This window comes from Micromonospora sp. CPCC 205558, assembly GCF_036902955.1.
Lineage (GTDB): Bacteria > Actinomycetota > Actinomycetes > Mycobacteriales > Micromonosporaceae > Micromonospora.
In genome coordinates this window covers 1-115343 of sequence record NZ_JBAKHR010000001.1, presented here as the reverse complement: position 1 = coordinate 115343, position 115343 = coordinate 1, and the positions used below count along the sequence as shown (strand labels likewise).

At 69.0% G+C, this 115343-nt stretch carries 98 protein-coding genes and 1 pseudogene (1 of these 99 running past the window's edge); 55 read left to right on the top strand and 44 right to left on the bottom strand.

Going from position 1 to position 115343, the window contains the following annotated elements; genetic code table 11:
• The 3 genes in view from V6U86_RS00490 to V6U86_RS00480 are tightly spaced (each overlapping or abutting the next) and all read right to left on the bottom strand, a layout consistent with a single transcriptional unit that may run on beyond the window.
• Positions 1-1853, bottom strand: partial view of a condensation domain-containing protein gene (locus V6U86_RS00490; RefSeq protein WP_334497124.1) — the 5' end (the start) only. 2689 nt of this gene lie to the left of the window's left edge; the window shows 1853 of its 4542 coding nt (coding positions 1-1853); its start codon is at positions 1851-1853; the stop codon falls past the left edge of the window.
• Complete coding sequence (locus tag V6U86_RS00485) at positions 1850-6313, bottom strand: amino acid adenylation domain-containing protein (RefSeq protein ID WP_334497122.1); 4464 nt, start codon at positions 6311-6313, stop codon at positions 1850-1852. Before V6U86_RS00485 ends, V6U86_RS00490 begins: the two co-directional genes overlap by 4 nt.
• Complete coding sequence (locus V6U86_RS00480) at positions 6313-7119, bottom strand: hypothetical protein (protein ID WP_334497120.1); 807 nt, start codon at positions 7117-7119, stop codon at positions 6313-6315. The genes V6U86_RS00485 and V6U86_RS00480 overlap by 1 nt, the downstream gene beginning before the upstream one ends.
• A 537-nt stretch (positions 7120-7656) precedes the next feature.
• Between V6U86_RS00480 and V6U86_RS00475 the strand changes: the two genes are divergently transcribed.
• From V6U86_RS00475 to V6U86_RS00460, 4 genes are read left to right on the top strand one after another with little or no spacing between them, the layout of a single operon-like run.
• Entirely contained in the window at positions 7657-7923 is a 267-nt protein-coding gene (locus V6U86_RS00475) for a hypothetical protein (RefSeq protein WP_334497118.1), read from the top strand.
• A complete protein-coding gene (locus V6U86_RS00470) occupies positions 7920-8651 on the top strand; it encodes a hypothetical protein (RefSeq protein WP_334497116.1) in 732 nt (243 codons plus the stop codon). Before V6U86_RS00475 ends, V6U86_RS00470 begins: the two co-directional genes overlap by 4 nt.
• A 34-nt stretch (positions 8652-8685) precedes the next feature.
• Positions 8686-9573, top strand: coding sequence for a diiron oxygenase (locus V6U86_RS00465; protein WP_334497114.1), 888 nt, complete (start codon positions 8686-8688; stop codon positions 9571-9573).
• On the top strand, positions 9570-10781 hold the full coding sequence (locus V6U86_RS00460; RefSeq protein WP_334497112.1) for a cytochrome P450: 1212 nt from the start codon (positions 9570-9572) through the stop codon (positions 10779-10781). The genes V6U86_RS00465 and V6U86_RS00460 overlap by 4 nt, the downstream gene beginning before the upstream one ends.
• A gap of 104 nt (positions 10782-10885) precedes the next feature.
• Here V6U86_RS00460 and rsgA read toward each other — a convergent pair whose 3' ends face one another.
• Together rsgA and pdxR are read right to left on the bottom strand one after the other, a co-directional pair.
• Positions 10886-11989, bottom strand: a complete 1104-nt coding sequence (gene rsgA / locus V6U86_RS00455) for a ribosome small subunit-dependent GTPase A (RefSeq protein WP_334497111.1) — start codon at positions 11987-11989, stop codon at positions 10886-10888.
• Between the two features lie 109 nt (positions 11990-12098).
• Positions 12099-13541, bottom strand: a complete 1443-nt coding sequence (pdxR, locus tag V6U86_RS00450) for a MocR-like pyridoxine biosynthesis transcription factor PdxR (protein WP_334497109.1) — start codon at positions 13539-13541, stop codon at positions 12099-12101.
• 47 nt (positions 13542-13588) lie between these two features.
• Between pdxR and V6U86_RS00445 the strand changes: the two genes are divergently transcribed.
• Both V6U86_RS00445 and V6U86_RS00440 read left to right on the top strand, forming a co-directional pair.
• Positions 13589-14956, top strand: coding sequence for an FAD-binding oxidoreductase (locus V6U86_RS00445; RefSeq protein ID WP_334497107.1), 1368 nt, complete (start codon positions 13589-13591; stop codon positions 14954-14956).
• 77 nt (positions 14957-15033) lie between these two features.
• A complete protein-coding gene (locus V6U86_RS00440) occupies positions 15034-18003 on the top strand; it encodes an immunoglobulin-like domain-containing protein (RefSeq protein ID WP_334497106.1) in 2970 nt (989 codons plus the stop codon).
• A gap of 86 nt (positions 18004-18089) precedes the next feature.
• On the opposite strand, the gene V6U86_RS00435 is transcribed toward V6U86_RS00440, so the two are convergent.
• From V6U86_RS00435 to V6U86_RS00420, 4 genes are all read right to left on the bottom strand, one after another.
• Positions 18090-19652: a family 43 glycosylhydrolase gene (locus tag V6U86_RS00435; RefSeq protein WP_334497104.1), complete on the bottom strand. Its 1563-nt coding sequence runs from the start codon at positions 19650-19652 to the stop codon at positions 18090-18092.
• Positions 19653-20227: 575 nt separating this feature from the next.
• Positions 20228-20623: a VOC family protein gene (locus V6U86_RS00430; protein WP_334497102.1), complete on the bottom strand. Its 396-nt coding sequence runs from the start codon at positions 20621-20623 to the stop codon at positions 20228-20230.
• On the bottom strand, positions 20620-21408 hold the full coding sequence (locus V6U86_RS00425; RefSeq protein WP_334497843.1) for an arsenate reductase/protein-tyrosine-phosphatase family protein: 789 nt from the start codon (positions 21406-21408) through the stop codon (positions 20620-20622). Before V6U86_RS00425 ends, V6U86_RS00430 begins: the two co-directional genes overlap by 4 nt.
• Before the next feature lie 81 nt (positions 21409-21489).
• A complete protein-coding gene (locus V6U86_RS00420; protein ID WP_334497100.1) occupies positions 21490-21864 on the bottom strand; it encodes a carboxymuconolactone decarboxylase family protein in 375 nt (124 codons plus the stop codon).
• Between the two features lie 237 nt (positions 21865-22101).
• On the opposite strand from V6U86_RS00420, the gene V6U86_RS00415 reads away from it, so the two are divergent.
• A complete protein-coding gene (locus V6U86_RS00415; protein ID WP_334497098.1) occupies positions 22102-24372 on the top strand; it encodes a glycoside hydrolase family 44 protein in 2271 nt (756 codons plus the stop codon).
• A 209-nt stretch (positions 24373-24581) separates the two neighbouring features.
• On the opposite strand, the gene V6U86_RS00410 is transcribed toward V6U86_RS00415, so the two are convergent.
• Entirely contained in the window at positions 24582-26012 is a 1431-nt protein-coding gene (locus V6U86_RS00410; protein ID WP_334497096.1) for a sugar porter family MFS transporter, read from the bottom strand.
• A gap of 261 nt (positions 26013-26273) precedes the next feature.
• Positions 26274-26933, bottom strand: a complete 660-nt coding sequence (locus V6U86_RS00405; protein ID WP_334497094.1) for a DUF1345 domain-containing protein — start codon at positions 26931-26933, stop codon at positions 26274-26276.
• 334 nt (positions 26934-27267) lie between these two features.
• Here V6U86_RS00405 and V6U86_RS00400 point away from each other — a divergent pair, with 334 nt between their 5' ends.
• The 4 genes from V6U86_RS00400 (at position 27268) to V6U86_RS00385 (ending at position 32021) form a co-directional block, all read left to right on the top strand.
• The gene (locus V6U86_RS00400; RefSeq protein WP_334497092.1) at positions 27268-28059 is read left to right on the top strand and encodes an SCO2525 family SAM-dependent methyltransferase; all 792 of its coding nucleotides are present in this window, start codon (positions 27268-27270) and stop codon (positions 28057-28059) included.
• Positions 28060-28287: 228 nt separating this feature from the next.
• Positions 28288-30129 (top strand): SCO2524 family protein, encoded by a 1842-nt coding sequence (locus V6U86_RS00395; RefSeq protein WP_334497090.1) that lies wholly within the window; start codon positions 28288-28290, stop codon positions 30127-30129.
• Positions 30130-31059, top strand: coding sequence for an SCO2523 family variant P-loop protein (locus tag V6U86_RS00390; RefSeq protein WP_203120842.1), 930 nt, complete (start codon positions 30130-30132; stop codon positions 31057-31059).
• Positions 31044-32021 (top strand): SCO2522 family protein, encoded by a 978-nt coding sequence (locus V6U86_RS00385; RefSeq protein WP_334497087.1) that lies wholly within the window; start codon positions 31044-31046, stop codon positions 32019-32021. Before V6U86_RS00390 ends, V6U86_RS00385 begins: the two co-directional genes overlap by 16 nt.
• Positions 32022-32027: 6 nt before the next feature.
• On the opposite strand, the gene V6U86_RS00380 is transcribed toward V6U86_RS00385, so the two are convergent.
• Entirely contained in the window at positions 32028-32984 is a 957-nt protein-coding gene (locus tag V6U86_RS00380) for an SCO2521 family protein (protein ID WP_334497085.1), read from the bottom strand.
• A gap of 297 nt (positions 32985-33281) precedes the next feature.
• Here V6U86_RS00380 and V6U86_RS00375 point away from each other — a divergent pair, with 297 nt between their 5' ends.
• The 4 genes from V6U86_RS00375 to V6U86_RS00360 all read left to right on the top strand — a co-directional run bounded on the left by V6U86_RS00375 (position 33282) and on the right by V6U86_RS00360 (position 41235).
• Positions 33282-37496 (top strand): HEAT repeat domain-containing protein, encoded by a 4215-nt coding sequence (locus V6U86_RS00375; protein ID WP_334497083.1) that lies wholly within the window; start codon positions 33282-33284, stop codon positions 37494-37496.
• A 76-nt stretch (positions 37497-37572) separates the two neighbouring features.
• Positions 37573-39372, top strand: coding sequence for a RyR domain-containing protein (locus V6U86_RS00370; RefSeq protein ID WP_334497081.1), 1800 nt, complete (start codon positions 37573-37575; stop codon positions 39370-39372).
• On the top strand, positions 39362-39874 hold the full coding sequence (locus V6U86_RS00365; protein WP_334497079.1) for a hypothetical protein: 513 nt from the start codon (positions 39362-39364) through the stop codon (positions 39872-39874). The genes V6U86_RS00370 and V6U86_RS00365 overlap by 11 nt, the downstream gene beginning before the upstream one ends.
• A gap of 152 nt (positions 39875-40026) precedes the next feature.
• The gene (locus V6U86_RS00360; RefSeq protein ID WP_334497077.1) at positions 40027-41235 is read left to right on the top strand and encodes a PucR family transcriptional regulator; all 1209 of its coding nucleotides are present in this window, start codon (positions 40027-40029) and stop codon (positions 41233-41235) included.
• Between the two features lie 82 nt (positions 41236-41317).
• Here V6U86_RS00360 and V6U86_RS00355 read toward each other — a convergent pair whose 3' ends face one another.
• The gene (locus V6U86_RS00355) at positions 41318-41890 is read right to left on the bottom strand and encodes a CGNR zinc finger domain-containing protein (protein WP_334497075.1); all 573 of its coding nucleotides are present in this window, start codon (positions 41888-41890) and stop codon (positions 41318-41320) included.
• Between the two features lie 129 nt (positions 41891-42019).
• On the opposite strand from V6U86_RS00355, the gene V6U86_RS00350 reads away from it, so the two are divergent.
• The 5 genes from V6U86_RS00350 to V6U86_RS00330 all read left to right on the top strand — a co-directional run bounded on the left by V6U86_RS00350 (position 42020) and on the right by V6U86_RS00330 (position 46343).
• Positions 42020-42259 carry a hypothetical protein gene (locus V6U86_RS00350; protein WP_334497073.1) on the top strand — a complete coding sequence of 80 codons (240 nt, stop codon included), beginning with the start codon at positions 42020-42022 and terminating at the stop codon, positions 42257-42259.
• 58 nt (positions 42260-42317) lie between these two features.
• Entirely contained in the window at positions 42318-43142 is an 825-nt protein-coding gene (locus V6U86_RS00345; protein WP_334497071.1) for an alpha/beta fold hydrolase, read from the top strand.
• A gap of 118 nt (positions 43143-43260) precedes the next feature.
• Positions 43261-44673: an FAD-binding oxidoreductase gene (locus V6U86_RS00340; RefSeq protein WP_334497069.1), complete on the top strand. Its 1413-nt coding sequence runs from the start codon at positions 43261-43263 to the stop codon at positions 44671-44673.
• Between the two features lie 99 nt (positions 44674-44772).
• The gene (locus V6U86_RS00335; protein WP_334497067.1) at positions 44773-45573 is read left to right on the top strand and encodes an MBL fold metallo-hydrolase; all 801 of its coding nucleotides are present in this window, start codon (positions 44773-44775) and stop codon (positions 45571-45573) included.
• Positions 45574-45749: 176 nt separating this feature from the next.
• Positions 45750-46343 (top strand): DUF4240 domain-containing protein, encoded by a 594-nt coding sequence (locus V6U86_RS00330; protein WP_334497065.1) that lies wholly within the window; start codon positions 45750-45752, stop codon positions 46341-46343.
• Between the two features lie 93 nt (positions 46344-46436).
• Here the strand turns inward: V6U86_RS00330 and V6U86_RS00325 are convergent, their stop codons facing one another.
• Positions 46437-46841, bottom strand: coding sequence for a DUF1062 domain-containing protein (locus tag V6U86_RS00325; RefSeq protein WP_334497063.1), 405 nt, complete (start codon positions 46839-46841; stop codon positions 46437-46439).
• A gap of 395 nt (positions 46842-47236) precedes the next feature.
• On the opposite strand from V6U86_RS00325, the gene V6U86_RS00320 reads away from it, so the two are divergent.
• Both V6U86_RS00320 and V6U86_RS00315 read left to right on the top strand, forming a co-directional pair.
• Positions 47237-47956: a VOC family protein gene (locus V6U86_RS00320; protein WP_334497061.1), complete on the top strand. Its 720-nt coding sequence runs from the start codon at positions 47237-47239 to the stop codon at positions 47954-47956.
• A 63-nt stretch (positions 47957-48019) separates the two neighbouring features.
• Positions 48020-48454: a hypothetical protein gene (locus V6U86_RS00315; RefSeq protein ID WP_334497059.1), complete on the top strand. Its 435-nt coding sequence runs from the start codon at positions 48020-48022 to the stop codon at positions 48452-48454.
• Positions 48455-48492: 38 nt separating this feature from the next.
• Here the strand turns inward: V6U86_RS00315 and V6U86_RS00310 are convergent, their stop codons facing one another.
• Positions 48493-48975 carry a hypothetical protein gene (locus V6U86_RS00310; protein ID WP_334497057.1) on the bottom strand — a complete coding sequence of 161 codons (483 nt, stop codon included), beginning with the start codon at positions 48973-48975 and terminating at the stop codon, positions 48493-48495.
• 211 nt (positions 48976-49186) lie between these two features.
• Here V6U86_RS00310 and V6U86_RS00305 point away from each other — a divergent pair, with 211 nt between their 5' ends.
• Genes V6U86_RS00305 through V6U86_RS00295 form a run of 3 tightly spaced genes read left to right on the top strand, consistent with a single transcriptional unit; the run spans position 49187 to position 50961 of the window.
• Positions 49187-49843, top strand: coding sequence for a hypothetical protein (locus tag V6U86_RS00305; protein ID WP_334497055.1), 657 nt, complete (start codon positions 49187-49189; stop codon positions 49841-49843).
• A 9-nt stretch (positions 49844-49852) separates the two neighbouring features.
• On the top strand, positions 49853-50170 hold the full coding sequence (locus tag V6U86_RS00300; protein ID WP_334497051.1) for a hypothetical protein: 318 nt from the start codon (positions 49853-49855) through the stop codon (positions 50168-50170).
• 41 nt (positions 50171-50211) lie between these two features.
• Positions 50212-50961, top strand: coding sequence for a hypothetical protein (locus V6U86_RS00295; protein WP_334497049.1), 750 nt, complete (start codon positions 50212-50214; stop codon positions 50959-50961).
• Positions 50962-50973: 12 nt separating this feature from the next.
• Here V6U86_RS00295 and V6U86_RS00290 read toward each other — a convergent pair whose 3' ends face one another.
• A complete protein-coding gene (locus V6U86_RS00290) occupies positions 50974-51393 on the bottom strand; it encodes a hypothetical protein (RefSeq protein WP_334497047.1) in 420 nt (139 codons plus the stop codon).
• 275 nt (positions 51394-51668) lie between these two features.
• On the opposite strand from V6U86_RS00290, the gene V6U86_RS00285 reads away from it, so the two are divergent.
• A complete protein-coding gene (locus V6U86_RS00285) occupies positions 51669-51926 on the top strand; it encodes a transcriptional regulator (protein ID WP_334497045.1) in 258 nt (85 codons plus the stop codon).
• Positions 51927-52120: 194 nt separating this feature from the next.
• Here V6U86_RS00285 and V6U86_RS00280 read toward each other — a convergent pair whose 3' ends face one another.
• On the bottom strand, positions 52121-52960 hold the full coding sequence (locus V6U86_RS00280) for an NAD(P)H-binding protein (RefSeq protein ID WP_334497043.1): 840 nt from the start codon (positions 52958-52960) through the stop codon (positions 52121-52123).
• A 72-nt stretch (positions 52961-53032) separates the two neighbouring features.
• Here V6U86_RS00280 and V6U86_RS00275 point away from each other — a divergent pair, with 72 nt between their 5' ends.
• On the top strand, positions 53033-53971 hold the full coding sequence (locus tag V6U86_RS00275; RefSeq protein WP_334497041.1) for an AraC family transcriptional regulator: 939 nt from the start codon (positions 53033-53035) through the stop codon (positions 53969-53971).
• 345 nt (positions 53972-54316) lie between these two features.
• Here V6U86_RS00275 and V6U86_RS00270 read toward each other — a convergent pair whose 3' ends face one another.
• A complete protein-coding gene (locus tag V6U86_RS00270; RefSeq protein WP_334497039.1) occupies positions 54317-57052 on the bottom strand; it encodes a sugar-binding protein in 2736 nt (911 codons plus the stop codon).
• Positions 57053-57574: 522 nt separating this feature from the next.
• Here V6U86_RS00270 and V6U86_RS00265 point away from each other — a divergent pair.
• The 8 genes from V6U86_RS00265 (at position 57575) to zwf (ending at position 68936) form a co-directional block, all read left to right on the top strand.
• Positions 57575-58723: an ROK family transcriptional regulator gene (locus V6U86_RS00265; protein ID WP_334497037.1), complete on the top strand. Its 1149-nt coding sequence runs from the start codon at positions 57575-57577 to the stop codon at positions 58721-58723.
• 262 nt (positions 58724-58985) lie between these two features.
• Positions 58986-60032, top strand: a complete 1047-nt coding sequence (locus tag V6U86_RS00260) for an extracellular solute-binding protein (protein WP_334497035.1) — start codon at positions 58986-58988, stop codon at positions 60030-60032.
• A gap of 62 nt (positions 60033-60094) precedes the next feature.
• On the top strand, positions 60095-61168 hold the full coding sequence (locus V6U86_RS00255; RefSeq protein ID WP_334497033.1) for an ABC transporter ATP-binding protein: 1074 nt from the start codon (positions 60095-60097) through the stop codon (positions 61166-61168).
• Positions 61165-62913: an ABC transporter permease gene (locus tag V6U86_RS00250; protein WP_334497031.1), complete on the top strand. Its 1749-nt coding sequence runs from the start codon at positions 61165-61167 to the stop codon at positions 62911-62913. The genes V6U86_RS00255 and V6U86_RS00250 overlap by 4 nt, the downstream gene beginning before the upstream one ends.
• Positions 62901-63731 (top strand): creatininase family protein, encoded by an 831-nt coding sequence (locus V6U86_RS00245; RefSeq protein ID WP_334497029.1) that lies wholly within the window; start codon positions 62901-62903, stop codon positions 63729-63731. The genes V6U86_RS00250 and V6U86_RS00245 overlap by 13 nt, the downstream gene beginning before the upstream one ends.
• A gap of 46 nt (positions 63732-63777) precedes the next feature.
• On the top strand, positions 63778-65238 hold the full coding sequence (locus V6U86_RS00240) for an argininosuccinate lyase (protein ID WP_334497027.1): 1461 nt from the start codon (positions 63778-63780) through the stop codon (positions 65236-65238).
• Positions 65239-65336: 98 nt separating this feature from the next.
• A complete protein-coding gene (locus tag V6U86_RS00235; protein WP_334497025.1) occupies positions 65337-66236 on the top strand; it encodes an ROK family protein in 900 nt (299 codons plus the stop codon).
• A gap of 1206 nt (positions 66237-67442) precedes the next feature.
• On the top strand, positions 67443-68936 hold the full coding sequence (gene zwf, locus V6U86_RS00230; protein WP_334497023.1) for a glucose-6-phosphate dehydrogenase: 1494 nt from the start codon (positions 67443-67445) through the stop codon (positions 68934-68936).
• Positions 68937-69014: 78 nt separating this feature from the next.
• On the opposite strand, the gene V6U86_RS00225 is transcribed toward zwf, so the two are convergent.
• Entirely contained in the window at positions 69015-69692 is a 678-nt protein-coding gene (locus V6U86_RS00225) for a response regulator transcription factor (RefSeq protein ID WP_334497021.1), read from the bottom strand.
• The gene (locus tag V6U86_RS00220) at positions 69689-70969 is read right to left on the bottom strand and encodes a sensor histidine kinase (RefSeq protein ID WP_334497019.1); all 1281 of its coding nucleotides are present in this window, start codon (positions 70967-70969) and stop codon (positions 69689-69691) included. Before V6U86_RS00220 ends, V6U86_RS00225 begins: the two co-directional genes overlap by 4 nt.
• A 156-nt stretch (positions 70970-71125) precedes the next feature.
• Here V6U86_RS00220 and V6U86_RS00215 point away from each other — a divergent pair, with 156 nt between their 5' ends.
• From V6U86_RS00215 to V6U86_RS00205, 3 genes are read left to right on the top strand one after another with little or no spacing between them, the layout of a single operon-like run.
• A complete protein-coding gene (locus V6U86_RS00215; protein WP_334497017.1) occupies positions 71126-72085 on the top strand; it encodes an ABC transporter ATP-binding protein in 960 nt (319 codons plus the stop codon).
• On the top strand, positions 72082-73698 hold the full coding sequence (locus V6U86_RS00210) for an ABC transporter permease subunit (RefSeq protein WP_334497015.1): 1617 nt from the start codon (positions 72082-72084) through the stop codon (positions 73696-73698). Before V6U86_RS00215 ends, V6U86_RS00210 begins: the two co-directional genes overlap by 4 nt.
• Positions 73695-74489: an ABC transporter permease gene (locus V6U86_RS00205; protein ID WP_334497013.1), complete on the top strand. Its 795-nt coding sequence runs from the start codon at positions 73695-73697 to the stop codon at positions 74487-74489. Before V6U86_RS00210 ends, V6U86_RS00205 begins: the two co-directional genes overlap by 4 nt.
• Before the next feature lie 72 nt (positions 74490-74561).
• Here V6U86_RS00205 and V6U86_RS00200 read toward each other — a convergent pair whose 3' ends face one another.
• From V6U86_RS00200 to V6U86_RS00185, 4 genes are all read right to left on the bottom strand, one after another.
• Positions 74562-75146, bottom strand: a complete 585-nt coding sequence (locus tag V6U86_RS00200; protein ID WP_334497011.1) for a transglutaminase-like domain-containing protein — start codon at positions 75144-75146, stop codon at positions 74562-74564.
• Between the two features lie 206 nt (positions 75147-75352).
• Positions 75353-75880, bottom strand: a complete 528-nt coding sequence (locus V6U86_RS00195) for a hypothetical protein (RefSeq protein ID WP_334497009.1) — start codon at positions 75878-75880, stop codon at positions 75353-75355.
• 263 nt (positions 75881-76143) lie between these two features.
• Positions 76144-76572: a peptidase inhibitor family I36 protein gene (locus V6U86_RS00190; RefSeq protein ID WP_334497007.1), complete on the bottom strand. Its 429-nt coding sequence runs from the start codon at positions 76570-76572 to the stop codon at positions 76144-76146.
• Between the two features lie 178 nt (positions 76573-76750).
• Positions 76751-77041, bottom strand: a complete 291-nt coding sequence (locus tag V6U86_RS00185) for a hypothetical protein (protein WP_334497005.1) — start codon at positions 77039-77041, stop codon at positions 76751-76753.
• Positions 77042-77104: 63 nt separating this feature from the next.
• Here V6U86_RS00185 and V6U86_RS00180 point away from each other — a divergent pair, with 63 nt between their 5' ends.
• Entirely contained in the window at positions 77105-79954 is a 2850-nt protein-coding gene (locus tag V6U86_RS00180; protein WP_334497003.1) for an AfsR/SARP family transcriptional regulator, read from the top strand.
• Between the two features lie 124 nt (positions 79955-80078).
• On the opposite strand, the gene V6U86_RS00175 is transcribed toward V6U86_RS00180, so the two are convergent.
• The 5 genes from V6U86_RS00175 to V6U86_RS00155 are packed head-to-tail and all read right to left on the bottom strand — an operon-like array spanning position 80079 to position 82747.
• Entirely contained in the window at positions 80079-80528 is a 450-nt protein-coding gene (locus V6U86_RS00175; RefSeq protein ID WP_334497001.1) for an Imm1 family immunity protein, read from the bottom strand.
• Complete coding sequence (locus V6U86_RS00170) at positions 80525-81265, bottom strand: DddA-like double-stranded DNA deaminase toxin (RefSeq protein WP_334496999.1); 741 nt, start codon at positions 81263-81265, stop codon at positions 80525-80527. Before V6U86_RS00170 ends, V6U86_RS00175 begins: the two co-directional genes overlap by 4 nt.
• A gap of 4 nt (positions 81266-81269) precedes the next feature.
• A complete protein-coding gene (locus V6U86_RS00165) occupies positions 81270-81971 on the bottom strand; it encodes a WXG100 family type VII secretion target (RefSeq protein ID WP_334496997.1) in 702 nt (233 codons plus the stop codon).
• A complete protein-coding gene (locus V6U86_RS00160) occupies positions 81968-82288 on the bottom strand; it encodes a type VII secretion target (protein WP_334496994.1) in 321 nt (106 codons plus the stop codon). The genes V6U86_RS00165 and V6U86_RS00160 overlap by 4 nt, the downstream gene beginning before the upstream one ends.
• A gap of 3 nt (positions 82289-82291) precedes the next feature.
• Complete coding sequence (locus tag V6U86_RS00155; RefSeq protein ID WP_334496992.1) at positions 82292-82747, bottom strand: YbaB/EbfC family nucleoid-associated protein; 456 nt, start codon at positions 82745-82747, stop codon at positions 82292-82294.
• 91 nt (positions 82748-82838) lie between these two features.
• Here V6U86_RS00155 and V6U86_RS00150 point away from each other — a divergent pair.
• A pseudogene (locus V6U86_RS00150) lies at positions 82839-83014 on the top strand (IS5/IS1182 family transposase); the annotation flags it as partial.
• A gap of 108 nt (positions 83015-83122) precedes the next feature.
• Here the strand turns inward: V6U86_RS00150 and V6U86_RS00145 are convergent.
• Positions 83123-84187: an aldo/keto reductase gene (locus tag V6U86_RS00145; protein WP_334496990.1), complete on the bottom strand. Its 1065-nt coding sequence runs from the start codon at positions 84185-84187 to the stop codon at positions 83123-83125.
• A gap of 76 nt (positions 84188-84263) precedes the next feature.
• On the bottom strand, positions 84264-84989 hold the full coding sequence (locus V6U86_RS00140) for an SDR family oxidoreductase (protein ID WP_334496988.1): 726 nt from the start codon (positions 84987-84989) through the stop codon (positions 84264-84266).
• 114 nt (positions 84990-85103) lie between these two features.
• On the opposite strand from V6U86_RS00140, the gene V6U86_RS00135 reads away from it, so the two are divergent.
• Positions 85104-85676, top strand: a complete 573-nt coding sequence (locus V6U86_RS00135) for a TetR/AcrR family transcriptional regulator (RefSeq protein WP_334497841.1) — start codon at positions 85104-85106, stop codon at positions 85674-85676.
• A 158-nt stretch (positions 85677-85834) separates the two neighbouring features.
• On the top strand, positions 85835-86338 hold the full coding sequence (locus tag V6U86_RS00130; RefSeq protein WP_334496986.1) for a hypothetical protein: 504 nt from the start codon (positions 85835-85837) through the stop codon (positions 86336-86338).
• 278 nt (positions 86339-86616) lie between these two features.
• On the opposite strand, the gene V6U86_RS00125 is transcribed toward V6U86_RS00130, so the two are convergent.
• The 5 genes from V6U86_RS00125 to V6U86_RS00105 all read right to left on the bottom strand — a co-directional run bounded on the left by V6U86_RS00125 (position 86617) and on the right by V6U86_RS00105 (position 91942).
• Complete coding sequence (locus V6U86_RS00125) at positions 86617-87108, bottom strand: GNAT family N-acetyltransferase (RefSeq protein ID WP_334496984.1); 492 nt, start codon at positions 87106-87108, stop codon at positions 86617-86619.
• A gap of 205 nt (positions 87109-87313) precedes the next feature.
• Positions 87314-87451, bottom strand: a complete 138-nt coding sequence (locus V6U86_RS00120; protein ID WP_334496982.1) for a hypothetical protein — start codon at positions 87449-87451, stop codon at positions 87314-87316.
• Positions 87452-87464: 13 nt separating this feature from the next.
• Entirely contained in the window at positions 87465-88484 is a 1020-nt protein-coding gene (gene glnII / locus V6U86_RS00115; RefSeq protein ID WP_334496980.1) for a glutamine synthetase, read from the bottom strand.
• A gap of 65 nt (positions 88485-88549) precedes the next feature.
• Complete coding sequence (gene glsA, locus V6U86_RS00110; protein ID WP_334496978.1) at positions 88550-90235, bottom strand: glutaminase A; 1686 nt, start codon at positions 90233-90235, stop codon at positions 88550-88552.
• Positions 90236-90718: 483 nt separating this feature from the next.
• Positions 90719-91942: a hypothetical protein gene (locus V6U86_RS00105; RefSeq protein ID WP_334496976.1), complete on the bottom strand. Its 1224-nt coding sequence runs from the start codon at positions 91940-91942 to the stop codon at positions 90719-90721.
• Between the two features lie 342 nt (positions 91943-92284).
• Here V6U86_RS00105 and V6U86_RS00100 point away from each other — a divergent pair, with 342 nt between their 5' ends.
• Positions 92285-93586 carry a helix-turn-helix domain-containing protein gene (locus tag V6U86_RS00100; RefSeq protein ID WP_334496974.1) on the top strand — a complete coding sequence of 434 codons (1302 nt, stop codon included), beginning with the start codon at positions 92285-92287 and terminating at the stop codon, positions 93584-93586.
• A 79-nt stretch (positions 93587-93665) separates the two neighbouring features.
• Here the strand turns inward: V6U86_RS00100 and V6U86_RS00095 are convergent, their stop codons facing one another.
• A complete protein-coding gene (locus tag V6U86_RS00095) occupies positions 93666-94115 on the bottom strand; it encodes a hypothetical protein (RefSeq protein ID WP_334496972.1) in 450 nt (149 codons plus the stop codon).
• An 82-nt stretch (positions 94116-94197) separates the two neighbouring features.
• Between V6U86_RS00095 and V6U86_RS33325 the strand changes: the two genes are divergently transcribed.
• Positions 94198-94539: a response regulator transcription factor gene (locus tag V6U86_RS33325; RefSeq protein ID WP_442934860.1), complete on the top strand. Its 342-nt coding sequence runs from the start codon at positions 94198-94200 to the stop codon at positions 94537-94539.
• On the opposite strand, the gene V6U86_RS00085 is transcribed toward V6U86_RS33325, so the two are convergent.
• Complete coding sequence (locus V6U86_RS00085; RefSeq protein WP_334496970.1) at positions 94524-95261, bottom strand: GntR family transcriptional regulator; 738 nt, start codon at positions 95259-95261, stop codon at positions 94524-94526. The two genes, V6U86_RS33325 and V6U86_RS00085, sit on opposite strands and share 16 nt — an antisense overlap.
• Positions 95262-95417: 156 nt before the next feature.
• Between V6U86_RS00085 and V6U86_RS00080 the strand changes: the two genes are divergently transcribed.
• The 9 genes from V6U86_RS00080 to V6U86_RS33320 all read left to right on the top strand — a co-directional run bounded on the left by V6U86_RS00080 (position 95418) and on the right by V6U86_RS33320 (position 107766).
• On the top strand, positions 95418-96617 hold the full coding sequence (locus tag V6U86_RS00080; protein ID WP_334496968.1) for a CaiB/BaiF CoA transferase family protein: 1200 nt from the start codon (positions 95418-95420) through the stop codon (positions 96615-96617).
• 9 nt (positions 96618-96626) lie between these two features.
• The gene (locus tag V6U86_RS00075; RefSeq protein WP_334496966.1) at positions 96627-98702 is read left to right on the top strand and encodes a hydantoinase/oxoprolinase family protein; all 2076 of its coding nucleotides are present in this window, start codon (positions 96627-96629) and stop codon (positions 98700-98702) included.
• Positions 98703-98704: 2 nt separating this feature from the next.
• Positions 98705-100576 carry a hydantoinase B/oxoprolinase family protein gene (locus V6U86_RS00070; RefSeq protein ID WP_334496964.1) on the top strand — a complete coding sequence of 624 codons (1872 nt, stop codon included), beginning with the start codon at positions 98705-98707 and terminating at the stop codon, positions 100574-100576.
• On the top strand, positions 100573-101199 hold the full coding sequence (locus V6U86_RS00065) for an isochorismatase family protein (RefSeq protein WP_334496962.1): 627 nt from the start codon (positions 100573-100575) through the stop codon (positions 101197-101199). Before V6U86_RS00070 ends, V6U86_RS00065 begins: the two co-directional genes overlap by 4 nt.
• Positions 101196-102116, top strand: a complete 921-nt coding sequence (locus V6U86_RS00060; protein WP_334496960.1) for a hydroxymethylglutaryl-CoA lyase — start codon at positions 101196-101198, stop codon at positions 102114-102116. Before V6U86_RS00065 ends, V6U86_RS00060 begins: the two co-directional genes overlap by 4 nt.
• 697 nt (positions 102117-102813) lie before the next feature.
• The gene (locus tag V6U86_RS00055) at positions 102814-103368 is read left to right on the top strand and encodes a hypothetical protein (RefSeq protein ID WP_334496958.1); all 555 of its coding nucleotides are present in this window, start codon (positions 102814-102816) and stop codon (positions 103366-103368) included.
• Between the two features lie 503 nt (positions 103369-103871).
• The gene (locus V6U86_RS00050; protein WP_334496956.1) at positions 103872-105296 is read left to right on the top strand and encodes a hypothetical protein; all 1425 of its coding nucleotides are present in this window, start codon (positions 103872-103874) and stop codon (positions 105294-105296) included.
• A 409-nt stretch (positions 105297-105705) separates the two neighbouring features.
• Positions 105706-107370, top strand: a complete 1665-nt coding sequence (locus tag V6U86_RS00045; protein WP_334496954.1) for a hypothetical protein — start codon at positions 105706-105708, stop codon at positions 107368-107370.
• 318 nt (positions 107371-107688) lie between these two features.
• Complete coding sequence (locus V6U86_RS33320) at positions 107689-107766, top strand: hypothetical protein (RefSeq protein WP_442934863.1); 78 nt, start codon at positions 107689-107691, stop codon at positions 107764-107766.
• A gap of 224 nt (positions 107767-107990) precedes the next feature.
• Here the strand turns inward: V6U86_RS33320 and V6U86_RS00040 are convergent, their stop codons facing one another.
• From V6U86_RS00040 to V6U86_RS00025, 4 genes are all read right to left on the bottom strand, one after another.
• Entirely contained in the window at positions 107991-108887 is an 897-nt protein-coding gene (locus tag V6U86_RS00040) for a hypothetical protein (protein WP_334496952.1), read from the bottom strand.
• Between the two features lie 395 nt (positions 108888-109282).
• Positions 109283-109471 (bottom strand): hypothetical protein, encoded by a 189-nt coding sequence (locus V6U86_RS00035; protein WP_334496950.1) that lies wholly within the window; start codon positions 109469-109471, stop codon positions 109283-109285.
• A gap of 346 nt (positions 109472-109817) precedes the next feature.
• A complete protein-coding gene (locus V6U86_RS00030) occupies positions 109818-110900 on the bottom strand; it encodes a hypothetical protein (RefSeq protein WP_334496948.1) in 1083 nt (360 codons plus the stop codon).
• A complete protein-coding gene (locus tag V6U86_RS00025) occupies positions 110897-111463 on the bottom strand; it encodes an RNA polymerase sigma factor (protein WP_334496946.1) in 567 nt (188 codons plus the stop codon). Before V6U86_RS00025 ends, V6U86_RS00030 begins: the two co-directional genes overlap by 4 nt.
• A 626-nt stretch (positions 111464-112089) precedes the next feature.
• Between V6U86_RS00025 and V6U86_RS00020 the strand changes: the two genes are divergently transcribed.
• A complete protein-coding gene (locus V6U86_RS00020) occupies positions 112090-112728 on the top strand; it encodes a class I SAM-dependent DNA methyltransferase (protein ID WP_334496944.1) in 639 nt (212 codons plus the stop codon).
• 121 nt (positions 112729-112849) lie between these two features.
• On the opposite strand, the gene V6U86_RS00015 is transcribed toward V6U86_RS00020, so the two are convergent.
• Positions 112850-113770, bottom strand: coding sequence for a LysR family transcriptional regulator (locus V6U86_RS00015; protein ID WP_334496942.1), 921 nt, complete (start codon positions 113768-113770; stop codon positions 112850-112852).
• A gap of 70 nt (positions 113771-113840) precedes the next feature.
• Here V6U86_RS00015 and V6U86_RS00010 point away from each other — a divergent pair, with 70 nt between their 5' ends.
• Positions 113841-114719, top strand: coding sequence for a dihydrodipicolinate synthase family protein (locus V6U86_RS00010; protein ID WP_334496940.1), 879 nt, complete (start codon positions 113841-113843; stop codon positions 114717-114719).
• Between the two features lie 224 nt (positions 114720-114943).
• Here the strand turns inward: V6U86_RS00010 and V6U86_RS00005 are convergent.
• Positions 114944-115343, bottom strand: a 400-nt coding sequence (locus V6U86_RS00005; RefSeq protein WP_334496938.1) for a tyrosine-type recombinase/integrase, incomplete at its 5' end; no start/stop codon positions are given.

Genomic DNA, 115343 nt, shown 5'->3' with positions numbered 1-115343 from the left:
CGGACCTGGGCGTCGCGGAAGGCGGCAGCCATGGCCACCTCGTCCACCCGTCCCGAGATCTCGATCGCCACGGTGACGTTGTGCTGGTTCGAGTCAGGCTGCATCAGGTCGATCATTAGCATGCCCTGTTGGACGGCCGAGACCCGATACGTGGCCACCGGGTCGGCCGGCAGCGCGACCGCGCCGGCCGCAGCGGCGGGCACGGTGGCCTCGGCCGGCAGGAGCCTCGCCATCGCCTCGAACGTGCCCGCGTCGAGCAGGTCCGCCAGGCTGGGCGCCGTGCCGAGCACGGCCTGCATCCGCTGTTGGAAACGCAGCAGGATCAGCGAGTCGCCGCCACTCTGCAGGAACGAGGTCTGCGGCTCGGGCGCGGCGCCCAACAGGTCCGTCCAGAGTTCGGCCAGCACCTCGCGCGGCGGCCGAGCCGGCACGGCCGGGTCGAGTGCGGCGGCGGCATTCGTGGCGGCCGCGGCGGCGAGCGCGGCGGGTTCGGGCCGCGTCGAGTGCGTACGCCGGTTGAAGCCGTACCCCGGTAGGTGCCGGCGACGTCCCGGCAGGCTTCCGGTCAGGTCGGCGGGGACCCCGTTGCACCATGCCTCGGCGGCGGCGCCGGCCACGGCGATGGCGGCGTCCTGATCGCGGCTGAGCGTGGGGACGAGCGCCGGCGGCGTCGGCAACTGGCTGGCCAGGGGCAGCAGCACCGGGTGCGGCCCGACCTCGATGAGCACGGTGGGCCGGTCGTCGGCGCAGGCGAGGGTGAGCGCGTCGGAGAAGCGGACCGGCTCAAGCAGGTGGTCACGCCAGTAGCCGGCGTCGGGCGCCTCGGTCAGCACACCGTGCGAACAACTGATCCACTGTGGCCCGGTGGGCGTCGACCACGCGACACGCTGCGCCGCCGCGGCGAAGTCGTCGGCCATCGGGGCGAGCAGCTCGCTGTGAAAGGCATGGGAGGTACGCAACCGCCGGCAGGTCAGGCCGGCGGCCTCCAGCCGGGCGCCGACGCCGGCCACGGCATCGGCCTCGCCGCTGAGCACCAGGTCACGGGGGCTGTTGTGGACCGCGACGCACATCCCCCGGGTCTGGTCGGCCAGGGCGGCGACGGCCGCGGCGTCCCAGCCGTCCTGCGCGGTGCCGGAGCACCGGACCGCGAGCATGGCCCCGGGCCGGGTCCGTTGCACCATGAGCACGCCTCGGCGGGCGACCAGCCGCAACGCGTCCTCGTCGGAGACCACACCGGCGGCGGCAGCGGCGCAGAACTCACCCACGCTGTGGCCGAGCACGGCGTCGGGCGTGATGGCGTACCGGCGGAGCACCCGCAGCAGGCCGAGTTGCACGGCGACGATGGCCGTCGCCGCGACGTCGGTGCGGGCCAGCGTGTCGGCCAGTTCCGGCTTGAACAGGCAGTTGAGCAGACCGGCCGGCACCTCGTCGCTCAGCAGGGCGTCGGCCCGGTCGAGCCAGTCGCGGAACTCCGGGTACGCCTGGTAGGCGCCGGCCGCCATGCCGGTGTACTGGCTGCCCTGGCCGCTGAACACCAGGACGGTACGCACCGGCGCCGAGGGCGCGCTGCCGCGGCGGTTCGTCGGGCTGGCCACCTGCTCGCGCAGGGCGTGAGCCGCGGCGGCCGGGTCGCCGGACACGACGGCGAGGCGCCGCTCGAACCGTTCGCGGCCATGCGTCAACGTGGTCGCGACGTCGTCGAGCGACAGGTCCGGGTGGTCGTCCAGGAACACGGCGAGGGTGTCAGCGGTACGCCCCAGAGCCGTCCCGCTGCGCGCCGACAGCGGCAGGATCCTGGGCAGCGGCACCGCGTCTTTCCGGGTGCCGTTGCCCGTCATGTCGTTGCCCGTCACCGCCCGACCTCCACCCGCTGCGTGAGTTCGTCCTGCTCGGTGAATTCCCGGAGCACGACGTGGGCGTTGGTGCCCCCGACGCCGAAGGAACTCACCCCGGCCACCCGGGCACGGCCGGTGTCGGTCCACGGCTCGGTCTCGGTGAGCAGGCGCAACCGGCCGTCCGAGGCGATCTCCTCGATCGGCTTGGCCGAGTTGGCCGTGCCGGGCAGGACGTGGTCGCGGACCGCGTACACCGCTTTGAGGAGCCCGGCGATGCCGGCCGCCGTGTTGCAGTGCCCGATCGAGGCCTTGACCGAGCTGATCGGCAACAGTCCGTCGCGTTCGCCGACGGCCTCGGCCAGCGCGGTGGCTTCGATCGCGTCGCCGAGCCGGGTGCCGGTCCCGTGGGTCTCGACGAAACCGATGTCGCGGCCCTCGACCCGCGCCGACGCCAGCGCGCGCCGGATGACGGAGACCTGGCCGTCGAAGCCCGGAGCGGCGTAGCCGGCTCGGGCGCGGCCGTCGTTGTTCACCGCCGAGCCGAGGATGACGGCGTGCACCGGGTCGCCGTCGCGCAGTGCGTCCGAGAGTCGGCGCAGCAGGACGACGCCCGCGCCGTCGCCGCCGACGGTGCCGGTGGCCCGTTCGTCGAAGGGCCGGCACACGCCGTCGTCGGCGTAGATCATGCCAGGTTCGTAGACGTAACCGCCGTCTGCGGGATCGAACACCGAGACGCCGCCGGCGAAGGCGTAGTCGCTCTCGCCCGACCGCAGGCTCGCGCACGCCAGGTGGACGGCGACCAGCGACGTCGAGCAGGCGGTGTCGATCATGACGCTTTCGCCGCGCAGGTCGTGCCGGTAGGCGAAGCGCGAGGCGGCGAACGACGGTTGCGAGGTGAACGCCGCGGTCAGGTCCTCGACCACGCCCGCCGCGGTGGCGGGTACGACCGGGTTCGCGCAGCCGGCGTAGATGCTGGTGCGATCGCGCAGTCGCTCCAGGGTCACCGCCGCGTCCTCCATGGCCGCCCAGAGGCATTCGTGGAGCATCCCGTGCTGCGGATCGGTGGCCCGCGCCTCGTCCGGGGTCAGGCCGAACAGCTCGGCGTCGAACGACCTCGGATCGTCCAGCCGGCCCCACCTGGCGATGCGGCGGCGCCCACCGTCGACCTCCACGATCTGCGCGTCGGCGCCGGCCACGCAGTCGCCGGACAGGTTGCGCCAGAACGCACGCACGTCGGCGGCTCCGGCGAATCGGCCGGCCGTACCGATGATGGCGATGGGCTCGCCGGGCGCCACGGCCGCCGCGCCCGCACCGGTCTGCGAGCCCGCGCCGGACGCCACGGCCAGGAACTGCGCCTGCGCCCGGATGGACGGGAAGCGGAAGAGGTCCGCGACGCGGAATTCGGCGTCCGCGTGCCGCTTCAGCGCGGATTGCAGCCGTGCCAGCAGCAGTGAGTGCCCGCCGGCGTCGAAGAAGTTGACGTCGTCGTCGGTCACGGCGGCGCCGAGCACCTCGCGCCAGGCCGCCCGCACCGCGTTCACCGCGCCGGGCGCGTCGACCGCCGCCGAGCGGGCCGTTGCCACCGTGTCGGCGCTGTCCACGCCCAGCGGTGCGGGAGTCGGCAACCGCTTCGGGTCCACCTTGCCGTTGGCGTTGAGCGGAAGCGCGTCCACCCGCGTCCACCGGCTCGGAATCGCGGCGACGGGAAGAACGTCGGCCAGGCGGTCACGTACCTGCGCCAACGTGGCGCCCGGCGCGAGGACGAGATAGGCAGCGATCTCCTTCTCGTCCCGCGCGTTGCGCCAGCCGGCGACGTGGACCTCGCGGACGGCCTCGTCGGCGAGCAGCGCCGCACGGACCTCGCCGAGCTCGATCCGCTGGCTGCGGATCTTCACCTGGTCGTCCGTGCGCCCGATGAACTCCAACTCGCCGTTCGGAAGCCGACGTACGCGGTCGCCGGTGCGGTAGAGCACGGCTCCCGGCCGGCCGCTGAACGGGTCCGGCACGAAGCTCCCGGCCGTCTGACGTGGGTCGCCCAGGTACCCGGCGGCCAGGCCCGCGCCGCCGAGCAGCAGTTCGCCGGGGGCCCCGACCGGGGCGAGATCGTAGGTGCCCGCCCGCACCACGTACGCCTCGGTGCCGGGTACGCAGCGCCCGAGCGGGAGCGCCCGGCTGCCTTCGTCGACCTGGTCGATCGGGGCGAGCACCGAGGTGAACGAGTTCTCGGTCGGCCCGTAGGTGTGCACCAGCACACCCGGCCCACACCAGGTGAGTGCCCGTGCCACGTGCGGGACCGAGGCGACGTCACCGCCCAGCGACAGCAGGGTGAGGGACTGCAGAAGCTCGGGCGCCTCGGTGACGATGGAGTGGAAGACCGGCGTGGTGATGATCAGCGCCGTCACGCCGAACCGGTGCACGGCGTCACGGAGCTCGGTCGGCGCGAGCACCAGCGCCCCGTCGAGGACGACGAGCCGCGCCCCGTGCGTCAGGGCGCCCCAGATCTCGAAGGTGGCGCCGTCGAAGTTCAGCGGGCACAGCTGCGCCACCCGGTCGTTCTCGTCGATCCGCAGACGACCGCCGTTGCGCATCAGCCGGGCGACGCCCCGGTGCGGGAGCAGGACGCCCTTCGGACGCCCGGTCGAGCCGGACGTGTAGAGCACGTTCAACAAGGTGTCGGAGGTCAGCGGCACGGCCGGCGGCTCGTCGGCGTCGCCCTCGGCGCGAACCTCCTCCAGCGTGTGCGCGGTGCCGCCGAGGCGCGCGGCCCCGCCGGCCAACGCCGCCGTGGTGAGGATCCGGCCGATGCCGGCGTCCTGGACGATGCCGGCGAGCCGGGAGGCGGGATGGTCCGGGTTCATCGGCACGTACGCCTTGCCGGCCAGGGCGATACCGAGAAAGGCGATGACGACGTCGATGCCGCCGGGCATCAGTACGCCGACCGTCGGGGCTGGTTCGTCGCCGTCCGCCGCGAGCAGCCAGTTCGCGACGCGAGAGGCGGACGCGACCAGCTCGCCGTAGGTCAGTTTCTGCTCGCCGTGAACGACAGCGACCCGGTCGGGGCGGGATCGGGCCACCTCGACGACCAGGTGCGGCGGCGGCACCGAGACGTCGGCGGGCGTGTCGTCCCAGGTGCCGGTGGCGGCCGCGTCCCGGTCGGCTTCGCGCAGCAGGTCGCCCAGCGCGGCGCTGGGCTGTGTGGCCGCGGCCAGCAGCAGCCCGCGCAACTGCGCCAGCATGGCCCGCACGGTCGTCGGACGGTAGAGGGCGGCGTCGTACTCCAGCTCCAGGGTCAGGCTGGCGGGCCTTTCCACGATCGCCGCGCAGAGGTCGTACTTGACGGCTCCGAGGTCGATGCCGATGCGGGACACTTCGGTGTCCGGCAGTACGCGCGTCGGCCGAGGCTCGCTGAGGTGCGTGTAGACGCTGCGGTAGGCCGGGTAGCGGCGACCCCGTGCGGCGACTGCGGCGCGCAGGACGGCGGTGTCGACCGCCGACAGCTCGAACGACTCCAGCACCTGAAGGTGGAGCGCATCCAGATGGTCGCTCCACAAGGTCGCCGGGTCGAAGGCCGAGCGGATCGGCAGCAGCCGGCTCAGCATGCCGACGGTGCGATGCGTGTCGGGGTCGACACGGGCGCTGAACGGTGTGGCCATCAGGCCCTCGTCCAGGCCGCTCCACTGGTGCAGCACCACCGACCAGCCGGCGAGGCCGGCCGTGGACATCGACACCCGCGCTCGCTCGACCATAGCCCGGACAGCGGCGAGGTCCGCGCCCTCGACGGTCATCTCCTCGCGTGCCGCGCGCGACGGCCGCGTACCCCGGACAAGGTCGGGGATCGGCTCCAACACCTCGGGGTCGGGCCCGAGCAGGTCCACCCAGTAGTCGACGGCGTCCGCGTCCGGTGGTTCGGCTGGCTGCACCTCCTCGGTGTCGGCCGGTGCCGGGCTGGAGCCGTCGATCGCCGCGTCGTAGAGCGCCAGGAAATCGTCGACCGCCACCTCGACGGACCAACCGTCCATGACGATGTGGTGCACGGTGAGCACCAGCACCGCGCCACCGGGGTGCAACAGCAGGTCGGCCCGCGCCACACCGGCGGACCCGAGGGCGATCGGCCGCAAGCCGACCCGGGCAGCCCACGCCGCACGTGCCTCGTGATCCCACTCCTCGGCGACGCGGACGACCCGGAGCGGGGGTTCCACGGCGTCGGAGGTCGTCTTGCGCAGCTGCCCGGCCGCATCGAGCGCGAACGACGATCGCAGGTCGGGATGGCGCTCGAACAGCCCGCGCAGCGCCACGCGGATCGCGGCCTCGTCCGGCCGAGCGTGGAATTCGAGGGCGGTCGGGACGTTGTAGCGCGGGGACTCCGGGTCCTGAGTGGCGGCCAGCCACAGGTCGAGCTGTTCGGACGTGGCGATGGCGCTGCCGTCGGTCAGGTCCGGGAGGCCGGATCGACGCGGTCCGGTTGCGTGGTGTCGCATCAGTCGTCGCCCTCCGCGGCCGAGCGGGAGGCCCGCTGATAGGTCTCATCGACGCTGCGCCAGAGGCCGGGGAAGAGCGAGTGTTCGGCGAGGCGCTCCAGGGCGTTGATCGGTGCACCACGCATGCTGAGCGGTTCGGCGGGTTTCTCGGACGCGTCGCCGCGGCGGGCCGCCGGGTGGCCGCCGAGGTGGCTGCGGACCAGGCGCAGATGAAGCTGGTTCCACTCCATGCTCTTGCAGTCGAGCAGGTGGATGCCGTTGCGGGCCTGCGCGAGGGCGGCCAGCCGATCGCTGGGCGTCGGCCCCTCCAGCCGGCCGGACTCCTCGATCAGGTCACGGTGGCTGATGCCGTGCCGCTCCAGCGCCGCCTCGAAGGCGCGCCACACGGCGGTGCAGACCCGGCGGAGGTTCCGCCGTCCCGGCGAGTCGAGGCCGGTGGAGTTGGTCATGAGCAGGTCGCGCATGCTCAGGAAGCTGGCCTGCGAGAAGGACTCCTGGAGCAACCGCACGGCGTGCACGGGAAATTCGCCGAGCTCGACGGTTCGGTCGAGCAACCGGCTGGCCAGGGCGAAGTCGTCCTGGTCCAGGGCAGCACAGACCCGGCACAGCTCGTGATGCATGGAACACCACGCGTACTCACTGATCAGGTGGACCACCTGGAACATCCGATGGTCGGCGTTCAGGAGCTTCGACTGTGGAACGAGCGCCTGCAGAGCGAGCGTGACGCCGATCTCGGCTTCGTAGTGGCTGTTCCGGTCGTACTCGAATCGAAGGAGTCGGTCCGGTTCGTCCGGGTTGAGGATCACCCGTGCTTCGCCGGGTCTCCCGGTTTCACTGCGCGCAGCAGCCACCAGCCATCGTCCCCCCGTTTGGAACAAACATGCGGCAACGAGCGTATGTCAATGTCTGTCAGATGTGAAGGCGGTTCATCGGGGGAGACTCCCGCCGATACCTCGGACCCCACCGATGACCTGGCCGCGCCAGACGTTAATAGACGCAGGTCAGCGCAGCTTGATCACACTGCGCTATGACCATTTGGCTCAGGATTGCGCCCATATTGGACCCGACGACGTCGGCCCGTCATCGTCGGGACGTAGGTCTTCATTTTTGACAGACATTGACATACGCTCCTTGCCGCAAGTTTGTTCTTCAAACGGGGGAGGACGATCGCTGGTGGCTGCTGCGTGCAGCGGGACCATGAGGCCCGGCGACGCCGATGGGAAGCCGCTCTTATCGCCACGAAGCCCGCGGCAGTATCCGGGGCATGTCGTGTATCAACCGGCTTGAGCACGTTGACATATTTCCGCGCCCACAAGGCAATCCAGGCAGGGACCCATTTGTCGATGAGTAATGGCAACGGGGAAGCGCAAGTACGACAAGCGCTGTCCACATTCCACGAGGATCTTCTGACACTTCCGGCCGACGTTGATCTGATTGATTCCCGACTGATCAATTCGCTGGCGTTCATCACGCTCATGCAGAACCTGATCGACGCATCGGGCTGCGAGCCCGATCTCGACGCGGTCCCGATCGCCAAACTCCGGACCATCGACGGTCTCGTGGAGATCTTCTTCGGCTCGGACGCGCCCGCCCCGCAGGTGACACAGTGACGTCCGGGCAGACGGTCGCCGGACGGGGACTGACCTCGTTGTCGGCCGAGCAGTTCCGGATCGTCGAGTCGGTGGACGCGCAGGTCCTGGAGTGGGCCAACCGGATCGGCGCACCCGCCGAACGCCATGCCGAACTGCTGACCGTCGAGGACCTGTCCCGCATCGACTACTTCGACAGCTTTCCGCAGCTCGCGCACCGGGTCACGCCGTGGCTCGACGAGCCCGACGACGACCTCGTGCTCACCTCCGCGGCGTGCTACGGCGCCTACTTCTCCCGCGTCGGCTCCACCGTCGACAACCGCACACTGCTCACCGTGCGGCAGACGTGCCGGCGACGGGAGGTCGCGTACACGCCGCTGCGTCGGCAGCGGGAGTTCCAGATGCGGGAGGTGGTGATGATCGGCGGCCGGGTCGAGGTCCAGGAATTCCTGGACGAGGGTCGGGAGGCGATCCGCGCCATCGCCGCGTCGCTCGGCGCCTCGGGAGAATTCCTCGTCGCGGCCGATCCGTTCTTCAAAAAAGACGATCAACGGCTGCTGCACCAGAAGCTTTTCCCCACGAAGCAGGAGTTCACCGACTCCAGCGGCCTGGCCATCGCTTCGGTGAACTCGCACCGCAACTTCTTTGGTGAACGCTGCGAGATCACGCTCGCAGACGGCACGCACGCCTTCACCGGCTGCGTCGCATTCGGTTTGGAACGCTGGGTCGACACGCTGACCCGCAGCTGACACGAGTCGGTGTAGGCAAGGAGACAGACGCCAGATGACCACCACGACCGAGTCGCCGGACCGCTTCACCGCAGTGCTCCGGCGGCTGACCGAGAAGTCCGTCACCGACCACTACAACCCGTACACCCACTTCGACTGGCCGGACTCCCTGCCCCAGGAGGCCTACTGGATGTCGCCGTCGCTGCTGAGCATCCACGGCACCGAGCTCGAGTCCGAGCTCACCGAGGCCCAGAAGATGGCGCTCAGCAAGTGGGAGAGCATCAACTTCTACAGCATGAACGTGCACGGCATCCGCGAGCTGCTCACCGAGGTCGTCGACCGGATCCACACCCGCGGGTTCGAAGACGCGTCGGAGTTCTTCCACCACTTCATCGGCGAAGAGAACGAGCACATGTGGTTCTTCGCCGAGTTCTGCCTGCGTTACGGCGGGAAGCTGTACTCGACGCTCCGGCTCAAGGGCGAGTCCGAGCAGGCCACGGACCTCGCCAACTTCCTGGTGTTCAGCCGGATCCTGCTCTTCGAGGAGCTGGTGGACCACTACAACGTCACCATGGCGAACGACGCGCTGCTGCACGACACCATCCGCGAGATCAACCGGGTCCACCACCGCGACGAGTCCCGGCACATCGCGTTCGGCCGCGAGCTGGTGGGCATGCTCTACGAGCGGGTCCGTCCGGCGATGACCGAGCAGCAGCGGGGCGAGGTCGAGTCCTACCTCAAGGACTACATCGCCGTGATCCTGAACTCCTTCTGCAGCTCGGTGGTCTACCGGGATGCCGGGCTGGGCCACATCGCGGGGCTGCGCAGCCGAGTACTCGCCCACCCCGGACGCAAGGCCGCGGTGCGGCTCGCGGTACGCAAGCCGATGGGCTTCTTCGTCAAGCAGGGGATCTTCACCGATAACACGATTCCCGGCCTGTGACCGCGTCCCAGGAGAGGACGGCGGCGCCCTTCGCCGAAATCCGGGACCGGCTGGGCGAACGGTACGCGCTGGCGCAGGTCACCCTCGCCGACCTCGAGACCGACACGAACGCGGTGCTGCGGCGCCTGCGGGACGAGAGCCCGGTGGCGGTGTGCGCCGAGCTCGAAGCGCTGCTCGTGCTGCGCTGGGCCGACGTGCAGACCGTGATCTCAAGGTCGGAGCTGTTCCGGTCGGACCAGCCGGACAGCTTCCTGACCCGGTTCGTCGGGCCGAACATGCTCCACAGCGAGGGGCAGGAGCACCACGCGGCACGGTCGGTGGTCCTGCCCGCGTTCCGGGCCGCCGACCCCCGACTGCCGGCCGAGGTCGACAGGCGCTACGCGGAGCTGCGCGGATCGCCGAGGAACGGCACGCCGTGCGATCTGGCGAGGGAGTTCTGCATTCCGCTGGTCGCCCAGGCCACCATCAACCTGCTCGGCTGCGAGGAGTCCGTGACGCCGGCGCAGATGGACCGCTGGGGCCCGCTGGTGAGCAAGGGCGCCTTCGACTTCCACGAGTTCGGCGCAGCCCGTGACGACGTCGACGGCGTCCGGGCCGAGATCGCGGCGATGGTCGCGGAGTACGTCACCGGCAAGCGGCGCGCGCGTCCGGACACGGTGCTGGGTTGCCTGGCGAAGGCGTCGAGCTCGCTGGACGAGACACGCCGGATGATCGAATTCATGATCATTGGAGCGGACGCCGGACCGCGGGAGGGCCTGAGCACGGTCCTGGCGTGTGTCCTCGCGGCCGACAGTGAGCTACGCGGCCGTCTGGTCGACTCGGCGGCCCTGCGGCAGAGCTTCGTGGACGAGGCGTTGCGCTGGGAGTCGCCGATCGGCGGCATCACCCGCGAGGCGCGCGTCGACACCGAGCTCTCCGGCGTCGCGATCCCGCGCGGCACCCGGGTCATCGGGGTGTTGTCCAGCGCCAACCGGGATCCGCAGCGCTGGCCGGACGGTGACACGTTCGTGGCGGACCGGGGCGACCGGGCCCACCTGTCGTTCGGGGCCGGCATGCACGGCTGCATCGGCGCGGCGCTCAGCCGCCGCCTCGCGGACGCGATGGTCCTGGCCGTGGCGTCGGATCCGGCCGTGCGGCCGCACGCCGTCCCCACGTATCGCGGATGGTGGTACCGCGGGCCGGCGGCGGTGCTCGCGTCCTGGAACTGATCCCCGCTCAGGTGGTGAAGCGCCGCCGGCATCGTCCGGCGGCGCTGCACGCGTCGTCGGTCGTGGTTCCCGCCGGCCGGCGACAGTTCCTCGAACATGCGGTATCAGGGCCGCGGTTTGTTCGACTCCGCCATCATGAGCTTCCACTGGTGCTTCCCCTGACGTACCCGCTCGGCGGCGAGCCGGGCGTCAGTGCGGGCCGCTATCCGCTCGTTCTCGCGCAGCAGTTTGTTGTAGCTCACCAGCCGCCGTGCGGGGAGCACGCCTTCCTCGATGGCGTCCTTCACCGCGCAGCCCGGCTCGGCGTCGTGCGCGCAGTCGTGGAACCGGCAGTCGGCGGCGAGTTCTTCGATGTCCGAGAACGCCCGCTCCACGCCGTCGCCGCCGTACAGGCCGACGCCCCGCAGACCTGGTGTGTCGATGAGAACGCCGCCGCCCGGAAGGGGGATCAGCTCGCGGGTCGTGGTGGTGTGCCGGCCCTTTTCGTCCCGGTCCCGGGTCTCCCCCACGGCCATCACCTCGGCACCGGCCAAGGCGTTGGTCAGGGTCGACTTCCCCGCGCCGGACGGGCCGATCAGCGCGGTGGTCGCGGGCAGGCACGCCCGGAGGACGTCCATGCCTTCCCCGCTGACCGCGCTGACCACGAGGACCGCCGCACCCGGCGCGACGGCCTCCACGTCGTCGATGTGCCCCTGAGCGTGGGTGACGTCCGCCTTGGTCAGCACGACGATCGGCTGCGCCCCGCTCTCCCAGGCCAGGGCCAGGAAGCGCTCGATGCGGCCGAGATCCGGTTTCGCGGCGAGCGAGGCAACGATCAGTACGGCGTCGACGTTGACGGCGAGCACCTGCCCGTCCGAGCCCGCCCCGGCGCTGTTCCGGACGACGGCGGTGCTGCGCGGCAGCAGCGCGGCGAGCGAGGCCATGCCCGACGCGCCGAGGTCGACCGCAGCCCAGTCGCCGGTGCAGGGGCAGTTGACCGGGTCCGGGTCCAGGACCGGCGCGGTCTCGGCCCGGATGGTCCGGAGGCCGACGCCCGAGGCGTCTGCGATGACGACGTCGCAGCGGCCCAGGTCGACCCGCGCCACGCGGCCCGGAACGAGCCCGGCCTCGGCGAGCGACGCGAATTCCGCCTCCAGCTCCGCGGTCCAGCCGAGGACGGTGAGCGGGTGGTCGATCCGCTGGGCGGTGAGATCTTCGTACGATGACACGCGTCGGCCTTTCACGGCGGATGGCGATGGCCGGCGCTCCGAAACGGACGCCTTACGCCGGTCTCGCGTCGGCCAGCGTAGCGCAGGCCCCCTGCGGGCGGCAGACCGATCAGCGCGAATGGTTCAGCACGCCGAGCCCCGGGCCACGGACCTCTGCTATCGAGTCGGCAAGGGTTTCCACTCCGTCGGTGATGGAGCGTTCGGTGAGGGTGGCGTAGCCGAAGATCAGGCCGCCGAGCCCGGCAGGGTTCAGGCGGTACCGGGAGACGCCCTGCACGACCAGTCCGCGCCGGGCGGCGGCGGCCACGACCGGGGCCTCGTCGAGGTCGTGCGGGAGCCAGGTGACGACGTGTTGGCCCGCCGCGACACCGACCGGTTCCAGTTCGGGCAGCCGTGCGTGCAGCGCGGCCAGAAGTGCGTCGCGGCGGCGGCGGTAGACCGGGCGCATGCGCCGTACGTGCCTGTCGAACTCGCCACGGCTGAGGAAGTCGGCGAAGGTCAGTTGGTCGATGACGGGAGAGCCGCGGTCGGCCCGTACCTTGGCCGCCGTGATCTCGTCGACCAGGTGTGACGGCGCGAGCAGCCATCCCAGGCGCAGCCCCGGCGCCAGGGTCTTGCTCGCTGTGCCGCAGTAGACGACGGTGTCGGGTGCCAGCCCCTGCATGGCGCCGACAGGCGAGCGGTCGTAGCGGTACTCCGCGTCGTAGTCGTCCTCGATCACCACGGCGCCGCGACGCTGCGCCCAGGCGATGACCCGGGCCCGCGCGGTGGCCGACAGGACGCCGCCGGTGGGCCACTGGTGTGAGGGCGTGAGCACGACGGCGTCCGCGTCGGTCTGTTCCAGTTCATCGACGGAAATACCGTCTGGCCCGACCGGGACGCCGATCACGTCCAGGCCGACGCCGGCCGCGACGAGGCGGGCGTCGTCGTCTGCGGACGGGTCCTCGACGGCCAAACTGCGGGCGCCGCGCGCCGCGAGCACCTGGAGTATCAGCGCGACGCCCTGGCCGTAGCCACTGCAGATCACGACGTTCTCCGGATGGGCCGATGTGCCGCGGACCCGGCTGAGATAGTCGGTCAGGGCGGCGTGCAGTTCGGGTACGCCACGCCCGTCGAGGTAGGCGAAGCGTTCGTTTGGCGTGGTGGTGAGGACCGTTCGCACCGAACGCAGCCAGGCGGCCCGTGGGAATGACGACACGTCGGTGCGGCCGTACCCGAAGTCGATCCGGGCCGTCGGCCGACCCTCGCCGCTCCGAGCCGCCGACGGTGCGACCGGCTCGACTGCGACCTGGGTGTACCCGCCCGCCCGACTGGTGAGGTAACCCTCGGCGACGAGTTGCTGGTAGGCCTCGACGACGACGCCGCGTGAGACTCCCAGATCGGCTGCGATGGTGCGGGTGGGCGGCAGGGACGTCCCGAGACGCAACCGGCCGGCCCGGATGCTGCCCCGGATCGAGGCGGCGATCTGCCGGTGCAGCGGTTCGGCAACAGATCGGTCGACATGGATGAGCAGATCCTCCGCCGTGCTCGAATTGGTCCTGCTTCGCACCATGGAATCGGACCTTATCCGGTATACCGATTTCCGTCAGGCTCGGACGTATGACGACAACGACCAGTCCCCGCTTCGACGGCCGCGTCCTCACCCCGGGTGATCCGGGTTACCACGCGGCCCGCACCGTCTGGAACGCCATGATTGACCGGCACCCCCGGATGATCGTGCAGGCCGCGAGCGTCACCGACGTGGTGGCCGCGGTGCGCCTGGCCCGCGAGCGAGACCTGGAGATCGGCGTACGCTGCGGCGGGCACAACGTGGCCGGCCTCGCCGTCCCCGCGAACGGCCTCATGATCGACCTGACCCGGTTGAACGACGTTCGGGTCGACCCGATCCGGCGACGCGCCCGGGTCCAGGGTGGCGCGCTGCTCGGCGTACTCGACCGGGCGTCGCAGCCATACGGCCTCGCCACGACTGCCGGCAACGTCTCGCACACCGGGGTCGCCGGCCTGACCCTCGGCGGTGGCATGGGCTGGCTCGCCCGCCAACACGGTTTGGCCTGTGACAACGTCGTTTCCTACACGATGGTCACCGCGGACGGCGAGGTCGTTACCGCGAGCCGAGCCGCAAACCCCGACCTCTACTGGGGCCTGCGCGGCGGGGGCGGCAACTTCGGCATCGTCACCGACTTCGACTTTCAGCTGCACCACACCGGAACGCAGACCCTGGTGGCCGAGTTCGACTTCCGCGCCGAGGACGCCGTGCCGGTGCTCGAAGGCTGGCGGGACCTCAACACCGTCGCGCCACGGCATGCGACCTTCACCGCTGATGTCCACAGCACGGCCAGCGGCCCAATCGCCACCGTCGGCTTCGTATGGGTCGGCGACCCGGTACAGGGTCGCCGGTTGCTGCCGGCGATGCGCGCGCTCGGGCGGCCGCTCGCTGAGCGGGTCACCACCCCGTCCTACCTGGAACTGCAGGAACGCGACGACACGGTCGGCGGGCACGCCTACCGCCGGTACTCCAGTGCGCACTACCTGCGGCAGTTTCCCACCGCCGCGATCGAGGCGTTCCTGTTGCGCGGCGCGGCAGACCTGCACGCCGACGCCTACCTGCCCGGCGCAGGCCTGCAGGCGCACGGTGGCGCGATCGCTGACGTCGCGGATGCCGATGCCGCGTTCAGTCACCGCGGTACCGCGTTCGAGTTCGGCGCCGGCTCCCGCTGGACCGAGCCATCCGAAGACGACAGCTGGATGGCAGCGGCTCGCAGTGCAGGAGCGGCACTCGACCCGTACGCCGACGGCGTCTACGTCAACTCCCTCGCCGCCGACGAGGGGCAATGCGGGGTACGCCGCGCATACCCGGCGGCCAAGCTCGCCAGGCTCACCGCCCTCAAGACGATCTGGGACCCGGACAACGTGTTCCACCTCAACCACAACATCCGGCCGACCTCGGGCCACGACGTACTGCGTTGACCCGGCAGCACAGCGTAGTTAGCGTTAACAACCCTCGTCCACTCCAGAGGGAGCCCGTCCCGCTCAAGGAGGATCAATTGAGACTGCGACAGCGAAGGCCACGTCTCGGGTTGAGTCGGAAGGGTAGAGGTGTCGCGGTCCTGGCACTGGGTGCGCTGCTCTCGGCCTCGTTCGCGGGGGTGCCCGCGAACGCTGCCGAGGAGCAGCTCGACGAGAGTCTGGTGCACCACTTCGCCCTCGACGAGACCAGCGGGACGACGTTGGTCAACTCAGGTAGCGCGGGCTCGGCGGCGAACGCCACACTTGTGCATCCCGAGAAGGCGACCCTGACCGGCGACGGACTCAGGTTCAACCCCGACTCCTACGAGAGTGCCCTCGACGGCGCATACGTGGCGCTGCCGAACGACATCACCGCCGGCATGTCGAACCTCACCGTCGACTATGACGTGTGGATCGACCCGGCGAACGTCGGCGAGCACCAGATGTGGAGTTTTGGCCGCAAGTCCGGCTCGTGCGACGTCGACTCCGGCGCCGAGGGCTCCCTCTTCGCGTCGAACACCCAGCGGTTCCGCGTCGCGGTGGGCACGGCGAACCTCCAACAGAACCGGGTCCGCCTGCTGGAGGGGGCGTGGACGCATGTCACCTACACCCAGGCACTGAACTCGAACGGTACGAGCTGGACCGGCACGCTCTACCTCGACGGCGTGCTGCACGCGACGTCGACGAACCTGACCACGCCACCGTCGGTGAACGCTGCGGGGACCAACTGCAACTTCCTCGGTCGCTCGCAGACGTCGGGCCACTACTCGTTCCGCGGCACGCTGCGAGACTTCCGCGTGTACGACCGGGCAGTGAGTCTCGACGAGACACTCGCCCTGGCGGAGAAGACCGTCGCCAGTGGCGTCCGCGCCGACGCCGCCGCCATCGACCTCGGTCTGACCAGTGCGGTCGTCAGTGACATCACCCTGCCCAAGGCGGGCTCCGTAGCGGGCTCGGCCATCACCTGGACGAGCTCCGACCCGTCGGTCGTCGCGGTCTACACCCCGCCCGCCGTCGCCAGCGCACGCAAGGTCGCGATGACCGGCAGGATCACCCGGCCCGCGCAGGGGCAGCCCGACGCGACAGCCACGCTCACCGCGACTGTCCGCAAGGGCGCCCAGGAGGTCAGCACGCGGGAGATTCCCGTCGTGGTGAAGGCCGAGTTCGACGATGCGCAGGCGGTCGACCGTGACACCTTCGACCTGACCCTGAACACCACCAACGACGTACGCGGAAACCTCGACCTCGCTGCCAAGGGCGCGTTCGGGTCCACGATCACCTGGAGGTCGACAACCGACCTCGTCACCCCGACGGGTGAGGTCACCCGCCCGGCCTTCGGCCATGAGAATGTTGCCGCCACCCTGACGGCGACCGTCACCAAGGGCACGGCCTCGCAGACGAAGTCGTTCCCGGTGAAGATCATCGCCATGCCGCGAACCGAAGAGTACGAGCGGTACTTCATGGGGTACTTCAAGGGCGAGGGGATCGCCGACGGCGAGCAGATCATGTTCGCGACGTCCAACGGAAACACCGCTCTGGACTGGACCGGTCTGACCGGGGGCCGGCCGTCACTCATCTCCCAGCTGGGCGACCAGGGGCTTCGTGACCCGCACATCGTCCGCTCACCCGACGGCGACACGTTCTACATGATCGCCACCGACCTGAACTGGTACGACCAGGGTGGCTACGCCATCAACGACACCCAGTACATCGAGGTGTTCGAGTCACACGACCTTGTGCACTGGACCCCTCAGCGGCACGTGAAGGTCGCGCCCGACAACGCCGGCAACGCCTTCGCCCCTGAGTCGCTGTGGGTCGAGGAGATCGGCGCCTACGTCGTGTTCTGGGCCCAGTCGCTGTGGAGCAACCCCGTGAACCGCACAGGTCAGGGGAACGCGCAGATGTGGTACGCCACGACCCGGGACTTCCAGACGTTCTCCGCTCCCCAGGTCTGGCAGAATCCAGCCCCGCTGTCGCGGATCGACACGACCGCGATCCGGGTCGGGGACCACTACTACCGGGTGACCAAGAACGAGGCCGGCAACCAGGGCTCGGACATCTTCTCGGAGAAGCACACCGACTTCCTGGACAGCGACATCGACAACTGGACGTTGGTCGCGCCGGCTCTGGGGCGCACGACGTGGGTCGCCAACCAGGGGTACGAGGGACCGGTCATCTTCAAGGCCAACCCCGGTGACACCTCCTGCCCCGGCCAGCTCTACCTCTGGGGTGACCGGTACACCAACGGTGGTGGTTACCAGGCCGCGTGCCACGAGAACATCGAGGCGCCGACCTGGAACGCCAAGGCCATCACGATGACCAACGCGGGTGTCGTCCGTCCGCGTCACGGCACCGTGATCCCGCTGACCGTGCGCGAGTGGAACGACATCCGCGAGATCCCGAACAGCGACGTCGCGACCACCACCGAGGTGGCTGTCGAGCCGTACGCGAGCGGGGCCCAGACGACCACGGCCACCGTGACAGTCAGGGCGGCCGACGGGTTCGAAACCGGCGGTCAGGTGCGGGTCAGCATCGGCTCATGGTCGAAGCTCGCCCAAGTGAGCGACGGCGCGGCCACGGTCACGTTGCCGACGGGTCTGCCCGCGGGTGCCCGAACGGTCAAGGCCGAGTACCTCGGCTTCGACTACCTGACGGCGTCGGAGGGTACGGCGTCGTTCGAGGTGCCCTCCGGCCCGCTCGCCGTCAAGGTCCACGCCAAGGCCGCGCCGGCGTCGGTCGTCCGCGGGGACACGTTCAGACTGAACGTGACTGTTGGGCCGGCTGGCGGGCCGAAGCACCACTCTCCGACCCCGACCGGCGAGGTCACCGTCACCTTCGGTGGCGCGGTGCAGGTGGTGGCACTAGCCGACGGTAAGGCCGTCGTCGACCTGCCGACCGCCGACCTGCAGCCCGGGAACTACCGGGTACACGTCGCCTACTCTGGCAACCCGACCTACCAGCCCCACGCCGCCAACTACCAGACGTTGACGGTACGCAAGCAGAGATAGGCACCCGGAGTCGCTTGACCGCAAGCAAGAGCGGGCGAGATCCGGTGATCTCGCCCGCTCTTGACGGTACGGCCCCGCAACCGGCACTACTGAGTGATCATGCCCTTCTCGACGGCCAGGTTGTAGTTCTCCCCGAACACGTTGAGCTCGTGGACGCCGACCTTGACGGTCTCGGTCGTCCCCAGGACCTTCAGCCGCACGGCGTTCGTCAGCACCCGGTCGAAGGTGACGTAGTCAGCCGTGTACGCGGTGGTGTTCGTGCTCCTGTCGACCAGGGGCCGCCACGTGTTGGTGGGGATGTCCTTGTACTCCAGCGTGTACTGCACGGCGTTGTCCTTGGTGAACGTGCGCCCGAGCTCCTTCCACTGGATCTGAGCGGCGGAGATGTGGAAGACGGTCCCGAAGCCCCTGATGTACGTGGGCGCGGTATCGCTGTCGGCCGGCTCCCACCACGTGGATAGGGACCGGTCCCCTCCGTAGTACGGGTTGCGCCCGGGCGCATAGCTGCTTGCCCAGTACGCCTGGCTGTTGGTGGCCACATTGTAGAGTCCGACATCGTCCCGGCCCGAGATCTTCTTTCCGGGGGCCAGTTGCGGGGTGTTGGACAACTCGCAGTCGATTGTTCCCCGTTTCGGACCGGCGGGCGTCACGTTGCAGATGTCCATGCCCAGTCGCCGCTCGAAGAACTCCTCGTACGCGATGACATAGGTGTAGAAGAACACCAGGTTGCCGGACTTGTCGAGCACGAAACTGCCGTGCCCGGCGTTCGGATATACCGCACTCGGGTGGTTGTTTCCGTACCCGATCGGGTTCTGCTGCGTGACCTTGAACCCGGAGAGCGGCTTGTCCGAGGTCATCACGCCGGTCGCGTACGTGGTGAACTCCGTGCCGCCGGACGCGACCGAGAGGTAGTACGTGTTTCCCACCTTGAACAGCTGCGAACCCTCCACGTACCCGTGCGTGTAGGTCGCCTTGTTGTCCCCGATGTGCTGCCACTCCTGACGCGGGTCAAAAGTCCAGAGCACGACCGGGTCGCTGATGAGCTGCCGGGGATTGTTCGGGTCGAGTTCGGCGCCCATGATCGGCGAGCCGATGTTGTACGTCAAATACAGTCGACCATCGGTGTCCGGGAAGAACTGCACGTCGCCAACGCTCAGGGTCTGGCCGTTCGGGCGCAGGAAATTCCCCATGCTGGTCCACGGGCCGGTGGGCGAGTCCGCTTGATAGACCGGCGTGTTGTTGCCAGCCATGTAGAACTTGTCGCCGAGCTGTACGGCGGTTGGCGCGACCAGACCCAGGTTCATCTGGTGGGGCGTCCACGTGAGGTAGTCGGTGGTGGACCAGACGGTGCGATTGTTGTTCGGTGCGTTCTGCATGGCGCCTGACGCGTAGAGATAGATGGTCCCGTCGACGTTCAGCGCGGACCAGTCCGCCCCGGTCCGGGCGGAGTTCTCCGAGATCCTGGTAAAACCGACTGTGGATCGGCTCGCCAGAGTCCGCCCGGACGCTGCCGTCCACGTCTCCAGGTTCAGGCTGGCCGGGATCTGCGAAGTGTTTGCGACATTCGCATCCGTGGGCGGCATCGTCCCCACGATGTTGCGCACGGCCATCCCCGGCAGGTTGATCGGGTTCACATAGGTCTGGGCCATGTCGACACCGGCCAGTGGCACCTTGGCGGACGGGGTTTGAGCTCCGGGGCCCGGCGGCGCGGGCGGCGCGGGCTTCTCCGCCGAGGCCGGCACGATAGGTGTCAGTTGACCCAGCCCCATTCCTATCAGCAGGGCGAGGCCAATAGCCGCTAAACCTCGACGTCGGCTGCCGGCAGTCCTCTCGATAACCATCAGGTCCCACCTTCCGTCTGGTCGTGATAGCGCTAACAATGGGCGCCAGTGCCCGACTTCCGGATAACCGGCCTAGCGTCGTCGATTGCTGGTGTGAGGCACCCTTCGAAGGGGGACGAAGAGTGGGGGAAAGCTTGTCCGCTCGACCAGCTGGGCTTCCAGCGCACACGTCTATCGGTTCCGTCCCGTCCGGCGGGACCAGCGATCGACGGCTGTTAACGCTAACAATGTTGCGACGATGTTAACGGTGCAATCTGGAGCGTGTCAAGAGCGTCAATGCCCACGGGACCTGTGCTGATCATGGTGTTGGGCTGTTGTGATGCGCCAACGGAAGCGCGAGGGTAAGCCAACGAGCGCGAGCATCACCGCCGATTCCGATGAGGTCAGGGTGCGTCCGGACGATGGGCGGGTTGGAACAGTTCGATGAGGTTTGCGGCGGGGTCGGCGAGCAGGATCTGGCGTCCGCCGGGGCCAGCGATCACATCACTGCGGAACGACACCCCGGCGCGGCGTAGCCGGTCGACTTCAGCATCCAGATCGTCGACGGTGAGGTGGATGCGGTTGCGTCCGGCGTCCGTGGCGTCGTCGGGGGTGGCACGGGCGCCCGAGCTGGCCGGCCCCGACAGCAACAGCCGCAGTGGGCCGCGCACGACGTCGGCGAAGGCGGGCACGGCGTTGGTGTTCAGAGTGAAGCCGAGGTGGGTGGTGTAGAAGTCGATGGCTGCTTGGACGTCATCGACGAGGTAGCGGACGCTGGCCTGCTCATCAGGCACTGTCATGGCGGTATCTCCCCTTGGGTTCGGGTGGCGTCGAGGGCGGACAGCAGGTGTCTGACGCGACTGTCGATGTCGGCCGCGGTGCGCTGAAAGGCGGGATAGCTGGCCTGGTCGGTGTCGCCGCCGGCAGCGGGGTCGGGGATGCTCCAGTGCACTCTGCGGGGGTGTTCCGGGAAGTCGGGGCATGCCTCGCGGGCCTTGTCGCACAGACTGACGACGTAGTCGAACCGGCGACCGGTCAGCGTGTCCCAGTGCCGGGGGCGCTGGTCAGTGATGTCGAGGCTGAATTCCTCGCTCACCACCCGTACGGCGTTGGGGTGCAGGTGGGGTTTGGGCCGGCCGCCGGCACTGGCCACCCTGACGTGACCATTGGTGTGATGCCGGAGCAGGGCCTCGGCGATCGGTGAACGGGCGCTGTTGCCGGTGCAGACGAACAGCACGCCGAGGCGGGGTGCGCGCCGCAGGTCCACGTGTGGGGCGCGCGGCACGAGGGGTTCCCGGCGCAGCGCCGGGTGCAGCGCGGCGCCGGTTTCGGTCAGCGCCCCGGCGCAGCGGTCCAGGTCCAGGTGGTAGTAGCTGTCGCGGCCGTCGAAGCTGCTGCGTGTGGTGGTGACCAGTCCGCCGTCGCGCAGGAGCCGCAGGTGGTAGGAGACCAGGTTCTGTGGCTCGTCCACGAGCGTCACCAGCTCCCGGACCCGGTAGTCGCTGGCGGCGAGCTCGGTCAGCAGCCTCCACCGCAGCGGATGGGCGGCGAGACGTACGAACGCCGGGGCGGCTTGACTCGACATCACCACGACCGGAAGGTACATCAAGCAGGGCCGATGCATCAAGTGGGTTTGATGGAATTGGCGCCCCCGACGAATAGCAGGTCACACGGGCGGCGCCGTCGTGGGCATGGCGCCCTCGGCGAGCTTGAGTCGTGTCCAGATGTTCATGTTGATCACAACGCCCACGATCTCCAGGATCTCGCCCTCCGTGAAGTGCGTGGCCATCCTGTCGTGTGCCTCCTGGACCCGGCTGTTGACAGTGGCGTCGGCGGCACGGGTCAACGCCTCGGTGTAGGCGAGCGCGGCTCGCTCCCTCTCGGTGAACAGGTGGGTCTCCCACCACGCGGTGAGGGTCTCGACCTTGGACGGCGGGATGTCGGCGGTGCGGGCAGCGGCGTGGTGCACCAGAAGGCAGTAGCTGCAATTGTTGATCTGTGCGACGCGCAACCGCAGGAGCTGGGCCAGGGCCTGTTCCACCTGGAGAGTGGCGGTATGGCCGAAAGCTGCGGCCCCTGCGTTTGCCAGAGCCATCAGTTGCTCGTTTGACCTGGCGTTCAGCCGGACGTTCTGGATCCTGGTATCCAAGCGATGACCTCCCGTAGGTCACAACGACAACACCGGTGGTGGGGACGTCCGGGCGTTGACTCGGAGTCAGGAAAGCGCAATCCTGTGGAAGCGCTCCCATCGTCGAGCTTCTATTCGAAAGGAAAGCTCGTGCGACCCATCACAGCTCTACTCCCGGTCGTGCTCGCCACGGCCCTCGGTGGCATGGCCCTACCGGAACCCGCCCTTGCCGCAGACGGCCCGGCGCTGGCCGTCAACACCACCGCCGCCCGACACCAGATCAGCCCGTACGTCTACGGCATGAACTTCGCTGACGAGGCCCTCGCCCGCGACCTGCGGCTGCCGGTGCACCGTTACGGCGGCAACGCCACCACCCGCTACAACTTCCGCGCCGACACCACCAACCGCGCGTCGGACTGGTACTTCGAGAACATCCCCAATGACAACCCGAGTCCGGGCGACCTCCCCGAGGGCTCTGAGAGCGACCGGTTCGTGCAGCAGAACAAGGCCACCGGCGCCGCCACGGTCATGACGATGCCGATGCTCGGCTGGATCGCCAAGGACCGGTCGCGGGCGTGTGGCTTCAGCGTCGCCAAGTACGGCCCGCAGCAGTCGACCGACACCTGGGCACCGGACTGTGGCAACGGCATGAAGCCGGACGGGTCCCCGGTCACCGGCAACGATCCGAAGGACACCAGCGTCGCCGTCGGTCCGCAGTACGCCACCGATTTCGTCAACCACCTCAAGGGGCAGTTCGGCGCTGCTGCCGACGGCGGAGTCCAGTTCTACAACCTGGACAACGAGCCGGACCTGTGGCACGCCACCCACCGCGACGTCCGCCCGACCGGGCTGGGCTACGACGAGCTACGCGACCGCACCTACGAGTACGCCGCCGCGATCAAGGCCGCCGACCCCGGGGCGAAGACGCTCGGTCCCGTCGGCTGGGGCCTGAACTCGATCTTCTATTCGGGCCTCGACCAGGACACCTGCTCGCGCACCGGCTGCTGGTCGAATCCACCGGACAAGGCCGCGCACGGCGGCCAGGACCTCGGCCCGTGGTATCTCGACCGGATGCGCGAGTACGAGCAGCAGCACGGCACCCGCATCCTCGACTACTTCGACGTCCACCTCTACCCGCAGCAGTCCGGCGTGCTCGGCGACGCGGCCGGCGATGCCAACACCCAGGCGCTGCGGCTGCGCTCGACCCGCCAGCTGTGGGACCCGACCTACGTGGACGAGAGCTGGATCAACAGTCCGGTCCGGTTCATCCCGCGGCTGCGGGAGCTGGTCGACCAGCACTACCCGGGCACCAAGGTCGCAATGACCGAATACAACTGGGGCGGCTTCGGTTCGCTCAACGGCGCGCTCGCCCAGGCTGACGTACTCGGCATCTTCGGCCGCGAAGGGCTCGACCTGGCCACCCTCTGGACCGCACCCAAGGCCGACCAGCCGGTGGCCAACGCCTTCCGCATCTACCGCAACTACGACGGCAAGGGCGGCGCGTTCGGTGAGACCTCCGTCCAGGCGACAAGCACCGACCAGGGAAAACTGGCCGTGTACGCCGCCGAGCGCAGCGCCGACAAGGCGCTCACCCTGGTCGTCGTCAACAAGACCGGCGACGACCTGACCAGCCCGGTCACCCTCACCGGCGCCTCCGCCAGCACCGCCGAGGTCTACCGTTACAGCGGGGCGGACCTCGCCGGCGTGGTCCGGGAGGCAGACCTTCCGGTGACCGCCGGCGGCCTCACGGCCACCTTCCCGGCCAATTCGATCACCCACCTGGTGCTGCCGCGCGGCACCACGCCCGGCGACACCCAGGCGCCGACCGCTCCGGGCAAGCCGACCGCCGGCACGATCACCGGCGACAGCGTCGCGCTGGCCTGGACGCCGTCCACCGACGACACCGCCGTCACCGGCTACGACGTGCACCGGGTCGACACCACCGGCACCGTGAAGGTGGGCAGCGCCACCGGCACCACGTACACCGTGACCGGGCTGACGCCGGACACCCCGTACACCTTCGTGGTGACCGCCCGCGACGCGGCGGGCAACGTCTCGGCGGCCTCGTCCGGTCTGACCGTGCGGACCGCGCCCGCCGCCCCGACCGGCGGCTGCACGGTCGGCTACACGGCGAACAGTTGGCCGGGCGGCTTCACCGCGACCGTGACGATCAAGAACACCGGCACCACCGCGATCGACGGCTGGAAACTCGGCTTCGACTTCCCCACCGCCGGCCAGAAGGTCGACCAGGGCTGGTCGGCCACCTGGAAACAGAACGGTACGAGCGTCACGGCGGACAGCATGAGTTGGAACGGCAAACTCGCCCCCGGGGCGTCCACCAGCATTGGCTTCAACGGTACGTGGAGCGGCACCAATCCGGCACCAACCGCCTTCACCCTCAACGGTCAACGCTGCGGGTGACCTGAGAGACCCCCGCTCCGTCGCACACCGGCGGAGCAGGCCGCAGGGTCCGGGGTGCGCGGCACCCCGGACCCCTGGCTCTCGAGCAGCGGTCCGGGCCAATCCCGCCACAGGACGGCTCAGAAACCGAGCATGGACCGCAGCGACTACCACTGGCTCGCCCCGGGGCATGTAGTTCCTCTCCCCCCAGAGCAACGACCAGGGATGAACTACATCGCTTCCAGTTCTCGTCCCTTCGTTTCGGGGAGAAAGCGCTGGACGAAGACGAAGGCGAGGACCGCGAATCCGGTGAATATGCCGTACGTGAGGGGCAGGCTGACGTCAGCGAGGCTCGGGAAGGAGATAGTGACCAGCCAGTTGGCGATCCACTGTGCTGCCCCGGCGACCGCAACGGCGGTGACGCGGATCTGGTTGTTGAACATCTCGCCGAGCAGCACCCAGAGCGTCGGCCCCCAGCTCGCCGCGAACGACAGGACGTAGAGGTTGGCCGCGATGAGCGCGACGACATTCACGCCGGACGGAAGGCTGAGGTTCTCCCCCGTCCCGGTGGCGCGGCTGAAGCACCAGACGAGGACAGCCAGAGTCAGCGCCATGCCCGCAGCGCCGGTCCTCAGCAACGGCTTGCGGCCGACCCGGTCGATGAGGGCGATCGCCACAAAGGTGCCGGCGAGATTGACCAGGCTGGTGATGACGCTCGTCAGGAGGGCATCGTTCTCGGCAAAGCCGACGGCCCGCCAGAGTGTGGTGGAGTAGTAGAAGATCACGTTGATGCCGACCAACTGCTGCAGGGCCGCGAGAATGATGCCGATCCAGACGATCGGCAGCAGCCCGAAGCGTCGGTCCACAGCAGAACGGCCACGGAGGTCAGCGAGATCGATGTTCTGCTTGGTGCCGGCGAGCGAACGTCTGATCTCCTCGAGGCGCTCGCCGTCGCCGACGTACCGCTGCAGCACCTCACGTGCTTGCTCGTCGCGGTGGCGTCGGACCAGGTAACGCGGCGACTCGGGGATCCGCAGCGCCAGTAGGCAGTAGAGCGCCGCGGGAACCACGGCGGAGGCCAACATCCACCGCCACGCTGCCCCGCCCCACGGCACGTCGCTGCTGGCACCACCCGCCAAGGCGGCCAAGGCGTAGTCCATCAGCAGAGCGGCACAGATTCCAATCACAATGGCCAGTTGTTGCAGGGAGCCCAATCGTCCTCTCTTGCCGGCAGGAGAGATCTCGGCGATGTAGGCGGGGACGACGACGCTGGCAGCGCCGACGGCCATTCCGGCGACGGCCCGCCAGGCGGTCAAGCTGATGGGGCCTATGGCGAGCGCCGAGCCCACGGCGCTGACCGCGAACATGATCGCCGTAATCAGCATGACCCGGACCCGACCGATCCGATCAGCCAGCAGACCGCCGAACCACGCGCCGACCGCACCGCCGAGCAGCGCTGCCGATACCGCGGTGCCCAGCACCAATGCCGAGAGGTGAAACTCGGCCTTGATCGCGTCAACCGCACCATTCACCACGGCGGTGTCGTAGCCGAAGAGGAAGCCGCCGACGGCTGCGGCCGCGGCGATCAGAACAGCCCCACCTGGGCTTCTGGCTAACGGGTGGGAGGCGTTGTCGTCGGGGGTGACACGGGGCGGATCCATGCGGTTCATCGTGCCGCAGCGGTGCGGCGTTTGTCCTAATTTCCGGAGCTGTCCGTGACAGGGGCCGCTAGCGCGGACGCTCGACCACGTCGGGCAGACGGCGCAGGACGCGCTGGGACCCAACGGTCCGCTGTCGCAGACGCTGCAGCAGGCCACCCAGCAGGTCGGTCAACAGCCCGGACAGACCACTCACCAACTGGCTCAGAACCGCCCGGCGGGGGCTGGCAGGTCACGGCACGGCTGGTAGGACCGCAGGGGCAATTACTGACCAAGGTTGGTGACCAGGTTGACGGCGACGGCCAGGATGCCGGTTCCGAAGGCGTACGAGAGCAGCGCGTGCCCGAGCGCGACCCGGCGCATGTGGTTACTCGTCGGTTCGTTCTCGCCTGGGCCGAAAGACATGCCAACCGTAAACGCGATGTACGCGAAGTCGGCGTACGCCGGCCGGTCCTCCCGCTTGAAGTCGATGCCGCTGCCGTCGTCGTCGCGGTAGTACAGCCGGGCGTACTTCAACGCGAAGACAGTGTTCACCAGCGCCCATGCCAGGACCACCGCGACGACGCTGAGAATCACGAGCGTGACAGCCACTGCGTCGTGTTGGCTTGAGGCGCGGACGAGCGCCTCGGCCACGGCGGCGAGGCTGATCACGGACGCGATCAGGATCGCCCAGTCGGTGGAACGAGAGTCCTGCTCCGCCTCGGCAAGCTGCTCCGTACGCTCGGGACTCGCCGGCCAGCAGGCCCGCCACGTCCAGACGAGGATCATGCCTGCCGCGATCGTCCAGATCACGAGCGGCGTCAACTCCGGCGCCCCGGCCAGCGCGATGGCCGCCCCGGCTACGACACCGACGGCCAGCGACCACAGGGCACGCCCGACGGACAGCAGCCGTCCCAGCCCCGGTCGTCCAGATCGCTTTTCCACCCTTTCAGCGTTCCGACTCGACCGCGTCTCGCAGTGCAAACCCCGAGCGATCACCGGATCGGGCTGCGTCGAGGGTGGCGGGTCGCCGGCGATCCACGCACGAGCCCTGGGCGACAACTTCATCCACTGGACGTTTCGCCGTCTCACGCCAGGTGCCTGCGCCGTGCGGCAAGCCGTATCTCGATGCGGCTGACTCAGCCCATCACAGGGAATGCCGGCGGATGGTGAAGTTTCTACACTTGTGAGCCAACACCGCCGCCGATACATAATGGGCAGTGCACTGAGCGCCGCTTCAGCGACCAATGTGATCCGCCGACCGGATGGAGGCCTGTCCATGGCGTTGACCCCGGCGACTGGGGGCGGTTGCGGAGAGTCGACGCCACGCTCGCCGATTCAGTCGCCGAGGCCGGTCAATTCCGACGTCGAGTGGGACAGCTTCGACCCGCAGGCATATGTCCGGCACAACTACGCGGATCTGCGGTCCGACGATCGGGAGATCCTCTGCCGTATCCGGGATTTCTTCGCCGCGGCGAAGCTCTCCGACGCGCGGTGCGTCGACGTGGGGTCGGGAGCGAATCTGTACCCGACGCTGTCGCTTCTGCCGTTCGCGAAGGCCGTCGACCTGTGTGAATGGTCGACGGCGAACGTGAACTGGCTGCGCACGCAGGTCGACAGCTACGACGAGCTCTGGGACCCGTACTGGCAGGTGTGCGCGGAGCACCCGGCGTACGCGGCACTGGCGGACCCGCGCCGGCGCCTGGCGCAGGTGGGCCGGGTGGTGCGGGCCAGCGTTTTCACCCTGCCGAGGCACGCCTGGAGCGCCGGCACGATGTTCTTCGTGGCCTGCTCCATCTCGGCCGACCGGGCCGAGGCCGAGGACGCGATCGGTCGGTTTCTGGACGCGCTGCGGCCCGGGTCGCCCTTCGCCGTGACGGTCATGCTCGGGTCCGTCGGCTACAGCGTCGGCCGGCGGATGTTCCCGGCGGTGGCACTACAGCGCGCCGACGTGGTGGCCAGCATCGCGGCCGGAGCGTACGACCTGGACATCCACGAGGTGCAGCCGAGGCCGCCACTGCGGGACGGGTATTTGAGCATGCTGCTGGCCACCGGCCGTACCCGCGGATAGCGCCGATGCGTGCCTGCGGGATCTGCCGACGTCGTGCTGTCGGCGCCGCGTGCCGGCGCGGCATTCCACGGGCCCGATCGGCCGGAGTGCCGACACGCGACCATCGAAGCCTTTCATGTGGCACTCGACTGGCCCGCTACCATGATGCTGTTACGCCATCGTGGACCATCGCGGGCACGGCAATACCAGAGGTTTCGAGTCGACGACTACAACAGACGGCGGTGGATCATGCGGATGCAGCCGCGCCAGGAGATCCTCGACATCTGGCGGGCTACGGTTCGCAGTTGCTGGGCGAACGGTGAATGGCACTGGGGCAGCCGAAGTGGTAGCAACTCGATCAGCGACGCGGAGCAACTGCTGACCCTGTTGCTCCCCGCGGCCAAGGTCCCCGTGTTGTCACTGGACGACCCGGACCGCGCCGACGAAGAGGTGATCGACGCGCTCAGCCCGATCGGCGGCGCGATCGAGATTCCCCGCCGGCTGGTCAGCGTGATGATCGACTATTTCCGGCGGTACACCGACGACGCCGGCACTCCGATCTTCGGCGGGGGCAGTTACCTCACCCCGCTGGAGGGCGGTCCGGAGCTCACCGACGAGCAGCGTTCCCTGGACATCGTCGACTCGTTCGCGGTGTCGGTCACGCTCACGCTGGCGACGATCGGTTTCATCAAGGTCTACCGGAGCTCCACCCAGCGGCGCGACCTGTTGGCGCAACTGGACGAGCTGGAGGCGATGGCGAGCGCGCGCCTCACGGCGGCGATGGTCGGCCTGCTCCGCAGCTTCAGTACCTTCGTCTTCACCGCCAGCGACGAGTACGGCATTCGTCTGTGCGACATGGTCAATCAGGACGAGCTGCCGCGCCGCGAGCTGGTGGCCGCGCTGCGCGAGCAGCTGCGGGACACGATGGCGAGTCTGCGTAGCGTGATCATCGGGTCGGGTCGGGTGACCGAGGACCTGGACAACAGCGAGATGCTGTTCGAGTGCGGCTGGTCGTGGGGAATCATCTCCGGGGCCGAGGAGGTTCCGACCACCGAGCCGATCGGCCTGCAGCGTGAGGGCTCTGCGGAGAACGCCCCTTACCTGTACTTCACGGTGATCGCGATGGACGCCATCGAGGACCTGAACTCCGAACGCACCCGGCTGCTCGGGTTGCTCAACGAGGAGCAGCAGCGGCTGTCCCGGGCGCTGCAACTGCGCTGGGAGCTCACCCGGACGTACTGGGCGACGGTGGCGACCTTCGGCAACCGACGGCGGTGGCCCATCGAGGACATCCCCTGGCGGACGACCGATGGTGACCGGACCGACTACTACACGCTCCAGGCCACGTCGCTGGCGGTGAAGGGCCTGATCGCCGTCGGGCGCGGCGGTGACGAGGAGCTCGGGCGGATCGCCTCGGTGCTGGTGGAGCTGGCGCAACGGGCGCGGATCACCCGGCGGGCGTCGCCCGGCGAGCCCGCGCTGTTCGTGCACGCGCCAGGCAAGCGGGTGACCCTGAACGACGACACGTCAAAGCCGATCATGGCGTGGAACGTCAACGAGTTCTCCGTGGTGCTGCTACAGCGGGCGGCTGCCGTCGCCGGTCTGCTGAGCAACGCTCGACGGCGCAGCGAACTGCTCGAGCTGGCCGACGAGGTGTGGGATCATCTGCTGCTGCGGCGCATCCCGGACGGCCGGCACCAGGGGCTGTGGGACCACGCCGGTGGTGCTTTTCCCGGGCTGGCGCCGAAGCCGGACGCACCCTCGTGGTATCTGACCGAGCGGGTGGTGCAGGCTCTGGTCACCTCCGCCCAGTTGCTGTGGGAGCGGCCGTTCCCACGAGCCGGCCAGCTGGCCGGCTACGCGCAGGACCTCGTCGACGAGGCCGAATACCTGTTCGACCGGGAGTTGATGCGCGGCACCTTCGACGGTGAGGCGATGCAGCGCAGCATGCGCAGCATCCGAGCCAGCCTGGGCCAGGCGCAGCTGTTGGTTGACGAGCGTCCCGGCACGGCGGCCGCTCTGGTGAACACTCTCCTGTTGCTACTCAACGACATCGCTACCGGGCAGCAGAAGGCCAGCGAGGGGATCTGAATGCTGGTCTTCGTCACGTCGCACAAGGGCGGCACCGGGCGGTCGGTGACCGCGGCGAACATCGCCTACCGCAGCGCGTTGTCCGGTCGCCCCACCTGCTACCTGGATTACGACTTCGGCTCGCCGACCGCCGGGATCACGTTCCAGATTCCGCAGGCCGTCAATGGCGTGGAGGGCGCCGGGCCCAACGGTGGCGGCCTGCACCGATATCTGCGCGGGGAGATCCCGTCTCCGGAGCAGTTGGACGTGTGGGGCACCTCCGAACGGGCCAGCCTGCGGCAGAGGCCCATCGGGTCCGGTCCGCTGGTGCTCCTGCCGGGGCAACGCAACGGTAGCGAGTTCGGTTTCACCAACGACATCGCCAAGCGCTGCGCCGAGCTCTTCCTCCGGCTGGAGGAGGAGTTCGACCTGACCCTGGTGGACCTCAGCGCCGGCCGGTCGTACGCAAGTCAGATCGCGCTGGCCGCCACCGCGACCTCGACCCTGCGCAAGGTCGCCGTGCGCTGGTTGGTCTTCCACCGGTGGACTCCCCAGCACGTCACCGCAGCGGCGGACCTGGCCTTCGAGGCGGGTGGGATCGTGGCCATGGGCAAGGAGTACGGCCACGAGCCGGACAGGCTACGGGAGTCGCTGCGCTTCATCCGTACAGCGGTGATCGACTCACGTGGCCCTGAGGTCGGCCACCTCGGCCTCGCCCAGCAGGCCTTCCTGCGCAAGTGCGACGCGGAGCTGTCAGAGCTGGCCCGACGACGAGGTGTCGGGCGTACGACGCTGCTCGGCGTGGTGCCGCTGGATCCTCTGTTGCAGTGGCGGGAGCAGCTGATCTCCGATCACGACGTGCAATCCAAGATTGCCAACGTCAAAACGGTGGACGCCTTCGTTGACCTGACCGAGAAGCTTTTCGACGAGACGGCATGGGACACCGCGTGATCGGCATGGATGTCAGGTTCCAGGAGGCAGCTGCGGTGCGTCGTACAGAGAGCGTGGCGTACTCGCATCTGTCCGTGGAGCTGGGGCACTTCTACGCGGAGGACTTCGGCGACGGGTGTGAGGAGCTGAGGCGCAAGTTCGAGCGGATCGCGGACTGGTCGGCCGCGATCCCGGCTCTGGCCCGACGAGGGCTGCCCGCACACCGGGAGCCGCGGATCAGCACCTGCTTCATGTTGGACGACTACTTCCACCGCTTCGGCACCCCCCGCGAGGTGATTCCGCAGGTGCAGAGCGCCGCGGCGGAGCACGGCCTGACCTTGGACTACGTGGCTCGGGAGTCCAGCTTCGCCCGGCACGACGGTGCCGAGCTGGCCCGGTTGGTGGTCGACACACTGGTGGTGGAACCACCTCGGCACACCACCGGGAGTCGTCCACCGTTGAGCGAGTCGGGCTGGTTGTCCAACGGTAAGCGGTCCCCCGGGCACGTCGACGCGCCGGCGATGACCCTGCCCCGTCCGTGGTCTCCGCCGTTGCAGTCCGGCGATCCCCGGCACTCCATCTTCGTCGACATCGAGCTCTGGTCCGACGAGCCGGACGCCCGGGTGTGGGCCTGCGCCCTGCTCGCCTCGGTCTGGCAGATGACCCGCCTCGGCGTGCTACGGCATCGGGGCGAGACGATGACGCAGCCGTGCCGGCTCGCCGGCGAGCTGCCGACTGACTGGGACGAACTGCCGGCGATCGTCCAGCTGAACCCGGCGGCCGCACCGTTCTGCGCGTATCGCACGCTGACCCTGATGGGCACCCAGTACCTGCCGGTGGAGCTGGCCGTACGGACCATCCTCGGCCAGGTGGCGGTGCCGCCGGTGGTCGCGCAGCAGGTAGCCAAACGGGCCGGCGGCGAGGGCCTGCACCTGCCCAGCGAGCTGGTCGACCGGCTGAGCTACGTGTTCATCAGCGACTGAGCGTGCTCAGCGCCCGCACGGCTCGTCGACGGCCACCCGGCCGGCCAGGTCGCGCAGCAGAGCCATGTTGCTCACGCTGATCTGATCCCGGATCCAGTTGACCGACGAGTTCCACTGACGGCTGAACCCGGGTACCTGCTCCAACTGGTCCCAGATCGGTCGCAGTCGCGGGTGCACCCGCGCGCCGGGCAGCCACAGGTGCAGCAGGTGCTCCAGCACCGGCCGCAGCCGCTCGACGTGCTCCTGCCCGGAGGCCGATCGGGTGACCGCGGACTCCACCAGCGAGGACAGCATGGTCAGCAGCCAGTCGTGCAACGCGAGATCTTCGCAGAGCCCGGCCACGGCGGCCGGCACGTCCTGCGGGTCGAGCACGAGTTCGACCGTACGCAGGGTGGGCGAGTCCACGGTGACCACGGCCGAGACGTCCCGGTTCGGACGCTCGTCGGCCTGCGCGGTCCAGCGCAGCCGTGTGCGGGCGGTACGCAGTGGCGGGCGCCGGTCCAGCAGGTCGGACATCTGCACACCGTCGAGCACCCTGCCGGTGATCGCCTCCAGGTTCAGCACGTCGGCGTTGTTGCCGTGCAGGAATCCCGCGCTCAGATCGGCGACGTCCAGCTTGCCGACCGTCTCGAGGACGCCGGGGTTGGCCAGGTAGTGCGACCACGGCTGGCGGCGCTCCCCGGCGACGACGTGGATGACCGAGGAGGCCTGCACGATCCGGCCGCCGGTGATGATGGCCCGGGTGACGACGGCTCCCACCCCACGTAACTGGCGCTTTCTGGCGCTCGGGAGCCAGCAGTCGACACCGGTGCGGACATCGGGTGACACCGCGTACAGCGATGGACGCCGGGAGGTCAACACGGCCTCGCCCTCGATCAGGCTGAGCACCTCGGCGCTCTGCTCCTGGGCCAACGCCGTGCTGTGCTGCAGAAGGCTGGTGTGCACCTCACCGACCGTGAGCATGGCTTCCTCCGCAACGCTGCCACCGACCCGCGCTCATCCCGCGGCATACGGCTCATGCTGATTGACGTACACCCCTCGCGACCGGCACTGACACGGATCCACGTCGGACAACCGAAACTCCACGAGTACGAGATTCGACCGCCCGGATCCGTATCTGTTGAAAGCCATCATAGGCCCGGAGTCGGCGGGAATCCCATGTACGGCCGGCGTTCGGAGTGTTCGCGGGTCGGACGGACGTGACAACGACTGATATTTTCAATGGTGCGGTCGCCAGCCACCCCCTGGAGTTTGCCGTTCATGAAGGTCTACATTTCGGCCACCCAAAAGGACTTGCTGGAATACCGCGCTGCCGTGCACGCCGTGGCTCGCCGTCTGGAGATCGACGACGTGGCCATGGAGGCCTACGGCGCCGACATCAGACCGCCGCTGGAACGCTGCCTCGCCGACGTGCGCCGGTGCGACCTCTACGTGGGGCTGTTCGCCTGGCGGTACGGGTTCCGGCCGCCCGGCCAGGAGTCCTCCATCACCGAGTTGGAATACCGGGAGGCGCTCGCCTCGGGCAAGCCCTGCCTGGTCTTCCTGCTCGCGGAGGACACGCCCTGGCCGGTCGACATGATCGACCGGGATGCCGACTGGCAGCAGATCGTCGCGTTGCGCCGTGAGCTCAAGGAGCGCCACCTCTGCGCCTTTTTCTCCGGTGTGGACGACCTCACCGCCAAGGTGACCGCCGCACTGGCCGACGTACGCAGTGGCAGATCCCCGGCGCGCGAGCCCGCCGACCCGGACACCCACCTGCCGACGGCCGTCCGCAACCAGTACTACAAGCAGTTGTCGTTGCGATACCAGGCCGTCTCGGTGGACGCGGTCTCACCGCGTCCCACCATCGGCTACCTCACCGTCGGGCTGCCCAAGGTGTTCGTGGAGCCCCGCGTCCACGAGGACGCGCGACCGGAGATGCCGCTGGCGTGGTGGCGTTGGGCCGGGTCCACGCCGGGCGACGACGTCGGCGGGCTGCCCGGGGTGGTCAACCCGGAGGAGGTGGAGCGGCTCTGGGAGGAGTACGCGGCCAAGGACGAGCTGTCGTTGTTCGACGTGGTGTCCGACCCGGGCCGTCGCACGATCGTGCTGCTGGGCGACCCCGGCTCCGGTAAGTCCGCGGCCGCGCGGTACCTGGCGCTGACGCTGGCCGGGGTCTGCGTCGAGCCTCGGCTGAGTGCGCTGGACCGGTACCTACCCGTCCTGATCGAGCTGCGCTCCTACGCCACCCATCACGGGGACGGCCGGTGCGACGGCTTGCTCGACTACGTCGGCCACCGCCACCAGCAGGGGCTGGCCGGTGTTGACCGGGACGTGCTGGAGGCGTACCTGCGCCAGGGCGGCCAGGCGCTGTTCCTGTTCGACGGCCTGGACGAGGTGTTCGACCCGGCGCAGCGGGAAGAGGTGGCCGCGCAGATCGCCACGTTCGCCAACGAATACCCGGGGGTGCTGACCGTGGTCACCTCGCGGGCGGCCGGTTACCAGCGGCACACCTTTGCCAACGCAGGTTTCGACCACTTCACCCTGGAGGATCTCGACGACGAGCAGATCGCGAGGTTTCTCGGCAACTGGTACCGCTACGTGATGCCCACGCCGGCTGCGGAGGCGGAGCGGCAGCGGCGCCAGATTCTCGACGTGGTGGGCAGTTCCCGAGCGATGCGGGAGATCGCCGGCAATCCCCTGTTGCTGATGCTCATGGCGATCGTCGGCCGGGGTCACCCGCTGCCCCGCAACCGGCGCCGGCTCTACGCGCACGTGACCGACGTACTGATCTCCGAGTGGGATGTGACCAAGCAACTGCGGGAGAGCCACGGCGACGTGCCGTCGCTGGACCTGCAGGCGAAGCGTCGGCTGCTGCGTCACCTGGCGTATTGGATGCAGTTCCGCGAGTCCGGCCCTGCCGGAAACTACATTGAGTCCGACGAACTGGCGCGCATCTTCCGGGACCACCTCGTCGCGTTCTACGGTTTTGAGAATGAGCGGGCGCTCGCCATGGCGTACTCGATGATCGACAAATTGCGGCAGCGAAGCTTCATCCTGGAACGTTACGGGCTGCGACTGTTCGGGTTCGTGCACCGCGCGTTCCTGGAGTTCTTCTGTGCCGAAGAGATCGTGGACAGATGCGAGCACGATCCGACCACCTGGGGCCTCGATCATCTGCGTTCGCTGTTTCGCGAGCGTTGGGCCGACCCGTCGTGGCGGGAGGTGCTTCGACTGGTCGCCAGCGCCCTACCCGCCCAGACCGCCAACGAACTGGTCACCCTGCTCGCCACCGAGGCCACCCAACCGTGGCCACCGCTGAACCTGACCGGGCCGCCGTGGAACCTGGTGCTGGCGGCGCAGTGCGTGGCCGAGGCGCCGCAGCCCGCCGAACTGGCCGGCGCGGGCGACGCCGTGCTGCGCCAGGTCGTGCGTCTCATCGAGCATGGCATCTCCGCCGACGACCCGAACCTGGTGGATCTCACCGAGCAGGAGCTGCTGTCCTCGATCCGGGCGCTCGGCCCGAGTTGGCCCGGCCGGGAGATCTTCCTGCACTGGTACCGCCGCCGTGGGGTCCGGACCAGTTGGCGATCCGGCTCTCCGTTCGCCACCCGGATCGCGGCGGTGCTGTCCACCGCCGAGGAGCAGATGGAGGACCTGCTCGTCCGGGAGCTGGGGCAGGGCCGCGAGCGGCAGGCCCACCTCACCCTGGTCGCCGGGCTGGCCGAGGCCGCCGGCCGCCTCGAGGCCACCGGCGGCAGCAGTCACCGATGCCGGGACATCCTGCTCGCCCAGGCGCAGTCCGAGGTCTCCACCGCGGTGCGGCAGGCCGCCGTACGGGCACTGGTCGCCCACTTCGGCGCCGGCCTCGACCTCGTGGACGTGCTGCGCGACCTCGCCAACTCCCCCGATCTCGCGGTGCGGGCGCTGGCCGTGCAGTCCCTCGGCACCCGGTCGGAACTCTCCGACGACGTCCGTCAGGTGTTGGCCAGGGCCACCGGGGACACCGCCGTCGCGGTGCGGCGAGCCGCCGCCGGAGTGCTCACCGCGCGTTGCGCCGATCTGCCGGACGCACCCGAGACGATGCAGCGACTGCTGGCCACCGACACCGACCCCGGTGTGGTGCAGTGCGTGCTGAAGCGTCTGCTGGTCTTGCCGGAGCACGCCGAGACCGCACGGACCACGGCGTTGCAGCGGGTCACCGGCGACTCCCCGGACGAGGTCCGACGCTGCATTCTGACCGAGCTGCTGCCGGAGCGACCCAGCCCGGAGAGCACCGAGCTGTTGCTGAAGCTGGCCTGCTCGGACAGCTCCGCGCGGGTCCGCGTGGTCGCCGTGCAGCGGTTGGCGCTCGTACCCGACCCGGAGGGGCGCTGCCGGGCCCGGCTGATCGATCAGATCGAGCAGGACGACGAGTCCTCCGTGCGGGCCGCCGCGGTCACCGCCCTGATCGACCGGGACCGCGCCGACGACACCGGGTGGACCGTGGTGGCCCGCTCGGCCCACGTCGACGAGGACGCGACCGTACGCCTCGCCGCGGTGCGCGCGCTGGCCGAGGCCTACCCCGACCACCGCACCGCGGAACTGCTGCTGGAGAGCGCTCGACGCGATCCGACAGCGAGCGTCCGGCTCGCTGCGGTCGACCTGCTCACCGGGCGACCGCTGTTCGGCCACGCGACCCGCGATCTGCTGATCAGCCGCGCCTCCCAGGAGCGGGACCCGATCGTCCGGCTGCGGGTCACCCGTAGCCTGGCCCGTCTCGCCGACCCACCGGACGTTGAGGTGCGGGAGTGCCTCTCCGAGCAGGTCAGTCGGGACCCCGACCCGAACGTGCTGTGCGCCGCCGCCCAGGCGCTCGCCCGTCACGGCGGCGCCCCGGGCCTCCTGGAGACACTGTGCCGGCGGGCCCGCCGAGACAGCTACGTCGGCATCCGGTTGGCCGCGGTGCAAACCCTCTGCGCGTACGGGAGCCCGGAGCTGGTGACCGACGTGCTGCTGGAATGCGTCGAGTCCGACACCGACCCGACCGTGTTCGATGCGGCCGTGCGCTGTCTGACCGAGCAGGGCTCGGCGTCCATGGCGGTGACGCTGCGGCTCATGCGCCGCCTGTCGGACCAGGACCCGGCGATCCGCGCCCGCATCGCCGCCGCGCTCGGCGAGCACTTCGGCGCCGACCCGGAGGTTCAGGTGCTGCTGGTCGGGCTGGTCCGCGACGATCCGGCCCTGGAGGTTCGCCGCCAGGCGGTGGAGCAGCTGGGCGCCAGCCTGGCCGGCCGCACGGGGGTACGGGACCTGCTGCTGCGGCTGGCTGACGACGATGACTGGGAGATCCGCCGGACCGCGCTGCTCGCGTTGACCCGTCACTACGACAGGGACACCCGGACCCGGGGGACGCTCGTACGGCTCGCACATCAGGAGGATGACGGCGCGGTGCGGCGGCTGGCCGGGCAACTGCTGGCCACGCTGCCCGACACCCGACCCGACGACTTTCCGTGATCGATCCGGAGCCGTAGGTGCACCCGCGAGCGCGTCGAGCGACGATCCGATCGACCTCGTCAAATACCATGACGTCATGACGGATCCGGTCGCCGGCTCGTCCCGCCCGGCCGGCTGGAGCCTGCGAGTCCTCTTCGGAATGATCGGACTGGCCGCTCTCGTCCTCGGCTATGTCGGCTTCGAGCGTCTGCTCCAGGCCCGACCGGACGTCGCCCACGATCCGTACGACGTGCTCTACTACGACCTGCAACTCTTCGTCTTCGGCGCCGAACCCTTCCAGGACGCCGGCCCCTACCCGTGGCAGCTCCAGGTCGCCCGGTTCGCCGCCCCGATGTTCACGCTCCTCGCCGTGGCCGAGGCCAGCCGGCTGCTGCTCGCCGCCGAGACTCGCCGCCTGCGCGCCCGGCGGGCACGTGGTCACGTCCTGGTCTGCGGCGACTCCCAGTTCGCCCACATGCTCGCCGACCGGCTCTTCGCCGACGGCGAACGTGTGGTGGTGGTGCGCTCCGAACCGTTCGGGCCGCTGGAGTACCGGTGGCGCCGGTACCTCGGCGTGGTCGGCGACCCGACCAGCCCCGACGTGTTGCGCGGCGCCGGCCTGCCCCGAGCCCACACCATCTACGCCTGCAGCGAGGACGACGACCGCAACCACGCGATCGCCAACACCGCCAACCGGCTCATCCAGGACCGACGGCAACCACCGCGGGTCTACATCCTGGTTCACGACTCGGAGATGTGTCTGTCCCTGCAGGCCCGACGACTCGGTGCCGCCGGGTCCAGCCGGCTGCGGCTGGACTACTTCCACGTCGACGACGTCGCCGCACGCGCACTGCACCGGCACCACCCGCTGCCCAGCGCGGGAGACCAACCAACCAGGATCCTCATCGCGGGCACCGGCGCCTTCCGCCGGGCTCTCCTGGTGGAGTCCGCCCGGCACTGGCGCGCATTGCGAGCCGACACCCCGGGGGGCCCGGCCCTGCCACCCCTGCGGGTGGACGTCGTGGCACCGGATGCCGGCGCCGAGGTCGCTCTAGCGTCGTCGCGTTACCCGTTCCTGGCCACCGTCTGCCAGTTGACCGCGTACGACCTCGATCTCGACGGTGTCGTCAATCTCGGCCGCGACCGCTACGACCGCATCTACGTCTGCGCACCGGACGAGATCAGCGGCCTGCAGTTCGTACTGGACACGCCCGCCCTGTGGCAGGGCGCCGAGAGCGCCGTGTTCGTGCCGGTCTACCGGCAGGCGGCACTCGCCGCGGCTTTCCACGGCGACTCCCGTCACGACCTGCTCGACGAGGTCCACGGCAAGCTCCGCCTCTATCCGGTGCTCACCCACGCCTGCGACGCTCGGCTGATCGCCGAGGACCTCACCGAGCGGCTGGCCCGGCTGATCCACGAGCGCTACGTCCAGGCCCAGCAGCGCGCCGGGGTACGACTCGGTGATGCCCCGGCGATGGTGGACTGGTCACGACTACCCGAGTCGTTGCGGCGTGCCAACCGGGCCCACGTGCAGGACATCGCCGCCAAGCTGTTGGACCTCGGTTGCGTCGTGGCGCCCCGGCACGGTGGCACCGGTGACGCCTCGGCCGCCGGTCAGGCCATCGACGACCGGATCGAGGAACTCGCCCGCCTGGAGCACGACCGGTGGTGCCGGGAACGGCGCGGGGACGGCTGGACGTACGGCGACCCGCGTGATGACGTCCAGCGGCGGCATCCGGCCCTGCGGCCGTGGGAGGAGCTGCCATCCGACGTACAGGAGCAGAATCGCGAGGGGATCCGGGCACTGCCCGACGTGCTGTCCGACAGCGGGTTCGAGCTGATCCGGCTGGCACCCCCGGTGCCCGCGCAGCGGAGAGGCCCGAGGTATGCCGCCTGACCTCGGCCCGGTCCGCGTCGGCGTGACCGGGCACATCAACCTGACCCGCGACACCGAGCTGCTCGTCGCCGACGCGCTCCGCGTCGAGTTGGGCCGGATCAGCGATCGGCCCGTGCATGGCGTGACCTGCCTGGCGGCCGGCGCGGACCAGGTCTTCGCGCGCACGATCCTCGATCTGGGCGGCACCTACGAGGTGATCCTGCCGGCCCGCGACTACCGGGTCGCGGTGATCAGGCCGGAGAACCGGCTGGCCTTCGACGAGCTGCTCGACCGGGCGGCGGCGGTCGTCCACACCGGTTGCGACCGCTCGGACACCGCCGCCTACGTGGTTGCCAATCGGGAGTTGGTCCGACGGGTGCAGCGGCTCGTGGCGGTATGGGACGGCAAACCTGGCCGTCACCCCGCGTCGACGGACCGGACCATCGACTGGGCGCGGCACCACGGCGTCCCGACCACGGTTCTCTGGCCCGTCGGTGCCCGCCGAACGCCCGTCGAGGGCTGACGGGCGCAGAATGCCGAGCGGTGCTCGTGACGGTGGCGCACTCGACTCCGCAGGGGTGGACGCCGCGCCAGGTCGCCGGTTGCGTCGAGGCGCGACGATGTTATCGATACGCATCAATTGAAAGGCGTTCGACGTCCCTTACAGGAGGTGTCGTGCCGGACCTGATCGTGGCGCTCCAGCGGCGGATCGACGTAAATGCCCTGCGTGCCGTCAACACCTACCAGCGAGAGGTGCCCGAGTACGCGTCGCCGTCACCGGAGCAGCTCGCGCACATGCTCGACTTCGCGCGTTTCATCCGGCGGGTGAGTCTGGAGCGCGTACGGGACGACACGCCGCTCGACGAAAACGACCTGGCGGCCATCGGCGTCGTCGGCCGACGACGAGGCGAGGACCGGCTCTCGCTGGCCTCGCAGCGGCAGGCGCTCAGCACCCATACCGCACTGATGCTGCGCGATGTGGTGGAGACCGCTGCTCCGGCCAACACCGAGGACGTGCTCCACATGGCCAACTGGCTTGGGCGGGAAGGCAACCGAGCCCGCTGCGCCTACCTGGACGGGTACCTCGTTGGCGTAGCACAGACCTGGTCGATGGCGGCTCAGGTGCAGTTGCTCGCGCGGTCGCTGCTGGCCGATGAAACACCGCCGATGGGCATCGCTCGGGCGGCCGGCGTACGTCTCGGGCATCGGTGGCTGGTGACGGTTGTGCGGTTCGATCCGCCGGGCCTGGCCGCCCCGGAGCGGAAACGCATCGTCGCGACGGGCCTGGCGTCCTGGCGGATCCCGATGTCCTGGCTCGGGCCGACGGAGCTGGTACTGCTCACGCCGATATCGGACGATGCCCCGGCGGCCACGTCGGCATGGCTCGTCGACGCTGGCGTCCACGGTCCGGGGGCGGATCGCACCCTGGACCTGGTCCAGAGCGTCGCCGTGGACTCCGGCCGTGAATGCGCTGCCGGCGCGGCCGTCGGAACGGTGGGCCAACTGGCTGGCGCGCTGGACCAGGCTCGACAGATCAGCCGACTGACGTCGGCGGAGCGCAGACCCCAGCACCTCTACACCGTCGCGGACAGGTTCGTCGAACTCGGCGCCGCCCACTCGCCACACATGGACAGTTGGCTGCGGGAGCTCATCACCCGACTCGAAGCCGGCCCGGACCTGATCCGCACCCTCGACGCGTACTACCTGCACGACATGTCCCGACCGGCGACGGCACGGGCGCTGGGCGTCCACACCCGCACGCTCGACTATCGCCTACGGCGCGTACATGAGCTGATCGGGCTGCGTCCCGCCTCGACCCGCGGCGTACGGATCCTGACCGCCGCCGTCGCCTGGACGTTCGCCGACCGTCTGCGGGAGGCATGACGAGGCCGGGCGTAGCCGACCGACCGCCGCTGGCCCCGCGGTGGTCGGTCGGCTCCTCGGTACGGCCAAGCTGTCGTCCAGGTCATTCGTCGCTGTCACGGGCTCCACGGGCGCGGGCGCGGTAGGCGGCGACGTTCGTGCGGTTGCCACATATCTCGTAGGAGTGCCAGCGCTGGGTGCGGCTGCGGGTCGTGTCGTAGAAGACGTGGGAGCACCTCTCGTTGGCGCAGATGCGCAACCGCGACCAGGTGTTCGTGCTGACGAGTTCGGCGACGGTGAGCACGATCCGGCCCACGACGGGGTCACCGCTCACCTGCTGAAGCTGTGGTTGCCCGCCCGCCGTGAAGGTTTGCCGGAAGGCGAGGTCTTTGCCCTCCTCGGTCAGCAACGTCCATGCCTGGGCGGTCTGGGCAGGGGTGTCGGCTGCCAGCACCGCCACGAGGTGAGCACGGACGGCGCGGACCTGCTCGATTCGGGCAGACGGTTGGGGGGCCTGCGCCGATGGGTCGAACGGGCCGAGGATCACGCCGGCTCGCTGGGGATCGTCGAGGGTGTCCGGTAGTGCCGGCGTCGCGTGTGGTCGGGAGTTGAGCAGGTCCACGACCGCAGCGACCGACGCGGAAACCCGCGGGTCCGGCTTCTGGTTCGTGGCCATGCGCCAGAGACTACCGTTGACATGGCCTAGATAACAAAGACCTTTACAGGGATGGCACGGGCGCGCTAGGAAGTAATAGCCGATTGGTGCTAGACCATTACGACGCCAGCGCGAAGGAGCACACCCTTCATGAGTCAACCCAGCCTCACCACGGTTGGCGGCGACCCGAACAAGGCCGTCGAACTCGACCAGATTCGCAACACTCCGCGCGAGCGGCTGACCCGGATCTACGCTGAACCCGCCGGCCTGATCGAGCAGGGCGCGCCGACGGCGACGTACCCACTGGGGCGGTTCGTCGAGGCCCTGACCCACGCGGGTCGCGAGCGGCGCTCGGACAAGGTCCTGACCACCTCCGTGGCGGTCGCGTGAAGCGCGACGGCCAGGTGTCAGACCGGTTCCACGGCCACGGTGCGCAGGGAGTAACCCGATGACGAGCACGTCGAACAGCCCGATCAAGCCCCGAACCCGCCTCATCGACGGCGTCTCGATCCGCTACGCCGAGAGCGAGGAACGCGGCGAGCACGCCCTTCTGCTGAGCCCCTGGCCGGAGAGCCTTTTCGCCTTCGAGCCGATCTGGTCCCGGCTTGCCGAACGCGCCCATCTGGTCGCGATCGACCTTCCCGGGTTTGGTCACTCCGAACGCCGTGACGAGCTGCTGACACCACAGGCGATGGGCGAATTCGTCATCCGTGTCGCCGACGCGTTCGGGCTGGACCGCCCACACCTGGTCGGTCCCGACATCGGGACCTCCGCGTCGCTCTTCGCCGCAGCGACACAGCCTGGTCGGCTGCGCAGCCTCGTCGTCGGCAGTGGCGGCGCCGCCGTGCCGATCCAACTGGGCGGAGTGCTGCGGGACTGGGCACTGGCCCCCGACGTCGAGGGCTTCCGCACCGAAGGGCGACACGTGATCGAGGCCGTGCTTCCCCACATCGAGGGATACGCGATGCCCGACCACGTCCGGGAGGACTACCTGTCGTCCTATGCAGGTGACCGATTCTTCAGGTCGCTCCCCTACGTACGCAGCTATCCCGAACAGCTGCCGACTCTCCGAGACCTGCTGCCGGCGATCCAGACACCCGTGCAGATCATCGCCGGACGGCACGACACCGTAGTGCCGCTGGTCAACGCCGAATACCTGCACGAGCGGCTGCCGGACAGCCAACTCGACATCGTGGACGCCGGGCACTTCACCTGGGAATCCGCGGCGGTCGACTACGCCGACCTCGTCACCGCCTGGTGGACGGGCCACTAGCTGACGGGCACGGCACCGACGTGTGAGGCACCTTGCAGTCGCGCCCACACCTCCAACCAGTCGACACGCGGTCGCATCGGGGACGGACGCACGTCCCGATCATGGAAGGCAAAGCTTGATGAACCCCAACGGTCCAGCCCACAACACCCCGATCACCAAGGACGCCGTAACACAGCTCGCGGCCCAGACCGTCGGACCGGTGCTCCTCCCAGGCGACGACGGGTACGACGTCGAGTGCGCGTCGTACAACCTCGCCATCCCGCAGCAGCCGGCGCTCGTGGTCGGCGCCGCCAACGCCGCCGACGTCCAAGCAGCCGTCCGCTTCGCCGCCGACCAGGGCCTGCCAGTGGCGGTGCTCGCCACCGGGCACTCCGCGCTCCCCTCAGCCGGAGCGCTGCTGATCACCACCCGGCGGATGGACGCAGTCGTCATCGACGCCGAGGCGCGGACCGCCCGGATCGAGGCCGGCGTCCGCTGGCAGCAGGTCGTCGACGCGGCGGCCAAGCACGGGCTGGCACCTCTCAGCGGGGCGGCTCCGACCGTCGGCGCGGTCAGCTACACGCTCGGCGGTGGGTTGAGCCCGATCGGCCGCACCTTCGGCTTCGCCGCCGACCACGTACACCTGATCGAGCTCGTCACCGCGGACGGCGAGCTGCGTACGGTGACCGCGACCGACGAGCCGGAGCTGTTCTGGGCGCTGCGCGGCGGTAAGGGCAACTTCGGCGTGGTCACCGCGCTGGAGTTCGCCCTCTTCCCGGTCAGCCACATCTACGGCGGTGGCCTCTTCTTCCCGGGTGAGCGGGCGGCCGACGTGCTCAAGGCGTGGGGACGATGGACGGCCGACGTCCCGGACGAGATGACGTCGTCGGCCGCGTTGCTGCAACTGCCACCGCTCCCCGAGGTGCCCGAGCCGCTCCGCGGCCGGCTGGTGGCGCACATCCGGATCGCCTACGTCGGCACGGCAGAGGACGGGGAACGGCTGATCGCCCCGCTCCGCGCGATCGCCCCGACGCTGATCGACTCGGTGACCGAGATGCCGTACAGCGCGGTCGGCTCGATCCATGCCGACCCGCCGACCCCGATCCCGTTCGTGGACCGCTCGGCACTGCTGCGGGAGTTCACCCCGGAACTGGTCGACACGATCATCTCCGAGGCCGGCCCCGACACCGGCAGCCCGCTGACGATAGTGGAGATCCGGCACCTGGGCGGGGCACTCGACCGCCGACCGGAGCCGACGAACGCGATCGACCTGCGGGGCACCGCCTTCACCTTCTACGCGGTCGCGATCGGTGGCCCGGATCAGGCCAAGGCATTGAACGGCCACCTGACCCGCCTGCTGCAGGCCATCGAGCCGTGGAGCACCGGCCGGCGGTTCGTGAACTTCCTCGGTGTCAGCGACGCCACCGCGGACGGGGTCGCAGCGACCTATCCAGCGGAGACGTACGAACGGCTGGCTGCGGTCAAGCGCCGCTACGACCCGACCAACATCTTCCGCGTGAACCACAACATCACCCCGGGCCTGCACGAGTAGGTGCGAGCCCTTCGCACCCCACCATCTCTCGACCCGAGCCCGACCACGAGCTGGAGAAACGCGATGCAGTACGCCGTTCATCACGTACGTAGGCCGAGTGTGACCCGGGACCTGCCGTACGGCCCGGACGATCTCCTCTGGGTCACCAACCAGGCGACGCTCCTCATGGGAGAGAAGGACGCGGTGCTCGTCGACACCTACGTCACGATCGAGCAGAACCAGCAGTTGATCGACTGGGTCCGCTCGTTCGGGCGGAGGCTGACCCACGTATACGTCACCCACGGCCACGGCGATCACCTCTTCGGCCTGGCCCAGATCGCGGAAGCGTTCCCCGGCGTGCGGGCGGTGGGCACCGACGCGACCGTGGCAACCGCCAAGGTCCAGACGGGGGCCGACCTGGTGGGCTCATTCTGGGAGCGTCTGTTCCCTGGCCAAATTCCGGCCGAGTTGGCAGTGCCGGAACCGCTTGGTGACGACCACCTGGAACTCGAAGGACAACGGCTGGACATCGTCGAGACCGGTTTCACCGACACGGCCGGAAGCACTGTCGTCTGGGTGCCAGAACTCCGGCTGATCGTGGGTGGCGACGTCGTCTACAACGACGCCCACCCGTACCTGTCCGAGAGCACCGCCGCGACGCGTCGCGAGTGGGCCACGACGCTCGACCGGCTCGGTGAGCTCGACCCGGCCGTGGTGGTGGCCGCCCACAAGAATCCGGAACGGGCCGACGATCCGCGGATCGTCGCCGAGACGGCGGCCTACCTTCGCGAGTTCGACCTGCTCGATGCCGACACCGCGACCGCCGAGGAACTGTACGGCGCGATGCTCGAGAGGTATCCGCGTCGGATCAACCCGGGTTCGCTGTGGGGTGCCGCGCAGCGGGCGAAGCAGCGCCCCTAACGAACGATGAGGGTGTTGGGGTCAGGCTGCGCGGGGTGGCGGGTTGGCCCCAGCCTCGTTGTCGTTCGTTCCGGATACGGGCGCGTTCGCGCCGTGGACCAGATCGGGCTGGTAGCGACTGGCGCGCGGTCGCCAGGCCTGAGTTGTGTCGGTCCGCCCTGAGAGGCTCTCGCGCCATGAACGTAGACGGGTTTTGGGCGGTCGTGGAGTCGGCCGGGGCGGGTCTCGACGGGCGGACCGGCGACGGCGGTGAGGCCGTTGCCGCGGCACTGGTGACGCGTTTGGCGGCAACATCACCGGAGGACATTCTCCAGTTCCAGGAGCTGTTCGATCAGCTCCATGACGCCCTCTACCGCTGGGACGTGTGGGCGGCTGCGTACCTGATCGGCGGTGGATGCTCAGACGACAGCTTCATCGATTTCCGGGCGGGAGTCATCGCGCTCGGGCGCGGGTGGTACGAACGTGTCCTGGCCTCCCCCGACGGCCTGGCTGACCATCCCGTAGTGCGACAAGCGGCGGCCGAGGAAGACGACGGCGCGCTGTTCACCGAGTCGGTGAACTACGTGGCCAGCGAGGCTTACGAGGAGGTCACCGGTGGTGACGACGAGGCCTTCTACGAGGCGATGAAGGCCCGTCAGCACGTTGCGGTCGGCATCGACGAGGCTCGCGAGTCCGACATGGGTGAGGACTTCGACTTTGATGACGATGACGAGATGCGGCGTCGGCTCCCCCGACTGGCCGAGTTGTTCCTCGGCCCTGGCGAGGAGTGATCTCGACTGCTGAGCCCGACGCGTGGACACGGGCGCGCCAAGCCGCCGCCGGACCGTTCAACCTCGAACTGTTGACCCGGCACACCCGGTCGTTCACCTCCCTCGCCGGTATCGGGCCGACCCTGATCTTCGTTCGCGCCCCGTCATGAGCGACCGCGCGCGGACCGCCGCGTGGTGCAGTCCGGGGTAAGGCCACCTTGCCTCTCGCCCCAGCTCAGGCCTGCGGCGGGAGGAGTTGCCGGAGTAGCCCTTCAAGAGGATCGGATCCAGGTACCGGACCGGGACGCGATCGTGAACTGTGATCTTGCTGGTGCGGTCGCAGGAAACGCAGGCGACCGGGAGCAGGATGCCGAGGGGTTTGCCGTTGGCATTGACGCGGAACGTGCCGTCGCCGGTGCTGGCGAGGCCGGAATGGCAGTGGACGCGGCGGAACGCGAGCAGGGAGAGCTGCGTGCGCCGAAGGGTCCAGGACGAAACGATATGAGGACGCGTAGACATGATCCCTCTGAAGACCTGACGGAAGGCATGGGAAAAGAGCCGACGGCGACGTCGGCGACCGATGCACGGGGAAGGTGTCAGGGCTAAAGAGCAGGCGGCGTCACGCGGGTGAAGTCCTCTCGTAGGTGGGTCGGAGAAAAAGACCCAGCTGCAAGGTAGGGCGGGACGCGCTGGCGAGGCTACCGATTTTGCGATGGTGTCGAGCACCGAGGGTTGGGGTCGGCGACCCGCGCATCGACCACGCGTCGTCCGCCCTCGCGGCCCCGGCAGGAAGGCACCGCCGATGGCTTGGCTGCGCCGCGTTGCTCGTGGGTCATCATCCGATCGGATGACCGAAGGCGACGATCGGCTATTTCCATGTGCGATGGACACCCTGTGACGCTTAGGAAGGAGGCATGACCAACGAGGTGACGGTTCCCCTGCTGCCGTGCGCATCCATTGACGACATCGAAGCCTTCTACGGAGTTCTCGGTTTCCGCACCACGTACAAGCAGCGCAAGCCCAACGCGTGTGTGGGGGTGCAGCGGGAAGACCTGCATCTGCAGTTCTTCGAGATCGCGGGATTTGACCCGGAGCAGTCTTATGGCTCGTGTCTCGTACTCACCGCGGACATCGAGGGACTACACCGGGCATTCGCAGACGGCATGCGCGCCGCGTACGGCAAGGTACTGGTGTCCGGAACGCCGCGGATGACCCGGCCCAGGGCGCGGAAGAACGCCGACGGGCTGGGCGGATTCAGCGTCATCGACCCGGGCGGCAACTGGATCCGCGTCTTTCGGGCCGCCGCCACCGCCCCCATGCCGGCCGCCGCGCCTGCCGGACGGCTGGCCAAGGCCCTGGCGAATGCCGTCGTGCAAGCCGATTCCAGGGGAAGCGTCGGGCAGGGCGTTCGGATCCTCGACAGCGCGTTGGCCCGCCCACAGACCGACGACGACCCGGTCGAGTTGGTCGAGGTCCTGGTCTACCGCGCCGAACTCGCGATGGTGCTGCACGATCCCAAGACCGCGGCCGAGATGCTGGCCCGCGCACAGTCCGTCACGCTCACGGAAGACGAATCCGAAAAAGCCGCACCCGCGTTCGATGCCGCCGCCGAACTCGCGACCGCACTGCGGTGACTCACCGCGACGCCCCGTCGGCGACATGATCCGATCCCCCAGCTCATCCACTAGCGTGCGGCCATGGCAGCCAGAGCAGCGGGAGCGTTTCGTCGGACGCCAATCGAGCGGTCAGACCAGCGGGTCGCCTGGGACCGGACAGACCAGGCCTTCTTCGCTGCCGGAGCCTGTCACATCCTCGCCTGGGTCTGCCGGGAATCCTATCCGGACAGGCCCATCGAGATAGCTGGGGTGCGCCTCCCAGGCCAGCGGCAGGTCTTCCACACCTACGCTGCCTGGGACGGCTGGGCGTTCGACCACTCAGGCTGGAATCCCGAGCCGCAACTGCTGGCGGTCAACACGGAATTCGAAGGCCAACCGCTGGAGCACCTCAAGATCACCGAAGGTCTCGCTGACTTCTGTCAGAAGCACCACCACCGCATGCCGAACCAGTACTGGCATGACCCGCGCCCCCGTGCCCGCGACTACCTCGGCCAATACACGCCACCCTGGGCATAGCCCTTACCGTGCACACTCACCGGCAACGTCCGCTGAGCTCAAGCTTTGGGGGCCACCCGGACGACGCTCGCTCCGCCCACACCCCCACCACCCTGATGGACGGCAAAGATCAGGTTGTAGTAGCCGGGCAGGGCATCCTCCGCGATTGGTATGACGCTGACCGGTCGATCGCCCGCCGCACCCGATGGCCGCACCGGCTGGGCCTCGAACGTCACCTCTCCAACAGCGGGCCGAGCCGTATCCCCTGCAGCGCTCTTCAATTCGCTGACATCCCCGTACGGGCCGGTCAGGCGCGCGGTCAGCTCGACCTCTGCCGGCTTCGCGGCGGGGTCGGCGCCCGGCCTGACGATCCAGTGAACCGTCATCTCCTGGCCAGGCTGGTAGACCGTATCGACGTCCTCACCATCGCAACACGTGTAGGTCGTCGGGGTATCTGCTGTGGTCATGGACCGCCGGGAGCCACAACCCGATGTGACCAGCAAGGCCAGGCAGGCAACCGCCACAAGCCGGTACGCGTTCATAGACACGAGCTTAATGAGCACTGTCCTCGATGTCTCCGGCGACAAGGCCGGCTCGGTCCCCGGGGCATCTCTGCCGCGACATGTCCTCGCCGTGGGGAGCCGTCGGCCCAGCGCGGGTCCCACGGATCTTGGTCATTCACGTACCGTGGTCCTACCTCGCCGTGGCGGGCGGACTACGGACAGGGTTGACTGAGCAGAAGGCCGGGGGCGAATGCAGCAGGGCAGCGGGCATGAACGCCGCAAGCTGGCAAGCCTGGACTTCCTGGGCGACGATTCCGCCCTGCGCGAGCAGGCCGATCGTGCGCTGCGCGAGACGGGACGTGAACTGCGACCCGCGGAGTGCTCCGGAGTGGACCGGACCGGCTCCGTCCGCGTCGTCGTCGACACCGAGCGAAACGTCTCAGCCGTCACGATCGCTCGCGACTGGCGTAGCCGGCTCGGTCCCAACGGGTTCGCCGATGCGCTCTTCGAGGCGTACGCCGCCGCCGTGCAGGCTGCCCTCGAATTGGCGGCGCTCCTTCGTCTGCAGACGGAGCCGAGTGGTCCCGCAGCGCCGGATCAGGAGCCGCTGGACAGGAGCCCCGATCGGGACGTCGACGAGCACACCTGGCTGCGTGACACCTGGCAGACGCTGCACGACCTTGACGCAGAGCTGGACGCCGCGGCTCGCCTGTCCACGCAGACGGACGAGTCGAGCATGTCGAGCCCCGACGGCTGCCTGACGTTGCGCATCCGCGGAGGCGGCATCACCGGCATCACCGGCGACGCCCGGCAGATCGCGCGGGCGGACGCGGGTCAGCTGCAGTACGAAGCCCGTTCCCTCTTCCGCGTGTTCGAGCTGGCCAGCGCCGGACAGACTGGATCGTGAGGTAGTGAGATGGATGCGCTGAACGTCATCACCGACTCGCTCCGTGATGAGGGAGGTAAGTGGCTGACGCTGTCGGATCAGGTCGCCGCCATCAAGGTCGCTGCGGAGCAGTTGCATCTCGACCCGTCGGCCTTTTTCATCGGTGACGCGAACGTCCTCATCCACTCGCTGGCATACAAGGACTTCCACACCTTCATGGTCGCCATCTTGAGTGGAGCGGTGACCGAATTCGAACAGGTCGGCGAGGCCCTGCGTCGCATCGCCGACGAGTACGACCGGGCCGACGAGGTCATCTCACTGGACCTCAACGAGATCTTCAAGGCCTAGCGACCAACCGCGCGACGTTCGGAGAGGGCACGGAGCACCCCATGCAGCCAGGGACTACTGATCTTGAGTACGGGGAACCGTTCAACAAGGCCTTCGACCACATCCGCTCCGGCATCGACACGGCGATCGCAAAGTTCAATGAGATCGTCGAGCAGGTACAGCAGTGGAAGTGGCTCCTCGGCCCGGCAGCGCTCTTGTGGATCAAGCACAGCCTGGACAGCACCAAAACGGCACTGAACGTCGTCCTCGACCGCGTCGAGCAGGCCTTGGAGCATCAACTGCCGGTGCTCTCGCTGATCCACGTCAGCTTCCGCTGGGTCAACGACGTGAAGACCCCGGTCTCCGAGCTTTCATCCGCCACCACCGACCCGGCGAACGAGAACCTGCCCAAGTGGACCGGCGACGCCGCGAGTGCCTACAACGCCAAGGCCGTCAAGCAGAAAGCCGCGGTCGACGAGTCCGTCGTCAAGTCGGAGTTCATCAGCCAGTGGCTGTTCACGATCGCCAAGGCGAACGTCGACTACGCCGTCGAACTCGCGAAGATCGTCACGGGGCTGGTCGGCAAGCTGGCGCAGGCGGCGAGTGAAGGGGTGACCGTCATCGACCTACCGTGGGCCATCTCCACCCTCGCCGAGTCGGTCGGAGACATGGTCACCGCCGGCCTAAACGTTCTGCTCACCATCGGCCAACGCTTCGTCGACGCGCTGGGCAACATCCGAGACATCGCCACGCAGGTCGGCGACCACTCGAAGCTACCCGGTGGGCGGTGGCCCGAGGCCGTCCGAGGATGACCCACGAGCGCATCACACAGTGGGTACGGCCGCCTGGGTCGCCTTGAGCAACGTCAGCGCCTTCGATGCGAGCGTTTCGGTGGCGGCGTACGAAGCACCGCCGACGGCCAGCCAGACCTTCACCACCAGGTTGCCCGTGCGCGCCCGGACCATGTACTCCGCGTACTTGAAGCCCGGCTCGGAACGCCTGGTGAAGGCTTCGGCCTCGTCGCCCACACCGGTGACGACGCCGGCCGGAGTCATCACCGTCACCTGCGCCGTGGCCCGGTAGAGCAGCCGAGCCTCCTGCTCACTGGCCGGCGTGGCCGCCTCCACCCGCAGGTTCGCCTGGTGCCCGTCCTTCGTCCGCATCTCGAACAGACACGCCGCACCCGGTTGCCCCAGCGGTGGCCTCGGGTCGGTACGGGCCACCGTCAGGGACAGCTCCGCCAACGGTCCAAGATCGGTACGCTTGCACAGCTGAAGATCCTGAGCCCGATAGACAGGGCCGACCGAGGCGGTGGGCGCGGCGGAGGCAACGCTGCTCGTGGCCGCCCCTGTGGTCGGCGCACCCGCGGGAGCCGACGCACCGTCACAGGCGGCAGCGGCGAGCACCGCAACAAGCGTCAGGACAAGACGAGAGACACCGGCCGACGCATACACGTCTCGAACATACCGGCTGCGACGCTGACAGACTGCCCGAGCGACGAGCCACTATGGTGCCGGGTATGCCCGCAGCAGAGACCCCGGACCAGATCGCCCGGACCCGCATGGTCACCGCCCGGGCGGTCCTGCAGGGCCAAGCCGATCTTCGGACGTACCCCTATCGCCTCTTGGCCGTCGTCTCCCATCACGGCGTCAGCGGCGACAAGGTCAGCGAGGCCGTTGCCGCCGCCGAGTTCCTGGGCCAGTTCGGCTGGGACCTCGTCAACATCTCGGAATTCGCCTCCAACAAAATCGTCTACGCCTTCCTGCGGAGACGGTGACGATGACTCTCGGCCCCGGTCGGACCTCGGAGTGGCCCGCGACCGGCCGGAGTGTGATGGACGCGGACCGCAGACGCGCGAGAATGAGGGCAGCCACGGAGATCAGATCACCAAGCTGCCCATTGGGCGACACGCGCAGCTACCCACGCGAGCGGTCGTCCCCGACGTGATGGCGATCGGTGAACCTTCCCGCCTTACGCCCTGTTCCAGACACCGGCGGCGGCTGCCGCCTTGGCGTAGTCGACGAAGTCGCGCGGCGGACGGCCCAGGGCACGCTGCACCCCGTCGGCAACATGGGCGTTGCGACCGTCGAGGACGGCCGTGAACAGGTACGTCAGCAACTCGACGACCTCAACCGGCACGCCCTCGGCGGTCAACGCCCCCGTGTAATCCTCGATAGAGACCGGAACGAAGTCGATGCGCCGGCCGGTTGCCCCGGCGATCTCGGCGACCGCATCGGCGAAGGTGAGCAGCCGCGGGCCGGTCAACTCGTAGAGTTGCCCCGCGTGTCCGCCCTCAATCAGTGCCGCCTCGGCCACCTCGGCGATGTCGTCGGCGTCCACGAACGGCTCGCGCACGGTCGAGACCGGGAGAGCCACCTCGCCGCCCACGACCGGGTCCCGCAGGTAGTCCTCGCTGAAGTTCTGGTTGAACCAACTCGACCGCAGGATCGTCCACTCGACGCCGGCGGACTGGATCAGCTTCTCGGCGGCCTGCGCTTCGTCCTCGCCCCGGCCGGACAGCAGCACCAGCCGGGAGACCCCGGATGCCACCGCGAGATCGGCGAACGCACCGACCGTCTCGAGGGCACCCGGCACGGCGAGATCCGGTTGAAAAGACACGTACACGGCGCCGACATCGTGGATCACGGGCGCCCAGGTCGTCCGGTCCGTCCAATCGAAGGGCTGCTCGGCGGCCCGGGAACCGACCCGGACCGGCACTCCCCTGCCCCGCAGTCGCTCTACAACGCGGCGCCCGGTTTTGCCCGTGCCGCCCAGGACCAAGATCGCCTTCTGCTCTCGCTTGTTTGTCATACGGACCATTGAAGTGCAGATCGGTGAGACTACACATAGCCAAGACGCGCACTAGCATGTTCAATCGTCTACGTGGATGCTGTTTCCGGTCTGCTCGACGGACCCCGGGCGCAGGGCGCGTTCCTGCTCCGCTCGATCCTGATGCCGCCCTGGTCGATCGCCATCAGGGATAAGGCGCCGCTCGCCCTGCTGGCCAACGTCCGGGGCGACGCCTGGATCGTTCCCGAAGAGGGCACGGCCGTACGGCTCGGCCCCGGAGACGTGGCCATCAGGTGCGGCCCCGGCCCGTACACCGTCGCCAACCACCCGGCCACGGCGCCGCAGGTGATCATCCATGAGGGTCAACGGTGCACCACTCCGGATGGCCAGGAACTGTTCGAGATGACCCAGATGGGCGTGCGGACGTGGGGCAACGGGCTGGACGGCTCGACGATCCTGCTCACCGGCACGTACACGACGCACGGCGTCGTTGGTCAGCGATTGCTGGCCGCGCTGCCGCCGCTGGTGGTCGTCGGGCGCGAATCCTGGGACACCCCGCTGGTCCCGCTCCTGGCCACCGAGATCGTGAAGGACGACCCCGGTCAGGAAGCTGTGCTCGACCGCCTTCTCGACCTGCTGCTGATCGCCACGCTGCGGGAATGGTTCGCCCAACCGGGGGCCAAGGCCCCTGCTTGGTACCGAGCACACAGCGACCCCGTGGTCGGCCGGGCCCTGCAGCTGCTGCACAACAACCCCGCGAAACCCTGGACCGTGGCATCGCTGGCTGCCCAGAGCGGGGTTTCCCGGGCCGCGCTGGCCCGCCGGTTCACCGCGCTGGTCGGCGAACCACCCATGACATACCTCACCGAGTGGCGGCTGGCCCTCGCCGCCGACCTGCTCCGCGAACGGGACGCCACCGTCGGTGCGGTCGCCCACCAGGTCGGCTACGGCAGCCCTTTCGCCCTGAGCACCGCCTTCAAGCGCCGCCGTGGCGTGAGCCCGCGGCAGCACCGGCTGGCCGCCCGCGGGTAGAAGCGTGCTCGCACGCCTATGGCCTGCGCGAGGAGTGCCTCGACGGTCCAGCCGATCGCCGACGGCAGATCAGCGCGACGGGATGCTCCGGCGTGTTCGTCGCCGTGATTGCGCCGGGCACTCAACGGCGCATTGCCAGCTGTCGAGGCGCGGGCGGGGCGTCTTAGACAGTGCCCGGTCAGGGGTGGTGCCCATGGAATCGGGGTCTCTGATAACGGAACCGCGGCCGGTCGCGTCCGCTGCTGGATGACGTGGCCGCATCAGTCGGCGAGTGTGCTCATGGGCCGGGCCTCGCGGCCCGGCCCATGAGGTTGTGGCGTCAGGTCGACGCGGTGAGCCGTCTGATCAGCGCAGCTGCTGGGCGAGACCGGTGGTGGCACCGCCGCGCTCGTACGAGACGAGCAGCGAGGAGCCGGCCGGAATGGCCCCGTTCAGCGGCAGGACGAGCGTACGGTCCTTGCTCAGGTTGACAGTGGTCTGCGCAACGACCCGCTGTCCGTCCCAGACGAAGACCCGGGCGGTGCCAGGCTGCTTCACGTGCAGGTCCACCGAAACCGTCGAGTTGGTCCGGGTGACCTTCTTGATCTTTACGGTGTTGTCCGGCAGCGCCGTGTAACCACCCGGTGCCACACCATCTGAGGCGGACTGCAGGATGGTCTGCGGCGAGTCGACGCTCTGGGCCGCGGTGTCGGGCATGATCGGAGCCTTGGGCGCCGACGGCAGCGCCGTCAGACCTGGCAGCGTCGCCACGCCCCAGCGCCACGGGTCGGCCCGCACGCCGCTCCAGGTCGACCAACCCACTCGGGTCTGCCCGGACAGGTCCTGCGTGTCCGAGTCGTTGACCAGGATGTTCATCGCCATCTGGTTCGGGTCGATGGTGTCCGGCAGCACGCTGAACGGAACCTTGACCTCGATCCGGTACCCGGCGTAAGGGCTGTTGGTGACGACCGAGGCGATTTCGAGACCCGGCGCGGTCTCCGGTCCGCCCTGGTGGTTGTCCCGCTCCCGGGCGAAGCACGGCGGGTTGCCGTTGGCCGGGTCGTTGGTGGCCGGGAAGAGCGCCACGTTGAACACGGTGGAGGTGTTGGCTGAGTTGCCGCGCGGGTCGATGCCGAACTCGATGTTGTCGTTACGGCGCGGACGCTTGCAGTCCTCCGGAGGCAGGACGGTGCCGAGTACGTCATCGGTGATGTTGAAGACGGCGTACAGGGCTTCGTCGGTGTAGGTGAGCTGGGCGGTGCCGGAGATGTCCGACGCCGGAGCGGCGGTGCCCTCCCAGCGCGTCGAGATGTCGATGACCTCGCCGGTGTACTCACCCGGGGAGACCGTGCCGTCGACCGACGGCGCGGTGCTGGCCCGCGGGATCGAGGTTACCGGCACCAGGTTGAACGCCCCCGGCTCGGTGGCGCTGCCACCGTCGAAGCTGGTCTCGATCCGCACCGGGTACGCGCCGTTGTCCGGCGCCCGGTTGGCGGTCGGCAGCGACGTGTCGGTGTTGGTGACCGTGAAGGTCACCGAACCCTTGGCGCCCGCCTGCAGTCCGCTGTACGGCAGCTGCTGCTCGGCCACCGAGAAGCCGGCCGGCAGGTTCAGCTTGACGTTGCCGGACTGGGTCCGGTTGCTGTGGTTGGTCAGGTTGACCTTGACGCTGCGGGTGCCGCCGCTGGGGATGTTCCGCAGGGACTCGATGAGCGCGTCGAGCTGCTGGGTCTTGTTCCGTACGGTCCACTCGCGGAAGTCGGCGATCTCCTCCAGCGGTTCGAGCGTGCCCCGCACCGGAGCGGTCGCCTGCACGAGGCCGCTGCTGGTGCCGCTGCCGTCCTTCTTGCTGGTCAGCGTGGCGTTGATCCGGAATCGCGTACCCACCTCAAGCTGCGCGGGAGGGGTGACCGTGAAACTCTTCACGACCTCCTTGCGCGGGCTGAGCGTGCCGACGTTGCCGTTGCCGGTGACCTTCCAGCCGGCCGGAACTTGCAGGGAGACGGTGGCGCCGGGGATGGCCTTCTCGGCGTAGAGAACCGTGTCGACGCGCAGGGGCTGCCCGGCGAGGGCCTCCCAGTTCTGCGGGCGCACGTGGACCTCGGTGCCGAGCGGAAGTCCACCAGGGGCACGGAGGTTGGCGCCCTGGAGCGCACCGAGGCCGGCGCCCACGTTCGGGTCCGGGTACGGGGTGCGGGTGTCGATCAGGGTCAGCCGGTTGCAGCCGATGCTGTCCGGGTTGGTCGTCGGGAAGGAGCTGTTGCCCCAGCCCTGCGACGCGTACTCCCGGCGGGCCCAGGTCTGGACCGTGTTCCACCGGTTGCCGTCGTGACGCGCCGACTCGTAGCCCTGCCAGGTGCCGAATATGACGTCGCTGGCCTCAGCCGGAGTGAAGGTGGTCTCGCAGGCGGGGCCGTTGGTGGCGGTGGTGCCGCTGCCACCGGCCTGGAAGATGCGGGAGACCCGCCAGGGCTTGAGCCCTTCCTGCTTGATCTGCTCCGGGAACGCCGTCGGGTCGGCTGCGGCGTAGAAGGCCTCGACGGCCAGCATGGCCGCCTTCTGGTGGTTGCCGTGGTTGCCCTGGGTCGCCGAGGGGTTCATCGTGAGGATGACCTCGGGCGTGGTGGTCCGCAGCACCCGCACGATCCGGGAGAGTGTCTCCTGGTAGCCCCAGACCTCCTCGGTCAGCGGGGCGCTGGCGGTGTACCAGAAGTCGAGAGCGTCCAGGTTGTAGACGTTCTCGACGCCGGCCCAGCCCACCGCCCGACGCTCCTCGGCCTCCCGGAGGATGCCGAGCTCGGGGCCCTCCTCAAGGCCGGTGGCGTTGCCGCCGCCCTCGCCGCGGGTGGTGGTGATGACGCCGGCCTGCATGCCGTGATACTCGTTCCAGTACCCCAGCATGCCGAGCTGGCCGGCCTCGTCGTCGGGGTGCGCGCCGATGAACATGATATCCAGGTCGACCGGCTTGATCGGCTTGTCGGACGGCTTCTTGGGGGATGTCTGCTCGGGCGATGGGCCCTTGGGACCGGCCTGGACGGGACTGGCCAGGCCAAGCGACAGCAGACCGCACAGGGCGATCGACGCCGTGGTGCGCCATTTCATGGCATACCTCTTCGTGTGGGGGCGAGTGCTGCGGGGGACGGTTACAGGCCCGACAGAGACCTACTGGCAGTTGGCTCCTGCCGGGCCTGAAGCATGAACAGCTGTCCACTGGAGACCGGAGACGGTCTCCACGCGTGCGTGTCGCTCGACAGTGGGGGTAGTGGCGTCCGCCCAGCGTCACGTGGTGAGCGTTACGCACAGTGGTAGGGATGGATCCACCGAAGGCCTTCGGCCGGTAACGCTAGGGATCTTGTCGACGGCCAGTCAATAGGTCAGGACGACTTTCTTCCTTCTTTGAAGAAACGATGTGCCTGTTCATGCCCCGTGGGCTGTCGCTCCACATTGGTAGTGAGCGGTTTTTGTCCGCCTTTGGGCGGCACGACTTCTGCCATGAGGCCGGATTAGTCCGATCGGACGGAGGAATCCCCGGTGGCGTCCCTTGTGGATTTACGTTCTCCCCCGCCGACGGCCGAGATGATCTCGTTACTTGACGCCACCGTTTTTTCTCAGTAGGAAATAACTGTGTCCGACAAAGCCCCGACCAGCCCGGTCAGCCGTGAACGGTCCCGTGAGATCAAACGTCTCTCGGTGATCCTGGCCGCCCGGCAGGCTCGACTGCTGTCCCGAGTTGATCTCGCCGAGATGACGGGACTCCCAGCAGCAACGGTGACCGCGCTGGTGCGGGAGCTCATCGCCGAGGGTTACCTCATCGAACGGGGACCGGGTGCCCCCACCACCGGCCGCCCCCGGGAGATGCTCGAGTTCAATCCACGTGCCGAGCTCGTCGCCGCGGTCTCGCTTGAACCGTCCCGGATCAGTTGCGAGATCGCCGACAGCGAGGGTGCGCTGATCGCGCATCGCACCACGCGATTCAGTGGCGACGTGGTCGAGACCATCTGCTCGTTCATCCTGGACCTGGTCGGCGACAACCTGCCGTCACTGCGCGGCGTCGCCATCGCGGTGCCGGGCGTCTCCACCAACGGCGCGGTACGCCTCGCGCCGTCGGTGGGACTGGTCGAGGCGTGGCCGATCGGCGAGTCGGTTCAGCGACGGCTCGGCGTGCCCGTCGTCGTCGACAACGACGTCAACCTGATGGCCGCCGGCGAGTGTGTCGCCGGCGCCGGAGCGGACGTCACCAACCTGTTGCTGATCCACGTCGCGGACGGCATCGGCGCCGGGCTCGTGCTCGACGGCAAGGTCCGCCGGGGCGCCAGCGGAGCAGCGGGCGAGGTGGGCTTCCTGCCGCTGGACGCCACACCCCAGCGCAGCTACAGCGGCGTTGGCGAGTTCGAGGCCCGCTGGTCGGTGAACGCCATCGCCGAGCGGTTGGTCGCCCTGCACCCGGGGCGGCGACCCGAGTCGCCGGTACGGGAGCTGATCGAACTCGCCGCCGCGTCGCGCCCGGCCCGCGACTACCTCGACGAGGTTCTCGACGCCTGGGCCCGACTCATCCTCTCCTGCGTCTGTGTGATCGACCCGGGGATGGTGCTGCTCAGCGGCGCCGCCGCGGACCTCGACGACGCCGCACTCGAACAGCTTCAAGGGCTGCTCTCGGCCAAGACTCCCGCCCCCACCGAGGTACGCCGGGCCACCCTCGGCGACCAGGCCGTGCTGCACGGAGCGATCAGCTACGCGCTGTCGGCCGCGGTTCCACTGCCCTCACTGCCCTGACCACCCCACCGCCGACCGACGACCCCCACACCGCCCCCGACACCCGCGTTCGCCGCGGCGCCTCCGTACCCCGAAACAACCGAATGCGGTGCGCCACCGACGCTCCCGCCCCCGGCGGACCCCCTCGAACCCCGCTCCGGGCACGACCCGTCCTCCGACGCCGTAACCCCGGACCGGCGAACCACCGCATTGGGCACGACGAGTTCAATTCACGACCTTCTATTAGAACCTTCCCGTAGATCCCCCGTGAGTGGAGGTAACAATGAGACGTCCCTGGGTCATGGCGATCGCGCTCGGCGCGATGCTGGCTGCCACCGCCGGCTGCGGTAGCAGCAGCGACACCGGCTCGTCCGCGAACGCGTCGGCCGAGAAGTTCGTCATCTACAGCGCCCGCGACAAGGCGGTCACCGACTACGTCGTCGAGCAGTTCACCTCGAAGAACCCCGAGTACAAGGGCAAGGTCGAGGTGCTCAACATGGGCGCCCAGGAGGTGCTCGAGCGGGTCCGCGCCGAGAAGGCCAACCCGCAGGCGTCGGTGTGGTGGGGCGGCACTCAGCAGGGCCTCGCCACCGCCGCCACGGAGGACCTGCTGGAGGCCTGGCAGCCCTCGTTCGCGGGGAAGATGGACGCGCGGTACAAGGACGCGCAGGGCCGCTGGTACGGGGAGATCCTGCTGCCCGAGGTCATCATGTACAACAACAAGGCGCTGAGCCCGCAAGATGCGCCGAAGGACTGGGACGACCTGGTCGACCCGAAGTGGAATGGCAAGATCATCATCCGGGACGTGGCTGCCTCCGGCACCATGCGCTCGATCTACTCCTCGATGATCCAGCGTCTCTCGGCCGACGGGTCCAACCCCCAGCCGGGCTACGACTGGCTGCGCAAGCTCGACACCAACACCGTCGAGTACGCCGCCAACCCCGCGGACCTCTACCTGAAGATGTCGCGTGAGCAGGGCGTCGTGAGCGCCTGGAACCTGCAGGACGTCCTGCTGCAGGCCGACAAGAAGATGCCGTTCGGCTACGTCATGCCGGCCTCGGGCGCCCCCGTGCTCGTCGACGGTGTGGCCGCGGTCAAGGGCGGCAAGAACGCCGCAGCGCAGAAGTTCCTCGAGTTCCTCTTCGACGACTCGCTGCGGGCCACCCTCGCCAAGGACTACTTCCAGATCCCCGCGGTGGAGATCTCCGAGAAGCCGGAGTGGTTGGCCAACCTCGGCCTCAAGCCGATGGACGTGGACTGGGACGTCATCGGCAAGAACGAGACGGCCTGGATCAACCACTGGAACGCGGAGATCAAGGACAAGGGCTGAGTTGACCGGGACCGGGTCGTGCCACGGCACGACCCGGCTCCGTCCTGGAAGGACCCAGAAACATGATCGATGTCCGGCTGGCAACCGTCAGCAAACGCTTCGACACGTCAAGCGACGCGGCGGCGGTCGACAACGTCACCATCACCATCGGAGCCGGCGAGTTCTTCACCCTCCTCGGACCGAGCGGATGCGGCAAGACCACGACCCTACGGATGGTGGCGGGGTTCTACTTTCCGACCTCCGGGCACATCCACTTCGGCGATGACGACGTGACGCGCTGGTCGCCGAACAAACGCGACACCGGCATGGTGTTCCAGAACTACGCGCTCTTTCCGCACATGTCGGTCGCGCAGAACGTCGCGTACGGGCTGAAGGTCCGCCGGGTCCCCCGCGCGGACCGGGCCCGCCGGGTCGAGGAAGCCCTCGCCCAGGTACACCTCAGCGGGTACGGCGACCGCCGCATCGACGCGCTCTCCGGCGGTCAGCAGCAGCGGGTCGCGCTGGCCCGGGCGCTGGTCATCCGGCCCCGCACCCTGCTGCTCGACGAACCGCTGTCCAATCTCGACGCCAAGCTTCGTGAGGAGACGCGCACCGAGATCCGCCGGATCCAGCGGGAGAGCGGCATCACCAGCCTCTACGTGACGCACGACCAGGCTGAGGCGATGGCGATGTCGGACCGGATCGCCGTCATGCAGTCCGGCCGGGTCCAGCAGGTCGGCACACCGCATGAGGTCTACTACCAGCCGGCGAACGCGTTCGTGGCACGCTTCATCGGACGCAGCAACGTACTGAGCCTGCCGGTGGTCAGCGCGAAGGAGACCGGGGTGCAGGTACGCCTGCCCGGCGGCGCGACGCTCGACGTCGGCGCGGCCGTGGGGCACCGCCTCGCCGAGGGAGACACCGCGCTGGTGTCGGCTCGGCCGGAACACATCACGATCGCCGGCCCGGACGAGGAGTCGGCACTGCGCGGCCGAATCAGCCACATCGAGTTCACCGGCATGGCGACTCACCTCAGCGTCGACGTCGACGGCACCGACGTGATGGCGGCGGTGATCGACGCACCGGTCGGCATCCGGCTCGGCGACGTCGTGGGTCTGCGTCTCGTACCCGAACGGCTCTGGGTGGTCCAACCGTGACCGTGCGTTCCCTACCCGCCCCCGGCTGGCTGACCGGGCTCGGCCGGCGCCTGAGCGGCGGCGCCAGCTCAAGGTGGTTCCCCTACCTGCTCGTGCTGCCCCTCGTCCTAGTGCTCTGGGGCTACGTCGTACAACCGATGTTCGCGACCTTCGCCGAGAGCGTCAGTGCCGACGGCACCAAGAACTACCTCCAGTTCCTGAACTCCTCGGGAGTGGCCCGGCAGTCCCTGCTCACCTCGCTGTTCATCTCGGCGGGCAGCGTGCTGCTCTGCGGCACCGTCGGCGTCTCGATGGCTTTCCTGCTCAAGCGGTTCACCTTCCGGGGTCGCCGGCTCCTCGAGGCGTTCATCCTGGTGCCGGCGGCGCTGCCGCCGCTGATCGGTGCCGTGTCCTTCCAACTGCTCTACAGCAACATCGGCATCCTGCCGCGTGGGCTGCAGGCGCTCTTCGGCACCGACAAACCGGTCCTCGCCTTCGACGGGATCGCCGGGGTCCTCGTGGTGCACACGTTCACCATGTACCCGTTCTTCTACCTGGCCGCCGCCGCGGCGCTGGCCGGGATGGACCCGTCAGTCGAGGAGGCGGCGTACAACCTCGGCGCCGGCCGGGTGCGGGTCTGGCGGACCGTCATGCTGCCGATGCTCACCCCGGCGCTGGTCTCGGCGTCCCTGCTGGTCTTCATGACCTCGCTGGCGTCGTACACCGCGCCGCTGCTGTTCAACGTCAGCCAGACCATGACGATGCAGATCTACATCAACCGCACCAACGGCGACCTGCCGATGGCTTCGGCGTACGCCTCCGTGCTGGGAATCGTCTCCATCATCTTCCTGCTGTCGATGCGGTGGTACGAGGGCCGGCGCAGCTACCAGTCGCAGTCGAAGGGGATCTCGGCGACCCGGCGGGAGATCAACAATCCGATCGGCCGCTGGTTGGCCCCGCTCGCCTCGGTGCTTGCCACGATCGTCCTGCTCGCACCGGTCGCCACGATCGCGCTCGTGGCCTTTTCCGAGAACCGCTCCTGGACCACCCAGGTGTTGCCGACGACGTACACGCTCGACAACTTCGTCACGATCTTCTCCGATCCCAAGGCCTTCCAACCGATCCTCAACTCGGTGCAGATGAGCCTGATCGCGGTTGTCGGCTGCGTGGCGATCGGCGTGCTCATCGCGTACGCGGTGCGACGGCTGCGGTTCGTCGGGCGGGGTCTTCTCGACGTGGCGGTGATGATCGCGTGGGCGCTGCCCGGAACGGTCGTCGCCATCAACCTGATCTCGGCGTTCAGCACCGGCAACGCCTTCAGCCTCGGGCAGGTCCTGGTCGGTACCTTCTGGATCCTGCCGCTGGCCTACTTCGTACGGTTCCTGCCGATCGTGTTCCGGTCCAGCTCAGCGGCCCTGGCACTGATCGATCCGTCCCTGGAGGAGGCCGCACGCAACCTCGGCGCCTCCTGGGTGCGGGCCTTCGGCAGCGTCACCCTGCGGCTGATGCTGCCCGGCGTGCTCGCCGGCGGACTGCTGGCATTCGTGCACGGTGTCGGCGAGTTCGTCGCCTCAGTGCTGATCTATACCTCTTCCACAGTGCCGATCTCGGTGGCGATCAACAACCGGATGTACTCCTTCGAACTCGGTACCGCGGCGGCGTACGGCATGCTCCAGGTGCTGCTCATCTTCGTGGTGATGTGGTTCTCCGGCCGGCTGGAGAGCAGCCGCACCGCGACCAGGAAGGCCGTTCAGTGGACGAATTGATCGAACGCTGGCGGGCCGAGGGCGGACTGCTGCCGATCACCCGGGTCCCCGGCCACGCGCTCGCCGCCGTGGCCGAGGCGGCGGACCTCGCGGTACTGCCGGTCGGCGCCGTCGAGTGGCACGGCCCGCACCTGCCACTGGGCACCGACCTGCTCCTCGCCGAGGGATTCGCCGGGGAGTTGGCCGCCGGGTCCGCCCGTGCCGTGCTCTACCCGGCCGCACCGTACGCCGCCTGCCCCGGCCAGACCCGGCCGTGGCCGGGCACGGTGGCGCTACGGCCCGAGATCGCCGTCGGGTACCTCAGCGACGTGCTCGCCGGCATCGTCGAGGCGGGTTTTCCTCGGCTCCTCGTGGTCAATGGTCACGACGCCAACCTCTCCACCGTCCGTGCCGCCATGGAGTGGGTCTCCGGCCGACACCTGGCGAGCCTCCTGCTCGCCAACTGGTTCCAGCTGGTCAGCCCAGACGAGACGAGCGAGATCTTCGGCGCCCTGCCGTCCCGAGGGCACGGCGGAGCGTACGAGACGTCGGCCGTGCTCGGCTTTGACCCCGCGACGGTGCACCTGGACGCCACACCGGACCTGCCGCCGAAGCCGAAGCTTGCCACCACGTACCCCTACGTGCTGATCGAGTCGAGGCCCGACCCGTGGCAGGGCTGGTCGGGTCATGTCTCGCTGGCCAACGAGCCGGCCGGGCAACGCATCCGCCAGCTGGCCGGCACGCGGCTGCGTGAGGTGATCGAGGCGTGGCTGGCCGCGCCGCTACCCGGCCCGCCCGGGACGGACCGGCCCGCCCCGTCCAACCAGGCCATTGGATGACCCCGCTCGTCACCCGTAGGACAACGCACCGCATTGGGAGGCCACGATGACCCCAGCACTGACCATCTACCAGCAGCACCACCTTCGCGTCGTCTTCGAGCACCACGCCGCCCACCTGTATCCCGCGATGGTCAAGGCGAGCCAGGCTCACGTCGTCATGCTCGCCGAACAGGGTCTGATCTCCGCCGATTCCGCCACGATGATGCTGCGCGGGCTGCTCGTCCTCGCCGAGGACCGGCCCGAGGACCTGGACTACGACGGCAGCGTCGAGGACGTCTACTACACGTTGGAGAAGCGCCTCGCCGCTGCCTGCGAGGTCGAGGTGTCCCAGCTCAGCGTGCAGCTCGCGCGCAGCCGTAACGATCTCGACGCCGGCGTCTTCCGGATGGTGCTGCGCGATCAGCTCCTTCAGGTGCTGGACGCGGTGCTGGCGACCGGCCGGACGGTGCTGGACCGGGCCGACCGGCACGCCGACGTGGTGATCACCGGCTACACCCACCGCCGCCCCGCCCAGCCGACGAGCATCGGGCATGTCTTCGCCGGTTACGCCGAGGCGCTGGCCGGCGAAGGGCTCGCCTACGCGGACCTGCTGGACGAGATGAACCGTTCGCCCCTGGGCTCCTGCGCCTTCGCCGGCACCGACCTGGACATCTCACCCCGCCGCCTGGCGGACCTGCTCGGTTTCGAGCGGCTCATCGTCAATTCGTACGAGGCGGTGGCCGGCGCCGACCACCTCGTCCGGGTCGCCACCCTCAACGCGCAGGCCCTCGCCACGGGCGCCCGGCTGGCCCGCACCCTGATGGACTGGCTGAGCTGGGGCTGGGTCGTCACCCCCGGCGCGTTCACCCAGGGCAGCAGCATCATGCCGCAGAAGCGCAACCCGGTCGTGCTGGAACACCTCGTCTCGATGGCCGGCGCTGCGGCGGGCGATGCCGTCAGCGTTCTCAACAACGTCGGTGCCGCCTGGTGGGAGGACTCCAACAACGCCACCACCGACGTGCAGGCCCGGCTCTGGGACGGTGACGACCGGGCGTACCGGTTCTTCTCCCTGCTCGGCGGGCTGATCGCGGAGCTGGACCCGTTGCGTCCGCCGACCGGCGAGGAGATCGTCGCCTCGGGCGCCACCACGACGGCCGCCGCCGACGCGCTGGCCCGCCACGGCGTACCGTTCCGGGGCGCCCACTCGCTGCTCGGTCGACTGGTGCGGACCGGCCCGCCGGCCACCTGGACCGAACAGGACGTCCGGTCGACGGCCGCCGACCTTGGTCTGGCCGACCAGCTCGACGAGGCCGCGATCCGGGACCTGCTAGCCGCCGCCGTCCACCCGGAATTCGTGCTCCGCCGGGCCCAGGCCGACGGTCCAGGAGACGCGGCCGTACGGGAGCAGGTGGCGCAGCTGCGCACCACGCTTGCCGCGGTATCGGCACGGGTTGATTCGTTCCGGGACCGGCTGACCCGTGCCGACGAGGCGCTGGCCGAGGCGGTCGCGGCGAGGGTGGGCCGGTGACGGGGCAACAGACGCAGCACCGCGTGAACGAGAATGTCGTGTCGCCGCGACCGCGGCACAACCTGGACCGACGGCCCGAAGGGCGATCTGACATCACCATGGAACAATCGGCAATCCCGCGGCTGCTCGGCGTCGACTTCGGCGGCACGAAGATGGCGATCGGTGTGGGCGACGCCGACGGTCGGCTGCTCGTCTCCGAGCGACTGCCCACGCACGCCGAGCAGGGTGCGCAGCAAGCCCTCACCCGGGCGCTCGACCGGGCCCAGGAGCTCGTGGCCCGCACCGGCGGCACGCTCGTGGCCGCCGGCATCGCCTCCCCCGGGGTGGTCCACGACGACCACATCGAACTGGCGCCGAACGTACCGGGCTGGGAGCAACTGCGGTTGGCCGACGCGGTCCGGTCCCACCTCGGGCTGACCTCCGTGCGGGTGTCGAACGACCTCAACGCCGCCGCCTACGCCGAGCTGCGCCTGGGGGCGCTGCGAGGCATCGATCCGGGCCTGGTGATCGGCATCGGGACCGGGGTGGCCGCGGCGGTGACGGTCGGCGGCGAGGTGATGGCCGGTTACCACGGTGCGGCCGGGGAGATCGCCTACGGTCTGACCGACCACAGCTGGCCCTCGGGCCTGGAGCCGATGCTGGAGACGACCTTCTCCGGTCGAGCCCTGGACGAGTTGGCGCAGCGGCTGGGGTTGACCGGCCAGGCCGCCGCGCTCTGCGCCGCCGCGGCGCAGCCCGGCCGGGCCCGCGACGAGTTGCGTCAGCGCGTCGACGAGTTGGCACGCCAACTCGTCACCTGCTGTCTCCTGTTCGACCCGCAGCGGATCGTGCTGGTCGGCAGCGTCGCGGGCAACGAGGTGGTACGCGAGTTGCTCATCGAGCGGCTCACCCACGCGCTGCCGTACCGGCCGGACATCGTCCTGTCGGCCTTCGCGCAGGACGCCGCGCTGCTCGGTTCGCTCGCGATGGCCATGGAGGCCCTGCCCGCGCCCGTCTGAACGCCGCCGGTCGTTCCCCGCTCCTAACGAAGTTCCCGAGGACTAGTGCGCTGCGGTAGGTGACCACGTTCCATCGTCGAAGCTCCGGTCGTTGGCGAGGGCGGGTGTCCGTCGGTCGTCGGACACCTGCCCTCGACCGACCGGCCGTGCCGGTGGTCGCGCCCGGGCACCTGTGGCCCGCCCATTGCCGACAGCGCCGACCACCTCGACGAACCCGCCCACCTCACGAAAATCGGAGCGCCCACCTCGCTGGCGGTCCGGTGTCCTGCGCCGGGTGATTTCTGAGGTCGTGGCCTCGGACGACGCTTGACATGAGCGCGACGCGACAACCGCGCGACGCGGCATGTCAGTGCGTTATCACGGCCTGAAGCGCGTGGGGCCAGTGGCGCAGAAGGATGTCGTCGCCGCTTCCCCGCCAGCCAGACACCGGCCATCCACCAACGCTCTGTCCCGCAGAGGCTCGCCGAGGTCGACCGCATAGGGAACCTGATCGTTGGCGGGGCACGCTGCGGCATGCGGCCGCATCGGAGCGACGCTGAAAGTCACGACGACCTCCAACTCGCCAATGTGGATTTCCGGAGCCGAGACCTCCCCCGTGATCCCGTTGTTGCAGTCCAGTCGCGAGACAAGGGCGGTGAACGTCGTGGACGATCTCTGGAGGCGCTGGTCCGGACCGAGATCCCAGACAGCGGCATCACCACCCGTGCTCGTCTGTCTCGATGCACTCGGCTCGGGCGCAGAGGTCAGACCTGATCTTTCAGTAGGTGGGTCGGTGGCGGCCTCACATGCCACCGTCAGGGCCGCCAGGGACGTCCACACCAACACCGCGACAAATCGAATTCGCGTCATCACGTCTATCAGACCTGATGTTGTCTCCGTCGGTTCCACCCCAACCGAGAAGCGCACGCCGACGCTGCTCCCGCCGACCAGCCATGCCCCAGTACGCGAGCGCCGTCCTCGACGAGCCCGTTGACCTCCGCGAGCTGCTTGGCCACGATCATTCGTACCACCACCTCGTACGCCGACAGACCGCACCGAATCGACACCGAGTCGCCTACCCGTCAGCCCGGCATGCGACGCTCAAGTTCCACGACCAACGGGCCGCCCCGCGTGGCCCCCGGACAGCACCACCCCAGCCGCACGATCCCTGGCATGACAGCACGACACCCCCCACCCCCACCCCTTGTGCCCGGAGGAACGCAGACCATGGAACACGCAGCTCAGCTCATCCAGGAGCGGAGTGCCCCGCCGGCCACGCTGGTGATCTTCGGTGCTTCCGGTGACCTGACCCGGCGCAAGCTGCTGCCCGCAGTCGAGAGCCTGGCTCGCCACGAGCGGCTCCCGGACCAGTTCGCGCTGGTCGGCGTCGCGCGCACGTCGATGACCGACGAGCAGTTCGCCGAGAGCGCCCTCGGCGAACGCACCCTCGCCAGCAAGCACCAACTCCAGGGCGGCGTGCGGTACGTGGCCGGCGGCTACGACGACCCGGAGACCTACAAGCGGCTCGTGGAAACCCTCGACGAGCTGGACGCACAGCGGGGCACGTCCGGCAATCGGCTTTTCTACCTGTCCACCCCGGCCGGGGCCTTCGAGCCGGTGATCAACGGACTGGCCGGTGTCGGGCTCAACCAGCCACGCGAAGGCTCCTTCTCCCGCCTGGTCATCGAGAAGCCGTACGGGCGCGACCTGGCCACGGCCCGCGAGCTCGACAGCGTCGTGCACAGCGCGTTCGACGAGCACCAGGTCTTTCGCATCGATCACTACCTGGGCAAGGACACCGTCCAGAACGTGCTGGCGCTGCGCTTCGCGAACTCGATCTTCCAGCCCATCTGGGACCGCTCCTGGGTCGATCACGTGCAGATCACCGTCGCCGAGACCCTCGGTGTCGGCAGCCGCGGCGGCTTCTACGAGGACGCCGGCGCGATGCGGGACATCGTGCAGAACCACGTGCTCCAGGTCCTCGCGCTGGCACTGATGGAGCCACCGGCCTCGTTCGAGGCCGAGGGCCTGCGCAACGAGAAGGTGAAGCTGCTGCAGGCGATCCGGCTCCCCACCGACCGGGACATCGCCGAGGCCGCGGTCCGGGGACAGTACACCCGGGGCGGCACCCGCGAGGAGCTGATGGCCGGCTACCGCGAGGAGGCCGGCGTCGACCCCCTGTCGCGGACCGAGACCTACGCCGCCATGCGGCTCAACGTGGACAACTGGCGCTGGGCCGGAGTGCCGTTCTACGTGCGCACCGGCAAGCGCCTGCCGGCCCGGCTCACCGAGGTGGCACTGCAGTTCCAGCGACCGCCACACCTGCCGATCCCGACCGACCAGCTCACCGGCCTCGATGCCGACGCGCTGATCCTGCGGATCCAGCCGAACGAGGGCATCTCGCTGCGCTTCGGTGCCAAAGTGCCCGGCCACTCCTTCCGGGTCCGCACCGCCACGATGGAGTTCTCCTACGACCAGACGTTCGTCGAGGAGTCCCCGGAGGCGTACGAGCGTCTGCTGCTGGACGCGCTGATCGGTGACGCGTCGCTGTTCATCCGCAGCGACGAGGTGCAGCAGTGCTGGCGGATCGTCGACCCGATCATCGACCACTGGGCGAAGGACAATTCGCCGATCCCCACCTACGAGGCCGCCTCCTGGGGCCCCACCGACGCCGACCGGCTCATCGGCCGGCACGGCCGCAAGTGGCGCAACTCCGCGTGACCCCGCCACAACGAGGGTGACCGCGCCGCTGCGCCCGATCGCGTGGTCTCACCGTCGACGCGCGGCGCGGTCCTCCGTTCAGAGCCCGTCCGGGTTGCCGCGTGGGATGACCAGTCCGGTCTCGTAGGCGACGACGACCGCCTGTGTTCTGTCCCGCAGGCCGAGCTTGCCCAGCAGGCGGCTGACGTGGGTCTTTATGGTTTCGTCGCTGACGACGAGCCGTTTGGCGATTTCGGGGTTGGACAGTCCTTCGGCCATGAGCCGCAGCACGTCGGTCTCTCGGGGCGTGAGCGAGCTGAGCGGGGCGGGGTGCCGGGGTGGTCGGGGGCGCAGGCGCGTGAACTCGCTGATGAGCCGGCGGGTCACCCGTGGCGCGAGTAGTGCGTCGCCGGCTGCTACGACTCGGACGGCGTCGAACAGCCGTTCGGCGGTGACGTCCTTGAGGAGGAAGCCGCTCGCGCCGGCGCCGAGGGCGTCGTAGACGTGCTCGTCCAGGTCGAACGTCGTGAGGATGAGGATCCGGGGGCCGTCGCCGGCGGCGAGTTGCCGGGTGGCCTCGATGCCGTTCATGACTGGCATGCGTATGTCCATGAGGACCACGTCGGGTCGGTGCTGGCGGCAGACCCGTATCGCTTCGGCGCCGTCCGCGGCGCTGCCGACGACCGTGAGGTCGGGCTGCGTGTCGAGGAGCATGACGAAGCCGGCGCGGACAACCTCGTCGTCGTCGGCGACGACGACTCGCACGGGGCCGTTCATCGGTCCGCCATGGCTTCGCTCGATCCGATCGGGTCTTGGGCACATTGGGGGCTGTTGGTCGTTGCCGGAGCCGGTGTCGCTGACGCGTTCTCGGGGAGGGGCAGCACGACGTCGACCAGGAAGCCGCCGCCCGGTGCGGGGCCGGTCCACAGTTCGCCGCCCAGAGTGGCGACCCGCTCGCGCATGCCGAGCTGCCCGTGTCCGCTGCCGCAGGGCCGGCCGGGGACCGGGCCGGGGCCGTTGTCGCGGACGCGCACACGCAGGGTGTCGTTGGTGTACGCCAGCTCGACGTCGACCGCGGCGCCGGGGGCGTGGCGGCGGACGTTGGTCAGCGCCTCCTGGACGATCCGGTATGTGGTGAGCTGCACGCCCGGATCGAGCGGGACGATTCGGCCGGAGACGAGCAGTCGTACGCCGGCTCCGGTCGAGTCGCGTGCCTCGTCGAGCAGTTCGGTGAGCTGCCGTAGGCCGGGCTGCGGGGTACGGTTCGGGCCGGTCGCGGCGGGCTCTTCGTCGTCTTGGCGCAGCACTCCGAGGAGCCGTCGCATTTCGGTGAGCGCCGCCCGCGCCGTGTCGCCGATCGCGAGAAGGCGCTTCGCTCCGTCCGGCGGCAGGCCCGGCGTGGCCAACCGGGCCGCCTCCGCCTGGACTGCGATCTTCGAGATGTGGTGGGCCACAACGTCGTGCAGCTCGCGGGCGATCCGGGCGCGTTCGCCTCGCGCCGCGTGCGCGAGCAGGGTCTTCGCCATCGCCTCGCGGGACTCGTCGCGGGCCGTGGCCTCCGCGCGGGCACGCGCGGCGACGCCTGCGCCCGCCGCCGCGACGGTCACCGCCGCGACGACGAGCGCGACGATCCGCCCGTCCCGGCCACCGCCGGGCGGGCCGAGGATCGCGTAGCCCACGAACGGCAGCACGAACCAGCCTGCCACGACGGCCCGGCGACACCGCCCCAGCAGGCAGAGTGCGGCGACCTCGGCGACGAGCGCCGCGATCGGTGGCCGGGGATGCAGCCCGAGTAGGAGCGACGTTGCCGCCGTCGTCATCGTGGTGGCCCACAACGGTCGGGTTGCCAGCAGCGCCACCGGTGCGGTGGCGCAGAGGGCGAGGAGCAGCGCGGCCGGCAGCAGCGCGTCGGAGACCACGCCGCTCAGGACGGTTTCCACCATCGCGGTGAACCCGAGCAGCGCCGCGGCGACCGCTGGCAGCTCGGGCAGGCCGGTGACGCGTCCGACGAACCGTCCGGCGGCGGCCTGCCAGCGGTGGGCGTCTGCCTCCATGCCGCCATTCTCCCCGGAACGTCCGGTCCGCCGCGTCCCCCGGTGGCCGTCCCCCGCGCGGGGGACGGCGTCGCCGCGACGTCACCCGGCGCCCAGCGCCGAAGACGGTTCCGCAGCGGGACGACTGGGCGTCACCGGCCGCCTAGCGTCGCTACCATGACCGAATTTTTTCCACGCGGCACGGGCGTGGCGATCGAGGTGCGTGGGCTGCGGAAGCGGTACCGGTCGACGGTGGCCGTCGATGACCTGTCGTTCACCGTCGAGCCCGGCATCGTGACCGGTTTCGTGGGGCCGAACGGTGCCGGCAAGTCCACCACGATGCGCATCATCCTCGGGCTCGATGCGGCCGACGGGGGCACCGCACTGGTTGGCGGCCGGCCGTATCGGCGCCTCGCCCGGCCGTTGCGCACGGTCGGCGCGCTACTCGACGCCTCCGCGGTGCACCCCGGTCGCAGCGCCCGCAACCACCTGCTCTGGCTCGCCCAGTCCAACGCGATTCCGCGCCGCCGCGTCGACGAGGTCCTCGACCTCGCCGGGCTCGCGACGGTCGGGAAGCGGACGGTCGGTGGGTTCTCGCTCGGCATGCGGCAGCGGCTCGGTATCGCCGCCGCGCTGATCGGGGACCCGGCGGTGGTGATCTTCGACGAGCCGATCAACGGGCTCGACATTGAAGGCATCCAGTGGATTCGCGGCCTGCTGCGGTCCCTGGCTGACGAGGGCCGGACGGTTCTGATCTCCAGCCACCTGATGGGTGAACTGGAGGACAGCGCCGATCACCTGCTGGTCATCGGCCGCGGCCGGCTCCTGGCCGACACGAGCGTCCGGGACCTGGTCGGGCGCGCATCCGGGGATCGGGTCGCCGTCCGTACGGGCATGCGCACCGAGGCGATGACGGCCCTTGCCGACACGGGCGCTCTGACCACCATCGCCGACGGCGAGACGGTGACCGTGGCCGGGCTGCCCGTCGAGCGTGTCGTCGCGCTGCTCACCCACCATGGGGTGACGTTCAGCGGCGTGTCCGCGCACCGCGCCTCCCTCGAAGAGGCGTACATGGAGCTGACCCGCGACGCGATCGAGTTCGGCGCCGCCGGACGCGACGAGCAGGCTGCCCGATGACCGCCACCGCGCACCGCAGCGCCGACCCGCTGCCGGAGGGCGGCCGTCCCGGTTTCGGCCGGCTCCTGCTGTCGGAGTGGACGAAGCTGCGTACGGTCCGCCGCTGGGCCATCGCCCTGCTGGCCGCGCCGGTGTTGGTTGTCCTCGTTGGCCTCCTGACCGCCGCGAGCAGCCAACCCGGAGCCGTCGACGCACCCGTCGCCGGCCCGGACGGTGTCTGGGTGCAGGACCGGTTCCACTTCGTTCACCGCCCGCTGAGCGGGGACGGCACCGTGACGACCCGGGTCGTCTCGACAAGTCTGGAGGTCAGCCTGCCGCCAGAGGATGGCGGCGACGTGCGGGCCACCGACGTCGAGCGGAGCGTGTGGTCCAAGGCCGGGCTGATGATCAAGGACGGGCTGCGGCCCGGCTCGCCCTACGCCGCGGTGATGCTCACCCCCGGCCACGGCGTCCGGCTGCAGTCGAACTTCACGACCGACATCGCTGGCCCCGCTGCCGGAGCACCCACCTGGCTCAAGCTCACCCGCGCCGGCTCGACCATCAGCGCCTTCCAGTCGGCCGACGGAATCTCCTGGACGCCCGTCGGCACCGTCACCGTCCCGGATCTGCCGCAGACCGTCGAGGTCGGGCCGTTCGTCGCTTCACCGACCGTGGCGCTGCTGGCGCATCGACAACTCGGCAGCATCCGCGTCGGCCAGCACCCGACCACGACGACGGCGCTGTTCGAGCGGCCAACGCTGGAGCCGGCCGGGACCCCGGGCACCGGGACCGGCGAGCCGCGCGACGGCTGGCAGGACGACGAGATCGATGACTCGGCCCGTCAGCCGGGGTCACCGCCGACCCCCGACCGGTCGGGCGACAAAAGGTCCCCGTCCCCGCCGCCGGCAGCGGTCTGGGTCGGCGACCGCCTGACGCTGCTCGGCGTCGGTGACATCGCGCCACGAACGCCCGGGGAGGATGTCATCAAACAGAACCTCACCGGCGTGTACGCGGGGCTGATGGCGATCGTCGCGGTAGCGGTCCTGTTCGTCACCACCGAGTACCGGCGAGGCATGCTCCGCACGACGTTCGCGGCAAGCCCCGGACGGAGGCGTGTCCTGGCGGCCAAGGCACTGGTCATCGGCGTGGTGACGTTCGTCCTCGGGCTCGTGGCCACCGTCGCCGCGCTGCTCATCACCCGGCCGATCATGCGCGACAACGGCTACCTGCCCCCCGTCTACCCGGACTGGTCACTGACCGACCCCACGGTGCTGCGGGCCGTCGTCGGCACCGCCGCCGCGCTGGCCGCGATCGCGGTGTTCAGCCTGGCCCTCGGCACAGTGCTGCGACGCGCCGCGGGCGCGGTCACGATCGTCATCGTGCTCATCGTCCTGCCGCAACTGCTCGCCAGCGGCCTGCCGCCGGCCGCCGGGCAGTGGCTGATGCGGCTCACCCCGGCCGCCGCGTTCACGATCCAGCAGACGATCCCCACCTACGAGCACGTGCCGCGAATCTGCGTGCCCGAAAACGGCTGCGTCTACGACCAGCCGTGGGCCGGGTTAGGGGTCGTCTGCGCCTACACCGTGGTGACGATGGCCGTCGCACTCTGGCTGCTACGCCGCAGGGACGCGTGAACACGATGCACGCCATCCGCGCGGAATGGACAAAACTACGGACCGTCACCAGCACGCCCTGGCTGCTCTTCGCCGCCGTCGCCATTACTGTCGGCATCAGCGCGACAGTCACGGCCACCGCCAGCAACCGACTCTGCCCGACGCCATCCACCTGCCTGGACGACCTGCCGAAGCTCAGCCTCACCGGCGCCCAGTACGGGCAGACCCTCATCGTCGTGCTCGCCGTCCTCGTGATGAGCGAGGAGTACACCACCGGCACGATCGGTGTGTCCCTGGCGGCGATACCGCGCCGGTGGCAGCTGTACCTGAGCAAAGCGGCCATCGTCACCGCCATGGTGATCATCGTCGGATCGCTCGGCGCTCTCGGCTCACTGCTCGTCGCCCGGCGGGTTCTGCCCGGCACGGCGGTCAGCGCCGCCAACGGCGACCAGCGTCTCTCGCTCGCCGACGAACCGACACTACGCGCCGTGTACGGCACCGTGCTGTACCTCGCCCTGGTGGCACTGTTGAGCTACGGCGTCGCCGCAGTGCTACGCGACACCGCGGGGTCGATCGCCACGATTCTCCTCCTGCTGTACGTCGCGCCGATCCTGACCTCGTTCATCACCGATCCCCAGTGGCTGAACCGGATCGAACGACTCTCCCCGATGTTGGCCGGCCTGAAGATCCAAGCGACGACCGCACTGGACACGCTGCCGATCGGACCGTGGCAGGGACTGGGCGTCCTCGCCCTGTGGGCGGCCGGCGCCCTACTGGCCGGCCTACTCTCGCTGCAACTACGCGACGCGTGACCGGGTCGGGAGCCACGACCACTTCGTTCGAACCGCCTTATGTCCCCCATGGCCGGCATCCGCTGTCCCGACTCAGGGCGTAGCGGGCAATCCGGCGCGGCACAGTTCAAGAGCGTCTCGAGCACCGCGCAGGGCTGCGATCACATTGGGCGAGGGTCGCACATGCACTTCAGGAAAATCGAGACCGGCCGAGCGGTCGGTGATCGGGTAGGCCAGTTGCTCACGCCCGAGCCGGAATTGGGCGTCGATGCCGGTGCGGTTGCCGCGCGGGTCCTGGCGATGCCAGCGGCCCGCGAGGTATACGGCAACGAGGCCGTGCAGGAAGGGCTCTCCCCCGTCGGTCAGCTGTTGGTAGCACAACCCGGCCGGAACGCCGGCGGCCCGGGCCACGGCCACCAGCAGGTGCGACTTGGCATAGCAGAGGCCGACGCCGGCGCTGAGCACCTCGCCAGCGGTGACGGTGATCCGCGGATCCTGGGCGTCCACGGAGTGCCGGATCCGGTCACGAACCCATCCGAAGGCGGCCCGCATGAAGTCGACGTCGTCCGGATGCGCCGCACGTAGTTCACCAGCTAACGCCCGCACTGCCGGATGGTCCACCTCGACGACCGGGTCACCGCCCAGGTATTCCCTCGGATCGCCCGCGACCAGTTGCACAGCTGTCCCTCTCCCCGCCGCTTGTCGGATCGAGGCTGCTCCATCACGCCATGACCCATCGCGTTACGGTAACGGCGCTATCTCACCGCAGCCACGCTTCGCCTGTCAGCCGCATTCCCGCTCACGCGCCAAGGCTGATCCCGGCCGGCCGGGGAGCCGATCGTCAAATGATCGACTCCGCGGCCGGACACTCCTGGCCGGGCTGGTCAGCAGGCGTCGATGTAGTAGATGTAGTACCAGTTGATGTAGGCCTGGCTGGGGGCAACCGCACTGTTGGCGATCCACTGCTTGGATGCTCCCAGGAACCTCGCAACGGTCCCGGTCGACTGGTTGTTGTGGTAAACGCCGGTGGAGTTCCACGTCGAGGGGACGGAGCGCACGTCGCTGCAGTAGTACTGGTCGATCTTCCCTCCGGTGTAGTTCGAGTACTGCCACGAGCACATGTGCCCGTAGTCGCAGGTCGCGGCGGCGGGCGCGTTGAGCTCCCGGGCCTGCCGTTCACCGGGCAACGGGAGCAGCAGGGTCGAGCCGACCCCCAGCTGGATCTTGTTGGCGGCGATCTGGGTGCCCCCCGTCTCGGCCAGGTAGTCGTCGACCTGCGCCTGCAGGGTGCGGGCCTGGGCCGGGGTCAACCCGGCGGATGCCGCCTGGGCAGCGAACGTGCTGGTGCCGGACCCGACCGGCGCGGCGTTCGCTGCGCTCGCCCCGGTGCTCAAGGTGGCGATGAATGCCACAAGTCCGACGATGATTGCGAGTGGACGACGTCGTTGCAGGTTCATGTGACTCCCCGTTCGGTGTCGGTTATCGCTGCGCCGAGGGTCCGAGGATCTGGGCCGCCCTGGCCGCAGCCTCTTCCCACTGCTTCCTGATCTGGGTCAGTTGCTCAAGGTGGAGTTGGATCGCCGCGTTCTCGTACGCGGACTCGACGGTGAACCAGACCCCGGGATGGCCGACTCCCGCATGGAATCCTCCGTCCCGTCTGGACTTCAGGGTCGATCTAGCCCCAGGTGCCGGGCGGGTAGACCGCGTACGACGAGACCGCGTCGTTCGGGAACGGGTACACCGTGCCTCCGCCGTTGGCGAGGTTGCCCTGCTGGTTCGGCCGGATGCTGTACGACTTGCCGGAGCAGTTGCCGTTGACCCAGAAGGCGAGCAGGTAGCCGTGGTTGGCGTTGTTCCGGACCGACGACGCCACGTCGTTCCAAGCCGTGGTCATGTTCTTGCAGCCCTGCGACGTGTCGATCGTCCACACCGCCCCGCCCGCGTTTCCGTTGGACCAGAAGCAGGCGATGTTCGACGGGCAGTACCACGCTGCGGCCTGCGCGGGTCCGGCCGTGGTCAGGACGATGCCCACGGTGGCCATGCCGACCGCTGCGGTGGCCGCGAGCGCCTTCCTGATGGGGCTACGTGCGGTTGTTGTTCTCATTTCTGTGGAGTCCTCTCCTCGTCAGGCTGAGCCTGTGCCATCGATTCCGGTCGGTTGACCGACATCAATCTTTCGTGGCTGAGGTCGCCGACCAGGCACCCGAGCATCGGTGGTCCCCCAGTGCCGTCCGCCGTACGGTCGGGACGGACACCGCCGTGCCCGGGTGCCCGGGCCCCCTTCAGCGGATGTCGTAGCCGCGGCTGCGGATGACGGTGCAGGTGCCGGTCTGGGACCACGTGTTGATGCCGACCCACGGGCCGTACGAGTACCAGTTCGTCTGCCCGTTGGACGACTCGCAGTACTGCCAGGCCCGGATCTCACCGGTGCCGACCGTGTAGGCCATGAACGTGGTGTTCGCCGTGTAGGCCCGGAGGACGCCTCCTGGCGCGGCCATCGCCGGCGTTGCGACCCCCAGCATCGCTGCGGTGCAACCAACTGCGGTCAGTGAATAGACAAGTCCCCGCCTCATGAGCCCTCCATAGGTCGTCGATGGGCTTTACTGTGAACGGGGCCTGTCGAAGCATTGTTGAAGGTGACTGAAACCCAGTACGGGACCCAGGTCGCGCAGGGCTTTGAGGACGCACCAGAGGCGCTGGCAGCCGGAGGCGAGATGCGGTTCCACCTGCTTGGTGCCGTCGAAATCCGGCTTGGCGACAACACAGGGCTGTCACCCGGGTCGCCCAAACAATCAGCGGTACTGGCGGCGTTGCTCCTCGACGCCGGTCAGCCACTGTCCACCGAGACCCTTGTCGACCGAGTCTGGGGCGAACAGGCCCACGATCGCGCACAGCGGACGCTGCACACGTACGTGACCAGGATCCGGCGCCTGCTTGAGCAGGCCGGGGTCGGTGTGCTGGTCCGCCGGGGCGGCGGCTACCTGCTGCAGGTGGACCGCGATGAGGTCGACCTGCACCTGTTCCGTCGACTCGTCGACCAGGCGTCGCGCACGGATTCCGAGGATCCGGACCGCGTCGTCCTGCTCGGCCGGGCACTCGCGCTGTGGCGGGGCGAGCCGCTCGCCGGGGTGCCGGGGGATTGGGCCGCCCGGGTCCGCACCACCTGGCAGGGGCACCGCACCGATGCCGTGGTGGCCCAGGCTCAGGCGTACCTCCGGCTCGGCGACCCGACCGTGATGGTCACACCGCTCACCCAACTGCTCGACGAGCACCCGTTGGTCGAACCGTTGGCGGCGACGCTCATCCAGGTCCTCCACGCGGTTGGCCGCCCGGCCGAGGCGCTGAGCCGGTACGCGGACACCCGACGCCGGCTGATCGAGGAGTTGGGTGTCGAGCCGGGCGCTCATCTGCGCGCGGTGCACCAGCAGATCCTGCGCGACGACGCCGACGACCCGACGGTCGTGGGGTCGGCGGTGCCGGCGCTACTGCCGCTCGACGTGCACGGCTTCACCGGTCGGGGCGCCGAGCTGCGCCGGCTCGACGCGGCCCTGGCGGCGGCCGACGAGCAGCCCACGTCGGTCGTCATCGCGGCCGTCACCGGTACGGCGGGGGTGGGCAAGACCGCGCTCGCGGTGCACTGGGGCCACTCGGTCCGACATCGGTTCCCCGACGGGCAGCTCTACATCAACCTGCGCGGGTTCGACCCGGTCGGCGCGACGCTACGGCCGGTCGACGCTCTACGCGGGTTCCTCGAAGCACTGAAGGTCGGTCCGCAACAGATCCCGGTCGGTCTGGAGGCGAGGTCCGGCCGGTTCCGAAGCCTGCTGGCCGATCGCCGGATGCTGATCGTCCTCGACAATGCCAGCACCGCCGACCAGGTCCGGCCACTGCTGCCGGGCGCCCCCGGATCGTTCGTCGTGATCACCAGCCGCAACACCCTGCCAGGCCTGATCGCCGTCGAGGGCGCCCAGTCGATCGAACTCGACCTGCCATCCGCTTCCGACGCTCGGGGCATGCTGATGCGTCGGATCGATCCGGCCCGGTCCGCCGCCGCGCCGGAAGCTGTCGACCGGATCGTCTCGGCGTGCGCACGGTTGCCACTCGCTCTGTCGATCGCTGCCGCCCGCGCCGCGACCCGGCCCGAGCACTCACTGCACCTGCTCGCCGGGCAGTTGGTCGACGCCCGCGGGGGTCTCGACGCGTTCGCGTTCGCCGCCATCGACCCGGTGAGCGACGTACGAGCGGTGTTCTCCTGGTCCTATCGGGCCCTGAGCCCGGCGGCGGCCCGCCTGTTCCGCAGGCTGGGCCTGCCGACCGGCCCGGACGTCACGGTCCCGGCCGCCGCGAGCCTCGCCGGTCTGCCGGTGCCGGCGGTGCGGGCGCCGCTGGAGGAGTTGGCCGACGCGCACCTGCTCACCGAATACCGGCCCGGCCGGTACGCACATCACGACCTGCTGCGCGCGTACGCGGCCGAGCGGGCGGAAGCCGAGGACAGCCCTGCCGAACGCGCGGCCGCCCTCGACCGACTGCTCGACCACTATCTGCACACCGCGATCGCCGCCGACCGTCAGCTGCATCCCCACCGCGAGCCGGTGGCGACGCCGCCGCCCGCCGAGGGTGCGACGGTCATCGCGCCACCGGATCGCGGCACGGCCCTCGCCTGGTACGCCGCCGAGCACCAAGCCCTGCTGGGCGCGCTCGATCAGGCAGCCAACACCGGGCGTGACGTGTTCGTGTGGCACCTCGCCTGGGCCATGGCCACATACGTCGACCTGCAGGGGCACTGGGCGGACTGGGCGCGGATACAGGGCACCGCGCTGGACGCCACGACCCGGCTCGGTGACCGGGCCGGGCAGGCGTTCGCCCATCGGAGTCTCGGTCTGGCTCTGGCCCAGCTCGGCGCACACGACGAAGCGCTGAAACACCTCGGAGATGCCCTGACCGAGTACGGCGACCTCGGCGACCGCGCCGGCCAGGCGCACACCCACAACTCCCTGGCCCGGGTGCACGGCAAGCAGGACCGCCCCGGCGACGCCCTGGTCGAGACGCAGGCGGCGAGCCGGTTGTTCGGCGAGGTCGGGCAGCACGTCAACCAGGCCCGCGCGCTCAACAACGTCGGCTGGTACCACGCCATGCTCGGCGCGTACGAGGATGCGCTGGCCTGCTGCATCGAGGCGCTGAAGATTCACCAGCGGGTCGACGACGGGTACGGCGAGGCGAACACCTGGGACAGCATCGGCTACGTGCACCACTGCCTGAACGACCACCCGCAGGCGGTGACCAGCTATCACCGGGCGATCGACCTGTGGCGCGAGGTCGGCGACCGGTACAACGAAGCGGACACGCTGACCCGGCTCGGCGACACCTACCTGGCGGCCGACGACCGGCCGGCCGCGTTGGCCGTGTGGGAGCAGGCGCTGAGCATCCTCACGGACCTCGACCACCCGGACCAACCGAAGGTACGCGCCAAACTCCGTGGTAGCTAAGGGCTGCTGCCGACGCGGACCGCGGGCCGTGGCCCCGGCCGCTCACCGTCACCGTGCGCGGCGACAGCCTGGCCGTGGTCCTCGACGGGTTCTTCGTGATGCGGCGCCAGCGCCGGGGCAGGGCTCAGGCACCCCCGCGGTAGAACATGCCGCGGGGCAGCGCCGCCGCCTCTGCCGGGGCCGCGACCCACTCCACGAGCCGGGGCCGCTCACCGGTGGCGACGTAGTCGGCGACCACCTGCCGGGCGGTCAGCACGCCGACCCGGGCCATGCTGGCGGGAATGGTCTGCAGCGGCGCGTCGCCGTTCCATACCACCTCCAGCGCGTTGCCCGGGGCCAGCTCTACGGCGATCGTCTCATCGGCGAGCCAGGTCAGCGCCGCCCGTCCCGCATCGACGTCGATGTCGACCCGCAGGTCCTTGGCGCCGCCCTCCGGGCCGATCATCATCGACTGCCCGGACAGGCCGTGCCACATGATCTCCCGGGCCACGAAGTCGAAGACGTCGAGCGCCTGCTGCGGGTCGGTGAGCCGGTCCGGCCGCGCGATGTAGTTCAGCAGTTCGTAGGTCGTCACCGCACGAACCTACCGGTCCCCTCGTAGGTCCTCACCTGATAGGTGGCACCACCGTCGATCGTGGTCCACACCGTGAACCGCGAGCCGGCGGGCATCACGTCGGCGAGCAGCGTCTCGCAGGTCGCCACGCCGTTGCGGTCGAACGTGCGGGTGCCGCAGAGGCTGTTGTCCACGACGATGTCCCGCGTGACGGGCTCACCGGGGTTTGCCCGGGCCTGCGCCCGCATCTCGGCGGCGACCTGCATCTCCGGATGCGTGTAGAGGATGTTGGGCGCGACCGGGAACGGCCCGTGCGGCGGCCGCGGGATCTCGCGCCAGTTCAGGTCGTCGGCCAGCGCCGGGTTGCCGTTGCTGGAGGAGTACCGGTGCCCGTCGGACTCGCCGATCGTCGGCCTGGCCTGCGCGGAGGTGGTGCCGCGCGGCTGGAACTCCATCGACCCGGCGGCGTTGCGGATGTGCTGCGGAGCGTCGGCGCCGTCGACCGTGCGCCAGCCGGGGGTGACCGGCTGCAGCGGGTGGGTGGTGCCGGCGGGGCGCTGGCCGCCCTGCTGCACCCCGCCGCCGGCCGAGCGGGGACGGCCCGCGGGCGCCCTCCGGCCGAGGTTCTCCTGCGCCTCGACGACGTGCTTGGGCACCCCGCCGTTCGGGTGCCCAGGCGAGCCGTCGCCGGGACGTCCGGGACCGCCACCGTCCCCGCCGTCGTTGCCGCCACCGCCGCCCGGCTTCTTGGAAGCCATCGCCTCAGCCGTTCAGCAGCCGGGTCAGGCTGGTCAGACTCATGATCAGCGAGTTGATGAACATGAGGATGCGCCCGGCCCACTTGACCACCGCTGCGGCGATCTGCACGGCGACCACCGGGATCGTGACGACGAAGATCGCCTCGACGGCCCATACGATGACGCGGGCCACGAGGTCGGCGATCAGGTCCCGGACGAGGTCACGGGTGAGCGCGACGAGGGTGCCGGCGCCCTCCGTAGCCGCGGCAATCGCCGCGCAGATCCCGCCGAGCCCGCCGATCGAGTCCACGTTGTTGACCATCATCAGCTGGTACGCGTCGGCCGCGTCGCCCTGCCAGTCGGGCAGGTCCGCGCCCAGGCGCACCTGCAGCTCCGTGGCCATCCGGCCCAGCTCGGTGGCCATGTTGTTCCAGGTGGCGGCGTGCGCGGCCACCACGTCGGGCATGCCGGTGAGCGCGTCGAGCATCTCCCGCAGCGGTTCGAAGTACTCCATCGCCCAGCTGATGCCGCTGGCCAGCAGCGTGCTGAACGGGTCGAGCACGGTCGAGGCGACCTCCAGGCCCAACGCCGCGCCGGCGAGGAGGTCGTCCACCCAGCCGTCGCTGCGGATCGCGTCGACGAGCCCCTCGATGCTGTCGGCCATACCGATGCCCGTCCACACCTCGCGGGTGGAGTGCACGCCGGCGACCAGCGACATGTCGGTCATTGCAAGCGCCGGCCGATCACGCCCAGCATGCCGGTGGTGTCGGTCTCCGCGGCGTCGTAGCTGTCGGCGGTCTTCCGCAGCTGCGCCGCGACCAGGACGAGGTTCTCCTCGACGTAGGCGATCAGCTCGTCCTGGCGGGTGTGCCGACCATCGAGGACGCCGGCGATCCAGCCGCAGAGCAGCCCGTACGCCTGCTCGTCGCCGACGATGAACGCGCTGGCGCCCTTGACGGCGTCGAAACGGGCGCGCAGCGTGTCGATGTTGCGGGCGTGCGCCCGGATCTGGTCGGTGTCGACCGAGAGGCTCTCAGGCGCCACGGCTCACCAACCCCGCCGGTCACCGGGCCGGTCGCTCTGCCGCCCGTCCTGCCCGGTGTCGTCCGGCGGCACCCGCAGCTGCTCGGCGATGCGGGCGGCGACCGCCCGAGCGGCCGGGGAGTCGGTGCCCATCGTCTCCTCCACGACCTGCTGCGAGCGGGCCGCCAGTTGCGCCTTCGCCGCCTGTGCCGTCGCCATGACGGTGTCGGCGAGCACCCGCGGCGGCACCCGCTGGATGCGCTGGCTGAACTGCAGGCCGGCCAGCGCGCCCCCGGCGTCGACGGTGACCTCGACCAGCCCGTCGGGATCGGCGGCCGTCACCCGCAGCGTCTGGAGGCGCTCGCCCATGATCCTGGTGTCGGCCGCGAGCCGCTCGATGCGCCCCCGCCAGGCGTCGACCTGCCTGGCCGCCCCCTCGGGGTCGAGCACGCGGTGCAATCCTTGCGCGCTGCTGTCCATCGGCCCCGCCTTCCCCCGCCGGAGATACCCAACCATCGATGGTAGACGGTTGGCGCACGCCGGTGGTGGGCGTCACTGCGGCAGTGGTAGGTGGCAGGCGCTGGAACGGCATGACTCCCTCGCCGGCTACGCTCACGTCAACATCGACGGAACCGTGATCGAGACCGACCGGTGCCGCGCCCCCGGACCACCCTCAGCGTCGACCTGTGGTGGTCCGTCAAGTGCATCAACCACGGCGGGATCATCCAGGTCACCACCCCCGACCGTTGACCACTGTGGACCATCCGGTACGCCCGGGCCGCGAACACGACGCCCACCACGATTCCAGGGAATTGCCACGATGACGAAGGGAATCGGTGCTTCTGGGCCGTGGTGTCAGGGGCGGGGTGTGAAGGTGATTTCGCCACGGGTCTGGGCCCTGATGTGGTCGCTGGCGAGCATCGCGTGCGGGAAGCCGAGCTCGATGGCGCTGGCCTGGTCGAGCCGAGTGAGCTGCGACGGCGTGAACTCGACCTCCAGCGCGCCGAGGTTTTCCTGTAGCTGTGCTGATGTACGGGCACCGATGACTGGGGAGGTCACTGCGGGGTTCTGCAGGGTCCAGGCCAGGCCTACCTGAGCGGGCGTACGGTTCAGCTCGCCGGCGATCTCTTTGACCACGTCGACGATCGCGAGGTTGCGTTCGGTGACCCCACCGAGTGCCAGATTGAAGCTCTTACGGGCGCTTTCGACGGCTGTGGCATCTGGCGCGGTCAGGTCCTGGCGGCTGTATTTGCCGGTGAGCACCCCACCGGCGAGTGGTGACCAGAGGACCGTTCCCAGCCCCAGTTCCCGGGCCATGGGAAGCAGGTCGCGTTCCGCGGTGCGTTCGATCAGGTTGTACTCCAGTTGCACCGCGGCCAGCGGCGACCATCCGCGCAGGTCGGCGATGGCGTGCATGCGGGAGATCTGCCAGGCCGGGGTGTTGGAGATCGCCACGTACAGGACCTTGCCTTGGCGGACCAGGTCGTCGAGGCCGCGCAAGATCTCCTCCACGGGTGTGGTGAAGTCCCAGACGTGCAGGTAGAGCAGGTCGATGTAGTCGGTTCCCAGCTGTCGCAGGCTGGTCTCGACCGCGCCGTTCAGGCTCTTGCGGCTGGCACCGCCGGAGTTCGGGTCGCGTGGGTTGCGCAGTGTCGTGTATTTCGTGGCCAGCACCAGGCTGTCTCGGCGGCCGTGGGCGAACTCGCCCAGCATCCGCTCGGAGGTGCCGTTGGTATAGGTGACCGCGGTGTCGATGAAGTTGCCGCCCCGCTCGACGTAGAGGTCGAACAGCCGGCGCGCCTCGTCCTTCTCGGCGCCCCAGCCCCAGTCGTTGCCGAAGGTGGCAGCGCCGAGCGCGAGCGGTGAGACCCACAAACCGGAGCGACCGAGTTGGCGGTAGGTGTCGAGGGTGAGTGACATCAGATTCTCCTGAGCTGGTGATGGCGTGCGGTGAGAAAAGCCGGGTGTGCCGCGGCTGGTTGCGCCGAGGGAACGGTCAGGCGCTGAGCCCGTAGCCGCCGGCCACGACGATGTCCTGTCCGGTCAGGTAGCTGGCGGCGTCCGAGGCGAGAAAGGTGACGACTTCCGCGATCTCCTGGCTGGATCCGAAGCGCTCGAAAGGGATGTTCGCGCGCATGGCGTCGCGTCCGGCTTCGGGAACGCCGAGCTTGTCGAAGAGCGGGGTGGCGATCGCTCCGGGACTCACGGTGTTGACCCGGATCCGGCGCGGGGCCAGCTCGAGCGCGAGAGAGGGCAGCATCGCCAGCAGCGCTCCGCGAGTTGCCGCGCCCATCGTGGCGCCGGGGCTGCCGCGCCGGGCGCCGATCCCGACGGTGATGACCACGGAACCGCCGTCGTTGATCAGGGGAAGCGCCTTCTGGAGGGTGAAGTACTGGCCCTTGAAGTTGATGGCGACCTGTTCGTCGAACGATGCCTCGGTCACCTCGGCCACCGGTGCCGGGCGGAAGACGCCGGCGTTGAGGAACAGCAGGTCAAGGGAGCCGAAGCGATCGGACACCGTTCGCACGAGGGCATCGGTGTCAGCAAGGCTGCGCGCGTCGGCGCGGGCCACGAGCACGTCGTCGGGGAGCTCGGCTTTCGCCTTGGCGATCGTGCCGGGATTCTGACCGGTGACGGCGACGTTATAACCCCGGGCGTGCAGTAGTTCTGCGGTGGCGAGCCCGATCCCGGAAGTTCCGCCGGTGATGAGCGCTGTGGGCATGGTGGCTCCTCAGGTCCGAAACGGGGAGGTCCCCGTTTTGCCTGGCCTACACTAAACGGGGATGCCTCCGTTTTGCCAACCCTGACCCAGCCCGACTCCGCGATTGTGACGACCATGACTTCTCGATCGACCGGTCTACGCGCCGACGCCCGCCGCAACCGCGAACACCTGATAGCCATCGCGGCTGAAGCCTTCGCTGCCGGCAACCAGACGATCTCGCTCGACGCGATCGCCAAACGCGCTGGCGTCGGCAGCGCCACCCTCTACCGCCACTTCCCGACGCGCGAGGACCTGGTCGAAGAGATCTACCGCGATCAGATCCGCCCGCTACGCGAGGACGCCCACGCCCTGCTGGCCAATCAGCCACCAGACCGGGCAATACACATCTGGATGGACCGGTTCGCCGCATGGGCCACCGAACGGCGCGGCATCTGTGAGGCCCTGGTCGCCATGAGCGCCTCGGGCCGCTTCGGCAGCGGCCCGGTCTGCGACGAGGTCCAGCAGATCCTGGGAGAACTACTAAGCGCCGGGGCACAGACGGGGCACCTGCGCGCCGACATCGACCCGATCGATGTGGGAAGCATGCTCGCCGGCTTGCTCTCCGCAGCCGGCGCTGGGGAACATCGCCCCCAGTTCGACCGCATGCTCGCGATCGTCGTCGACGGCCTGCGGCCCCGCGAGTCTTGAGTGTGCCCGCCATGCCCTCAATGAGAGGAAGGTCGTAGATCAATAAGCCATTTTCATCGTGAGCTGGGGTTACCTCAGCCCCGACGAGTACGAGACACCAACGGGCGTCCGGAGACCGGGGCTGCGACGGTAGCTGTCGTGTGATCTGATCCGTGCCGATGACGACTCCGGATACCGATGCCACCGTTCCCGACACCGCTACGGCTACGCCGTCGCAGGTGCCCCGCATGATCGTGCTCATGCTGGCCAACCTGGCCCTGAGCGCCCTGCTCGCCGGTCTGATGCTGGTGTTCCAGGAGCATCTGCTGGACTACCAGCTCGCCCACCTCGATGTGCCCGCCGGCACCGACCTGATTGCCGCCCGGGAGGAACTGCGCTCCTCGGTGTGGTCACGCCTGCTGCCCGTGGCGCTGGTCGCATTCGCTTGCCTGCTGGTGATCGGCGGTCTGCGGTCGGGTCAGCGCAAGGCGTACCGGCAGGTGATCTTCATTTCGGTGATCGTGCTGCTCGGCACCGGCCTGACCCTGTTTCAGCCATTCCCCTGGTGGGTGCGAGCGGTCAACGTCGCGAAGGCGCTCGTGGTGGTCGCGCTGCTCGTCCTGGCCAGCCGCCCCGAGGTCCGTAGTTGGTTCCGCCGCGACCAACCGGCCCGACGTGGTTGATCGACTCGGGTAGAAAGCACAGCCGTATCGCATCACGCCCATGCCGTCACAGCCGCTGGTCAGGCGCACCCATCTGGCCGCGAGGTGCTCACGGGCAGGTCAGTGGAACCAGTTGAACAGCAGGTCACCAAGCCGGCCGGCGAGTCGCCCGGCCGGCGCGGGAGCCACGCATTTCCTTCCCGCCGGCTGGCGAAGATGATGCGGCGTTGACGGTTGACTGGAGTCGGCTCCGTTTCACCGACCCGGCGCCTCTACTCACCGCAGTTGTCGTTGGGCTGTCAGGCCGCTTCGTCGACGATGGCGCGGAATCGGCTGGCCAGGCGGAATGCCCGGACGTTGCCCGACATGATCTGGGCCTGCTGGACGGGGTGACCATGCGCCGCGGCGAGGTCGACCACATGTCGGGCCACCGCGGTGCCGACCCCGCGGCCCTGCCATACGTCGGCGATCAACAGGGCGATCTCGGGGAGGCCGGAGTCCTGCCACAACAGGTGGGCGAGACCGATCAGCCCTGGCCGCTGCGGACAGGCGATGAGGAACGTGTAGCCGCGATCAGGGTCGATCAGGTGCCGCCACTCGGCCGGGCGGATCCGGTCTCGCGACGTGTGGTAGCGGGCCCTGCGGCTCTCGGCTGAGCACTCCCAGCGGTGCAGGTCGTTGGCCGCGTCGAGATCGGCGGCAGTGGCAAGGCGGAGGCAGAGTTGTAGCCCGGCCGTTGTTGTGATGTCCACGTTGTCGTGCTGTCTGTCGACGAGGACCGCCTGCTGCACGAATCAACTCCCGAGCTGGTGACGAAGGCGGTTTTCAGAAATGACTGCGCTGACCGGATACCGAGGGCAACTCGGTAGCCCTTGGTGCTGTCGCTGCCAGACCGGGAGGGTTGGCGTGCCCTCCCGGTCCGGTCCGCGGACGGTCAGCGGGCCGACGGCCCGTTGGATCCACCGACGCTCTCGGGTTGAGCGGTCGGGGTGTGCGTCACCGAGAAGTCCGTGACCGCCCCACGTCCTCGCCGAAGGCGAGCGAGTATCCGTAGGTCACCCAGAGGAAGCTGACGATACCCAGGCTGATGATGCTCATCAGCAGCATGTTGACCACGCTCTTCACGCGGACCATGCCACCGACCGCCTCAGGCGAGGTCGGCGGCCTCCAGGGCGGTGCAGCAGGTGTCGACGATGAGCCGGGTGACCGTGTACGGGTCGACGTTGGCGTTGGGCCGACGGTCCTCGATGTAGCCCTTCTTGTCGATCTCCACCTGCCAGGGGATGCGGACGGAGGCGCCACGGTCGGAGACGCCGTAGCTGTACTCGCTCCAGGGTGCCGTCTCGTGGGCGCCGGTGAGGCGAGCCTCGACGCCGGCGCCGTAGCTGCGGATGTGCTCCAGGGGCTTGTCGCCCCGCCCGAGGGACTCGCAGGCCTCGATGATCGCCTCGTAGTTCTCGCGCATCGCGCTGGTGGAGAAGTTGGTGTGGGCGCCGGCGCCGTTCCAGTCACCCCGCGCGGGCTTGGGCTCCAGGGTGGCGGAGATGCCGAAGTCCTCGGCCGTGCGGTGCAGGAGCCAGCGGGCGATCCAGAGCTGGTCGGAGACCTCCAGCGGCGACAGCGGGCCGACCTGGAACTCCCACTGGCCGGGCATTACCTCGGCGTTGATGCCCGAGATGGTCAGGCCGGCGGCCAGGCAGTTGTCCAGGTGCTTCTCGACCACCGCGCGGCCGTAGATCTCGTCCGCGCCGACACCGCAGTAGTAGCCGCCCTGCGGGGCCGGGTAGCCGCCGTCGGGGAAGCCCAGCGGGCGGGAGCCCCGGAAGAACGTGTACTCCTGCTCGATGCCGAACAGGGACTGCTGGGCCGCGAACCGGTCGGCCACCGGGCGCAGCAGGGCCCGGGTGTTCGACTCGTGCGGGGCGCCGTCGATGTTGAACACCTCGCACAGCACCAGCAGGTGCGCCCCGCCCCGGATCGGGTCGGGATAGGTGGCGACCGGCTCCAGGACCCGGTCGGAGCTGCGCCCCTCGGCCTGGTTGGTGCTGGAGCCGTCGAAGCCCCACGTACCCGGCTCGACGCCGTCAGCGATGATCTTCGTCTTCGACCGCAGCTTCGCGGTCGGCTCGGTGCCGTCGATCCAGATGTATTCAGCCTTGTACGCCATGTGTCTCTTTCTCCTGTGATCGGGCCGGAGGGCCCGTCGAAATCGTGATCGTGCGGACGGGCGGTTCACACCGCCACGAGCGGCGCGTCCGTTCGCACGAGATGGGTGTCCGCTGCCGGACGCGCAACGCCCAGCACCGACGTGAGCACCGTGACGACCTGGTCGTGTGCTCCTCGCTCGGCGTCGGAGAGCGGGGTGCCGCCCCAGCGGTCCCGCAGGGTCGGATCGGCGCCGCGGTCCAGGAGGTACTGGACCACGTCGAGGTTTCCCTCGGAGGCGGCCAGGTGCAGCGCGGTTCGTCGGTCGTAGTCGGCGGAGTTGGGATCCTTTCCCGCCGCCAGTGCGAGCCGGACGTACTCCAGGTCACCGTGGCTGGCGGCCCACAGCAACCGCGTGGTCGACGCCACCTCCTCCTCGTTCCTCCCGCGCCGGGGGTCGCGTTTGCCAGAGTCCTCCCCGGTGGCCAGCGAGTCGTAGACGTGGAAGTTGAACCGGTTGACGAGGTCCGCGCAGAAGGCGACCCCTCGGACGGAGTTGCCCAGCGCGTCGAGTCGCGGCGACCAGACGCAGATGCCCATGACGCCGGGGACCACGATCATGAGTCCGCCGGAGACGCCGCTCTTCGCCGGCAGGCCGATCGTGAAGGCGAATTCCCCGGAGTAGTCGTACATCCCGCACGACGACATCAGGGACAGGCACTTGCGGACGGTGTCAGCGGAGAAGATCCGCTCCCTCGTGAGGGGATTGACGCCACCGTTGGCCAGCGAGGCGGCCACAACCGACAGCGACCGTGCGTCGACCTCGATCGAGCAGCACTGGAAATAGAACTCCAGCGTCTCGGTGAGGTCCGTCCCGTCCGGGAAGGCCCGGTGCTCGCGCATGAAGTAGCCGAGGGCGAAGTTCCGGTCGGCCGTACGGCGTTCCGAGAGGTAGACGGCGTTGTTGAACCCGACCGCCCCACCACCGGCCAACCTGCGCCACGTCTCGGCGACGTGGTCGAAGCGGTCGGCCATCTCCCAACTGGGACGCAACAGCGAGCAGCACATGATCGCCCCGGAATTGATCATCGGGTTGTGCGGGAGTCCCTCATTGTTCAGCGTCAGCTCGTTGAATCCGCGACCGCTGGGCTCCCGCCCCACATGCCGGTGGACCTGCTCGGCGCCGTGCTGTTCCAGCGCGAGACAGTAGTTGATCGGCTTGCAGACCGACTGGACGCAGAAGACGCTCGCCGCGTCTCCCACCGCGAAGCGCTGCCCGTCCGTGGTGCACAACGCGATCCCGAACTTCTCCGGGTCGACGCGGCCCAGTTGCGGGATGTAGTCGGCAACCTGGCCCTCGTCCACACCCCTGAGCCCCTCGTAGATCGCGAAGATCTCCGTTCGGAGCGCGGCGAAGTCCGGAATGACGAGATCTCCGCGAAGCGACCTCTCGATGACGCCACCGCCCGCCCTGCACAGAGCGATGAAGCGGGTCAGGTCGATCCGTGCCGGCCCCTCGGCGCCCACAGCAGGACGCAACTCGCCCCACACCTGGGCCAGACGCGGATCGGTCTCCGAGATTCCCGAGGTGCGCAGCCGGTCGGCAAGGTCGGCCAACGAGACCGTGCCCTGCGGGTCGACGGCGAAGGAGGCGAACAGCTTCCCGTATTCTCCGGCGCCGGAATCGTCGACGGCCGACGCTTCGACGAGGTTGCCCGACCACGCCTGCTCGATGCGACGCGGCGTGGTTTTGGGTTTCTTTATCGCGGGCATGACAGGGCTCGACCACTCCGTAGAAAGTTGGAATCAAAACGGCCACCGGAGCAGATTCCCGGCGACCTGTTCCCTGCTGACCCGAAGACGCGCCGGTGGTCAGGGAATTAGGCGGGCAAGCTATTGACGACGATCCACGGTGCGAGGCTCAGCAGGCCCGAGCGCCGCAGTGAGACATTCGGCCGGCCAGCCTTGCACGCTGCGAAGACTACGGTGGGCCAGTACAAAATCTCTTTATTCTGACTGAACAAAAACTGATCGGGCACGGCCGTTGCGGTGGCCATCCCGGGCGGTTCTCAGGCCGGGACGCGACCGGCGATCCTGGTGGCGTCGACGACTCAGGCCGGCCGCCTGGGGCGTGCCCTGCCGATCTTTAGCGATGGATCGTAGACGATGTGTAGTAAACGATCAGCATCGACTCGTCGATTGTGCAACCGTGCCGCCTCCGCGGGCATCGCGGAGGCGGCACGGTCGCCTGGTGTCTCAGCTACTGGTGGACCCTGCGTCCTCGGGCGGCACCAGGATCATCCGGCGACGCCGGGCAGCGAGGATCAACACGCCTCCGGCCGCCAACGCCGTCATGCCGATCCCGACGACCAACCGGGCCTGCGCTCCGGTGACCGGCAACCCGCCGTCACCGTCACCGCCACCACCGCCACTGCCCTTCGCGGCCAGCACCACGGCGAACCCGTCCCGATTGTCACCGGGATCCACGTCGGCCACCCGTACGGCGACGGCGTTCGCGGGCAGGTCGGTTCGCGCAGGCGTGGAGCGGTTGGTCGTCGACTGCTCGGCGAGGCCCTCCACCCGCACGGTGCCGCCCCGCAACGTCGCCGGCGCGCTGGCGGATGACGCAGTCGTCACCAGGTTGTAAAGCTCGACCGCCGAGTAGATCGTGTCGTTCGGGTCGTTGTCCTCGGCAGCCGGAACGAGTGTGAGGCGCTGGTAGGTGCAGACGGCCGATCGCCCGCCGTCGGCGAGCACACACTGTTCCGGCTGCCTGGTGAAGGTCACACCCTTGGGCAGACGCAGCGTGACCCGCACTCCGCTGACCGTTCTCCGGCCCTGGTTGGCGACGGTGTGCCACACGGCGCCCGTGTCACCCGGGTGTAGCGTCCCGGTGGGCGTCGGCATGCCGTCGGCACTGATCCGCACGGACTGCTGTACGTCTCGAGCGACCAACGAGAGGTCCGCCTTGGGCTCGTCGACCAGTGTCAGCGGGAACGACTTGGTGTTGTCGGCCGAATTCGCGTCCTCGTCCGGCCGGATGCTGACCGACGCTTCGAACGTGCCCTCGTAGGGCGTCGTCCCGTAGACGAGCGCGTCGATGGGAACGTCGACGGTTTCGCCCGGCCCCGGAATCAACTCCGGCGACAGTCGACAGTAGAACCCGCCGAAATCACCGTCGCACTCCCCCACACCACCCCCGGAATGCCACAGCAGAGAGACCGGTATGGGGTCAGGGCCCTGCGGTGGCTGACGGACATGGACGACGACGTCGCTCGGGGTCTCGTCCCCCAGGTTGCTGATCTTCAGATAGACAACCTTCCTTTCGACCCCCAGCGCGATCCGTGTCCCGGACGCGTCGACCGCGAGGTCCGGACCTTTCTTCGCCGCCTCGGCGGGGGCGGCGAGGACAGCCATCCCAGCGAGGAGGAACAGCGCGGCGGCAACAGTTCGCAACAGCCGCCGACGATCAGAGCTCATGCCAGCACCCTTTCGGTAAGCGCGGACAGCGCGGTTGGGAACACTATCGGCAATTGAGCTTGATCACTTCGCCAACCTGTCCGCGCTCAAGCGGCCCGCCACCGTTTCCGGCCTGACCGATCAGCTCGCTGGAGCGGGACCTGCGTGTCGGGTCGCACCCGGCGACGTTCAACGGCTGAGCGCGCCCGGCCGGCCCCACGCCACCCCCGCACACACTGGTAGCCGTCGTCTGCCGATCGAGGAATTTAATATAATTCCCCGACTTTAGATGACTTACCAGGAAACATGAGCCCTGTGCTGCGGCACCCCCGCTCCAGGGCGCTACCGGGACAAGGGAGCGGCATGGCTCGGCACGAGCGGCCCGTAGATCCGACGGCTGGACCGTTGTCGTCCTTCGCCCATGAGCTACGAAAGTTACGTGTCGAAGCGGGCAACCCCACCTACCGGCGATTGGCCGAGGTCGCCGGCTACAGCGCCTCGACCCTCTCCGCCGCTGCCAGCGGAATCCGGCAACCCAGCCTCGACGTGCTGCTCGCGTACGTCGGGGCCTGCGGCGGGGACACCGCCTACTGGAGGCAGCGTTGGCTCGAACTAGACGAGGAAATGCGGCCCGCCAGTTCGGCCAGCGCACCAGCCGACCCGGCGAGGGCAGAAGCACCCGACCCGACGCCGGCCGAACCGATCGCCACGCCCCTTGCAGAGCTACCATCCACTGTGACTGCCGCGGCTCCACCCGCCCCGGCTACGGGTAAGCCAACCGGCACCAGCGGCGCAGCCGGACCGACCCACGACCGGCCCGCGAGCCCGCCGCGGCAATGGAAACTCCGACGGCGACTGGCGCTGGCGGCGGTCACGGTCGCCGGTCTCGCCGCTACGGCCGCCGTGGTGCCGATGATCCAGCCGAGGTGGGCGGCCAAGGGGGCGACGTCGGCCGCTGGCACGACGACAACCACAACCTGCCCGCCGACCACCACGGACGCCGCCTTCACCGCCGTCACGTACGGCGGTGGCGTGCACGTCCGGAGCGAGCCCCGCCGCGACCAGGGCATTCTCTACACCATTCCGCCCGGCTGCGTGGTCGGGCTCACCGGCTACTGCCTGGGTGAGCGGATCACCGACTCCACCTCCCAGACCCCCGACATCCGCTGGTTCACCCTCGCCGACGGTGGGCTGATCGCCTCCGGGGTGGTGCACGGCAACCCGCCCACGGGCCTGGAACCGTCCCGCTGCCAGGGCGACCGACCCGGGCCGGCCGCGATCGCCCTCGCGACCGCCCCCGATGTGGCCGGCCCGGGTGGGTGGCGGCTGAGCGCGACCGGCACGCACGTGGAGATCGTCGGCTTTGCCGCCTACTACGCGGAAGACCCCGCGCTGCCGGCGGAGCGCCGCTGGCACCAGATCGGAATGACCGGCACGGCCGCGCCGCCGTTCGACCTCAGCTGGAAGCTCGACCGCCTGTCCGTGCAACCCGGACCCACTGCCGAGATCCCCGTGGCCGCGGTCGCCTGTCTCGGCGGTGGCGCGCCGACCGACGTACTCGACGTGCGGGTGGCCCGCCCCGACGGCTCCAGCACCGCCGAGGCCAAGCCGCTCGCCGCCGACCAGCGGCTCGCGGCCCGCCGTACCGCCTGCCTCTACCCCTGATGGGGGCGTACGCGGACGGCCACCACCGGTGGCCCGGCGGGACGGATCCCACCGGGCCACCGGTCAGGCGTCACCGAACTCAGCAGCCCTGGCGACCGGAGTGGATCCAGTAAGTGGTGCCGGCCCAGTCCATCTCGCCGTACGCGTCGACGCAGTTGTTCGCCGTGCCGGTCACTCCGCGCGGCCCGGCGTAGTACAGGTAGTCGTCGTTGTCCTTGGTGGAGACCGCGGTGGCGGTGCACGAGCCGGTGCCGGATTTCTCCGCGCACCGGGCGATCTGCACGGAGGTCCGCGCCGAGGAGCCGTACGCCGCGCCGCGGTGGTACATGCAGGCGCTGTTCGTGCCGCCGTTGGTGCTGTTGTAGTAGATGACCAGCTCGGCAACAGGCTTGCTCGGCGGGTACGCGTAGCTGTAGGTGATCGTGCCCGAGCAGGCCACCGCGGCCTGCGACGGGGCCGCCGTGACGACCAGCACCGTGCCGAACGTCAGCAACGCCAGCAGCGCTCCGAACGCCTTGCGCAGCATCATGACTTCCACTCCTCCGGGACGAGGTTGGTTGAGAGTCGTCCCGCCGTCCACTTCTACGGAACAGCGAAGTTGATCGCTGCTGGTGGTGGCGCCAATCAATCAATCTCGCACAACGCCGAACAACCGCGTACCGCGTCGCCGCGCCGGGCCGAACGGGTCGCGCCGGGTAAGGCGCGAGCGCGCGTGGCCGGCCGGCCCTACTCACACCCGGGAACGTGACGTCGTACGGGCCATCGCGCAGGGACGCTCCAACGCCCAGATCGCCACCGAGCTGCTGACGAGCGTGACCACCGTCAAGGCCCATGTCTCGCACATCCTGACCACGCTGGACCTCGACAACCGTACCCAGATCGCCCTGCTCGCCCACGACGGCCGGCTCGGTCGCGATCGCCGAACCCGACCCCATGATCAGCGTGGCGGTTGATCTGCAGTCGCGCCGACCTGGTCCGGTAGTTCCGGGCCGGACGCCCGGTCGCCGCCGTCTCGCAGCCGGATGGAATGCCATGCCGCGCGTACGTGGCTGCGCATGACCGACTCCGCCCAGTCGGGGTCGGGCGCGGCCAGGGCCGCCACCAGTTCGTGATGGTGAGCCAGGCTACGGCGCAGCGCGTCCGGGCTGTAGCGGGAGAAGGTACGCCAGACGAGCGGCATCTGGATCACCGATGAGACGACACCGGCCAGTCGGCTGTTGTCGGACGCCTCAAGGATCATGCGGTGGAACCGGTTGTTCAGCTCGGTGAGCTCGTCCACATCGGTCGGTCGTCCGCCTGGCGCCACCTCGTCCATCCGGTGAGCCAGCGCGTCGAGCGCGTCCACGTCGATGGTGCCCGTGGTCGCCGCCAGTCGACAGCCCCACGGCTCGAGCACGGCCCGCAGACTGAAGATTTCGTCGAGATCGTGGATGCTCCACGCCTGGACCTGCACGCCACGGTTGCGTTCGTGACGGACCAGTCCCTCCGCGGTCAGCCGTCTGAGCGCCTCCCGGACGGGCGTCCGACTCACCCCGATCGACTCCGCCAACTCGCCCTCGCGGAGCCATGCGCCGGCCGACCGTTGCCCGGACAGGATCTGTTCCCGGATCAGCCGATAGGCGTCGTCGGCGGCGTGGCCGTTGTCGGCCTCCCGCGGTGGCGTGTGGTCGCTCATGATGCTCGGCACCGTAGCAACACGGCAGGTTGTATGCAATCTCCCTGCAGAGCATTGACACCCGAGTCGGAGCGGCCTATTTTCCCAGCACAACGTGCTGTAACGAGAGTCACAAACCTGTGAATTGCATGCAAAGAGACGTTGATTGAGGGGCTCATGAGCACTCCACTGCCGCTTGACGACATCCGGGTGATCGAGCTCGGGCAGCTGCTGGCGGGGCCGTTCTGCGGTCAACTCCTGGGTGACTTCGGCGCCGAGGTGATCAAGGTCGAGGACCCGGGACAGGGCGACCCCATGCGGCAGTGGGGGCGCGAGAAGCCGTACGGCAAGTCGCTCTGGTGGCCGGTGGTGGCGCGGAACAAGAAGTCCGTGACCGCGAACCTGCGGACCGGGCAGGGTCAGGATCTGGTACGCCAGCTCATCGCGCGGGCCGACGTGTTGATCGAGAACTTCCGGCCCGGCACGTTGGAGCGCTGGGGGTTGGCCCCGGAGCGGCTGTGGGAGATCAACCCCGGACTGATCGTCACCCGCGTGACCGGCTTCGGGCAGACGGGCCCGTACTCGTCACGTGCCGGATACGGATCGATCGGCGAGGCGATGGGCGGAATTCGGTACGTGACCGGTGACCCCGATCGCCCGCCGGCCCGCGCCGGCGTCTCTCTGGGAGATTCGCTGGCGGCGACCTTCGCCTGCCTGGGCACCCTGGTGGCGCTGCACCAGCGCGGACGTACCGGTCGAGGCCAGGTGGTGGACTCAGCCATCTACGAGGCCGTGCTGGCGATGATGGAGTCGCTCATCCCCGAGTACCAGATCGCCGGCTACCAGCGTGAGCGGACCGGAACGACCCTTCCGAACGTGTCCCCGAGCAACGTCTACCCGACGGCCGACGGCGAGATGGTGCTGATCGCGGCGAACCAGGACACGGTCTTCCGCCGGCTCGCCGAGGCGATGGGGCAGGTGGAGCTGGCCACCGACGAGAAGTACGCCACCCACGGCGCCCGAGGCCGGTGGATGGAGCAGTTGGACGGCCTGGTCGCCAAATGGAGCTCGACGCTCACGGCCGACGATCTACTCGAACGGCTGCACGCCCAGGGCGTTCCGGCGGGCCGCATCTTCAGGGCCCGGGACATGCTCGAGGACCCGCACTTCGCCTCGCGGGAGGCGATAGTCCGGCTGACCCACCCCGGTCTCGGGGAGTTCGCCATGCACAACGTCGTACCCAAGCTCTCTGACAGCCCGGGCCGGGTCCGGCACGTCGGCCCCGAGCTCGGTGAACACAACGAGGACATCTATCGCGACCTGCTGGGGCTCGGCGACGACGCGATGGCGTCGCTGCGTTCTGCCGGCGTCATCTGAGGAGGAACCATGACCTACCGACTCGGCGTGGACGTGGGGGGAACGTTCACCGACATCCTGCTGATCGACGAGGCGACCGGAGAGACCTACCGGGCCAAGACGTCCTCCACGCCCGAGGACCAGTCCGTCGGGGTGCTGCGTGGCATCGAGCGGGCCTGCGAGGCAGCCGGCGTGCCCATGTCGGAGATCACTGAGGTGTTCCACGGCACCACGGTCGCCACGAACGCGATCCTCGAGGGCAAGGGCGCCCGGGTTGGGCTGGTCACCACCGACGGCTTCCGGCAGGTGCTCCAGATCGCCCGTTCCTTCGTGCCGGGTGGCCTGGCCGGCTGGATCATCTGGCCGAAGCCGGAGCCGCTGGCGGCGCTGGAGGACACCGTGGAGGTCGTCGGAAGGATCGGTGCCGACGGCGCGGTGGTGACCGAACTCGACGAGGCTGACGTCCGTGCGAAGCTGCGCAAGCTCCGCGCGCAGGGCATCGAGGCGTTGAGCGTCAGCCTGATCAACTCTTACGCCAACCCGCAGCACGAGCGCCGGGTGGCCGAGTTGTCCGCCGAGGAGCTTCCGGGCGTACCGGTGTCGCTGTCGTCCTCGGTGTTGCCGGAGCTTCGCGAGTACGAGCGGACCATCACCACCGTCGCGAACGCGGCCGTGCAGCCGCAGGTGGCGCGTTACGTGGCCAACCTTGAGGCGCAGCTGCGCGAGTCCGGGGTGGACGGCCGGCTGTGCATCCTGCGCAGCGACGGTGGCCTGGTCTCCGCGGCCGTCGCCGCGGACAACCCGGTGAACCTGCTGCTGTCCGGCCCTGCCGGCGGGGTTACCGGCGCGACCTGGGTGGCGGAGCAGGCCGGCTACCCAGACTTCCTGACCTTCGACATGGGCGGCACGTCCACCGACGTCGCCCTCGTGCAGGGGCTCACGCCGCGGGTGGGTCGGGAGACCACAGTCGGGGACCTCAAGGTCCGCGCCACCTCCGTCGACGTACGAACCGTGGGTGCCGGCGGCGGATCCATCGCCCACGTACCGCCGCTGACCCAGGCGCTCCGGGTAGGGCCGCAGTCGGCCGGCGCCGCACCCGGTCCTGCCGCGTACGCGGCGGGCGGTGAACAACCGACGGTGACCGACGCGAACGTGGTGCTCGGCTACCTGCCCACCGATCTGGCCGGTGGCGAGATCACGCTGGACCGTGCGGCGGCACGAGCGGCGGTGAAGTCGATCGCCGACGCCACCGGGTTGGAGTCGGTCGAGGCCGCCGCCGCGGGCATCATCGACATCGTCAACGAGAACATGTTCGGGGCGTTGCGGCTGGTGTCGGTACAGCAGGGCTTCGACCCGCGCGACTACGCGCTGGTGGCCTTCGGTGGCGCCGGCCCGTTGCATGCCAACGCTCTCGGCAGACTGACCGGGGCCTGGCCGGTGATCATCCCGCCGTCGCCGGGAGTGCTGTGCGCCTACGGCGACGCGACGACCAATCTGCGCGACGAGGCAGTGCGGACGTTGGTGCGCCGCTTCAACGAGATGACCGACGAGAGCCTGCGCGCGGTACTCACCGAACTCGCGAGCAAAGCGTGCTCCACGCTCAGCGAGCAGGGCGTCCCCGAGGATGAGCAGCACGTCGTCTACTCCGCCGACCTGCGCTACCACGGACAGGGTTTCGAGATCCCGGTGGCAGTCGACATCGACGCCTTCGACAGGGCCGGCGGTGGGCTCGCCGCGCTGCGGTCGGCGTTCGACGCCGATCACCAACGACTGTTCTCGTTCGTTCTCGATGCCGAACACGAGCTGGTGACCGTCCGGGCCACCGCTCACGGTCCCCGGCCCCAGGTCGCCGCGCCCGAGCTGGAGCATGGTGACGCCGACGCGAGCCACGCACTGCGGGCCCACCACCGCATCTGGGTCGAGGGCGCCGAGGTGGAAGCCGGAATCTACGACCGGGCCCTGCTGCGAGCGGGCAACGTCGTGCCCGGTCCGGCGATCATCACCGAGATGGACTCGACCACCCTCGTGCTGCCCAAGCACACGGCTGCCGTGCACCCGAGCGGCAGCCTCCTCATCCGGCCCGCCGACACCCACCGGGAGAACTGACCATGGCACGCCTCATCGAGACCGCTACCGGACCACTTCGCTCCGTGGACGTCGACCTGGTCACCATCGACCTGATCGAGAACGGACTGCGCAACGCCCGCTACGAGATGGACGAGGTGCTCTTCCGGACCGCGCTGTCGCCGGGGATCCGTGAACAGCACGACGAGTTTCCGCTGATCGCCAACCGACACGGAAAAATGATGGTGGGACAGTTCGGGCTGTCCATCCCCGACTTCCTGGAAAACTTCGACGGCGACATCGAGGAGGGCGACGTCCTGCTGACGTCGGACCCGTACTCCTGCGGTGCGGCGATCAGCCACGCGAACGACTGGCTCGTGGTGCTGCCGATCTTCTTCGACGGCCGCATCGTGGGCTGGGCGGCGATGTTCGGGCACATGTCGGACGTCGGCGGCAAGACACCGGCGTCGATGCCGACAGATGCCCGCACCATCTTCGAGGAGGGCGTGGTGATCCCGCCCTTCAAGCTGTACCGCAAGGGCGTGCTCGCCGACGACGCCCTGCGGATCATCCTCAACCAGGTGCGGAAGCCCGACTGGAACCGCGCCGACCTCAACGGCATCGTCGCGGCGTGCCGGACCGCTGCCCGTCGGGTCCAGGAAATGTGCGCCCGGTTCGGGGTGGACACCTACAACTCGGCGCTCGACCAACTCCTGGACCGCAACTACCGGGCGATGAAGGTCCTGCTCGCGGCGGTGTTCAAGGACGGCGAGACGCTGTCGTTCACCGACTACATCTGCGACGACGGCCTCGGCTACGGCCCCTACGAGCTCAAACTCAGCCTGACCCGTACCGGTGACAAGGTCCTGCTGGACTTCACCGGCAGCAGCCCCCAGGCGCAGGGTCCGATCAACTACTACATCAACGAGAACCTCGTCCGGATGTTCTTCGGCATCTACATGATCACCGTCGCCGATCCGCAGATCCTCTGGAACGACGGCTTCTACCCGCTGGTCGACGTCACGATCCCCGACGACTCGTTCTGGAAGCCCGCGTACCCCGCCGCCCTCAACGCCCGCAACCACGGCATCGGCCGCGTCTTCGACCTGTTCGGCGGCCTGCTCGGTCAGACGAACCCCGGGCTGCTCAACGCCGCCGGCTTCTCGTCATCACCGCACTTCATGTATTCGGGCACCTACGGGCCGGGTGAGCGCAAGGGCGAATGGTTCCAGCTGTACTCGATCGGATTCGGCGGGATTCCCGGCCGGCCGGTGGGCGACGGCCCGGACGGCCACTCGCTGTGGCCGTCGTTCGTCAACATCCCCTGCGAGTACCTGGAGTCCTACTACCCGCTGCGGATCGAACGCTGGGAGACCATCGCGGACACCGGTGGCGCCGGGCTCCACCGCGGCGGGAACGGCGTCGACGTGGCCTACCGGTTCCTGGAGGCCGGCACGATCGCGATCCACGACGACCGCTGGCTCACCTATCCGTGGGGGGTCAACGGCGGCGAGCCCGGTGCCCGGGGCCGCAAGTGGCTCGAACGCGCCGACGGCGACACCGAGATCCTGGGCAGCAAGGTGCACGACGTGCCCGTAGCTCCCGGGGACGTGCTGCACTTCGTCACCTGGGGTGGCGGCGGGTGGGGCGACCCGCTCGCCCGCGACCCGGAACTCGTCGGCCTCGAGGTCCGCCGAGGCCTGGTCAGCCCCACGGGGGCCCGCCGCTTCGGCGTGATCTGCGACGAGGCCGGCACCGTCGACGTCGCGGCCACCGAGGAGGTACGGGCCGAGCTGCGCCAGGGACGTCCGGAACCGCTGCCCACGTTCGACATGGGACCGCCGATGGAAACCATCCTGGACCGGTGCCTGGAGGAGACCGGTCTTCCCGCTCCTCGCCCCCCTGTCGCCCGATGACCCCCGTGCCGGACAGCAGCGACGACGGATTCGGGGGCGCGCTCCCGCCCGGCGCCCGTCCCGCCGTGCTCGTCATCGACCTGATGCGGGCCTACTTCGACCCGGCCAGTCCACTGTGCCTGCCGTCCGAGGACTGCCTGCAGTCGGCTGGCCGGGTCATTGCCGCAGCCCGTGATCACCGGCTTCCCGTGCTGCACACCCGCGTCGCGTACGGGCCCGGCGGTGTCGACGGAGGGCTGTTCGTCCGGAAGGTCACCGCCCTTCGGCAGCTCTTCTCCGGCGGTGGCGCGATGGGTGAGCTGATGCCGCAGGTCTACCCCGCCGAGGATGAACTGGTGCTGGTCAAGCAGTACGCAAGCGCCTTCTTCGGCACATCGTTGGCGTCCACCCTGCGCGCGCAACGCATCGACACCGTCGTGCTCGTCGGCGTGAGCACGAGCGGTTGTGTCCGGGCCACGGCGGTGGACGCGATCCAGCACGGTCTCGTCCCGCTGGTCGTCCGGGAGGCGGTGGCGGACCGCGCCGACGGACCGCACGAGGCGAGCCTGTACGACCTGCAAGCCAAGTACGCAGAGGTGGTCAGCGAGGCCAGGGCCGTCGCGTACCTGTCGGAGGAGCGATGACGGTCATGGTCGACATCGTCGAAGTCTCACCCCGCGACGGCCTGCAGAACGAGGCGACCCTGCTCAGCACCGCCGACAAGATCGAGCTGATCGAGCGGACGGTACGGGCGGGAGCTCGGCGAGTGGAGGTGACCAGCTTCGTCAACCCCGCCCGCGTACCGCAGATGGCCGACGCGGACGAGCTGATGGCCGCGCTCCCCCGCCACGACGGCATCCGGTACGCGGGCCTGGTGATGAACCGCCGCGGCCTGGACCGGGCCCTGACCGCAGGCGTCGACGAGATCAACGTCGTCGTCGTGGCCACGGACACCTTCTGTGGCCGCAACCAGGGCATGACCACGGCCCAGGCCTGTGACACGGCGGCGGCGTTGGTGCGGGCGGCTCGCGAGGCGGGGGTGTTCACGACGGTGACCATCGGCGCCTCGTTCGGATGCCCGTTCGAGGGTGAGGTCCCGCTGGGCCGGCTGCGGGAGGTGCTCACCCGGGTGCGGGACGCGGGTCCCGATGAGCTGGCCCTGGCCGACACCATCGGAGTGGCCGTACCCTCCGATGTCACCGACCGACTGGCGCTCGCCCGGGAGGTCACGGACTCCCGCACACCGCTGCGGCTGCACCTGCACGACACCCGGCACACCGGCGTGGCCAACGCGGTCGCGGCGGTCCAGGCGGGCGTCACCACCCTCGACGCCAGCATCGGCGGGACAGGCGGTTGCCCGTTCGCACCGGCTGCGACCGGAAACGTCGCCACCGAGGATCTCGTCTACCTCTTCGACCGGATGGGGCTGCCCACCGGCCTGGACCTGGAGGAAATCACCTCGGCCGTCTCCTGGTTGGAGCGGCGACTCGGCAATCGGCTTCCAGGCGCTCTGCTCCGGGCCGGTGGTTTCCCGCCTGAGCCTGACCCGAAAGACCGATGACACCAACCATGGTGCCGACGACGAGGTTGAGGATGGCGAGCTTCGCTTGACTACCGGTCCAGGGTCCTTCGGTCTTCTGGCACCAACCGAGGGACCACCAGTCACGCCCGAACTTCTGCCACCTGTGCTGGTGTCAGGCGGCGCGCTGGACCCATCAGGACGATGCGGCGGATCACCGGAAGTCGATATTGACACCTATCGGCCACCATGGCAGGCTCCTCGTGATTCGCTCGCTGGAGGATGCGGCTCCATGCCGCCACTTCCGAGCATCGTGAATCGATTAGCGGGGAGAGTTTGTGACCAAGTTGAGTAAGGCTGCCAAAAACACGGCATTAGTCCTGGCATTCGCCGGCATTGGAAGCACTTTCGTTGCCCAGCCCGCCTTGGCCCACGAAGGCCACTGGTCGAAGCAGCGCAGTGGTTGTAGCTACTCCGGTGGAGTGAGCTCCTACCACAATTACGCTTGGACGAGCAAGGACTCGGGCAGCTGCAGCGGTCACGCCTGGCTCAGGATCTACTTCAATCCTGACAACATCAACGAGTACTGGGAGGGAAGCAAGGCGGGGTTCATCTCCAACAGCACTCCCGGCATGTGGCACGTATACCACAAGTCCCAGTCCAGTGATTCCTGGGGACAGAGCCACTAACTAGCCTGCGAAAGTTTCATGCGTTGAGGGCAATCTCCAGCCTCGCCATCGTGCTGTCCTTCGGGCTGGCCAGCTGCTCGTCTGGGACGAGCGCTGGCCAGTCGCCGGACGATAGTGGCGGCGAGACCCGGCCGACTGCAACGTCACGTGCATCCGATGGTGACTCTGACTCCACCGCCAAGAAGTTCACCAATGCCGACTACGAGGAAGCCGTGCGCCGCACCGAGGAGTGCATGGCCAAGTCTCAGGTTGAGTTGGTAAACCGGGGTTGGAATCCCGTCAATGGTCAAGAGTTTATCTTGACATACCGGGCCAAGACCGTACCGGGAGACAAGGTCTTCGAGATCGCGCACGCGTGTCGTGCGACCCACCTGAACGCTGCGGAGGCCGGCTACAAGGAAGATAACCCCGCTATCATGGCGCCTGAGCTGATGAAGGCCATTCAACAATGCCTCACCGACAAAGGAATCAGAGTAACCGGTCAAGAGAAGAATTCTCAGGATCTGGTGGAGGCTGTTCCGACGAGCAGGCGCGTAGATTTGTTGGATTGCGTACACGACAATGGCCGAAAGATATATCCTGCGCTGCCAATCACGTTTCCCTGATCTGGCTTACGTCCGACGCTATGGGCGGTTCGTAACTCGGTGAAGAGGGTCGCCTGGCGCTGGACGGCCAGCCATCCCGTCGGCTTCGTCCGCGCAGTGTGGAGTGAGTGGGGCCTGCCCGGTCGAGGTGGACCTTGACCGGGCAGGCCCTGCCAGTCGGCATCCTCCCCGCGGCTCGCACCATCAAGGGAATCCGCGCCGTCCTCCGCTCGGCACTCTCCCAGGCCGAAGTGGAGGAACTGGTCGCACGAATGTCGCGACCTTGGTGAAGCTCCCACCGATCCGTAGCCGCAAGGCACGTCGTGGAGCAGCGAGGAAGCCCGAGCGTTTCTGGAAGCCTCCCGCGACGGCGCCGGCGGATGAAGTCGCGGCTTGCCGCGTCGCGTGACCAACCATCGCCAGCGCCCCGTCGGGTGCCCGACAGGGCTTGCGGCGACCTATCTCCGCAGCGTCCCCTGCGTCTACGCTCTGTCACAAGGCGAGCGCTGGACACCGCTGTGCGAGTGGAGGCGGAGCGATTGGCGAAGCTGAGCGAAGCCGAACGCAATGTGCGGTTCTGGCCGGTCGAGTTGAACGAGCCGGGGCTGGTTCTCGGCCTGCCGCCGGCCACGCCGAACCCGCCGCAGGGGTCCGGGCTGCCATTCGGTGCCGCCGCGGAGACCCGGGCCCACGCGCTGGTCGGCCCACAAGCGACGATGACCGGGCTGGCCGAGCGGTTCCTCGAGACCGTGATCGTTCCGCTGACCGCCAAGCTGCCCGCCGACAGCTCGTTCAAGGCCGTGCCGGACCGCTCCAGCCTGGCGAGGGCGCTGGCGCAGGTGTGCGCGACTACCGTCAGCGCGCAGGAGAGGTACGTGCTGGAATGGCGGACCGGCACACTCTTCCCGCTCCCGATGCAACGGTCGGCCACCGGCTGGCTGGTGTTCCTCGACAAGATTCAGCAGGTGCCGGCCGGCAACCTGCTGGTGCCCGACCCGACCACGGTGCCGGCCGGTGACCTCGTCGGCCCGACCGCGATCACGCCGGTGCGGGTACCGGAGCGGGAGGCCCGGCCGGAGCCGCCCTCGGCGCTGACCGCCCAGGTGACCGCGCTGATCGGCGGCAAGACCCCGGAGCAGGTCGCCACCGCGCTGGCCCACGATCTGCTGGACAACCCGTACGCGACCTGCCTGCGGGTGGTCGAGGCGCTGATCCAGCTGGAGGCCCACGCGGCCGCCGACGGCAGGAAGTTCGCCGCCGCGATGGTCGCCGCGATGCTACCGCCGCAGCTGTCGGCGCTGGCCGCCACGACCGGGGGCAACGCAGTGCTGCGCCGGTGCTGGGCGCGGCTCACCTCGGCCGACCCGATGTTCGAGCCGGCGTCGCAGGCGCTGGGCCTGGTGGTCCGGACGCCGGCGCAGGGCACCACCCGGCGGGAGTACTTCACACCCCAGCAGCGCCGGCCCGCCGTCGTGCCGATCGAGCCGCCGCTGACCAAGGATCAGACCACCGTCAATGGCCACGTGGTCGGCGGCGTCGCCCTCGGCCGGCGGCAGACGTACGAGTGGACCGATGCCTTCTGGCCCGGGCCCTTCTCCCCCGGCGTCGTCGCCGTGCGGGTGTTCGACGCGGAGCACGGGGCCGGCGTGCCGTGGCCGACCGGCGCCCGCCCCGACCTGATCGCCGCGCGGCGCCACGTGGTCGCGACGATCGGGCCGATCGAGGGGCAGATCGACGCCGTCCGGTTGGCCGACACCGCGCTGCTGTCGATCGGCACCCAGCAGTGGTCGTTCCACGTGGACAACGAGGGGACTGTCCTGCTCGAGCACTTCCGCCGGTGGGCTCCCGATCACTACGACGTGTTCTTCGGCATGTACGACCTCGGTCTGGCGGTGTGCGACGCGACCGGCCGGATCAGCGTCGACGAGAGCAGTGCCGGCGGCGGATGAATCCGGCCGCCGGCGTCCCGTGGGTCCGGAACCCGGGCGAGGGCCTGCAGCACCGTCCTGTTTAGACAGCGGCAAGATGCGCCGCTGCACCGATTGCGACTCCTGCGTGACAAGACGCCTTTGACAAACAGCGTCAGGCCCGGCTACCGGATCGACATTGATCGAGGTCTTGACTCTATGCGCCGCCCTGATCATGATTTACTGCGGCGGCCCAAACGTGAGGGTAAATGTGATGACGCAGGTAGAGCCACCGGCAGGAGGCCCCGCATCAGCCGTCGCTCCCAGCGAGCATGGACAAAATGGCCGACTCGCGCGTGCCAGTCGAGGCACGAGGGATTGGCTGACACGTGGGGCCCATCGGCGGGAACTGAGCATCGCGGGCCTCGGTTCGGTGTTCCTCGCTGTCGCGATGATCTGGCTGATTCCGCCGTACGCGCTTCGCGTGCTGACTGCCGGCGCCAAGACTGTGCCGATCGCCGACCCGGCCCACACCATCGTCGGTGACGCGGGTGACCCGACGGCCCAAGCATGGCTGGTGGGATGGGGTGGCCACGCTCTCACCCACGGCCTGCGTGGCCTGTGGGACACCAACGCTTTCTATCCCGACAAGTACGGCCTAGCCCTGAACGACAGCCTGCTCGGCTATGCCCCGGCAGGGCTGATAGGCAGCGGTGTAGTCGGCGCCGTGCTGCGCTACAACATCCTGTTCGTGCTGGCTTTCGCGCTCGCCTTCCTCGGCGGCTACGCGCTCCTGCGCCAACTTGGCGCGAATAAGGTCGCCGCCGCGGTAGCCGGGGCCGCCCTCGCCTACGCGCCCTGGCGCTACGGCCACGACGGCCATTTGAACATTCTCTCCACCGGTGGTATCACTCTGGCCCTGGCGATGCTGTTGCGCGGCCACGGACTCTCGTTCACCCGCGGCTACCTTGCCGAACGGGTCCGGCCGGGCTGGGCGTTCGCTGGCTGGTTGGTCGCGGCCTGGCAGGTCAGCCTAGGCTTCGGCGTGGGGCTGGGATTCGTATACGTCCTCGCCGCCCTCTGCCTGATCACACTGACAGCCTGGCTGATCCACCGCCCACGCCTTGGCCGCCGGCTGATCGTCGGTGATCTGATCGGCGGGCTGGTCTTCACCGCGGTGACCGGATACTTCGCGTACCAGTACCAACACGTGCGCGAGCTCAACCCACATGTCACCCGGGACTGGGACTACGTCGCGTACTTCTCCCCGACACTGCGCGGACTTCTCGTGGCGCCGCAGTCCTCGCTGCCCTGGGGCGACCTGCACAACGACGCCCGCACCGCTCTTGGTGCCATATCGAATGAGAAAGTGCTGCTGTGCGGGTACGCACTGTATCTCCTGGCCTTCGCCGGCCTGTTCGTGTCCCGCTGGTCACCGCTGCAGCGGCTTCTGCTGCTGTCTGGGGTGGTCGTCGGAGTGTTGTTCGCGCTGGGCACGAACGGGCCGATCTACCGCCTGCTCTATCTTTACGTGCCCGGGTTCGATGGATCCCGTACACCAGGCCGGTTGATCTTGTGGCCCACTCTCTGCCTGGCCATCCTCGCGGCCGGCCTGGTTTCCCACCTGGCCGAGGTGGCTCGCAGGGGCGCCAAGCCGGAATGGTCGGTGGGAGCGGCACGGCTACTGACCGTTCCGTTGCTGGTCCTCGTGCTAGCTGAGGGCCTGCCTGACCTGAACCACCCCCAAACCCCGGCCAAACCGGCCGCGATGGCGCTAGCCTCCGCGCACGCTCCGATCATGGTATTGCCGTCCGACGACGGCAGTGACCTCAACGTCCTACTCTGGTCGACCGACGGTTTTCCCGCCATGGTCAACGGTGCGGCCAGCTACACCACACCCAACCGTCAGGCGATCCGCGACGTCATGACGACCTTCCCCAGCGAGCCGGCCATGGATCGGTTGCACCAGCTCGGCATCCGCAGCGTCGTCCTGCTGCGCAACCGGGTCCAAGGCACCCCATACGAGCCACTGCTTAACATCCCCGACGTACCCGGAATCACCCGCCACGACGTCGGGCCAGACGTGGTTTACACCATCGACACCAACACAAAGTGATGTTGGGCGCGTCCTCGGGATACGAGGATCGTTCTGCCTGAACGCGAGGAGGGTGAGCAGCCGCCGTGGATCGTCTCGGACGAACTCTGGGCCGAGGTCAAACCGCTGCTGCTTGCCAGAAGTGGTTGCTGAGCTGCAGAGACACCGCCAGGCGCTCATCACTCCTTGTCACCCTTCGTCAACGATTGGGCGGGGTTTTCGGGGGTAGAAGGGGTTCCCTCACAGACCCGCCAGGTCTGACCGCGCCCGCTCTTCGGCGGCTCCTGCACCGACCCGCACTCCGGCGACCCCGACAAACAACGCGACTGCTCCTCGCTGATGCAGTCGGCGTACCGGTCAGCCGGCATCTCCATCCCGCGGTCACCACCAACCAAGTCGATGCTGGAAAGGCGGTGAACGACGCGACGCTTCCGCTGCCCGGCGACCTCGTATTCACCCCCGGCAGGCACGGCACCATGGCCAACCCCCGCCACGTCGGCATGTACCTCGGCTAAGGACTCACCATTCAGGCCTCGAAGACCGGCGACATCGTCAAGATCACCAAATTGAGCAGCTCGATCGATGAGATCGCGGCAATTCGTCGTGTCGCGAATCGCGACTCACGTGCTTCCTGACCATGGTCAGCGATGAAGGATTTCGACCTGGATCGCACCGCCGAGCACTCCGGCGGGACAGATCGCCACCAAGGCTGCTACAAGGGCAAGAAGGACCCTCGGCCCACGCTCCATGTCCGGGTTGAGACGGTAGACGGCCGTCGCTATGAGCAGCAAGCCGGGAAGCATCATCAGGAAGCTACGCCCGCCTTCGGCGGCGCTGGTCGCTCCGACCATGAGCACGAACGCGACCGCGAGCAGCCACAGGTCGCCGGGGCGAGGTGGCGCGACCTTCAGGTCGGTGACTCTGATCTTGAGTGCGTCAGCGAGCTCGCCGCGGGTTCGAGCGGCGTGGACGGCGACGGTTGCATCGGTCATCTCGTCGAGTGCCATCTCGCCTGCGTCGACTCGCGCGGCAAGCGTCGCCAGAACGTGCTCCTTATCCCGTTCAGTGATCAACTTTTGAGCGATCGCATCGGCACGCCTGGCATTTTCGGCGACCGCGGGTTCGCACGCGTTTCTGTCGAAATAGGACATCTGGTCGGCCCTCAGGAAGACAAGGTCATGCGCTCGTAGGGGCAACAGCTCCGAGACTGTCCAAGAGGTTTCTCGTCCGGTCCCGTTGAGCGGCCGAAGAGTGATCCGCGGTTGACCGTCCTCGATCGTGATGCCCTTGACCACGTAAGGCTTCCATCGGCGATCGCGCATATCGCTCGGTCGCTGCGCGATGCTGAAGTCACGGGGGCTCGGTGCCTGGCGACCACCCGTCGCGGTCACATGGCGGGTGGGATTGTCGGTGCACGGATGCTTGGGCCACGGCGGTCCCAGTTCATCGAAGAAGACGCGGCTGCCGTGCTCGTTGGCGTAGAAGTAGACCGGCGCACCGCAGAGGGGGCAGCGGGCGTTCGGGCTGATCCACCCCACCGCACTGCTCGACGGTGTTGATGATGATGATGTTGGTCTCGGGTAGGTCCGCCGAGGCGGCGCGGAGGACCGGGCCGACGAGCGGCTCACGTTGTGGGTGGCTACCCAGTGCCGGGTACCGCCCGAAGTTGTTCGCCAATGCCCGCGACGACGGTACGTCGTCACCAGATCACCGCCAGGCGCTGCGTCAGCATCGCTGCAGGATAGCCACCGTCGCCGTCGAGGCCGCTAGCGGCTGGTCATGTTCCCGGAGGCCATGTAGGCAGCTAGGAGGTTAGTTGGGGTGCCGGTCGAGGTTCTTGCGGGTGCGGTCATAGCGCATGGTGGTGCGTGGCTCGACGTGGCGGGCACCGATCCAGGTAGCAAAAGTACGCGGGGCGACCTGACGGGGAGGGTCAATTCTCGTCCAGGCTCTTACGGAGCTGCGTGGCCAGCGTGATGGTGTCGTCCTGTGGTTCGGCGTCGAGGTCGGCCGCCGCGTACCGGTCGGCCTCGGCCCGCCGGGCCCGCTCGCGCAGCATGTCGACCACCCGGCGGCGCGCGGCCAGGTACAGGCCGACAAGGACCGGCACACCGAGCAACACCAGGCCGGAACGTAGCCGTGACCAGGAGGATGGCCACCGCGCCGCAACCGCAACCGCGAGAGCGACCACCGCCGCCCAAGATTGGCAGGGCGAGCCAACGCGGCAGGGCGAGCCAACGCCTCGATGAACTCCGTCGCCGTGTCGCTCATTCGGTCACCTGGGCGCAACGTGGCCGGCTGGGTTCGGCGCAGAGATCCGTGGCAAGCCGGGTGCGGCTTCACCCGAGCCGTTTCATTCCCGCCGCTGCTGCCTTCAAGGGCGATGTGACGCAGAGCGGGCGCTGGGCGCTGAGGATCCGCTGATCCTGAGCGCCCAGCCCGAGAGTTGCTCGGCCGGTCCGGGACGGCTACTCGCAGCCCAGGGTCTGCCCGTACCCGCCGCGCGGCGTGTTTCCGGCGGCCACCGTGTCGGCGGTCTCCCAGAATGCCTCCGGCCAGTCGCCCTTGTCGTTTATCTGGTGTAACACCTTCCAGTTGTGGCTGCTACGCAACGCGTCGGCGGCTCGCTTGAGGGCGGCTTCGTCGCCGGCCTTCTTCGCGCGCAGCCATTCGGCAATCCACCCGCAGCCAATCTGGCTGGTCACCCTGACGCCGAACTGATAGGGGTCGTTGATACTGAGGTCGTTCAGCGTGGCGGTGTCGAAACCCGGAGGAAGCGGCACGTCGGCGAGTATCTTGGCCGCCCGCTCGTTCACCCGCTGCGGGGTGACGATTTCTGCCGGGAGTGCGGCCAGCCACGTACGGACGTCGACGTGGACCACGTCGACGAGAATCCGATCGAATTCGCTACGCGTCCAGGCGCTCCCGGTACGCAGTTCGACGAAGGAACCGTTGCGGGGCGCGAGTATGACGGCGAAGTCGCTCGCGCTGTACCGGAACAGGTCGCCCTGCCGGCCGTCGACCTTCACCGCCTCCGGCTTGCTGCCCCTTAGCCGGTCGTTGTGGTAGTCGTCGTACTGGTCAGCCGGGTACCAGTTCATCTGCAACTGCCGTCCGCCGTTGCTGAACACGATCTCGCCCTGCTTCTCGGTGAACCCCTGGACGGTGGTCGCCTTCCAGCCAGGCTGGTCAATCAGTAGCCGCGGGTTCTGCTCGGCCGCCTTCAGCGCCGCCGCCGAGTAGGAGACAATTCTCGTCCCCTCGGAGGTGGTCGGCGACGCCCTGCGGCCGCCGGGCTGATCGGGACTAATGATCGAGACGGCCAGGACACCGACGAGAGCGGCAGCCGCGACGCCCGCGCCGGCGAGGCTGCGCACCACGCCGCGGCGCGCGCGGCGGCGCCTTTCCGGCGGTTCGGCGACGCGATCGAGGGTCGGCACGGACATGATCTCCTCCAGGAGGTTTTGCGCGACCCCGTCGAGGTGCCTGACGACATCCGGTCGGTAAGTGTCGGCGTCACGGACCATCTGGTCGAGCTGCTCGTCGGTCATCTGCCCTCCTCAGGGGTGCGTACGGCCATGACATCGAGTACATGTCCGGGCCGGCCGAGATCGTCACCGACGAGATCTCGCAACCGGGCCCGGGCACGCGACAGCCGGGTACGGACCACAGCCGAGCTCAGGCGCAGGACCGCGGCGACCTCGCGCGGCTCCAGCCCCTCCCAGAAGGTCAGCATCAACACCTCCCTGTCCAACTCACTCAGCCGGGCCAGCGCGGCGCGGACCGCGAGCCGCTCGGGCACCTCGCTGCCCGGGTCCACACTGAAGGCGCCCCTGAGCCGTTGCCGCAACCGTTCGCCCAGCCGCTCCCGGCGCACTCCGCCGCGGTGGTGGTTGGCCAGCACCCGTCGGGCCACGCCGTACAGCCACAGCCGGGCCTCGGCCTCCGGCGGCATGTCACGGCTGCGCCGCCAAGCGACGAGGAAGGTCTCGGCGACCACGTCGGCCGCGTCTTCAGGCTGCTCGACGCGCCGCATCGCGTACGCCAGCAGCGGCTCGAAGTTGACCGCGTAGACGCGTCGGAAGCGGTCCTCGTGCTCAGTCTCGGAACTCACGTCTACTCCATGTCCAGCCGAGCGCCCATCGTGACAAGCCCGATCCGAAAACCACGGAGTTCGCCGGGCGGGCCTCGACCACCAGCGTCTTGGCACCAACCCGAGTTCAGCCAACTGCTGGCATACACTGGTCCGGGCAGCCCGGACCCTCGGTGCCGGTGACGATCCTGACCACCGTGACGCGGTCCGATGATGCCACGAGCGACGTGAATAGACGCCGGACGCACCGCCTGTCGTGCTTCACGGCCGGCCGCGCGTCGGGCCGAGGTCAGATGCGCACCTCTGATGCCGGCCGCGCATCAACGTACGGATCTGCCGCAAGTCGGGCGGGTCCGACGGCACGACCGAATCTGCCGATGTGAGTTCACCGAGCAGGCAGACATTCACCGCCAGCTACCGGGCGCGCGGCTGCTAGCCTCGCTGCCTTATGGCGCGACGATTCGGTGACCGAGCGACTTTCGCCGTTGGGTCGGTACGCGGCCGGTGACCACACCCCACCACCCTGACACCTTCCGCTGGTCTGTACGAACATGACGACTACAGCCTTGGCCACCTCACCTGCGCCGATCGGTGGCGGCATTGCCCAGGGCGACGCCACCGTGTGAGTCGGGGCTAGCGTGCTCCGCATGCGCTTTCCCGGTTGGCTCGACGACACCCGGACTTCCTACGACACCGTGGCGGTCAGCTACGCCGACCTGCTGCGGGACTCCCTCGCTGGCGAGCCGTTCCAGCGGGGCATCCTGGCACTCTTCGCCGAGTTGGTGCACGCTCAGGGGAACGGGCCGGTCGCCGATGTCGGCTGCGGTCCGGGCCGGATCACCGCCTACTTGCAAGGCATTGGCCTGGACGCGTTCGGCATTGACCTGTCCCCGGCGATGATCGACGTGGCCCGGCGGGATCATCCCGGCCTGCGGTTCGAAGTCGGCTCCATGACGGGTCTCGAACTGGCCGACGGCTCGCTGACCGGCCTGCTCGCGTGGTTCTCACTGATCCACGTCCCCGACGACGAGGTCCCCACGGTCATTGCCGAGTTCTTTCGGGTGCTGCGGCCTGGCGGAACCCTGCTACTGGGCTTCCACGCTGGCGAGGGCAGCAAGCTCAAGACGGAGGGCTACGGCGGCCACCCAATGAATGTCTACGTACACCGCCGATCACCTGCCCGGGTTGCGACCTGGCTGGGCGCTGCCGGCTTCACCGTCGAGGCGGAGATGGTGCATCGCCCGGCCCCGAACGTCGAGGGTGCCTTCGTCTTCGCCCATCGGTGAGGTAGGCGGAAGCCGCGGTGACTCGCGCTACGCCGCGACAGTGCGGCAGCCTGACACGTCCGGACCGCTGCCAGCCCGTCAGTCACTACTGACGACACCTGCCGTCAAGCTCGCTGATCGATCACAGCCCGCCGTACCTGTCCTGTTCGTCGCCATGGTCACGGCCGGTGTGGCGAAGCGCCGCGATGCAAGCGGCGACTGCCGGGTGGTCTCCTGCGCCCTTCCGGTACGCGATCCGGGTACGTCGCCGGATAGCGAGGGGTACGAGGCGGACCCCCGCGGGCGGTTGCCCGACGGCGAGTTGAGGCACCAGCCCGACGCCTTGTCCGGCGGCCACCAGGGCCAGCACGGCGGTGAAATCGTCGGCGTGGTGGCGCACCGTCGGGCGGAAACCGGCCAACTCGCAGGCGTGCAGGGCAACCGAGTGGCACAGCGTCCCCTGGCTACCCGCGATCCACTCGGCATCGCGCACCGAGTGCATCGGGTCACCTCGAAGATCGCACTCCAGTTCGGTCGGCAGGGCGAGGAAGACCGTCTCTTCCAGCAGAGGTGTTGAGTCCAGCGCCGGATCCGCATCGACCGGCACTATGTCGTAGTCGTGATCGAGGGCCACGTCGAGGCGACGGTCGCGCAGCGCGTTGGGCACGGCGACCGGGTCCAGTTCGGTGACCATCAGGTCAAGCGCGGGATGGTCGAGGGCCAGCGCGACCAGGGCCGGCGCCAACACGGTACGGACGGCACTCGGGTACGCGCCGATGCGTACCGTGCCGGAGAGCCCTCCGCGGGCGGCGGCCAGCGTGGCGTCCGCCGCTTCCAGGGCGGCAAGGACCACCTCGGCGTGTCGGACCAGCGCCTCCCCGGTGGGGGTGAGAGTGACCCGGCGGCCAGCGCGTTCCAGTAGCGCGACGCCAGCTTCCCGTTGCAGCGCGGCGAGCTGCTGGGAGACGGCGGATGGCGTGTAGGTGTGCGCCTCGGCGACGGCGGCGATGGTGCCCAGGCGGGCCAGGTCGCGCAGCAGGCGCAGACGGCGGACGTCAAGCATCAGCCAAGCTTACGTATTCAGTCAGTAATCGGAACTGGTTCTTCACAGTCTCGACCCGCAGGCTGGAGCCATGACACTGACCGGCCTGTACGTACCACTCATCACCCCGTTTGACGAGCGGGGTGCTGTCGCCTTCGACGCTCTGACCGCCCTCGCCAACCAGGTCCTGGAAGGTGGGGCAGCCGGCCTGGTCGCCCTCGGCACCACCGCAGAACCGCACGCTCTCACCGACGCCGAGCAGCAAGGTGTGGTCGACGTCGTTGCGACGGTCTGCCGCGAGCGCGCGGCCCAACTTCTGGTCGGCGCGCACACCCTCGACGCACTTCGGGTGCTCGGCGGACTGCCCGAGGTCACGGCGGCGCTCTGCCTGGTGCCGCCGTTCCTGCGGCCCGGCGAGGATGCCGTACTCGCCCACTTCGCCCGACTGGCCGCGGATTCTCCCGTGCCGCTGGTCGCCTACCATGTCCCCTACCGCACCGGGCAGCCGCTCTCCGTCGGGACCCTGCGCCGGCTGGCTGGCCTGCCCGGCGTGGTGGGAATCAAGCACGCTGTCGGCGGCATTGACGCCGACACCCTCGCCTTCCTCGCTGACGTACCCCCGGGTCACTCGGTGCTGTGCGGCGAAGACGCTTACGTCTCCGCGCTGCTCGCTCTTGGCGGACACGGCGGCATCCTCGCCTCAGCGCACGTCGCCACCAACGACTACGCCTCGCTGATCAGGGCCTGGCAGGCCGGGGACACCACCCGTGCCAGATCGCTCGGCCACCGCCTCGCCACGCTATCGACAGCGCTCTTCGCCGAACCCAACCCATCCGTCATCAAAGCGGTGTTACACGCCCAGGGACGCATCCCCACGCCAACGGTCCGCCCACCGCTGCTGCCCGCCACGCCAGCGGCCACGGCACGGGGCTTGAAGCAACTAAACGAACAGATCAGAACGTCGACGTAGGACGACTATGCAACGGCGCTCCAGGTAAGCGGCCGGCAGAGGGGGCAAGGCTCCCCCGCAACGCACCCGCCAGTCGCACTGCCGGCGTCAGGCCACATCTACTACGGACCGTGATGCGCATCGGCGGCGGCCGGCAGGCGGCAGGATGAACTCGCTTCCAATGAATACGCGAGTCTGCCAGTCAGGTTTCTACCCCGGTCGCGCCGCAGTGGTGGTCCGGCCCTTCACGACCCGACCGACCAGCGGCTGTCCGCGTGACCAAGCCGCCGCTGCATCACGTGCTCCGGAACACCAGCGTCAGCGCCGTTGGTAGCGGAGGTGTGCCGCGCGTCGTGAAGAGAGATCACCGGGACACCAGCGTCGGCGCAAGCCTTCCCCCAATGGTCGGTGAAGTACTTCGGGTAGTACGGTTCCCCGTCTTCCCGGCAGAACAGGTAACCGCCATCGTGGTACACGACTCCGGCGTCGACCTTCTCCGCGTCCTGGCGTGTCCGGTGAGCGTCCAGCTCCGCTACCAGGGCTGGCCCAAGCGCTACCGCCCGCTTGCTCTTTCCCTTGGGAGACTTCTCGACCACGCCGTTGCTGGTCGTGGTGCGCTGCCAGTGCAGCAGCAAGACGCCGCGA

Excerpts from the sequence above, each read along its gene's own strand:
- V6U86_RS00425 (WP_334497843.1), bottom strand. The coding sequence starts at position 21,408 with ATGTCGAGTCAAGCCGCCCCGGCGTTCGTACGTCTCGCCGCCCATCCG.
- V6U86_RS00140 (WP_334496988.1), bottom strand. The coding sequence starts at position 84,989 with ATGCCCACAGCGCTCATCACCGGCGGAACTTCCGGGATCGGGCTCGCC.
- V6U86_RS00355 (WP_334497075.1), bottom strand. The coding sequence starts at position 41,890 with ATGGCCACGAACCAGAAGCCGGACCCGCGGGTTTCCGCGTCGGTCGCT.
- V6U86_RS00030 (WP_334496948.1), bottom strand. The coding sequence starts at position 110,900 with ATGACCGACGAGCAGCTCGACCAGATGGTCCGTGACGCCGACACTTAC.
- V6U86_RS00235 (WP_334497025.1), top strand. The coding sequence starts at position 65,337 with ATGGAACAATCGGCAATCCCGCGGCTGCTCGGCGTCGACTTCGGCGGC.
- V6U86_RS00375 (WP_334497083.1), top strand. The coding sequence starts at position 33,282 with ATGAAGGTCTACATTTCGGCCACCCAAAAGGACTTGCTGGAATACCGC.
- V6U86_RS00465 (WP_334497114.1), top strand. The coding sequence starts at position 8,686 with ATGACCACCACGACCGAGTCGCCGGACCGCTTCACCGCAGTGCTCCGG.
- V6U86_RS00380 (WP_334497085.1), bottom strand. The coding sequence starts at position 32,984 with ATGCTCACGGTCGGTGAGGTGCACACCAGCCTTCTGCAGCACAGCACG.
- V6U86_RS00120 (WP_334496982.1), bottom strand. The coding sequence starts at position 87,451 with ATGGTCCGCGTGAAGAGCGTGGTCAACATGCTGCTGATGAGCATCATC.
- V6U86_RS00130 (WP_334496986.1), top strand. The coding sequence starts at position 85,835 with ATGACGACTCCGGATACCGATGCCACCGTTCCCGACACCGCTACGGCT.
- V6U86_RS00155 (WP_334496992.1), bottom strand. The coding sequence starts at position 82,747 with ATGGACAGCAGCGCGCAAGGATTGCACCGCGTGCTCGACCCCGAGGGG.
- V6U86_RS00010 (WP_334496940.1), top strand. The coding sequence starts at position 113,841 with ATGACACTGACCGGCCTGTACGTACCACTCATCACCCCGTTTGACGAG.
- V6U86_RS00395 (WP_334497090.1), top strand. The coding sequence starts at position 28,288 with ATGCGGATGCAGCCGCGCCAGGAGATCCTCGACATCTGGCGGGCTACG.
- V6U86_RS00080 (WP_334496968.1), top strand. The coding sequence starts at position 95,418 with ATGAGCACTCCACTGCCGCTTGACGACATCCGGGTGATCGAGCTCGGG.
- V6U86_RS00325 (WP_334497063.1), bottom strand. The coding sequence starts at position 46,841 with ATGTCTACGCGTCCTCATATCGTTTCGTCCTGGACCCTTCGGCGCACG.
- V6U86_RS00435 (WP_334497104.1), bottom strand. The coding sequence starts at position 19,652 with ATGGCCCAGACCTATGTGAACCCGATCAACCTGCCGGGGATGGCCGTG.
- V6U86_RS00085 (WP_334496970.1), bottom strand. The coding sequence starts at position 95,261 with ATGAGCGACCACACGCCACCGCGGGAGGCCGACAACGGCCACGCCGCC.
- V6U86_RS00045 (WP_334496954.1), top strand. The coding sequence starts at position 105,706 with ATGATCTGGCTGATTCCGCCGTACGCGCTTCGCGTGCTGACTGCCGGC.
- V6U86_RS00400 (WP_334497092.1), top strand. The coding sequence starts at position 27,268 with ATGGCGTTGACCCCGGCGACTGGGGGCGGTTGCGGAGAGTCGACGCCA.
- V6U86_RS00215 (WP_334497017.1), top strand. The coding sequence starts at position 71,126 with ATGACCGAATTTTTTCCACGCGGCACGGGCGTGGCGATCGAGGTGCGT.
- V6U86_RS00485 (WP_334497122.1), bottom strand. The coding sequence starts at position 6,313 with ATGCGACACCACGCAACCGGACCGCGTCGATCCGGCCTCCCGGACCTG.
- V6U86_RS00020 (WP_334496944.1), top strand. The coding sequence starts at position 112,090 with ATGCGCTTTCCCGGTTGGCTCGACGACACCCGGACTTCCTACGACACC.
- V6U86_RS00370 (WP_334497081.1), top strand. The coding sequence starts at position 37,573 with ATGACGGATCCGGTCGCCGGCTCGTCCCGCCCGGCCGGCTGGAGCCTG.
- V6U86_RS00270 (WP_334497039.1), bottom strand. The coding sequence starts at position 57,052 with ATGAAATGGCGCACCACGGCGTCGATCGCCCTGTGCGGTCTGCTGTCG.
- V6U86_RS00095 (WP_334496972.1), bottom strand. The coding sequence starts at position 94,115 with ATGATGCTGCGCAAGGCGTTCGGAGCGCTGCTGGCGTTGCTGACGTTC.
- V6U86_RS00390 (WP_203120842.1), top strand. The coding sequence starts at position 30,130 with ATGCTGGTCTTCGTCACGTCGCACAAGGGCGGCACCGGGCGGTCGGTG.
- zwf (WP_334497023.1), top strand. The coding sequence starts at position 67,443 with ATGGAACACGCAGCTCAGCTCATCCAGGAGCGGAGTGCCCCGCCGGCC.
- V6U86_RS00065 (WP_334496962.1), top strand. The coding sequence starts at position 100,573 with ATGACCCCCGTGCCGGACAGCAGCGACGACGGATTCGGGGGCGCGCTC.
- V6U86_RS00475 (WP_334497118.1), top strand. The coding sequence starts at position 7,657 with ATGAGTAATGGCAACGGGGAAGCGCAAGTACGACAAGCGCTGTCCACA.
- V6U86_RS00445 (WP_334497107.1), top strand. The coding sequence starts at position 13,589 with ATGACGACAACGACCAGTCCCCGCTTCGACGGCCGCGTCCTCACCCCG.
- V6U86_RS00430 (WP_334497102.1), bottom strand. The coding sequence starts at position 20,623 with ATGACAGTGCCTGATGAGCAGGCCAGCGTCCGCTACCTCGTCGATGAC.
- V6U86_RS00330 (WP_334497065.1), top strand. The coding sequence starts at position 45,750 with ATGAACGTAGACGGGTTTTGGGCGGTCGTGGAGTCGGCCGGGGCGGGT.
- V6U86_RS00185 (WP_334497005.1), bottom strand. The coding sequence starts at position 77,041 with ATGAGGCGGGGACTTGTCTATTCACTGACCGCAGTTGGTTGCACCGCA.
- V6U86_RS00410 (WP_334497096.1), bottom strand. The coding sequence starts at position 26,012 with ATGGATCCGCCCCGTGTCACCCCCGACGACAACGCCTCCCACCCGTTA.
- V6U86_RS00285 (WP_334497045.1), top strand. The coding sequence starts at position 51,669 with ATGCCCGCAGCAGAGACCCCGGACCAGATCGCCCGGACCCGCATGGTC.
- V6U86_RS00145 (WP_334496990.1), bottom strand. The coding sequence starts at position 84,187 with ATGTCACTCACCCTCGACACCTACCGCCAACTCGGTCGCTCCGGTTTG.
- glnII (WP_334496980.1), bottom strand. The coding sequence starts at position 88,484 with ATGGCGTACAAGGCTGAATACATCTGGATCGACGGCACCGAGCCGACC.
- V6U86_RS00280 (WP_334497043.1), bottom strand. The coding sequence starts at position 52,960 with ATGACAAACAAGCGAGAGCAGAAGGCGATCTTGGTCCTGGGCGGCACG.
- V6U86_RS00105 (WP_334496976.1), bottom strand. The coding sequence starts at position 91,942 with ATGAGCTCTGATCGTCGGCGGCTGTTGCGAACTGTTGCCGCCGCGCTG.
- V6U86_RS00365 (WP_334497079.1), top strand. The coding sequence starts at position 39,362 with ATGCCGCCTGACCTCGGCCCGGTCCGCGTCGGCGTGACCGGGCACATC.
- V6U86_RS00350 (WP_334497073.1), top strand. The coding sequence starts at position 42,020 with ATGAGTCAACCCAGCCTCACCACGGTTGGCGGCGACCCGAACAAGGCC.
- V6U86_RS00170 (WP_334496999.1), bottom strand. The coding sequence starts at position 81,265 with ATGGCTTCCAAGAAGCCGGGCGGCGGTGGCGGCAACGACGGCGGGGAC.
- V6U86_RS33320 (WP_442934863.1), top strand. The coding sequence starts at position 107,689 with ATGCAGTCGGCGTACCGGTCAGCCGGCATCTCCATCCCGCGGTCACCA.
- V6U86_RS00100 (WP_334496974.1), top strand. The coding sequence starts at position 92,285 with ATGGCTCGGCACGAGCGGCCCGTAGATCCGACGGCTGGACCGTTGTCG.
- V6U86_RS00385 (WP_334497087.1), top strand. The coding sequence starts at position 31,044 with ATGGGACACCGCGTGATCGGCATGGATGTCAGGTTCCAGGAGGCAGCT.
- V6U86_RS00320 (WP_334497061.1), top strand. The coding sequence starts at position 47,237 with ATGACCAACGAGGTGACGGTTCCCCTGCTGCCGTGCGCATCCATTGAC.
- V6U86_RS00070 (WP_334496964.1), top strand. The coding sequence starts at position 98,705 with ATGGCACGCCTCATCGAGACCGCTACCGGACCACTTCGCTCCGTGGAC.
- V6U86_RS00300 (WP_334497051.1), top strand. The coding sequence starts at position 49,853 with ATGGATGCGCTGAACGTCATCACCGACTCGCTCCGTGATGAGGGAGGT.
- V6U86_RS00190 (WP_334497007.1), bottom strand. The coding sequence starts at position 76,572 with ATGAGAACAACAACCGCACGTAGCCCCATCAGGAAGGCGCTCGCGGCC.
- V6U86_RS00220 (WP_334497019.1), bottom strand. The coding sequence starts at position 70,969 with ATGGAGGCAGACGCCCACCGCTGGCAGGCCGCCGCCGGACGGTTCGTC.
- V6U86_RS00210 (WP_334497015.1), top strand. The coding sequence starts at position 72,082 with ATGACCGCCACCGCGCACCGCAGCGCCGACCCGCTGCCGGAGGGCGGC.
- pdxR (WP_334497109.1), bottom strand. The coding sequence starts at position 13,541 with ATGGTGCGAAGCAGGACCAATTCGAGCACGGCGGAGGATCTGCTCATC.
- V6U86_RS00165 (WP_334496997.1), bottom strand. The coding sequence starts at position 81,971 with ATGACCGACATGTCGCTGGTCGCCGGCGTGCACTCCACCCGCGAGGTG.
- V6U86_RS00135 (WP_334497841.1), top strand. The coding sequence starts at position 85,104 with ATGACTTCTCGATCGACCGGTCTACGCGCCGACGCCCGCCGCAACCGC.
- V6U86_RS00060 (WP_334496960.1), top strand. The coding sequence starts at position 101,196 with ATGACGGTCATGGTCGACATCGTCGAAGTCTCACCCCGCGACGGCCTG.
- V6U86_RS00305 (WP_334497055.1), top strand. The coding sequence starts at position 49,187 with ATGCAGCAGGGCAGCGGGCATGAACGCCGCAAGCTGGCAAGCCTGGAC.
- V6U86_RS00075 (WP_334496966.1), top strand. The coding sequence starts at position 96,627 with ATGACCTACCGACTCGGCGTGGACGTGGGGGGAACGTTCACCGACATC.
- V6U86_RS00345 (WP_334497071.1), top strand. The coding sequence starts at position 42,318 with ATGACGAGCACGTCGAACAGCCCGATCAAGCCCCGAACCCGCCTCATC.
- V6U86_RS00260 (WP_334497035.1), top strand. The coding sequence starts at position 58,986 with ATGAGACGTCCCTGGGTCATGGCGATCGCGCTCGGCGCGATGCTGGCT.
- V6U86_RS00225 (WP_334497021.1), bottom strand. The coding sequence starts at position 69,692 with ATGAACGGCCCCGTGCGAGTCGTCGTCGCCGACGACGACGAGGTTGTC.
- V6U86_RS00310 (WP_334497057.1), bottom strand. The coding sequence starts at position 48,975 with ATGAACGCGTACCGGCTTGTGGCGGTTGCCTGCCTGGCCTTGCTGGTC.
- glsA (WP_334496978.1), bottom strand. The coding sequence starts at position 90,235 with ATGCCCGCGATAAAGAAACCCAAAACCACGCCGCGTCGCATCGAGCAG.
- V6U86_RS00015 (WP_334496942.1), bottom strand. The coding sequence starts at position 113,770 with ATGCTTGACGTCCGCCGTCTGCGCCTGCTGCGCGACCTGGCCCGCCTG.
- V6U86_RS00295 (WP_334497049.1), top strand. The coding sequence starts at position 50,212 with ATGCAGCCAGGGACTACTGATCTTGAGTACGGGGAACCGTTCAACAAG.
- V6U86_RS00255 (WP_334497033.1), top strand. The coding sequence starts at position 60,095 with ATGATCGATGTCCGGCTGGCAACCGTCAGCAAACGCTTCGACACGTCA.
- V6U86_RS00315 (WP_334497059.1), top strand. The coding sequence starts at position 48,020 with ATGGCAGCCAGAGCAGCGGGAGCGTTTCGTCGGACGCCAATCGAGCGG.
- V6U86_RS00240 (WP_334497027.1), top strand. The coding sequence starts at position 63,778 with ATGACCCCAGCACTGACCATCTACCAGCAGCACCACCTTCGCGTCGTC.
- V6U86_RS00340 (WP_334497069.1), top strand. The coding sequence starts at position 43,261 with ATGAACCCCAACGGTCCAGCCCACAACACCCCGATCACCAAGGACGCC.